At 68.8% G+C, this 109,103-nt stretch carries 111 protein-coding genes and 1 pseudogene (2 of these 112 running past the window's edge); 63 read left to right on the plus strand and 49 right to left on the minus strand.

The window, feature by feature from the left end; translation table 11 throughout:
- The 4 genes from ctaD to AC3A6X_RS03885 all read right to left on the minus strand — a co-directional run.
- On the minus strand, positions 1-492 hold the start of the coding sequence (ctaD, locus tag AC3A6X_RS03870) for a cytochrome c oxidase subunit I (protein ID WP_487840881.1). It extends 1,149 nt beyond the left edge of the window; only the first 492 of its 1,641 coding nucleotides appear in the window; its start codon is at positions 490-492; its stop codon lies off the left edge, out of view.
- A 51-nt stretch (positions 493-543) separates the two neighbouring features.
- Complete coding sequence (gene coxB / locus AC3A6X_RS03875; RefSeq protein ID WP_487840882.1) at positions 544-1,722, minus strand: cytochrome c oxidase subunit II; 1,179 nt, start codon at positions 1,720-1,722, stop codon at positions 544-546.
- A 65-nt stretch (positions 1,723-1,787) separates the two neighbouring features.
- Entirely contained in the window at positions 1,788-2,264 is a 477-nt protein-coding gene (locus AC3A6X_RS03880; protein WP_487840883.1) for a DUF2244 domain-containing protein, read from the minus strand.
- A gap of 144 nt (positions 2,265-2,408) precedes the next feature.
- On the minus strand, positions 2,409-3,326 hold the full coding sequence (locus AC3A6X_RS03885) for a biotin synthase (RefSeq protein ID WP_487840884.1): 918 nt from the start codon (positions 3,324-3,326) through the stop codon (positions 2,409-2,411).
- Between the two features lie 22 nt (positions 3,327-3,348).
- Here AC3A6X_RS03885 and AC3A6X_RS03890 point away from each other — a divergent pair, with 22 nt between their 5' ends.
- Entirely contained in the window at positions 3,349-4,071 is a 723-nt protein-coding gene (locus tag AC3A6X_RS03890; RefSeq protein WP_487840885.1) for a ComF family protein, read from the plus strand.
- A gap of 14 nt (positions 4,072-4,085) precedes the next feature.
- Complete coding sequence (locus AC3A6X_RS03895; RefSeq protein ID WP_487840886.1) at positions 4,086-4,547, plus strand: tRNA (cytidine(34)-2'-O)-methyltransferase; 462 nt, start codon at positions 4,086-4,088, stop codon at positions 4,545-4,547.
- A gap of 16 nt (positions 4,548-4,563) precedes the next feature.
- Here AC3A6X_RS03895 and AC3A6X_RS03900 read toward each other — a convergent pair whose 3' ends face one another.
- The 3 genes from AC3A6X_RS03900 to AC3A6X_RS03910 all read right to left on the minus strand — a co-directional run bounded on the left by AC3A6X_RS03900 (position 4,564) and on the right by AC3A6X_RS03910 (position 6,645).
- Positions 4,564-5,457: a LysR family transcriptional regulator gene (locus tag AC3A6X_RS03900; protein WP_487840887.1), complete on the minus strand. Its 894-nt coding sequence runs from the start codon at positions 5,455-5,457 to the stop codon at positions 4,564-4,566.
- A 35-nt stretch (positions 5,458-5,492) separates the two neighbouring features.
- Complete coding sequence (locus AC3A6X_RS03905) at positions 5,493-5,951, minus strand: MaoC family dehydratase (RefSeq protein WP_487840888.1); 459 nt, start codon at positions 5,949-5,951, stop codon at positions 5,493-5,495.
- 73 nt (positions 5,952-6,024) lie between these two features.
- Positions 6,025-6,645, minus strand: a complete 621-nt coding sequence (locus AC3A6X_RS03910) for a ParA family protein (protein ID WP_487840889.1) — start codon at positions 6,643-6,645, stop codon at positions 6,025-6,027.
- Between the two features lie 83 nt (positions 6,646-6,728).
- Here AC3A6X_RS03910 and kefF point away from each other — a divergent pair, with 83 nt between their 5' ends.
- Together kefF and kefC are read left to right on the plus strand one after the other, a co-directional pair.
- Positions 6,729-7,370, plus strand: coding sequence for a glutathione-regulated potassium-efflux system oxidoreductase KefF (gene kefF, locus AC3A6X_RS03915; protein WP_487840890.1), 642 nt, complete (start codon positions 6,729-6,731; stop codon positions 7,368-7,370).
- Positions 7,370-9,220, plus strand: a complete 1,851-nt coding sequence (kefC, locus tag AC3A6X_RS03920; RefSeq protein WP_487840891.1) for a glutathione-regulated potassium-efflux system protein KefC — start codon at positions 7,370-7,372, stop codon at positions 9,218-9,220. Before kefF ends, kefC begins: the two co-directional genes overlap by 1 nt.
- Positions 9,221-9,245: 25 nt before the next feature.
- Here the strand turns inward: kefC and AC3A6X_RS03925 are convergent, their stop codons facing one another.
- Complete coding sequence (locus tag AC3A6X_RS03925) at positions 9,246-10,112, minus strand: amidohydrolase family protein (protein WP_309968149.1); 867 nt, start codon at positions 10,110-10,112, stop codon at positions 9,246-9,248.
- A gap of 116 nt (positions 10,113-10,228) precedes the next feature.
- Between AC3A6X_RS03925 and AC3A6X_RS03930 the strand changes: the two genes are divergently transcribed.
- Genes AC3A6X_RS03930 through AC3A6X_RS03960 form a run of 7 tightly spaced genes read left to right on the plus strand, consistent with a single transcriptional unit; the run spans position 10,229 to position 18,656 of the window.
- Positions 10,229-11,008: a crotonase/enoyl-CoA hydratase family protein gene (locus AC3A6X_RS03930; protein ID WP_487840892.1), complete on the plus strand. Its 780-nt coding sequence runs from the start codon at positions 10,229-10,231 to the stop codon at positions 11,006-11,008.
- Positions 11,005-12,873, plus strand: coding sequence for a feruloyl-CoA synthase (locus tag AC3A6X_RS03935; RefSeq protein WP_487840893.1), 1,869 nt, complete (start codon positions 11,005-11,007; stop codon positions 12,871-12,873). Before AC3A6X_RS03930 ends, AC3A6X_RS03935 begins: the two co-directional genes overlap by 4 nt.
- Positions 12,870-13,655: an SDR family NAD(P)-dependent oxidoreductase gene (locus tag AC3A6X_RS03940; protein WP_487840894.1), complete on the plus strand. Its 786-nt coding sequence runs from the start codon at positions 12,870-12,872 to the stop codon at positions 13,653-13,655. The genes AC3A6X_RS03935 and AC3A6X_RS03940 overlap by 4 nt, the downstream gene beginning before the upstream one ends.
- Before the next feature lie 35 nt (positions 13,656-13,690).
- Entirely contained in the window at positions 13,691-14,680 is a 990-nt protein-coding gene (locus tag AC3A6X_RS03945; protein ID WP_487840895.1) for a tripartite tricarboxylate transporter substrate-binding protein, read from the plus strand.
- Entirely contained in the window at positions 14,677-16,398 is a 1,722-nt protein-coding gene (locus tag AC3A6X_RS03950; protein WP_487840896.1) for a tannase/feruloyl esterase family alpha/beta hydrolase, read from the plus strand. The genes AC3A6X_RS03945 and AC3A6X_RS03950 overlap by 4 nt, the downstream gene beginning before the upstream one ends.
- Positions 16,395-18,122, plus strand: a complete 1,728-nt coding sequence (locus AC3A6X_RS03955) for an acyl-CoA dehydrogenase family protein (RefSeq protein WP_487840897.1) — start codon at positions 16,395-16,397, stop codon at positions 18,120-18,122. The genes AC3A6X_RS03950 and AC3A6X_RS03955 overlap by 4 nt, the downstream gene beginning before the upstream one ends.
- 48 nt (positions 18,123-18,170) lie before the next feature.
- Positions 18,171-18,656: a MarR family winged helix-turn-helix transcriptional regulator gene (locus AC3A6X_RS03960; protein ID WP_487840898.1), complete on the plus strand. Its 486-nt coding sequence runs from the start codon at positions 18,171-18,173 to the stop codon at positions 18,654-18,656.
- Between the two features lie 140 nt (positions 18,657-18,796).
- Here AC3A6X_RS03960 and AC3A6X_RS03965 read toward each other — a convergent pair whose 3' ends face one another.
- From AC3A6X_RS03965 to AC3A6X_RS03985, 5 genes are all read right to left on the minus strand, one after another.
- On the minus strand, positions 18,797-19,015 hold the full coding sequence (locus AC3A6X_RS03965) for a hypothetical protein (RefSeq protein ID WP_309968168.1): 219 nt from the start codon (positions 19,013-19,015) through the stop codon (positions 18,797-18,799).
- Positions 19,016-19,102: 87 nt separating this feature from the next.
- Positions 19,103-19,861, minus strand: coding sequence for a sulfite exporter TauE/SafE family protein (locus AC3A6X_RS03970; RefSeq protein WP_487840899.1), 759 nt, complete (start codon positions 19,859-19,861; stop codon positions 19,103-19,105).
- Between the two features lie 131 nt (positions 19,862-19,992).
- Complete coding sequence (rtcA, locus tag AC3A6X_RS03975) at positions 19,993-21,030, minus strand: RNA 3'-terminal phosphate cyclase (RefSeq protein ID WP_487841097.1); 1,038 nt, start codon at positions 21,028-21,030, stop codon at positions 19,993-19,995.
- 50 nt (positions 21,031-21,080) lie between these two features.
- Positions 21,081-21,476, minus strand: a complete 396-nt coding sequence (locus AC3A6X_RS03980; RefSeq protein ID WP_487840900.1) for a zinc-ribbon domain containing protein — start codon at positions 21,474-21,476, stop codon at positions 21,081-21,083.
- 35 nt (positions 21,477-21,511) lie between these two features.
- Positions 21,512-22,738: an RtcB family protein gene (locus AC3A6X_RS03985; protein ID WP_487840901.1), complete on the minus strand. Its 1,227-nt coding sequence runs from the start codon at positions 22,736-22,738 to the stop codon at positions 21,512-21,514.
- A 218-nt stretch (positions 22,739-22,956) separates the two neighbouring features.
- Here AC3A6X_RS03985 and rtcR point away from each other — a divergent pair, with 218 nt between their 5' ends.
- Complete coding sequence (rtcR, locus tag AC3A6X_RS03990) at positions 22,957-24,558, plus strand: RNA repair transcriptional activator RtcR (RefSeq protein ID WP_487840902.1); 1,602 nt, start codon at positions 22,957-22,959, stop codon at positions 24,556-24,558.
- An 8-nt stretch (positions 24,559-24,566) separates the two neighbouring features.
- Entirely contained in the window at positions 24,567-25,529 is a 963-nt protein-coding gene (lhpI, locus tag AC3A6X_RS03995; RefSeq protein ID WP_487840903.1) for a bifunctional Delta(1)-pyrroline-2-carboxylate/Delta(1)-piperideine-2-carboxylate reductase, read from the plus strand.
- Here lhpI and AC3A6X_RS04000 read toward each other — a convergent pair.
- The 4 genes from AC3A6X_RS04000 to AC3A6X_RS04015 form a co-directional block, all read right to left on the minus strand.
- The gene (locus AC3A6X_RS04000) at positions 25,501-26,499 is read right to left on the minus strand and encodes a Bug family tripartite tricarboxylate transporter substrate binding protein (RefSeq protein ID WP_487840904.1); all 999 of its coding nucleotides are present in this window, start codon (positions 26,497-26,499) and stop codon (positions 25,501-25,503) included. The genes lhpI and AC3A6X_RS04000 overlap by 29 nt on opposite strands.
- Positions 26,500-26,593: 94 nt before the next feature.
- On the minus strand, positions 26,594-27,799 hold the full coding sequence (gene pcaF, locus AC3A6X_RS04005) for a 3-oxoadipyl-CoA thiolase (protein ID WP_487840905.1): 1,206 nt from the start codon (positions 27,797-27,799) through the stop codon (positions 26,594-26,596).
- Between the two features lie 29 nt (positions 27,800-27,828).
- On the minus strand, positions 27,829-28,473 hold the full coding sequence (locus tag AC3A6X_RS04010; RefSeq protein ID WP_487840906.1) for a 3-oxoacid CoA-transferase subunit B: 645 nt from the start codon (positions 28,471-28,473) through the stop codon (positions 27,829-27,831).
- Positions 28,474-28,475: 2 nt separating this feature from the next.
- Entirely contained in the window at positions 28,476-29,177 is a 702-nt protein-coding gene (locus tag AC3A6X_RS04015; protein WP_106557517.1) for a 3-oxoacid CoA-transferase subunit A, read from the minus strand.
- Between the two features lie 125 nt (positions 29,178-29,302).
- On the opposite strand from AC3A6X_RS04015, the gene AC3A6X_RS04020 reads away from it, so the two are divergent.
- Positions 29,303-30,085, plus strand: a complete 783-nt coding sequence (locus AC3A6X_RS04020; RefSeq protein ID WP_487840907.1) for an IclR family transcriptional regulator — start codon at positions 29,303-29,305, stop codon at positions 30,083-30,085.
- A 9-nt stretch (positions 30,086-30,094) separates the two neighbouring features.
- Here AC3A6X_RS04020 and AC3A6X_RS04025 read toward each other — a convergent pair whose 3' ends face one another.
- The 8 genes from AC3A6X_RS04025 to AC3A6X_RS04060 form a co-directional block, all read right to left on the minus strand.
- Positions 30,095-30,484 (minus strand): nuclear transport factor 2 family protein, encoded by a 390-nt coding sequence (locus tag AC3A6X_RS04025; protein WP_487840908.1) that lies wholly within the window; start codon positions 30,482-30,484, stop codon positions 30,095-30,097.
- Positions 30,485-30,620: 136 nt separating this feature from the next.
- Positions 30,621-30,986 carry an HU family DNA-binding protein gene (locus AC3A6X_RS04030; RefSeq protein WP_487840909.1) on the minus strand — a complete coding sequence of 122 codons (366 nt, stop codon included), beginning with the start codon at positions 30,984-30,986 and terminating at the stop codon, positions 30,621-30,623.
- A gap of 136 nt (positions 30,987-31,122) precedes the next feature.
- Complete coding sequence (locus AC3A6X_RS04035; RefSeq protein WP_487840910.1) at positions 31,123-32,022, minus strand: DMT family transporter; 900 nt, start codon at positions 32,020-32,022, stop codon at positions 31,123-31,125.
- A gap of 132 nt (positions 32,023-32,154) precedes the next feature.
- Complete coding sequence (locus AC3A6X_RS04040) at positions 32,155-33,753, minus strand: MFS transporter (RefSeq protein ID WP_487840911.1); 1,599 nt, start codon at positions 33,751-33,753, stop codon at positions 32,155-32,157.
- On the minus strand, positions 33,746-34,141 hold the full coding sequence (locus AC3A6X_RS04045; RefSeq protein WP_487840912.1) for a DoxX family protein: 396 nt from the start codon (positions 34,139-34,141) through the stop codon (positions 33,746-33,748). Before AC3A6X_RS04045 ends, AC3A6X_RS04040 begins: the two co-directional genes overlap by 8 nt.
- A 2-nt stretch (positions 34,142-34,143) precedes the next feature.
- Positions 34,144-36,033, minus strand: coding sequence for an amidohydrolase (locus tag AC3A6X_RS04050; RefSeq protein ID WP_487841098.1), 1,890 nt, complete (start codon positions 36,031-36,033; stop codon positions 34,144-34,146).
- Positions 36,034-36,134: 101 nt separating this feature from the next.
- Positions 36,135-36,428 carry a XapX domain-containing protein gene (locus AC3A6X_RS04055; protein WP_487840913.1) on the minus strand — a complete coding sequence of 98 codons (294 nt, stop codon included), beginning with the start codon at positions 36,426-36,428 and terminating at the stop codon, positions 36,135-36,137.
- A 20-nt stretch (positions 36,429-36,448) separates the two neighbouring features.
- Positions 36,449-37,102, minus strand: a complete 654-nt coding sequence (locus tag AC3A6X_RS04060) for a hydrolase (protein WP_487840914.1) — start codon at positions 37,100-37,102, stop codon at positions 36,449-36,451.
- 243 nt (positions 37,103-37,345) lie between these two features.
- On the opposite strand from AC3A6X_RS04060, the gene AC3A6X_RS04065 reads away from it, so the two are divergent.
- Complete coding sequence (locus AC3A6X_RS04065) at positions 37,346-38,260, plus strand: LysR family transcriptional regulator (protein WP_487840915.1); 915 nt, start codon at positions 37,346-37,348, stop codon at positions 38,258-38,260.
- On the opposite strand, the gene AC3A6X_RS04070 is transcribed toward AC3A6X_RS04065, so the two are convergent.
- Positions 38,246-38,818 carry an RBBP9/YdeN family alpha/beta hydrolase gene (locus AC3A6X_RS04070; RefSeq protein WP_487840916.1) on the minus strand — a complete coding sequence of 191 codons (573 nt, stop codon included), beginning with the start codon at positions 38,816-38,818 and terminating at the stop codon, positions 38,246-38,248. The two genes, AC3A6X_RS04065 and AC3A6X_RS04070, sit on opposite strands and share 15 nt — an antisense overlap.
- A 201-nt stretch (positions 38,819-39,019) precedes the next feature.
- The gene (locus AC3A6X_RS04075) at positions 39,020-39,871 is read right to left on the minus strand and encodes a TauD/TfdA dioxygenase family protein (RefSeq protein ID WP_309968708.1); all 852 of its coding nucleotides are present in this window, start codon (positions 39,869-39,871) and stop codon (positions 39,020-39,022) included.
- 184 nt (positions 39,872-40,055) lie between these two features.
- Between AC3A6X_RS04075 and AC3A6X_RS04080 the strand changes: the two genes are divergently transcribed.
- The 3 genes from AC3A6X_RS04080 to AC3A6X_RS04090 all read left to right on the plus strand — a co-directional run bounded on the left by AC3A6X_RS04080 (position 40,056) and on the right by AC3A6X_RS04090 (position 43,325).
- On the plus strand, positions 40,056-41,087 hold the full coding sequence (locus tag AC3A6X_RS04080) for an AraC family transcriptional regulator (protein WP_487840917.1): 1,032 nt from the start codon (positions 40,056-40,058) through the stop codon (positions 41,085-41,087).
- Positions 41,088-41,256: 169 nt separating this feature from the next.
- Positions 41,257-42,315 (plus strand): beta-keto acid cleavage family enzyme, encoded by a 1,059-nt coding sequence (locus tag AC3A6X_RS04085; RefSeq protein WP_487840918.1) that lies wholly within the window; start codon positions 41,257-41,259, stop codon positions 42,313-42,315.
- Positions 42,316-42,467: 152 nt separating this feature from the next.
- A complete protein-coding gene (locus tag AC3A6X_RS04090; protein ID WP_487840919.1) occupies positions 42,468-43,325 on the plus strand; it encodes a Bug family tripartite tricarboxylate transporter substrate binding protein in 858 nt (285 codons plus the stop codon).
- A gap of 4 nt (positions 43,326-43,329) precedes the next feature.
- Here AC3A6X_RS04090 and AC3A6X_RS04095 read toward each other — a convergent pair whose 3' ends face one another.
- From AC3A6X_RS04095 to AC3A6X_RS04105, 3 genes are read right to left on the minus strand one after another with little or no spacing between them, the layout of a single operon-like run.
- Complete coding sequence (locus tag AC3A6X_RS04095) at positions 43,330-44,562, minus strand: CaiB/BaiF CoA transferase family protein (protein WP_487840920.1); 1,233 nt, start codon at positions 44,560-44,562, stop codon at positions 43,330-43,332.
- A gap of 4 nt (positions 44,563-44,566) precedes the next feature.
- Complete coding sequence (locus tag AC3A6X_RS04100) at positions 44,567-45,559, minus strand: tripartite tricarboxylate transporter substrate binding protein (protein WP_487840921.1); 993 nt, start codon at positions 45,557-45,559, stop codon at positions 44,567-44,569.
- A 33-nt stretch (positions 45,560-45,592) separates the two neighbouring features.
- On the minus strand, positions 45,593-46,435 hold the full coding sequence (locus AC3A6X_RS04105) for a TauD/TfdA dioxygenase family protein (protein ID WP_487840922.1): 843 nt from the start codon (positions 46,433-46,435) through the stop codon (positions 45,593-45,595).
- A gap of 217 nt (positions 46,436-46,652) precedes the next feature.
- On the opposite strand from AC3A6X_RS04105, the gene AC3A6X_RS04110 reads away from it, so the two are divergent.
- A complete protein-coding gene (locus AC3A6X_RS04110; RefSeq protein ID WP_487840923.1) occupies positions 46,653-47,663 on the plus strand; it encodes an AraC family transcriptional regulator in 1,011 nt (336 codons plus the stop codon).
- A 28-nt stretch (positions 47,664-47,691) separates the two neighbouring features.
- Here the strand turns inward: AC3A6X_RS04110 and AC3A6X_RS04115 are convergent, their stop codons facing one another.
- Positions 47,692-48,750 carry a beta-keto acid cleavage family enzyme gene (locus tag AC3A6X_RS04115; protein ID WP_487840924.1) on the minus strand — a complete coding sequence of 353 codons (1,059 nt, stop codon included), beginning with the start codon at positions 48,748-48,750 and terminating at the stop codon, positions 47,692-47,694.
- A 176-nt stretch (positions 48,751-48,926) separates the two neighbouring features.
- Positions 48,927-49,580: a glutathione S-transferase family protein gene (locus AC3A6X_RS04120; RefSeq protein WP_487840925.1), complete on the minus strand. Its 654-nt coding sequence runs from the start codon at positions 49,578-49,580 to the stop codon at positions 48,927-48,929.
- 226 nt (positions 49,581-49,806) lie between these two features.
- Between AC3A6X_RS04120 and AC3A6X_RS04125 the strand changes: the two genes are divergently transcribed.
- The 8 genes from AC3A6X_RS04125 to AC3A6X_RS04160 all read left to right on the plus strand — a co-directional run bounded on the left by AC3A6X_RS04125 (position 49,807) and on the right by AC3A6X_RS04160 (position 59,089).
- Positions 49,807-50,757 (plus strand): MurR/RpiR family transcriptional regulator, encoded by a 951-nt coding sequence (locus AC3A6X_RS04125; RefSeq protein WP_487840926.1) that lies wholly within the window; start codon positions 49,807-49,809, stop codon positions 50,755-50,757.
- Positions 50,754-51,710, plus strand: coding sequence for an isoaspartyl peptidase/L-asparaginase family protein (locus AC3A6X_RS04130; RefSeq protein ID WP_487840927.1), 957 nt, complete (start codon positions 50,754-50,756; stop codon positions 51,708-51,710). Before AC3A6X_RS04125 ends, AC3A6X_RS04130 begins: the two co-directional genes overlap by 4 nt.
- A gap of 88 nt (positions 51,711-51,798) precedes the next feature.
- The gene (locus AC3A6X_RS04135; RefSeq protein WP_487840928.1) at positions 51,799-53,697 is read left to right on the plus strand and encodes a dipeptide ABC transporter ATP-binding protein; all 1,899 of its coding nucleotides are present in this window, start codon (positions 51,799-51,801) and stop codon (positions 53,695-53,697) included.
- A gap of 47 nt (positions 53,698-53,744) precedes the next feature.
- On the plus strand, positions 53,745-55,280 hold the full coding sequence (gene gsiB, locus AC3A6X_RS04140; RefSeq protein ID WP_487840929.1) for a glutathione ABC transporter substrate-binding protein GsiB: 1,536 nt from the start codon (positions 53,745-53,747) through the stop codon (positions 55,278-55,280).
- 19 nt (positions 55,281-55,299) lie between these two features.
- Positions 55,300-56,220 carry a glutathione ABC transporter permease GsiC gene (gene gsiC / locus AC3A6X_RS04145; RefSeq protein ID WP_487840930.1) on the plus strand — a complete coding sequence of 307 codons (921 nt, stop codon included), beginning with the start codon at positions 55,300-55,302 and terminating at the stop codon, positions 56,218-56,220.
- A gap of 7 nt (positions 56,221-56,227) precedes the next feature.
- A complete protein-coding gene (gene gsiD / locus AC3A6X_RS04150) occupies positions 56,228-57,151 on the plus strand; it encodes a glutathione ABC transporter permease GsiD (RefSeq protein WP_487840931.1) in 924 nt (307 codons plus the stop codon).
- Between the two features lie 28 nt (positions 57,152-57,179).
- Complete coding sequence (locus tag AC3A6X_RS04155) at positions 57,180-58,274, plus strand: DmpA family aminopeptidase (RefSeq protein ID WP_487840932.1); 1,095 nt, start codon at positions 57,180-57,182, stop codon at positions 58,272-58,274.
- Positions 58,271-59,089: a M55 family metallopeptidase gene (locus tag AC3A6X_RS04160; RefSeq protein WP_487840933.1), complete on the plus strand. Its 819-nt coding sequence runs from the start codon at positions 58,271-58,273 to the stop codon at positions 59,087-59,089. The genes AC3A6X_RS04155 and AC3A6X_RS04160 overlap by 4 nt, the downstream gene beginning before the upstream one ends.
- A gap of 36 nt (positions 59,090-59,125) precedes the next feature.
- Here the strand turns inward: AC3A6X_RS04160 and AC3A6X_RS04165 are convergent, their stop codons facing one another.
- The 3 genes from AC3A6X_RS04165 to AC3A6X_RS04175 all read right to left on the minus strand — a co-directional run bounded on the left by AC3A6X_RS04165 (position 59,126) and on the right by AC3A6X_RS04175 (position 60,909).
- The gene (locus AC3A6X_RS04165) at positions 59,126-59,293 is read right to left on the minus strand and encodes a hypothetical protein (protein ID WP_487840934.1); all 168 of its coding nucleotides are present in this window, start codon (positions 59,291-59,293) and stop codon (positions 59,126-59,128) included.
- A gap of 82 nt (positions 59,294-59,375) precedes the next feature.
- Positions 59,376-59,603, minus strand: coding sequence for a hypothetical protein (locus AC3A6X_RS04170; RefSeq protein WP_487840935.1), 228 nt, complete (start codon positions 59,601-59,603; stop codon positions 59,376-59,378).
- A 172-nt stretch (positions 59,604-59,775) separates the two neighbouring features.
- Positions 59,776-60,909, minus strand: coding sequence for a DJ-1/PfpI family protein (locus AC3A6X_RS04175; RefSeq protein ID WP_487840936.1), 1,134 nt, complete (start codon positions 60,907-60,909; stop codon positions 59,776-59,778).
- A 38-nt stretch (positions 60,910-60,947) separates the two neighbouring features.
- Between AC3A6X_RS04175 and AC3A6X_RS04180 the strand changes: the two genes are divergently transcribed.
- The 7 genes from AC3A6X_RS04180 to AC3A6X_RS04210 all read left to right on the plus strand — a co-directional run bounded on the left by AC3A6X_RS04180 (position 60,948) and on the right by AC3A6X_RS04210 (position 67,365).
- On the plus strand, positions 60,948-61,967 hold the full coding sequence (locus AC3A6X_RS04180; RefSeq protein ID WP_487840937.1) for a GlxA family transcriptional regulator: 1,020 nt from the start codon (positions 60,948-60,950) through the stop codon (positions 61,965-61,967).
- A 269-nt stretch (positions 61,968-62,236) separates the two neighbouring features.
- Positions 62,237-62,587 (plus strand): STAS domain-containing protein, encoded by a 351-nt coding sequence (locus AC3A6X_RS04185; RefSeq protein ID WP_487840938.1) that lies wholly within the window; start codon positions 62,237-62,239, stop codon positions 62,585-62,587.
- A gap of 7 nt (positions 62,588-62,594) precedes the next feature.
- Positions 62,595-63,038, plus strand: a complete 444-nt coding sequence (locus AC3A6X_RS04190; RefSeq protein WP_487840939.1) for an ATP-binding protein — start codon at positions 62,595-62,597, stop codon at positions 63,036-63,038.
- 84 nt (positions 63,039-63,122) lie between these two features.
- Entirely contained in the window at positions 63,123-63,752 is a 630-nt protein-coding gene (locus tag AC3A6X_RS04195; protein WP_487840940.1) for a hypothetical protein, read from the plus strand.
- Between the two features lie 28 nt (positions 63,753-63,780).
- On the plus strand, positions 63,781-65,640 hold the full coding sequence (locus AC3A6X_RS04200) for an OmpA family protein (RefSeq protein ID WP_487840941.1): 1,860 nt from the start codon (positions 63,781-63,783) through the stop codon (positions 65,638-65,640).
- A 13-nt stretch (positions 65,641-65,653) separates the two neighbouring features.
- A complete protein-coding gene (locus AC3A6X_RS04205; protein WP_487840942.1) occupies positions 65,654-66,148 on the plus strand; it encodes a Rab family GTPase in 495 nt (164 codons plus the stop codon).
- A 2-nt stretch (positions 66,149-66,150) separates the two neighbouring features.
- Positions 66,151-67,365, plus strand: coding sequence for a PP2C family protein-serine/threonine phosphatase (locus AC3A6X_RS04210; protein ID WP_487840943.1), 1,215 nt, complete (start codon positions 66,151-66,153; stop codon positions 67,363-67,365).
- Between the two features lie 53 nt (positions 67,366-67,418).
- Here the strand turns inward: AC3A6X_RS04210 and AC3A6X_RS04215 are convergent, their stop codons facing one another.
- Entirely contained in the window at positions 67,419-68,375 is a 957-nt protein-coding gene (locus AC3A6X_RS04215; protein WP_487840944.1) for a hypothetical protein, read from the minus strand.
- Positions 68,376-68,514: 139 nt separating this feature from the next.
- Between AC3A6X_RS04215 and AC3A6X_RS04220 the strand changes: the two genes are divergently transcribed.
- From AC3A6X_RS04220 to AC3A6X_RS04315, 20 genes and pseudogenes are all read left to right on the plus strand, one after another.
- A complete protein-coding gene (locus AC3A6X_RS04220; RefSeq protein WP_487840945.1) occupies positions 68,515-69,696 on the plus strand; it encodes a CaiB/BaiF CoA transferase family protein in 1,182 nt (393 codons plus the stop codon).
- 103 nt (positions 69,697-69,799) lie between these two features.
- Positions 69,800-70,813, plus strand: a complete 1,014-nt coding sequence (locus tag AC3A6X_RS04225; RefSeq protein ID WP_487840946.1) for an AraC family transcriptional regulator — start codon at positions 69,800-69,802, stop codon at positions 70,811-70,813.
- A 493-nt stretch (positions 70,814-71,306) separates the two neighbouring features.
- Positions 71,307-72,809 carry a class I adenylate-forming enzyme family protein gene (locus AC3A6X_RS04230; protein WP_487840947.1) on the plus strand — a complete coding sequence of 501 codons (1,503 nt, stop codon included), beginning with the start codon at positions 71,307-71,309 and terminating at the stop codon, positions 72,807-72,809.
- A gap of 113 nt (positions 72,810-72,922) precedes the next feature.
- Positions 72,923-73,312, plus strand: a complete 390-nt coding sequence (locus tag AC3A6X_RS04235; protein WP_487840948.1) for a PaaI family thioesterase — start codon at positions 72,923-72,925, stop codon at positions 73,310-73,312.
- Positions 73,309-74,274 carry a tripartite tricarboxylate transporter substrate binding protein gene (locus AC3A6X_RS04240; RefSeq protein ID WP_487840949.1) on the plus strand — a complete coding sequence of 322 codons (966 nt, stop codon included), beginning with the start codon at positions 73,309-73,311 and terminating at the stop codon, positions 74,272-74,274. The genes AC3A6X_RS04235 and AC3A6X_RS04240 overlap by 4 nt, the downstream gene beginning before the upstream one ends.
- A gap of 5 nt (positions 74,275-74,279) precedes the next feature.
- Positions 74,280-75,095 carry an SDR family oxidoreductase gene (locus AC3A6X_RS04245; protein ID WP_487840950.1) on the plus strand — a complete coding sequence of 272 codons (816 nt, stop codon included), beginning with the start codon at positions 74,280-74,282 and terminating at the stop codon, positions 75,093-75,095.
- Positions 75,092-75,526 (plus strand): PaaI family thioesterase, encoded by a 435-nt coding sequence (locus tag AC3A6X_RS04250; RefSeq protein WP_487840951.1) that lies wholly within the window; start codon positions 75,092-75,094, stop codon positions 75,524-75,526. Before AC3A6X_RS04245 ends, AC3A6X_RS04250 begins: the two co-directional genes overlap by 4 nt.
- Positions 75,527-75,625: 99 nt before the next feature.
- Complete coding sequence (locus AC3A6X_RS04255; RefSeq protein ID WP_487840952.1) at positions 75,626-76,822, plus strand: lipid-transfer protein; 1,197 nt, start codon at positions 75,626-75,628, stop codon at positions 76,820-76,822.
- Positions 76,819-77,262 (plus strand): MaoC family dehydratase N-terminal domain-containing protein, encoded by a 444-nt coding sequence (locus AC3A6X_RS04260; protein WP_487840953.1) that lies wholly within the window; start codon positions 76,819-76,821, stop codon positions 77,260-77,262. Before AC3A6X_RS04255 ends, AC3A6X_RS04260 begins: the two co-directional genes overlap by 4 nt.
- A gap of 121 nt (positions 77,263-77,383) precedes the next feature.
- Entirely contained in the window at positions 77,384-77,812 is a 429-nt protein-coding gene (locus tag AC3A6X_RS04265) for a MaoC family dehydratase (RefSeq protein WP_487840954.1), read from the plus strand.
- A gap of 23 nt (positions 77,813-77,835) precedes the next feature.
- Positions 77,836-78,663 carry an SDR family NAD(P)-dependent oxidoreductase gene (locus AC3A6X_RS04270; protein WP_487840955.1) on the plus strand — a complete coding sequence of 276 codons (828 nt, stop codon included), beginning with the start codon at positions 77,836-77,838 and terminating at the stop codon, positions 78,661-78,663.
- 17 nt (positions 78,664-78,680) lie between these two features.
- Positions 78,681-79,814, plus strand: a complete 1,134-nt coding sequence (locus AC3A6X_RS04275) for an acyl-CoA dehydrogenase family protein (RefSeq protein WP_487841099.1) — start codon at positions 78,681-78,683, stop codon at positions 79,812-79,814.
- Entirely contained in the window at positions 79,811-81,565 is a 1,755-nt protein-coding gene (locus tag AC3A6X_RS04280; protein WP_487840956.1) for a long-chain-fatty-acid--CoA ligase, read from the plus strand. Before AC3A6X_RS04275 ends, AC3A6X_RS04280 begins: the two co-directional genes overlap by 4 nt.
- Positions 81,565-82,365: an enoyl-CoA hydratase/isomerase family protein gene (locus AC3A6X_RS04285; protein WP_487840957.1), complete on the plus strand. Its 801-nt coding sequence runs from the start codon at positions 81,565-81,567 to the stop codon at positions 82,363-82,365. The genes AC3A6X_RS04280 and AC3A6X_RS04285 overlap by 1 nt, the downstream gene beginning before the upstream one ends.
- A gap of 13 nt (positions 82,366-82,378) precedes the next feature.
- Positions 82,379-83,284 carry an SDR family NAD(P)-dependent oxidoreductase gene (locus AC3A6X_RS04290; protein ID WP_487841100.1) on the plus strand — a complete coding sequence of 302 codons (906 nt, stop codon included), beginning with the start codon at positions 82,379-82,381 and terminating at the stop codon, positions 83,282-83,284.
- An 8-nt stretch (positions 83,285-83,292) separates the two neighbouring features.
- The gene (locus tag AC3A6X_RS04295) at positions 83,293-83,697 is read left to right on the plus strand and encodes a Zn-ribbon domain-containing OB-fold protein (protein ID WP_487840958.1); all 405 of its coding nucleotides are present in this window, start codon (positions 83,293-83,295) and stop codon (positions 83,695-83,697) included.
- Positions 83,694-84,872: a thiolase gene (locus AC3A6X_RS04300; RefSeq protein WP_487840959.1), complete on the plus strand. Its 1,179-nt coding sequence runs from the start codon at positions 83,694-83,696 to the stop codon at positions 84,870-84,872. The genes AC3A6X_RS04295 and AC3A6X_RS04300 overlap by 4 nt, the downstream gene beginning before the upstream one ends.
- Positions 84,873-84,882: 10 nt before the next feature.
- Positions 84,883-86,037: an acyl-CoA dehydrogenase family protein gene (locus tag AC3A6X_RS04305; protein WP_487840960.1), complete on the plus strand. Its 1,155-nt coding sequence runs from the start codon at positions 84,883-84,885 to the stop codon at positions 86,035-86,037.
- Between the two features lie 31 nt (positions 86,038-86,068).
- Positions 86,069-87,046: a Bug family tripartite tricarboxylate transporter substrate binding protein gene (locus AC3A6X_RS04310; protein WP_487840961.1), complete on the plus strand. Its 978-nt coding sequence runs from the start codon at positions 86,069-86,071 to the stop codon at positions 87,044-87,046.
- A pseudogene (locus AC3A6X_RS04315) lies at positions 87,046-87,444 on the plus strand (molybdopterin cofactor-binding domain-containing protein); the annotation flags it as partial. The gene AC3A6X_RS04310 and the pseudogene AC3A6X_RS04315, both read left to right, overlap by 1 nt.
- A gap of 835 nt (positions 87,445-88,279) precedes the next feature.
- On the opposite strand, the gene AC3A6X_RS04320 reads toward AC3A6X_RS04315, so the two are convergent.
- Both AC3A6X_RS04320 and AC3A6X_RS04325 read right to left on the minus strand, forming a co-directional pair.
- On the minus strand, positions 88,280-89,251 hold the full coding sequence (locus tag AC3A6X_RS04320) for a Bug family tripartite tricarboxylate transporter substrate binding protein (RefSeq protein WP_487840962.1): 972 nt from the start codon (positions 89,249-89,251) through the stop codon (positions 88,280-88,282).
- 14 nt (positions 89,252-89,265) lie between these two features.
- Complete coding sequence (locus AC3A6X_RS04325) at positions 89,266-90,696, minus strand: M20 family metallopeptidase (RefSeq protein WP_487840963.1); 1,431 nt, start codon at positions 90,694-90,696, stop codon at positions 89,266-89,268.
- 117 nt (positions 90,697-90,813) lie between these two features.
- Here AC3A6X_RS04325 and AC3A6X_RS04330 point away from each other — a divergent pair, with 117 nt between their 5' ends.
- Entirely contained in the window at positions 90,814-91,764 is a 951-nt protein-coding gene (locus tag AC3A6X_RS04330) for a LysR family transcriptional regulator (protein WP_487840964.1), read from the plus strand.
- Positions 91,765-91,888: 124 nt separating this feature from the next.
- On the opposite strand, the gene AC3A6X_RS04335 is transcribed toward AC3A6X_RS04330, so the two are convergent.
- The gene (locus tag AC3A6X_RS04335) at positions 91,889-93,037 is read right to left on the minus strand and encodes a GNAT family N-acetyltransferase (RefSeq protein WP_487840965.1); all 1,149 of its coding nucleotides are present in this window, start codon (positions 93,035-93,037) and stop codon (positions 91,889-91,891) included.
- A 14-nt stretch (positions 93,038-93,051) separates the two neighbouring features.
- The gene (locus AC3A6X_RS04340; RefSeq protein WP_487840966.1) at positions 93,052-93,990 is read right to left on the minus strand and encodes a DMT family transporter; all 939 of its coding nucleotides are present in this window, start codon (positions 93,988-93,990) and stop codon (positions 93,052-93,054) included.
- 223 nt (positions 93,991-94,213) lie between these two features.
- Between AC3A6X_RS04340 and AC3A6X_RS04345 the strand changes: the two genes are divergently transcribed.
- Positions 94,214-94,552, plus strand: a complete 339-nt coding sequence (locus tag AC3A6X_RS04345) for a P-II family nitrogen regulator (RefSeq protein WP_309961367.1) — start codon at positions 94,214-94,216, stop codon at positions 94,550-94,552.
- A 4-nt stretch (positions 94,553-94,556) separates the two neighbouring features.
- Here the strand turns inward: AC3A6X_RS04345 and AC3A6X_RS04350 are convergent, their stop codons facing one another.
- The 6 genes from AC3A6X_RS04350 to AC3A6X_RS04375 all read right to left on the minus strand — a co-directional run bounded on the left by AC3A6X_RS04350 (position 94,557) and on the right by AC3A6X_RS04375 (position 98,074).
- On the minus strand, positions 94,557-95,147 hold the full coding sequence (locus AC3A6X_RS04350; protein WP_487840967.1) for an LOG family protein: 591 nt from the start codon (positions 95,145-95,147) through the stop codon (positions 94,557-94,559).
- Positions 95,148-95,211: 64 nt separating this feature from the next.
- Positions 95,212-95,607 (minus strand): diacylglycerol kinase, encoded by a 396-nt coding sequence (locus AC3A6X_RS04355; RefSeq protein WP_487840968.1) that lies wholly within the window; start codon positions 95,605-95,607, stop codon positions 95,212-95,214.
- Positions 95,604-96,233: an RDD family protein gene (locus AC3A6X_RS04360; protein WP_487840969.1), complete on the minus strand. Its 630-nt coding sequence runs from the start codon at positions 96,231-96,233 to the stop codon at positions 95,604-95,606. Before AC3A6X_RS04360 ends, AC3A6X_RS04355 begins: the two co-directional genes overlap by 4 nt.
- Positions 96,234-96,245: 12 nt before the next feature.
- On the minus strand, positions 96,246-97,061 hold the full coding sequence (locus AC3A6X_RS04365; protein ID WP_487840970.1) for a DUF3106 domain-containing protein: 816 nt from the start codon (positions 97,059-97,061) through the stop codon (positions 96,246-96,248).
- 24 nt (positions 97,062-97,085) lie between these two features.
- Positions 97,086-97,511: a DUF3619 family protein gene (locus AC3A6X_RS04370; protein WP_487840971.1), complete on the minus strand. Its 426-nt coding sequence runs from the start codon at positions 97,509-97,511 to the stop codon at positions 97,086-97,088.
- Positions 97,508-98,074, minus strand: a complete 567-nt coding sequence (locus AC3A6X_RS04375; protein ID WP_487840972.1) for an RNA polymerase sigma factor — start codon at positions 98,072-98,074, stop codon at positions 97,508-97,510. The genes AC3A6X_RS04370 and AC3A6X_RS04375 overlap by 4 nt, the downstream gene beginning before the upstream one ends.
- A gap of 285 nt (positions 98,075-98,359) precedes the next feature.
- Here AC3A6X_RS04375 and AC3A6X_RS04380 point away from each other — a divergent pair, with 285 nt between their 5' ends.
- The 7 genes from AC3A6X_RS04380 (at position 98,360) to AC3A6X_RS04410 (ending at position 107,458) form a co-directional block, all read left to right on the plus strand.
- Positions 98,360-100,135 carry an acetolactate synthase 3 catalytic subunit gene (locus AC3A6X_RS04380; RefSeq protein ID WP_487840973.1) on the plus strand — a complete coding sequence of 592 codons (1,776 nt, stop codon included), beginning with the start codon at positions 98,360-98,362 and terminating at the stop codon, positions 100,133-100,135.
- 129 nt (positions 100,136-100,264) lie between these two features.
- Entirely contained in the window at positions 100,265-100,756 is a 492-nt protein-coding gene (ilvN, locus tag AC3A6X_RS04385; RefSeq protein ID WP_068683703.1) for an acetolactate synthase small subunit, read from the plus strand.
- A gap of 46 nt (positions 100,757-100,802) precedes the next feature.
- Complete coding sequence (gene ilvC / locus AC3A6X_RS04390) at positions 100,803-101,819, plus strand: ketol-acid reductoisomerase (RefSeq protein ID WP_487840974.1); 1,017 nt, start codon at positions 100,803-100,805, stop codon at positions 101,817-101,819.
- A gap of 88 nt (positions 101,820-101,907) precedes the next feature.
- The gene (gene pssA / locus AC3A6X_RS04395) at positions 101,908-102,732 is read left to right on the plus strand and encodes a CDP-diacylglycerol--serine O-phosphatidyltransferase (RefSeq protein WP_106553986.1); all 825 of its coding nucleotides are present in this window, start codon (positions 101,908-101,910) and stop codon (positions 102,730-102,732) included.
- Positions 102,733-102,913: 181 nt separating this feature from the next.
- On the plus strand, positions 102,914-104,617 hold the full coding sequence (leuA, locus tag AC3A6X_RS04400) for a 2-isopropylmalate synthase (protein WP_487840975.1): 1,704 nt from the start codon (positions 102,914-102,916) through the stop codon (positions 104,615-104,617).
- Positions 104,618-104,640: 23 nt separating this feature from the next.
- Positions 104,641-106,179: a 2-isopropylmalate synthase gene (locus AC3A6X_RS04405; protein ID WP_487840976.1), complete on the plus strand. Its 1,539-nt coding sequence runs from the start codon at positions 104,641-104,643 to the stop codon at positions 106,177-106,179.
- 115 nt (positions 106,180-106,294) lie between these two features.
- A complete protein-coding gene (locus tag AC3A6X_RS04410; protein ID WP_487840977.1) occupies positions 106,295-107,458 on the plus strand; it encodes a serine hydrolase in 1,164 nt (387 codons plus the stop codon).
- A gap of 45 nt (positions 107,459-107,503) precedes the next feature.
- On the opposite strand, the gene AC3A6X_RS04415 is transcribed toward AC3A6X_RS04410, so the two are convergent.
- The 3 genes in view from AC3A6X_RS04415 to aat are tightly spaced (at most 34 nt apart) and all read right to left on the minus strand, a layout consistent with a single transcriptional unit that may run on beyond the window.
- On the minus strand, positions 107,504-108,301 hold the full coding sequence (locus AC3A6X_RS04415; RefSeq protein ID WP_309961394.1) for an IclR family transcriptional regulator: 798 nt from the start codon (positions 108,299-108,301) through the stop codon (positions 107,504-107,506).
- Positions 108,302-108,335: 34 nt separating this feature from the next.
- The gene (locus tag AC3A6X_RS04420) at positions 108,336-109,085 is read right to left on the minus strand and encodes an arginyltransferase (protein ID WP_309961396.1); all 750 of its coding nucleotides are present in this window, start codon (positions 109,083-109,085) and stop codon (positions 108,336-108,338) included.
- A protein-coding gene (gene aat / locus AC3A6X_RS04425; RefSeq protein ID WP_487840978.1) for a leucyl/phenylalanyl-tRNA--protein transferase crosses the window boundary here: on the minus strand, positions 109,082-109,103 show its 3' portion. It continues 731 nt past the right edge of the window; 22 of the gene's 753 nt are visible here — the last part of the coding sequence; the start codon falls outside the window, past its right edge; the stop codon is at positions 109,082-109,084. The genes AC3A6X_RS04420 and aat overlap by 4 nt, the downstream gene beginning before the upstream one ends.

Raw genomic sequence — 109,103 nt, forward strand, 5'->3', positions numbered from 1 at the left:
GCCCATCTGCAGCGTCAGCGGCGCGTAGAGCGTCCAGCCGGCGGCGGGGGCGCCACCCGGCATGAAGAAGGAGCCCACCAGCATCAGGGCCGCGGGGATCAGCAGCCAGAAGCTGAAGTTGTTCATCCGCGCAAAGGCCATGTCGGAGGCGCCGATCTGCATCGGAATCATCCAGTTCGCGAAGCCCACGAAGGCCGGCATGATCGCGCCGAACACCATGATCAGGCCGTGCATGGTGGTGAACTGGTTGAACAGTTCGGGGTTCACGACCTGCAGGCCGGGCTGGAACAGCTCGGCGCGGATCAGCAGCGCGAGCACGCCGCCCACCATCAGCATGGTGAAGGAGAACAGCAGGTAAAGCGTGCCGATGTCCTTGTGGTTGGTGGCGAACACCCAGCGGCGCCAACCGGTCGGCGCGCCGTGGTGGTGATCGTCGTGGGCATGGTCGCCGTGGCCGGGGGCGTGGCCGTGGGGATCGATGACTGCGCTCATTGTGTTATTCCTTGCAAACTCTTCGTCGTGGCGTCGTGGGGCAGCGTCGGCTTACTTGCCGCGCTGCGCCAGCACCTCGGCCGGCTGCACCAGCTGGCCCGTCTTGTTCGACCAGCTGTTCTTGGTGAAGCTCACCACGGCGGCGATGTCGGTGTCGCTCAGCTGCTTCCAGGCGGGCATGGCGCCGTTGTTCGCGCCGTTGAGCACGATGTGGATCTGCTTGTTGTGGTCGGCGTCCACCACGATCGCCGAGCCGTCCAGCGGCTTGATCGGGCCCGCGCCCTTGCCGTTGGCTTGGTGGCAGGCGGCGCAGTTGGCCGCATAGACCTTCTCGCCGCGTGCCAGGATCTCGGGCAGGGTCCAGACCTTGGTCGGGTCGTCCTGCTTGGCCGCCGCCTCCTTGCGCTTGGCATCGACCCAGGCGGTGTAGTCACCCTTCGAAACGACCTTCACGTGGATCGGCATGTAGGCGTGCTCCTTGCCGCAGAGCTCCTGGCACTGGCCGTAGTAGTCGCCCACCTTCTCGGCACGGAACCACGTGTCGCGCACGAAGCCGGGAATGGCGTCCTGCTTGACGCCCAGCTGCGGCACGGCGAAGGCGTGGATCACGTCGTTGGCGGTGGTGATGATGCGGACCTTGGTGTCGACGGGCACCACCATCGGGTTGTCGACCTTCAGCAGGTAGTCGTCCGGCACGTCGCCCTTGGCGCCGGCGTCCGACAAGGCGCGGTGCGAGCTGTCCAATGTGGAGATGAAGGCCAGGCCCTCGCCCTCGCCCTTGATGTAGTCGTAGCCCCACTTCCACTGGTAGCCGGTGGTCTTGATCGTGAGGTCGGCGTTGGTGGTGTCCTTCTGGGCCACCAGCACCTTGGTGGCCGGCAGTGCCATCAGGATCACGATGATGAAGGGCACGATGGTCCAGAGGACTTCGACCACCACCGATTCATGGAAGTTGGCCGCCTTGTGGCCCACCGACTTGCGGTGCTTCCAGATCGAATAGAACATGACCGCGAAGACGGCGATGAAGATCACCGTGCACAGGACCAGCATCACGGTGTGCAGGAAGTGCTGCTCTTCCGCAATCTTGGTGACGCCCACGGGCAGGTTCAGCTGGCGCACCGACGGGCCGCCGGCCAGATCGTTGACTGCATGCGCCGCGCCGCCCCACATCGCGCCGGCCGCCAGCAGCAGATTCGCCGGCCACTTCTTGTTGCACCAATTGCTCTTCATCGTGTTCACTTCTTCAATTTTCAAGTAACCCACCGGTCCCCACGGTGCCGCAGCGCGCCGCGCCTTCAGGCGCCGCGCAATGCCATGCGAATCTCGCGCGCCAGCGCCGCGCGCAGCTCCGGACGCACATAGCGCCCCACCCTGACCGAACGACCCTGTCCCGAGACCTCGATCAGCGACCGATCGCTGAGCTGCGGCTCGACCCGCACCTGGTGCGGCAAGAATTCAGTGCGCTCGTAGTGCCCGCCGTTCTCGAGCTCGACCACCAGCCGGCCACCCTGCAGGGCGATGCGCTCGCCATCGGCGGCGTGGCGCGCATACAGCAGGAAGGCGAAGCCGATGGCGCCCAGCTCGAGCCAGGCGAAGGGCAGCACCAGCAGCGCGCCATGCAGCCAGAAGACGGTTCCGATGCCCAGCGAGATCACGCACAAGGATGCGTAGAGCCAGCCGAGCTGGCTCGGCGTGACCGAGCAGTTGCGCTTCAGGAACCAGTGGATGTTCTGGCCTGAAACGGTGGCAAAACGAAACACGGAATTCGACACGGGCGAGCGAGTTCAGCAAATCGGTGCGTCGATCGCCGTCAAACCCATGTCCGACAGGCCTCGATCACGGGACAATACCCGGAGTTCACGCAACGGCGGATTGTAGCGGGTGATCCGGACGGCTCTGCGGCCCTCGCCTCGGGCTCAGCCACCCGGTCGCCCGCCGCGCTGGAGCATCGAACGCATTTCGCGCAGCGAGACCGCGCTTTCCGCCGCCAGGGCCACGCGCGGCGCCGGTTTGAAGGCATGGCCGTAGATGATCTCGAAGGTCAGGGCGATCCGCCCCGCCCCTTCCGCGGACAGCGCCACGTCGGGCAGCGCGCGGCGCAGGTTGCGGTGCCAGGTCCGCCCGCGCAGCGCGGGAAAGCGCGCCCGATGGAGGTTGCGCCCCAGCGTGCGCAGCTCGGCCAGCGCGGCCTCGGCGCTGGGCCAGGTGAGCACGATGCGCTCCATGTCCATCACCGGCTCCGCGAAGCCGGCATGGACCAGCATGTCGCCCCAGTCGTGCATGTCGGTGAACTCGTGGCTGGCCGGCGGCCAGCCCTGGCGCTCGTACAGCACGCGCAGCTCGCGCACCGTGTCGGGGCCGAAGCAGGAGAACATCAGGAAGCCGTCGGTCGCCACCAGCCGGTGCCAGCGCGCGATCAGGGCCTGCGGATCCGCCGCCATGTGCAGCGCCATGTTGGCCCACAGCAGGTCCACGCCCTCCTCGGGCGGCGCATCGAAGCTCGGGCGCGGGCCCTGCCAGCGCCGAGCGCTCCACCAGGGCGCGGCGAGCGCCTCGCGGGTGGGTGCGAGCAGCGCCGGTTCCGGCTCGAGCACGAAGGAGGCGGCGTCGCGGTAGCGGCGCGCGAGCAGCGCATGTGCCTCAATGCCGCCGCGCAGGGGGGACCAGTCGGCCCAATGGCGCGGCTGGGTCTTGATCCACTGCAGCCGGTCTTCCATGCGCCGGCCGATCTCCTCATGCAGCCAGGGCGAGGTGCCATCGGGCACGAGCCGGCGCCACCGCGCGGCGGCCGCCGCATCGATGGTCGGCGGTCGCTGGGGGGGATCGGTGGCCATGGGGCGCTCAGTATATTGAGGCATGTCCAACCCCTGGCGCGGGCGCCCTTCTCTGCTCTCTTCCCTGCTGGAACGCGTGCCGAGCCAGTGCGCCGTGTGTCGGGCCTGGCCCTCGCGGCCGGTGTGCGACGCCTGCGTGACGCGCTTCGCCCCGCCCGCCGCACGCTGCCTTGGCTGTGCCCTGCCGGTGCCGCAGGGGGTGCCCCGCTGCGGCGAGTGCCTCGCCCACCCGCCGCCGCTGGACGCCTGCCTGGCGGCCTGCGCCTATGCCTGGCCCTGGCCGGACTGCATCGCGCAGTTCAAGTTCCAGGGGCGCGCGGGCTGGGCCGCGCCGCTCGCGACCCTGCTGCGCAGCGCCCCCTGGGTCGAGCCGGCCCTGGAGCAGGCCGACCTGGTGCTGCCGATGCCGCTGGCGCCGGGCCGGCTGCGCGAGCGCGGCTTCAACCAGGCGCTCGAGCTGGCGCGCCGGCTCGCCCCGCAGAAGACCGATGCCCGGCTGCTGCTGCGCACCCGGGAGACCCCGGCGCAAAGCGGCCTCGCGCGCGCCGAGCGGCTGCGCAATCTGCAGGGCGCCTTCGCGCTGGAGCCGCTGCGCGCCGAGACGGTGCGCGGGCGGCGCATCGTGCTGGTGGACGACGTGATGACCAGCGGCGCCTCGCTGTTCTCGGCGGCGCAGGTGCTGCGCACCGGCGGGGCGGCGCACATCACCGCGCTCGTGCTGGCACGGACCGATCCGCCCGCTTGAAGACAATCGGGCCCATGTTCCACATCGTCCTGGTCGAACCCGAGATCCCGCCCAACACCGGCAACGTGATCCGCCTGGCGGCCAACACCGGCTGCACCCTGCACTTGGTTGAGCCGCTGGGCTTCTCGATGGACGACCGGCTGCTGCGGCGCGCCGGCCTCGACTACCACGAGTACGCCGAGGTCCGGCGCCACGGAGGCTGGGAAGCACTGCTGGCCGCCGAGCAACCGTCGCCCGAACGCCTGTTCGCGCTCACCACCCGAGGCACGCGCACCGTCCACGAGGTCGATTTCCGCCCCGGCGACTGGCTGGTCTTCGGCTCCGAGACGCGCGGCCTGGCGCCTGAACTGCGCGAGCGCTTCCCGCCGCCGCAGCGCCTGCGCCTGCCGATGCGCGAAGGCCAGCGCAGCCTGAACCTGTCGAACGCAGTGGCGGTGACGGTGTTCGAGGCGTGGCGGCAGAACGGCTTCGCCTGAAGCGCTCAGCCGCCGCTCAGGAGGCGGCGCCCGGCAAAGGACTGTCCAGAAAATCCAGGAAGGCCCGCGTGCGCGCAGGCATCAGCTTGCGACTGGGGAGCGCCGCACAGATCGTGAATCGGCCGGCGACCCACTCGGGCAGCAGCCGCACCAGCTCGCCGCGGACCAACTGGGGTGCCACCAGCGCGCTGGCCAGCGCAGCAATCCCGGCGCCCTCCAGCGCGGCCTGGCAGAGCAGCTCGAAGCTGGCCGACTGCAGCGCCACCGGCATCTCGACCTCGACCGCCGATGCCGCCCCCTGGCACGGCTGGAGACGCAGGCGGCGCGCGCCGGGAAAGCGCAGGCAGGCATGGTCTGCCAGCTGCTCGGGCCGGCCCGGCACGCCGGTACGGCGCAGGTAGGCGGGCGAAGCACACAGGATGGTCTCGGTACGGGCCAGCGGCCGCACCGCCAGGTTCAGGTCGCAGCCATCTTCCAGCAGCAGCAGGCCCAGGTCGAAGGCGGCCACATGCTGCTGCGGCAGCGGATCGGTCGCGATGTCCAGCGCCAGCCGGGGATGCAGCGCCCGCCACGGCGCGATGCGCGGTGCGAGCACATGGGCCGCGAGCGCCGGCGCCGACACGATGCGCAGCGTGCCCTGCAGCTCGCGCGTGCCGGCGGCCGCCACGGCCTCGGCCTCGTCGATGCCCTGCAGGATGGCGCGCAGGCTCTCCAGGTAGGCCCGGCCCGCCTCGGTGAGGCGGATGCTGCGCGTGCTGCGCTGCATCAGCCGCGCGCCCAGGTGCGCCTCCAGGTCGCCCACCAGCCGGGTGACGGCGGCCGGCGACAGCGCCAGCGCCCGCGCGGCCGCCGCGAAGCCGCCCTCGTCGATCACGCGCTGGAAGACGCGCATGGAAAGCAATCGGTCCATGCCGTCCCTACGCGCCGGCCGGCCCGGCGGATTCGTCAGCGGTAGCGGCGCACCACCGATTCGGCCACACAGGCCGGCTTGGGCGCGCCCTCGAGCTCGATGGTGGTTTCCCAGACCATCTGGACGCCCTCGCCCTCGATCGGCTCGCAGCTCACCAGCTTCATGCGCCCGCGCAGCCGGCCGCCCACCGGCACCGGCGTCATGAAGCGCACGCGGTTGAGCCCGTAGTTCACGCCCATGCGCGACTCGACCACCTCGAAGGCCGTCTCGTAGAAGCGCGGCAGCAGCGACAGGGTCAGGAAGCCATGCGCGATCGGCCCGCCGAAGGGCCCGGCCTTGGCACGCTCCACGTCCACGTGGATCCACTGGTGATCGCCGGTGGCCTCGGCAAACTGGTTGACCTGCTCCTGCGTGACGGTGGTCCAGTCGCTCACCGCGACTTCCTGGCCGACGCAGGCGGCGAGATCCTGAAGGGTCTGGAATGTCTTCTTCATACTTTTCACTGTATCGGGCCGCAAGCGCCGCGGCTGTAGCTGCCGCGACAAGGCGTCTGCGGGTAAACCTCAATCAGGCTTCGAGCCATTGGCGGATGGGCTCCCATTGCTCCAGGTCGCGCTGCACCCGCCCGGGCGCGATGTCGAAGAGCGTCAGCCCCCGCGCGGCCAGCTGCACGTAGTTCTGCGTGTCGCGCAGCTCGCCCAGCACCGGCACGCCCAGCCCGGCGACGAACTCGCGCAGGCGCTCGGCCGCCAGCGTGCGGCCGTCGACGCGCATGCCGACGACGCCGATCTGCGTCTTGCCGAGATGGCGGTTGGCCAGCAGCTTGTCGAGGAAGTCGCGCGTGGCGTAGATGTCGAAGATGCTGGGCTGCAGCGGCACCAGCACCTTGTCGGCCAGCGGCACCACCTCCTTGAGGCGCGAGCCGTGCAGGCCGGCCGGCGTGTCGATCACCGCATGGGTGGTGCCGCGCGGGGGCCGCACCACGTTGCCGTCTTCCGAGGCCTCCCAGGTCCTGATCTCGCGCGCGGCCGGCGTGCGCAGCCCGAGCCACAGGCGCGAAGACTGCTGCCGGTCGATGTCGCCCAGCATCACCGCATGGCCACGGCTCGCGAAGTAGCCCGCAATGTTGGTTGCGAGCGTTGATTTGCCGACCCCACCCTTGGGATTGGCGACCAGGACCACCGGCATGACAGGCTCCTTCCAGGCTGAAGAGACAGGCGCCATGGTAGCCGCGCCCGCCGCCCGTCCGAGTTGCGCTATGTTCGCGGACCATGACCACGACAACCACCGGCCCCGGCAGTTCCGCAGGCGGGATCTACCTGCTCGCCGCCCATCCCCATTGGCGCGATTCGCGCGTCAACTGGCAGCTGCTGCAGGCCGCGCGCAGCCTGCCCGGCGTCGAGGTCAACGACCTCTATGCCAGCTACCCCGACTTCGCGATCGACGTGCAGGCCGAGCAGGCCCGCCTGGCGCGCGCCGAGCTGCTGGTGCTGCTGCACCCGATCCAGTGGTATTCGATGCCCGCGTTGCAAAAGCTCTGGCTCGACGAGGTGCTGAGCTACGGCTGGGCCTACGGCGGCGGCACGGCGCTACAGGGCAAGGACTGCTGGCTGGTCGCCACCACCGGCGGGCCCGAGCGCAGCTACCACCCGCAGAGCTACAACCGCTATTTCTTCGACGCCTTCCTGCCGCCCTACGAGCAGACCGCCGCCCTGTGCGGCATGCGCTTCCTGCCCCCGCTGCTCTTGCACGGCGCGCGCAGCGCCAGCCCCGAGATGCTGGCGGCGCACGTCGAGGTCTTCAGCCAGCGCCTCTCGAGCTACCCCGACTGGCCGGAGATGGAGGACATCGCCGAGTGCGTCGCCTGCGAGGTGCCGGCCACCGACCGGCCGCACGAACCCGAGGAGGCCTGATGGAACACGCACCGGCCTGGCTCGTCAATTCCCTCATCTACCTGGGCGCCGCCGTGCTGGTGGTGCCGCTGTCGAAGGCGCTCGGCCTGGGCTCGATCATCGGCTACCTCGGGGCCGGCATCGTCATCGGCCCCTGGGGCCTGGGGCTCGTGACCAACGTCGTGGACATCCTGCACTTCGCCGAGTTCGGCGTGGTGCTGATGCTGTTCCTGGTCGGCCTCGAGCTGGAGCCCAAGCGCTTGTGGAGCCTGCGCCAGCCGATCTTCGGCTGGGGCTCGGCGCAGGTCCTCGGCTGCGCGGTCGTGCTCTTCCTGGCCGGCTGGGCCGGCGGCGCGAGCTGGCGCGTGGCCCTGGTCGCGGCGCTGGGCCTGGCGCTGTCCTCCACCGCCATCGCGCTGCAGGTGCTGGGCGAGCGCAACCTGCTGCCCACGCCCAGCGGCCAGGCCGGCTTCTCGATCCTGCTGTTCCAGGACGTCGCGGCGATCCCGATCCTCGCGCTGCTGCCCCTGCTGGCCGTCGGTTCCGATACGGGGCCCGCCCTCACGGGAGCCGACCGGGCGCTCGAGGGCCTGAAGATCGTCGCGGTGGTCGGCGGCATCGTGCTGGGCGGCCGGCTGGTGCTGCGCCCCCTGCTGCGCTGGATCGCACGCAGCGACACGCCCGAGATCTTCACCGCCGCCTCGCTGCTGCTGGTGGTGGCGATCGCCGCGCTGATGCAGTTCGTCGGCCTGTCGATGGCGCTCGGCGCCTTCCTCGCCGGCGTGCTGCTGGCCGAGAGCGAGTACCGGCGCGAGCTGGAGACCGACATCGAACCCTTCAAGGGCCTGCTGCTGGGCCTGTTCTTCATCGCGGTCGGCATGAGCATCGACTTCGGCGTCCTGCTCGATCGGCCGGGGCTGATGGCGCTGGTCGTGCTCGGCTTCATGCTGCTCAAGGGTGTCGTGATCTTCACGCTGGCGAAGCTGATGGACCTGCCCTACCAGCAGCGGCCGGTGTTCACACTGCTGCTGGCGCAGGGCGGCGAGTTCGCCTTCGTCGTCTTCCAGGCGGCCGGGCCGCAGGTGCTGCCGGCCGGCGTGGCCTCTTTCCTGATCGGGGCGGTGGCGCTGTCGATGCTCTTGTCGCCGCTGCTGCTGGTGGCGATCGACAAGTGGGTGCTGCCGCGCTACAGCAGCTGCACGCCGGTCGCGATGGAAGAGATCTCCGAGCAGCAAGACGCCAAAGTGCTGATCTGCGGCTTCGGCCGCTACGGCCAGATCCTCGGGCGCATGCTGAGCGCCCAGGGCCTGAAGCTGACCGTGCTCGACCACGACCCCGACACCATCGAGAACCTGCGCGAGTTCGGGTTCCGCGTCTTCTACGGCGACGCGACGCGGCTGGACCTGCTGCGCACCGCGGGCGCCGGCACCGCCAAGGTGTTGGTGGTGGCGGTCGACGACGTGGAGCAGTCGCTCGCCATCGTCGACATGGCGCGCGAGCATTTCCCCAACGCGCGCATCATCGCCCGCGCACGCAACGTGGGGCATCTCTACCAGCTGCTCGACCGCAAGGTGGAATTCATCGAGCGCGAGGTCTTCGAGTCCTCGCTGCGCAGCGCCCGCTCGGTGCTGGAGGGCCTGGGCTGGCCGGCGTACGAGGCGCGCGAGGCCGCGATGCGCTTCCGCCGGCGCAACATCGAGCTCATGCACGAGCTCTATCCCCACTACAAGGATCGCGCCAAGCTGATCGCGGTCTCGAAGGAAGGCCGTCAGCAGTTCCAGGACCAGATTGCGCGCGAGCGCGACGAGCGCAAGCGGCGCTCGGGGGAGGACTGGAATCTGGCGGCGGAAGAGGAGGAGCCCGTTCCGTGAAGGGCCGTCCGCCGCCGCTATCGGCTCAAGCGTCCAGCTTCAGCAGCCGGACCGCGTTGCCCTTCAGAATGCCCGGCATCACCTCGGGCTTGAAACCGGCCTCCTCGAAGTCCTTCATCCAGCGATCCGGCGTGATCAGCGGGTAGTCGCTGCCGAACAGGATGCGGTCCTTCAGCAGCGTGTTGGCGTACTGCACCAGCTGCTTCGGGAAGTACTTCGGGCTCCAGCCCGACAGGTCGATCCAGACATTGGGCTTGTGCGTGGCCACGCTCAGCGCCTCGTCCTGCCAAGGGAAGCTGGGGTGCGCCATGATGATCTGCATGTCGGGGAAGTCGATCGCCACGTCGTCCAGGTGCATCGGGTTGCTGTATTCCAGCCTCAAGCCGCCGCCGCAGCGCATGCCCGAGCCGATGCCGCTGTGGCCGGTGTGGAACACGGCCGGCAGGCCATGCTCGGCGATCACCTCGTAGATCGGCCAGGCCATCTTGTCGTAAGGGTGGTAGCCCTGCACCGTCGGATGGAACTTGAAGCCCTTGACGCCGTACTCCTCGATCAGCCGCCTGGCCTCGCGCGCCCCCATCTTCCCCTTGTGCGGATCGATGCTGGCGAAGGCGATCATGATGTCGCTGTTCTTCTGCGCCGCCTCGGCAATCTCCTCGTTCGGGATGCGGCGCCGGCCCAGGTTCGACTCCGCGTCGACCATGAACATCACCAGGCCGATCTTCCGTTCGCGGTAGTAGTCGATGCTCTCCTGGATCGTCGGACGCCGGCTGGACCTGAAATACTTGTCGGCCGCGCGGTCGTACTCCTCGCCGTAGTTGTCGAAGGGATTCCAGCAGCTCACTTCGGCGTGCGTGTGGGTGTCGATCGCGATCAGGTTGCGGTGGTCCATGGGGCTTGTCTCCAGGCTGCTAGCGACTAAGGGTAAGTCCGGGTGCCGAGCCCGTAGTCTCGGCTTGAATTAGTTATTTTCCATAACCATAATCGATCCTAACCGGGAGCGCAACCATGACCACCATCACCACAGACCTTCAACTCGAAATCCGCGAGGAGATCGCCATCATCCGCCTGACGCGCGCCTCCAAGCGCAATGCGCTGTCGGATTCCCTCATCCTCGCACTGCGCGACACCTTCCAGAACCTGCCTTCCACGGTGCGGGCGGCGGTGATCGACGGCGAGGGCCCGCACTTCTGCGCCGGCCTCGATCTTTCCGAGCTGAAGGAGCGCGATGCCGGCCAGGGCCTGCAGCACTCGCGCCTGTGGCACGCGGCGCTCGACGTCATCCAAAGCGGCCCGGTGCCGGTGATCGCGGCACTGCACGGCGCGGTGGTGGGCGGCGGGCTGGAGCTGGCGAGCGCCTGCCACATCCGCGTGGCCGACAGCACCACCTTCTACGCATTGCCCGAGGGCTCGCGCGGCATCTTCGTCGGCGGCGGCGGCTCGGTGCGCATCCCCAAGCTGATCGGCACCGCGCGCATGATGGACATGATGATGACCGGCCGCGTCTACGACGCCGAGGCCGGCGAACGTGCCGGCTTCGCGCAGTACCTGGTGGCCGAGGGCCGCTCCTTCGGGAAGGCGCTCGAGCTCGCGCAGAAGGTGGCCGGCAATGCGCCCCTGACCAACTACGCGCTGATGCATGCGCTGCCGCGCATCAGCGAGCAGCCGGCCGATCATGGCTTCTTCACCGAAGCGCTGATCTCCGGCATCGTCCAGGCCGCCCCCGAGGCCAAGGAACGCGTGCGCGCCTTTCTCGAAGGCCGCGCCAACAAGGTGACAAAGGAATGAACACCCCGGTCCGCTATCGCCCCCTCGCCTTCGGCGTGACGCGGGCCGTCCTGCGCGAAGGCGCGCCCGGCACGCGCTATCTGCAGGCCGAAGCCCAGCTCGCGCCCTATGCCGAGCGCATGACCGACCGCCTGTGCCACTGGGCCAAGGCCGCGCCCGATCGCACCTTCATCGCCCGCCGCGAGCGCCTGCCCGGCGGCGGCACCGGCGACTGGATTCGCGTGAGCTATGCCGAGGCGCATCGGCAGGCGCGCAGCATCGGCCAGGCCCTGCTCGAGCGCGGCCTGGGCCCCGAGCGCCCGGTCGCGATCCTCAGCGAGAACGGCATCGAGCATGCGCTCATGGCCCTGGGCTGCCTCTATGCCGGCGTGCCCTACTGCCCGGTCTCGCCGCCTTATTCGCTGGTGAGCCAGGACTTCGACAAGCTGCGCCATGTGCTGGACACGCTGACGCCCGGCCTGGTGTTCGCCGCCGACGCCCAGCGCTTCGAGCGCGCCATCAGGGCCACCGTGCCCGCCGACATCGAGCTGGTGCTCGGCGAGGGCGAGATCGAGGGCCGCCCCGCCACCAGCCTCGCACAGCTGGCCGCCACCCCGGCCACCCCCGCCATCGACGCCGCGATGCAGGCCACCGGCCCCGACACCATCACCAAGTTCCTTTTCACCTCGGGCTCGACCAAGCTGCCCAAGGCGGTGATCAACACGCACCGCATGTGGTGCGCCAACCAGCAGCAGCTGCGCCAGTCGATCCCGGCGCTGGGCGAGGAGCCGCCGGTGCTGGTCGACTGGCTGCCCTGGAACCACACCTTCGGCGGCAACCACAACGTGGGCATCGTGCTGGACAACGGCGGCACGCTCTACATCGACGACGGCAAGCCCACCTCCGCCGGCATGGCCGAGACCCTGCGCAACCTGCGCGAGATCGCGCCCACCATCTACTTCAACGTGCCGACCGGCTTCGAGGCCATCGCCAACGCCATGGAACGCGATGCGGTGCTGCGCCGCAACCTGCTGTCGCGCGTGAAGATGTTCTTCTACTCGGGCGCCGCCCTGGCACAGCCGGTGTGGGACAGCCTGCACCGCACGCAGGAGGCCGAGGTCGGCGAGCGCATCGTGATGGGCACCGGCCTGGGCATGACCGAATCGGGCCCCTTCGCGCTCTACGTCACCGGCCCCGAGGTCAAGTCGGGCGACCTGGGGCTGCCGGCGGCCGGCATCGAGATCAAGCTGATCGACACCGAGGGCAAGACGGAGGTGCGCTACCGCGGTCCCAACATCACGCCGGGCTACTGGCGCGCACCCGAGGCCACGGCCGAGGCCTTCGACGAGGAAGGCTTCTTCTGCACCGGCGACGCGGTGAAGTGGATCGACGAGAACAACATCCACCGCGGCCTGCGCTTCGACGGCCGCATCGCGGAAGACTTCAAGCTCGCCACCGGCACCTTCGTGAGCGTGGGTCCGCTGCGCGCCAAGATCATCGCGGCCGGCGCACCCTATGTGCAGGACGCGGTGCTGACCGGGATCAACCTCAAGGAGGTCGGCGCGCTGATCTTCCCGACGCAGAAGGTCCGGGAACTGGCCGGCCTCGCCGCCGATGCCGGCATGCGCGAGGTCGTCGAGAGCGCACCCGTGCAGGCGTACTTCCAGAACGTGCTGGACGAGCTCGCCAAGACCGCCACCGGCAGCGCCAACCGCATCGCGCGCCTGCACCTGGAGCACGAGCCACCCTCGATCGACCGGGGCGAAGTCACCGACAAGGGCTCCATCAACCAGCGCTCCGTGCTCAAGCACCGCGCCGATACCGTGGAGGCCTTCCACGGCGACAGCCTCCCATTCACGCTCAAACCCCAAGGAGACAAGCCATGAAGATCGAAGGACAAGCCGCGCTGGTCACCGGCGGCGCATCGGGACTGGGCGAGGCGACCGCGCGCGAGCTCGCGCGCCTGGGTGCCAAGGTGGCGGTGCTCGATGTCAACGCCGCGCTGGCCGAGAAGGTCGCGCGCGAGATCGGCGAAGAATTCGGCGACGGCTGCGCCGTGGCGTGCCCCTGCGACATCACCAACACCGACAGCGTGAACGCCGCGCTGGACAAGGCCGCCGCCGCGCACGGCCCGGCGCGCATCCTGATGAACGTGGCCGGCATCGGCAGCGCCAAGCGCATCGTCGGCAAGGACGGCAACCCGGCGCCGCTGGAAGACTTCGTGCGCGTGGTCAACGTCAACCTGATCGGTGCCTACAACATCAGCCGCCTCTACGCGGCACAGTGCGCGAAGCTCGACCCGCTGGAAGGCGGCGAGCGCGGCGTGCTGATGTTCACCGCCTCGGTCGCGGCCTTCGACGGCCAGGTCGGCCAGCAGGCCTACAGCGCCTCCAAGGGCGGGCTGGTGGGCATGACACTGCCGATGGCGCGCGACCTCGCGCAGCACGGCATCCGCGTCTGCACCATCGCGCCGGGCCTGTTCGCCACGCCGCTGCTGAAGGAGCTGCCCGAGCCCGTGCAGCAGTCGCTGGCCGCCTCGATCCCCTTCCCGCCGCGCCTGGGCAAGCCCTCGGAGTTCGCCGAGCTGGCCTGCCATTTCGTGACCAACGGCCACCTCAACGGCGAGGTGATCCGCCTCGACGGGGCGCTGCGCATGGCGCCGCGCTGAAACCGAGCATTCGAATTCAACAAGGAGACATCGCCATGCAACACCGTCGCCACTTCCTGCACACCCTGGGCAGCGCCGCCGTCCTCGGCAGCCTGTCGCCCCTCTCGGCCCTGGCGCAGGGGCTGGACCAGGTCAAGATCATGTACGGCTTTCCGGCAGGCAGCGCCGGCGACAGCGTGGCCCGCCGCGTGGCCGAGAAGCTGGGCGGCACGCCCTACAGCAAGAACCCCGGCTTCGTCGAGAACAAGCCGGGCGCGGGCGGCCGCATCGCAGTGGAAACGCTGAAGAACTCGCCGGCCGATGGCTCGGTGCTCACGCTGGCCCCGGTGTCGGCGCTCGCGGTATATCCCTACATCTATCCCAAGCTCGCCTACAAGCCCGAGGACGTCGCCCCGGTGTCCATCGGCGCGATCATGTTCCACGGCCTGGCGGTGGGGCCGTCGGTGCCGGCCGAGGTCAAGACCCTCAAGGACTTCCTGGCCTGGGCCAAGGCGAACCCGGCGCAGGCCAGCTACGGCTCGCCCGGCGCAGGCTCGATGCCGCACCTGCTGGGCGCGCTGCTCGGCCTGCGCGCGGGCGTGGAGCTCAAGCACGTGCCCTACCGCGGCACCGTGCCCAGCATCACCGACCTGGTGGGCGGCCAGATCGCCGCGGCCATGAACCCCAGCGGCGACTACCTGCAGTACATGAAGACCGGCCGCGTGCGGGTGCTGGCCACCTCCGGGCGCAAGCGCTCGCCCTATCTGCCGGATGTGCCCACCTTCACCGAACTGGGCTACCCGGACGTGACCTCGGAAGAGTGGTTCGGCTTCTACGCCCCCGCCAAGACGCCGGCCGCCACCATTGCGTCCGCCAACGCCGCGATCACCGCCGCGCTCAAGGACAAGTCGGTGATCGACGCCCTGGCCCTGGTCGGCCTGGTGGCGAACGGCAGCACGCCGCAGGAAATGGCGGCCGACCAGAAGGCGGAGTACGAGCGCTGGGGACCGCTGGTCAAGCAAATCGGCTTCACGGCAGAGTCATGATCACCGGCGGCGCTCTCGAAGGCACGCTGCGCCGGGGCATGCTGGGCTTGGCCGCGGCGCTGGTGGCCTGCACCTCCTCCGGGCCCGGCGTGCGTACACCGCAGTTGTCGGCAGCACAGCCGGGCCCCTTGCTGTCCTGCACCGAGCTCGCCGCCAGGGCCGCCCGGCCGGACACGGTCTACACCAGCGCGGTGGAAGTCGCCGCCGGCCCCGTCACCGTCGGCAACGCCAGTGTGTCCGCGCCGGCGCATTGCCTGGTGCAGGGCCGCATGAACGAGCGCGTGAGCGCGGTGGACGGCCAGCGCTATGCCATCGGCTTCGAGATGCGCCTGCCGCGCGCATGGAACGGACGGTTCTTCTACCAGGCCAATGGCGGGCTGGACGGCGCCGTGGTGCCGGCCATGGGCGGCATCGGCGGCGGCGGGCCGGCGAGCACCGCCTTGCAGATGGGCTTTGCCGTCATCAGCTCCGACGCCGGCCACGCGGGCTCGATGGGCCCGCGCTTCGGCATCGACCCGCAGGCGCGGCAGGACTACGGCTACGGCGCCGTCGCCCAGCTCACGCCCATGGCCAAGAACCTGATCGCGCAGGCCTACGGCCGCGGCCCGGACCGCTCCTACATCGGCGGCTGCTCCAACGGCGGCCGGCATGCGATGGTGGCGGCCGCCCGCTCGGCGGCGCAGTACGACGGCGTCCTCGCCGGCAATCCTGGCTTCCAGCTGCCGAAGGCGGCGGTGGCGCAGCTCTACGGCGCGCAGCAGTACGCCAAGGTGGCGACCGCCTCGACGAGCGCCGGCCAGCCCGACCTGCAAAGCGCCTTCACGCCCGCGGAGCTGCAGCTGGTGGCGCGCCGCGTGCTCGCGCGCTGCGATGCGCTCGACGGGCTGGCCGACGGCATCGTCTCCGACGTGAAGGCCTGCCAGGCCCGCTTTCGCCTCGACACCGACGTGCCCACCTGCACCGGCGCGCGCGACGGCAGCTGCCTCGCCCCGGCACAGAAGAGCGCGCTCGCCAACGTCTTCGCCGGTGCTCGGAACAGCAGCGGCAAGCCGATCTACAGCAGCTTCCCCTTCGACACCGGCATCTCGGGCGCCAACTGGCGCGAATGGAAATTCGCGAGCCCGCCGACGCGCGACGCGGGTGCGGTGGCCTTCATCTTCAGCACGCCGCCGCTGGCCGAGCGGCCGGGCGGCCTGCCCTTCGCGCTGGGCTTCGACATGGACCGCGATGCGCCCCTGATCGAGGCCGCGAGCGGCGTCTACCGCGAGTCGGCGATGGCCTTCATGGCGCCGCCGGAGGCGACGAAGCTGGACCCGCTGCGCCAGCGCGGCGCAAAGATGATCGTCTACCACGGCACCAGCGACCCGGTGTTCTCCTCCGATGACACGGCGGCCTGGTACGAACGCCTGCAGGTGGCCGAAGGCGGCGATGCCCCTTCCTTCGCGCGCTACTTCCCGGTGCCCGGCATGAACCACTGCGCGGGCGGCCCCGCCACCGACCAGTTCGACATGCTGAGCGCCCTGGTGGACTGGGTCGAGCAGGGCCGGGCGCCGCAGTCCGTCACCGCCAGCGCGCGCGGCCCGGGTGCCGCCGTCGTCAACGCCGAGGTGCCGGCCGACTGGTCGCCGCGCCGCACTCGGCCGCTGTGCCCTTACCCGCGCGTCGCGGCCTACACCGGCGGCGATCCCGAGGCCGCTTCCAGCTTCGCCTGCCGATGAACTACCAGCCTCGTCCCGACGATCAGCGCTTCCTGCTCGAAGCCGTGCTCGGCGCTACGCCGCGCCTGCGCGCGCTCGGCCCCTTCGCCGAATTCGACGACGCCTTGCAGGCCCAGGTGCTGGACGAGGCCGGCAAGTTCGTGGCCGAGGCGATCGCCCCGCTGAACCGCACGGGCGACGAGACGGGCTGCCGCTTCGCCGACGGCGAGGTGCGCACGCCGCCCGGCTTCCGCGAGGCCTACGCGGGCCTGGTCGAAGGCGGATGGCTCGCGCTCTCCGCGGCGCCGGAAGATGGCGGGCAGGGCCTGCCGGCCGTCCTCGAGGCCATCCTCTTCGAGTGGCTCAGCGCCGCCAACCACGGCCTCACGATGGCGCCCGGCCTGCTGCATGGCGCCTACGAATGCATCAAGCACCACGGCAGCGAGGCCCTCAAGGCTCGCTACCTGCCGAAGATTGCGAGCGGCGAGTGGCTGGCCACCATGTGCCTGACCGAAGCCCATGCCGGCAGCGACCTGGGCCAGGTCCGCACGCGTGCCCTGCCGCAGCCGGATGGCAGCTTCCGGGTCAGCGGCGGCAAGATCTTCATCTCCGGCGGCGAGCACGACCTGACGCCCAACATCGTGCATCTGGTGCTGTGCCGGCTGCCTGACGCACCGGCCGGGCCCAAGGGCCTGTCGCTGGTCCTCGTGCCCAAGCAGCTGCCGGACGGCGCGCGCAACGCGGTGCATTGCGAGCGAATCGAGGAAAAGATGGGCCTGCACGGCAGCCCCACCTGCGTGATGCGCTTCGACGACGCCACCGGCTGGCTGGTCGGCGAGGCGAACCGCGGCCTGGCCGCGATGTTCGTGATGATGAACGCGGCGCGCCTGCATGTGGCGCTGCAGGGCATCGGCCTGCTGGACGCGGCCTGGCAGAAGGCCGACGCCTACGCCCGCGAGCGGCGCCAGATGCGCGCCCCCGGCCCGGCGCCGGCCAGCCGCGGCGCCCAGGCCGCCGACCTGATCGCCGAGCACCCGGCGGTGCGGCGCATCCTCGAGACGCAGCGCGCCTGGATCGACGGCGCGCGCCTGCTGGCCTACCGCACCGCGCTGCAGCTGGACATCGCGCGCCACGACGCCGACCCCGCGCGCCGCGACCGCGCCGAGCGCGCGTGCGCGCTCGTCACCCCGGTGCTGAAGGCCGCCTGCACGCAGCAGGCTTTCGACGGCGCCAGCGCCTGCCTTCAGGTCTTCGGCGGCCACGGCTACGTGCGCGAATGGGGCATCGAGCAGGTGCTGCGCGATGCCCGCGTGACCATGATCTACGAGGGTACCAACGAGATCCAGGCCATCGACCTGGTCGTGCGCAAGCTGCTGCCCGACGGCGGCGCCGGCATTGCGAGCCTGCTGATCGAGCTGCGCGACGAGCTCGATGCCGCCCGCGAGTTCGACGCCGAGGTGCAGCGCCGCTTCGCGCAGCTGCGCTACCTCGGCACCACCATCGCCCTGGCGGCGCAGCGTGATCCCGCGCTGGCGCACGAGGTGGCCGACGACTACCTCCGGGTGGTGGCGATCGCCCTGATGGCCTGGGCCTGGGCGCGCATCGGCAACGCCGCGCCGGAGACCCCGCGCTGGACGGCGCCCGCGGCGGCATTTCGCCGCTTCGTGCTGCCGGAGTTCGAGATGCGGCTGGGCATGGTCAAGCGCGCCTGCGAGGCCGTCATGTCGCCCGGCGCCGCGGCGTAGGGGGCACGCCCCTACGCCGGCCGCGCAAACGCAGTTACCCTCGGAGCCATGCCAGCCCCGCGCAAGAAAGCCGCCGTCCCCTCCGTCTCTGTCCCGCCGTCGCGCCCCGACCGGCTCGACACCCGCGTCCTCGAAGCCCTGGTGGGCTACAACGCCCGGCGCGCCTGGCTGGCGGTGAGCACGGTGTTCGCGGAGCGCATGGCGGTCTACGGGCTCAAGCAGGTGGACTTTTCCGTGCTCTCGCTGCTCGCGCACAACCCCGGCGCCACCTCGCGCCAGCTCTGCGCCACCCTGGACATCCTGCCGCCCAACCTGGTCAGCCTGATCTCCGCGATGGACAGCCGCGGCCTGATCGAACGGCGCCCCCACCCCTATGACGGCCGCGCCATCGGCCTGTACCTGACGCCGGCCGGCGAATCGCTGGTGCATGAGGCCGAGCGAACCGTGGTCGAGCTGGAAGCAGAGGCCAGCGCCAAGCTCACGACGCGCGACCGCGAGACGCTGATCCGGCTGCTGCAGAAGATCTACCACTGACCGGGATGCGCTCCCGGCCGCAAGCCCGGGAGGAGAGCGTCAGAAGCGGCTCGGGCAGCACCAGCACCTGGTGCGCCGCGCCGGCCACCACGGCCGGGCTGGAGCCGTAGAGCTCGCCGCCGAGACTTCGTGCGACGGCCTCACCAGAATTTCCACCAGGGCGCCGAGGCGGAGGAACGTGCCGGAGGCAGCGGCTGCAGGCCGGTGTCGCGAATGCGGCGGCGCTGCTCGGCCTCGAGGGCCTGCGCCATGCGATGCGCCAGCTGGTCGCCCTGCATGGCGCGGATGCGCCACTCGGCAGCCAGGGTTTGCAGCTCGGAATCCTCGAGCGTGGCGGGCGTCGTCATCGATTCGGACATGCGTGAAATTTTGCACACCCGACGAGGACGCGGCAATCGTAGAGCTTTGCATTACATGGCCGATTAGGCCTATGTCAAAAGATGTGGTCAGGGCATGAATCCGTCCCAGCTCAGCTTGAGTCCGGTCAGGAGCATGCCGAGGTAGACGAAGCGGTAGAACCAGACCGCATCGATGCGGCGCGCGATGCGGATACCGACCCAGACGCCCAGCGGCGCGATCGGCAGCAGCACCAGCGACGTCACCATGTTGCGCCAGTCGAGCAGGCCGAGCCAGGCGTAGGGAAGCCACTTGCTCAGGTTCACCACGAAGAAAAAATAGGCGAGCGTCGCGGTGTAGGCCACCGGCGTCAGCCGCAGGGGAATCACGTAGGCGTTGACGGGCGGCCCCCCGGCATGCGCGATGAAGCTGGTGAAGCCGCCGATGGCCGTCAAAACGGCACCGGTGGTTTTAGAGGGCGGGGGCGCGTCCGCGCGCGGTGGGAAAAGCAGCCGCTGCGCCAGGAACAGCAGCGTGAAGACGCCGACGATGCCCGCCACCGTGTGCGCGGGCAGCGCCCGGAACAGCACCGTGCCGACCACCGTGCCCACCAGGCCGAAGGGGATCAGGAAGTACAGCAGCGACCGATCGAAGTCGCGGCGGAAGGCGGCAAGGCCCAGCAGGTCCATCAGGAGCAGCACCGGCATCAGGATCGCCGCCGCCTGCGGCACGGTGACCGCCAGGGCCAGCAGGGGCACCGCCAGCGAGCCGAAGCCGGCGCCGAAGCCGCTCTTGCTGACGCCGAGCATGAGCACGGCAGGGACCGCGACCGCATAGAAATGCCAGTCGCTGATGATGGGAAGAGCCATGGGGATGCGGAAAGGACGAGCCCGTCGGCAGGAGCAGGCCACCGAGCGTAGCAGGAAGCGGCGTCGTGATGCCCGCTTCGGAGCCCCCTCGGCGGCGGGTCTGCGCGAACGCGGAGCCGCCGACGCAGCGTTCAGACCGGCGCCACCCGCACCGTCGCCGCGCGGGCGCCGGCGTCGATCGCGAAGCGCACCGGCAGGAAGCGCTCGATCACCGCGCAGTTGGTGCGCGTGTGTTCCGTCAGCTCGCTGCAGCTGAAGGCGGCGGCCTGCCCGCTGTGCCACGTCGCCAGGGCCAGCAGCAGCGCCAGCTGGTCCGCCAGGTGCGGCCCGACCGCCGCTTCGCTCTTCTGGAAGGCGCGCACTTCCTTCACGAGCCGGTGCGCCACCTGCTCGGCCGACAGCGCCTTCTCGCCGAAGCTCGTGAAGACCTCCGTGACATGCTCGTAGGCCAGCGTGGCCATGAGCGCATTGCCCGGCCCCTCGTTCTGCCGCGTGCCGCCGCTGCGCAGTTGCTCGCCGGACCAGCCCATCGCGCTGCCGAGCGCGTCGAGTTCGCGCGCTGCGACATGCCGCGGCAGCCCGGGCGCGAGGCACTCGGCATGCGCGTCCTGCAGCGCGCCGCGTGCGTTCAGGTCGAAGGGCTTCAGCCCGCCGGCTGCGGGCACGAGCATCGCGTCCACCGCGCCGCCGCCGGCCGGGTAGAAGCCGCAGCGATGCAGCGTCAGCTGCAGGTCCGCCCCCAGGCGGCGTACCAGCGGCGCATAGGCGCGCTCCAGGAAGTGGAAGGGCGGCGCCATCGGGTTGTGCGTGCCGCCGGCGAGCGCGATGCGGCTCGGCGCATCGGCCAGCAGCAGCGCGGGCAGCACGGTCTGCAGCACCAGCATGCAGCTGCCCGCGCTGGCCACGGCGAAGCGGTAGTCGCCTGCGCGCACGGCCCCGGGCACGAAGCGCAGGGACTGCGATCCCAGCTCCGCGCCTTCGACCCGTGCGCCGCTGACCTCCGCCGCCGCGTTCACGCAGGCCAGGTGCTGGCGCATCAGGCCCGGCTTGGGCCGGCGCGCACGGATGTTGTCGATGGCCAGGGCTCGGCCGGTCGCCATGGCCAGCGCGAGACCGGTGCGCAGGATCTGGCCGCCTCCCTCGCCTTGCGAGCCGTCGAGTTCGATCATCTTTTCCTCTGTCTTCATTCTTCTGTCTTCACCTTCTTGTCGTTCGCAGATCAGGTCGACTGCTTGCCCAGGGCCTTGGCGGCCGCATAGGCCGCGGCACGTTCCCGCTGTTCGCGAAGCGCACGACGGCAGGCACGGCAGCGCACCGCCGTGCTGTCGATATGGCCGTGGGCCACCTCGTACCACCACTTCTGCTGCTTGGCCGTCCAGACCTCCTCGATGCCGCAGTCGCGGCAGGTGAAGGCCCGGTCGACATAGAAGGCGGGCAAGGGCCCATAGGTGTTGTTGTAGCGCGCGAGCACCTCCTGGTCGGCCAGCTCCATGCCGGCAGGCGCACCGGCGGCGAGATGCCGCACATCCTGCCCGCGCAGCTGCGCAGCCAGCTTCCCGGCACGGTCGAGGCGCCGCTCCTTGATCTCGGCGCGGCGCTGCTTGTTGCTTTTCATGATCGTCCTGCCGGGCGCAGGCTCCTGCCCTCGCCCTATCCTTTCACACACACCACCTGCTTGAGCGTGTACACCACCTCCACCAGGTCCTTCTGCGCCTCCATCACCGCGTCGATGTCCTTGTAGGCCATCGGGATCTCGTCGATCACGTCGGCGTCCTTGCGGCATTCCACGCCCTGGGTCGCGGCGATCTGGTCGGCCACGGTGTAGAGCTTCTTCGCCTTGGTGCGGCTCATCTTGCGACCGGCGCCGTGGCTGCAGCTCATGAAGCTCTCCGGGTTGCCCTTGCCGCGCACGATGTAGCTCTTGGCGCCCATGCTGCCGGGAATGATCCCCAGCTCGCCGGCCTTCGCGCTCACCGCGCCCTTGCGGGTCACAAGCACCTCCTGGCCGAAGTGCGTTTCGCGCTGCACGTAGTTGTGGTGGCAGTTCACCGCCTCCACATGCGCTTCGAAGGCCTTGCCGATCACCTTGCGTGCGGCCGCGACCACACGCCGCATCATCACCTCGCGGTTGGCGCGCGCGAACTTCTGGGCCCAGCCCACGGCGCGCACGTAGTCGCCGAAGTACCTGGCCCCTTCCTCGAAGTAGGCCAGGTCTTGGTCGGGCAGGTTGCGCTGGTGTTGCTCGGCGTCCTTCTTCGCGAGCTCGATGAAGTGGGTGCCGATGGCATTGCCCACGCCGCGCGAACCCGAGTGCAGCATGAACCACACCGCGCCCGCTTCGTCGAGGCAGACCTCGATGAAATGGTTGCCCGTGCCCAGCGTCCCCAGGTGCTTGTGGTTGTTGGTGTTCTTCAGACGCGGGTAGTCCTCGCAGATCGCCTCGAACTCGTCGACCAGATGGGCCCAGGCGGCATCGGTCTCGTCGGGTGGGGTTTCCCACGAACCCTTGTCGCGGCCCATGCGCTTGGGGTTGCTGCCGTGCGGCACGGCCTTCTCCATTGCGGAGCGCAGCGGGCCCAGGTTGTCGGGCAGGTCGTTGGCGTGCAGCGTGGTCTTGCACGCCATCATTCCGCAGCCGATGTCCACGCCCACCGCGGCCGGAATGATGGCCTTGAAGGTCGGGATCACCGAACCCACGGTCGCGCCGATGCCGTAGTGCACGTCGGGCATGGCCGCGATGTGCTTGAACACGATGGGCAGGCGCGCGGCGTTCTCGAGCTGTCGCCGTGCCTCGTCCTCGACCGGCACGCCGCGGGTCCACATCTTCACCGGCACGCCGTTCTCGACGGGGTGCACTTCGTAGTTCTTTTCTTGCATGACTTTTCCTGCGTTCGGGAGGGTGCCGATTGCACCCTCCCCGACTCACGCCACAACGGCGCTTGCCGTCCTGTTTGCGAAGAGTGTGCCAAGTCGGCACGACGAACCTCAGACCGGATCAAGTCCTTGATGGCAAAGGTCTTTTTGCCTGGACGGCACTGAAGCCCCCGCTGCGCATGGCCTTCATTCATTAGAATATTAGCTAGCTGTTTATCCAGATGAAATCCATCGTCGTCATCGGCTTCCTCGGCACCCAGCTCGACGCCGGCCAGGGCGCGGGCCGCTGGGAGAAGTGGCGCCCCACCGTCTCGCTCGCGCAGCACGAGGACATGGCGGTCGCGCGCCTGGAGCTCCTCTACACGCCGCGGCACCAGGCGCTGGCGGAGCGGGTCCAGGCCGACATCGACACCGTCTCGCCCGAGACCACCGTCCGGCTCGTGCCGCTCGAGCTCGAGGACCCCTGGGATTTCGGCGAGGTCTACACCGGCCTGTACGACTGGGCCCGCGCCTATCCCTTCGACACCGAGCGCGAGCAGTACTGGGCGCACATCACCACCGGCACCCACGTCGCTCAGATCTGCATGTTCCTGCTGGCGGAATCGCGCGTGATCCCCGGCGTGCTGGTCCAGACCTCGCCGCCCAGGCGACAGCGCGAGGGCGATCCCGGCAAGTACGTGCTGATCGACCTCGACCTCTCGCGCTACGACGCGATGGCGCGCCGCTTCGACGCCGAGCAGCGCGACGCCGTCGCCTTCCTGAAGAGCGGCATCGCCACGCGCAATGCGCGCTTCAACGCGCTCATCGACGAGATCGAGCGCGTGGCCGTGCGCTCGCGCGCGCCGATCCTGCTCGCCGGCCCCACGGGCGCGGGCAAGTCCTTCCTGGCGCGGCGCATGTTCGAGCTCAAGCAGTCGCGCCACCAGGCCACGGGCCCCTTCGTCGAAGTGAACTGCGCCACGCTGCGCGGCGACGGCGCGGCCTCCACGCTCTTCGGCCACAAGAAGGGCGCCTTCACCGGCGCCGCCGGCGACCGCGCGGGCCTGCTGCGCACCGCTCACCAGGGCGTGCTGTTCCTCGACGAAATCGGCGAACTCGGCCTCGACGAGCAGGCCATGCTGCTCAAGGCCATCGAGGAGAAGCGCTTCTTCCCGGTCGGCGCCGACAAGGAGGTGGCGAGCGACTTCCAGCTCATCGCCGGCACCAACCGCGACCTGCGCAGCGACGTGGCCGAGGGGCGCTTTCGCGAAGACCTCTTCGCGCGCATCAACCTCTGGACCTACGACCTGCCCGGCCTCGCGCAACGCCCCGAGGACATCGAGCCCAACATCGACCACCTGCTGGCCCTGCACGCGGCCGAGAACCACCGCGTCGCGCGCTTCAACGCCGAGGCGCGCGCCGCCTACCTGCGCTTCGCGCGCAGCCCCGAGGCGCACTGGAGCGGCAACTTCCGCGACCTCTCGGCCAGCGTGACGCGGCTGGCGACGCTGGCCGACGGCGGGCGCATCACGACCGCGCTGGTCGATGCCGAGATCGCGCGGCTGCGCTGGCTGTGGAAGCGCGGCACGCCCGCCGGCGGGCCGGGGACGGTCGACCTCGGCAGTCTGCTCGGTCCCGAACGCGAGGCCGAGCTGGACCTCTTCGACCGCCTGCAGCTCGAGGCCGTGCTGCGCGTGTGCCGCGGCGCGCGCACGCTCTCGGACGCCGGCCGCCAGCTGTTCCAGGCCTCGCGCGCGCAGCGCTCGGTGGTCAACGACGCCGACCGGCTGCGCAAGTACCTGGCCAAGTACGGGCTCCAATGGAGCCAGTTGTCACCCCCTTGAGGCCCGCCATGCAGCATTTCGACGCCGACGCCACCCGATCCGCCCTGGATTTCGCCCGCCTGATCCCCGCCCTGCGCGCGGCCTTCGCGGGCGAGGCCACGGTCCCGCCGCGCCACGTGCACGCCGTCGAGGCGGGCAACGACCACGGCACGCTGCTGATCATGCCGGCCTGGAGCGAGGCGGGCTTCCTCGGCATCAAGACCATCAACATCTTTCCCGGCAACGGCACACGCGGGCTGCCGGGGCTGCACGCGACCTATGTGCTCTACGACGCGCACACCGGCGTGCCGCTGGCGATGATGGACGGCAACGAGATCACGGCGCACCGGACGGCCGCGGCCTCGGCGCTGGGCGCGTCCTTCCTCGCGCGAAGGGATGCACGGCGGCTGCTCGTGCTCGGCACCGGCCGGGTCGCCAGGCTACTGCCGGCCGCGCACGCCGGCGCACGTGCGATCGACGAGGTGTGGATCTGGAACCACCGCCCCGAAGGTGCGGAGGCCCTGGCGGCGCAATGGCGCGGCGAAGGCTGGAATGCGCGTGCCGCGACCGACCTGGAGACCGCCGTGCGCAGCGCCGACATCGTGAGCTGCGCGACGCTCGCCACCTCGCCGCTGGTCAAGGGCGCGTGGCTCGCACCGGGGTCGCACCTGGACCTGATCGGCAGCTTCACGCCGCAGATGCGCGAGGCCGACCCGGCGTGCTTTGCCGGGGCGCGGACCTTCGTCGATACCGAGGAGGCGCTGCTGAAGGCCGGCGACCTGCTCGATGCGTTCGCGGCCGGCACATTGGCGCGCGATGCGGTTCAGGCCACGCTCGCCGACCTGTGCAAAGGCGTGCGCGGCGGCCGAGCGAGCGACACGGAGCGCACCGTCTTCAAGGCCGTCGGCAGCGCGCTCGAGGATCTCGCGGCCGCCACGCTGGTGTGGCAGGCCGCGGATCAGTTCAATCCAGCGAGACGTTCGCCTTCCTGATCACATCGCCGAAGCGCTGCGTCTCGCTCTTCACGAACTGGTTGAACTGGTCGCGCGTGGTCGGGAAGGGCTCGTAGCCGAAGCTCTTGAACTTCTCCTGCACGTCGGCCTCGGCCAGCCCCTTCTCGATGTCGCGCTTGATCTTGTCGGTCACCGCCGGGGGCAGGCCCTGCGGCACCGCGATCGCGTTCCAGCCTGTCACCTCGAAGCCCTTGGGCCCACCGGATTCGGCCACCGTCGGCACGTCCGGGAAAGCAGACACGCGCTGAGGCGCCGCCGCCGCCAGGAACTTCAGCTTGCCGGCGCGGTACAGCGGGCCGGCGGTGGCGCTGGTGCCCAGCGCGAAGGCGAGCTCGCCGGTGGACACCGAGGTGTAGAGCTGCGTCGTCTCCTTGTAGATCACATGCTCCATCTGCGTGCCGGTGGCCGACTCGAAGAGCTCCGAGCCCAGGTGCACCGGGTTGCCTACCGACCAGGAGCCGTAGTTGAGCTTGCCCGGATTGGCCTTGGCGTCGGCGATCAGGTCGCCCACCGTCTTGTACTTGCTGTTGGTGGGCACGGTGAAGAAGAAGTAGGCCTTGAACAACGGCAGCAGCGCGTCGAAGTCCTTGGCCGGGTCGTAGGGCAGCTTCTTGAACAGCGCCGGATAGGCCGCGAGGTGCACGTTGTCGAGCACCAGCAGGTCGTGCCCGTCCTTGGCGCCACGCTTCCAGGCATCGATGGCGATGAAGCCGTTGCCGCCCGGGCGGTTCTCGACCACCACCGGCTGGCCCCAGGCGCGCGAGAGCTTGTCCGCCAACAGGCGCGCGACGCCGTCGGGTCCGCCGCCCACCGGGAAGGGCGTGATGATGCGCACCGGCTTGCTCGGGAACTGCTGGGCGCTCGCGGTGGCGGGCAGCAGGCCGCCCGCGGCCAGGGCGACAGCCAGTGCCGTGAGGCCACGGCGCGAGATCAGGGAGCTGAAAAACATGGAAAGTCTCCGATATTGAAATTCTTGAGCTGCGCGCAGGCAGCCCCTGCCGCTGCCGGCCGATCCGGCGGCAGCCCACGCCGGACGAGGCCGGTCAGACGCGTTCGAGGATCACCGCGATGCCTTGCCCCACGCCGATGCACATGGTGCACAGCGCATAGCGGCCACCGCCCTTGTGCAGCTGGTTGACCGCGGTGGTCGCCAGCCGCGCACCGCTGGCGCCCAGCGGGTGGCCCAGCGCGATCGCGCCGCCGTTGATGTTGACGCGCGCATCGTCGTCCTTCAGGCCCAGCAGGCGCAGCACCGCGAGGCCCTGCGCAGCGAAGGCCTCGTTGAGCTCGATCACGTCGATCTGGTCCAGCTTCAGGCCGGTGAGCTTCAGCACCTTCTCGGTCGCCGGCGCCGGGCCGATGCCCATCACGCGCGGCGGCACGCCGGCGGTGGCCATGCCGACCACGCGGGCGCGCGGCGTCAAGCCGTGCTTCGCCGCGCCCGCCTCGTCGGCCAGCAGCAGCGCGCAGGCGCCGTCGTTCACGCCGCTGGCGTTGCCCGCCGTCACCGTGCCGTCGGGGCGCACCACGCCCTTGAGCTTGGCCAGGGCCTCCAGGCTGGTGTCGCGCGGATGCTCGTCCTTGTTCACGACGATCGCATCGCCCTTCTTCTGCGGCACGCTGACCGGCACGATCTCGGCATCGAAGAAACCCGACTTCTGCGCCGCCACGGCGCGCTGCTGCGAGGCCAGCGCCATGCGGTCCTGTGCCTCGCGCTCGATCTTGTGGTCGGTGGCGACGTTCTCGGCCGTCTCGGGCATGGAGTCGACGCCGTACTGCGCCTTCATCAATTTGTTGACGAAGCGCCAGCCGATGGTGGTGTCGTACACCGCGTTGTTGCGGCTGAAAGCACTCTCGGCCTTGGGCATGACGAAGGGGGCGCGGCTCATGCTCTCCACGCCGCCCGCGATCATCAGCCCCGCCTCGCCGGCCTTGATGGCGCGCGCCGCGCTGCCGAGCGCATCGAGGCCCGAGCCGCACAGGCGATTGATGGTGCCGCCGCCGACTTCGAGCGGCAGCCCCGCCAGCAGCGCCGACATGCGCGCCACGTTGCGGTTGTCCTCGCCGGCCTGGTTGGCGCAGCCGTAGAGCACGTCGGCCACGGCCTGCCAGTCGACGTTCTTGTTGCGCTCCATCAGCGCCTTGATCGGCACGGCGCCCAGGTCGTCGGCGCGCACGCTGGAGAGGGAGCCGCCGTAGCGGCCGAAGGGGGTGCGAACAGCGTCGCAGATGAAGGCTTGGTTCGTCATGGTCTTTGTCTCGTTGGGATGTGTCTGTCTCAAGCAGCGATCGGCAATCCGACCAGCTTCTCGAGCTCCGCATGCTCCAGCCCCTCGACCTTGTCGATCAGCTTCAAGCCTGCGGGCGTGCATTCGAGCGTGGCGAGGTCGGCGTACACGCGCTTCACGCAGCCGATGCCGGTCAGCGGGTAGGTGCACTGCGCGACGATCTTGCTCTCGCCCTTCTTGGTCAGCAAGTCCATCATGACCCAGGTCTGCTTCGCGCCGATGGCCAGGTCCATCGCGCCGCCGACGGCGGGGATGGCCCCCTCCTCGCCCGTGCTCCAGTTCGCCAGATCGCCGGTGGCCGAGACCTGGAAGGCGCCGAGCACGCAGATGTCGAGGTGGCCGCCGCGCATCATGGCGAAGCTGTCGGCATGGTGGAAGTAGGCGCCGCCCGGCAGCAGCGTGACGGGCTGCTTGCCGGCGTTGATGAGGTCGTAGTCTTCCTGCCCCGCGGCAGGTGCCGCGCCCATGCCGAGGATGCCGTTCTCGCTGTGCAGGATGACCTCGCGGCCGGCCGGCAGGTGGTTGGCCACCAGCGTGGGCTGGCCGATGCCCAGGTTGACGACGGCGCCGTCGAAGATGTCCTGTGCGACCCGCGCGGCGAGCTGGTCCTTGGTGCGGCGTTGATAGTTGCTCATGGTCATGCTGCCTTCTTGAACCCGCCGGCTTGCGTGGCCACGCGGTCGATCTTGACGATATTGCTGACGAAGATGCCCGGGGTGACGACGGTCTCGGGGTCCATCTGGCCCAGCTCCACGATCTCGTGCACGGTGGCGATGGTGCGGTCGGACGCCATGGCCATCACCGGGCCGAAGTTGCGCGCCGCCTTGCGGTAGGTGAGGTTGCCCCAGCGGTCGCCCTGCTCGGCCTTGATCAGCGCGACGTCGCCGCGGATCGGGTACTCCAGCACGTATTGCTTGCCGTCGATGATGCGCGTCTCGCGCTCGCCGGCCAGCTGCGTGCCGTAGCCCGTGGGGCAGAAGAAGGCGCCGACGCCCGCGCCTGCCGCGCGGATGCGCTCGGCCAGGTTGCCCTGCGGCACCAGCTCGAGCTCCAGCTTGCCGGAACGGTAGAGCTCGTCGAACACGTAGCTGTCGGCCTGGCGCGGGAAGCTGCAGATGATCTTGCGCACCCGCCCGGCCTTCAGCAGCGCAGCCAGGCCGGTGTCGCCGTTGCCCGCGTTGTTGTTGACGACGGTGAGCTCCTTGGCGCCCTGCTCGATCAGGCCGTCGATGAGCTCGTTGGGAATGCCGGCCGTGCCGAAGCCGCCGATGAGGACCGTGGCGCCGTCGGGGATGCCGGCCATGGCATCGGCGATCGAGCGGGCGATCTTGTTGATCATGGAATCTGTCTCCGGGGTAAGGGAAAAGCCGAAGGCCTCGGCTTCAGGCGTGGAGCACAATGTTCTAGTTTGTTCGTATCTCGAACATGTGTTCGTATAATGAATTCTAAAGAAGATCGCTCCTCATGGCAACCCTGAACAACCCCACCGCCCCCACGCCCGGCGACAGCTACGTCCAGTCCTTCGCGCGCGGGCTGCAGGTCATCCGCTCCTTCAGCGAGCGCGCGCCGCGCCAGACGCTCAGCGAGGTCGCGGCCGCAACCGGGCTGACGCGCGCGGGCGCGCGGCGCATCCTGCTCACGCTGCAGACGCTGGGCTATGTGGACTTCGACGGCAAGCTGTTCGCGCTGACCCCGCGCATCCTCGACCTGGGCTTTGCCTACCTGTCGTCGATGCCGATCTGGAACCGCGCCGAGCCGGTCATGGAGGCGCTGGTGCAGCAGGTGCAGGAGTCCTGCTCGGCCGCGGTGCTCGACGACACCGACATCGTCTACGTGATGCGCGTTTCCACCCACAAGATCATGCGCATCAGCCTGGGCGTGGGCTCGCGCCTGCCGGCCTGGTGCACGTCGATGGGCCGGCTGCTGCTGGCCGACCTGGACGACGAGGCGCTGCGCGCGCGCCTCGAGGCTTCGAACGTCGAGCCCCTCACGCGGCACACGCTGACCGACATCGACACGCTCGTCGCCAAGGTGCTGCAGGCGCGGCGGCAGCGCTGGTGCCTGGTGAACCAGGAGCTGGAAGAGGGCCTGATCTCGATCGCCGCGCCGATCGTCGACCGGGGCGGGCGCATGGTGGCCGCGCTCAACATCAGCGGGCAAGCCAACCGGACCAGCGCGAAGGTGATGCAGGAGACGATGCTGCCGGCGCTGGTGGAGGCGGCGCGGGAGATCTCGCGCCTCCTCTGATCGGGCAGGCTACTGGTTCGCCTGCAGCATCGCCGCCATCTTCTGGTGGATCAGGTTGATGGCCTTCAGCGGACGGATCATGACCTTGAAATCGACGATCCGCCCCTGGTCGTCCCACCGGATCATGTCGACGCCGTTGACGGCGATTCCCTCGATCTCGACCAGGAACTCCAGCACCGCGTCGCGCTCGCCGACGAGTTCGCGCACATAGCGGAACGACGGGTTGAAGAAGACGTTGAAGGCGGCGGACAGGTACTGCAGCGTCACGGCCTTCCCGGATTGCGGCGTGTGGACGACCGGGGAATGGAAGACGACCTCGTTCGCGAGGAGCGCGTCCAGGCCCTTCGCGTTGCGGGTGCGCACGAGTTCATGCCAGGTGGCGAGCGGAGTCTCTGTCATCGGCAACCTCCGGGAATTGTGTCGTCTCGCGCGAGCATAGCCGACCCGCCCTGCGCGGGGCGTCAAGAAAAAAGCCGCCTGGTGGGCGGCTTCGGTTCAGCATCGCCGGCCCTGCAGGACCGGCCATCGCCATGGCTTACTTCTTCTTGGCAGCGGCCTTCTTCGGCGCAGCAGCCTTCTTCGCGGCAGGCTTGGCCGCAGCCTTCTCGGCCTTGCGCTTGGCGGCCTTCGGGTCGATGGCGGCCTTGAAGGCGGCGCCCGGCACGAACTTCGGCACCTTGGTCGCGGCGATCTTGATCTTCGTGCCTGCCTGGGGATTGAAGCCGGAGCGCGCGGCGCGGGCGACCTGCTTGAAGGTGCCGAAGCCGACGATCTGGACCGGGTCGTCCTTCTTCACGGCGTTGACGATGGCGCTGGTGACTGTTTCGAGGACGCGCGCGGCTTCGGCCTTGCTCAGAGTGTGGGCGGTGGCGATCTTCTCGACCAGTTCGATTCGGTTCATTCAGGGTTCCTTGGATTGAGACACGCCGCGTTGCCAGCAGCGGCCCCGGCCGATGCCGGGGCGGGCGGAGTGTACTGGCTCCGAAGGAAGGGCTCTGGCGAGCAGTCCCCGCGGGGTCCTGCGAGGGCCGGGGCGCTCAGGCCTGCGGGAAGGCCTTGGTCCGATTCAAGGACCAGCCGAGCGTCATTCCGGCAGCGGCAATCACGATGGCCGCCGAGCCGACGAGTTGCAGCGGCTTGAGCCGGTGGTCGAAGGCGACGAAGTCCACCACCATGGCGACGATCGGGTAGAGGAAGGACAGCGCGCCCACCGAGTGCGTCGGCAGCTTCTGGATCGCGCCGTACAGGAGCGCGAACACCAGGCCGGTGTACACCGCGCCCATCACCACGTAATCGCCCCAGACGCGGTAGTCGGAGGGAAGATGCCTCAGGTCCGCGAAGGGCGCGATCATGAGAGTGCCGACCAGGACATGGATCAACGCGATGAGGTGCGGCGGCGTATCGCCGAGCTTCTTGGTCACGATCGCCGAGATGGCGTAGAAGAACGCCGCACCGAGGGCCATCAATACCCCGGAGATGTAGGCCGAGTCCGGACCGGCATAGGCTGCAGCCGACGGCCTGGCCTGCACGATGAGCAGCACACCCGCGAACGCGATGCCCAGCCACGCGAGCTTGGCGGCGGTGATGCGCTCGGCAAAAAAGATGGCGCCGAGGCCGATCAGAATGAAGGGCTGCGTGTTGTAGACGGCAATGGCGACGGAGATCGAGGCCCGCGAGAAGGAGGCGAAGATTAAAAGCCAGTTGAGGACGATGGCCACGCCGCCGAGGGCGGCCCAGCCGACCTGCCTGAGCGTGAGCCTGCCGCGCAACGACCCGGTGAACGCACAGACCACTAGCAATGTCGCCGCCCCGAAGACACAGCGCCAGAACAACAGCTGAATGACCGGCTGCCCGGAGTAGACGACGAACCAGCCGATGGTTCCGGAGATCAGCATGGCCGCCATCATCTGGAGCGTGCCGGTGACTTTGTTGTTCATGCGGGAGGGGGTGGGGCTTTGGTCGGGTGGCGAGCGCCCGTATTGTCGCCTCGGGCCCGACCCCTGCCGCCAACCTTTACTTCGCCGCGGCGCAGCCCGTCTGCCCTTGCGGGCCCTGGCGACCCACCCGGTTCACAGCGCCAGGAAATGATGCACCTCGGGCTTGCCGGGCCCGATGTGAAAGCGCAGCACCTCGCCCTGCAGATCGGCATCGGCGTGCGACACCCGGTGGTGCTGGCGCAGGTGCTCGGCCCACGACTCGACGAGGAACCACTCCATCACCCGCTCGGGATCGGAGGTGTGCTCGTGGATGCCCCAGGCATAGGCACCGTCGCGGCGGCGCTCCAGCGACAGGCGCTTCACGGCCTCGAGGAATGCCGGCCGGTCGTCCTTGCGGATGCGGTACTCGACCTGGATCATCACCGGCCCGCGGTCGTGGGGCACGGGTTCGGCCAAGAGCGGCTCGGGCCAATGGTTGGAGGGCTGCAAGTCGGCTTCGCCCTTGGGCAGCTTCACGCGGTGGAACAGCAGGCCCGCCACCACCAGTCCCAGCGCGCCTGCCAGGAGCGTGCCCGGCACGCCGATGGCCTGCGCCACCAGGCCCCAGCCCAGGCTGCCCGCCGCCATCGCACCATTGAACACGGTGAGATACACCGCCAGCCCGCGGCCGCGCACCCAGTTCGGCAGGATGGACTGCGCCACGCCGTTGAGCGTCGTCAACGCCACGATCCACCCCAGCCCCAGCAACAGCAGCAGCGCCACGGCCAGCCACTTCGGCGGCGCAAAGACCAGGCTGCCCATCACCGCGGCGGTGAGCAGCGCGGCCAGCAGCAGCATGGCATCTGCGTCGAGCCGGGCGCGCAGCCGCGGCATCACCAGTGCGCCGCCGATGGCACCCGCGCCCACCGCGCCCAGCAGCACGCCGTAGAAATCGGCGCCGCCGGCGAGCATCTGGCGCGCCACCAGCGGCAGCAGCGCCCACACCGAGCTCGCGAACACGAAGAACACCGCCGCGCGCAGCAGCACCACATGCAGCTCGCGGCTGGCGCGGGTGTAGCGCAGTCCCGCGCGGAAGGCGCCGAGGAAGTTCTCCGACAGCGCGCTGTCGGCGGCCGCCGGGCGCTTCCACCACAGCAGCGCCGCGATCACGAACACGTAGCTCAATACGTCCAATCCGTAGGTGACCGCTGCGCCGAAGCTCGCGAGGATGAGCCCGCCCGCCGCCGGCCCGATCGAGCGCGCGATGTTGATACCCAGCGAGTTCAAGGCCACCGCGCCCTTGAGGTCGGCGCGCGGCACCAGCTCGGGCACGATCGCCTGCCAGGTCGGCCCCATCAGCGCCGCGCCGATGCCGCCGACGAAAGTCAGCGCGATCAGGTATTCCACCGTCAGCGCGCCGCTACTTGAGAGCACCAGCAGCGCGCCACTGACGGCCGCGAGCACCAGCTGCACGCAGATCAGGAGGCGGCGCCGGTCGAGGATGTCCGACAGCACCCCGGCCGGGATGGCAAGCAGGAAGATGGGCAAGGTGGCCGCCGTCTGGATCAGCGCCACCGCGGTCGGGCTGGCCGACAGGTCCGTCACCAGCCAGGAACTCGCCACGTCGCGCATGAAGCTGCCGATATTGCCAAGTACCGTGGCGGCCCAGAGCACCGCGAAGACCGGCTGGCGCAGCGGGGCGAAGGCACCCGGCTGAACGCCCGCCCTGGCGCCGGGCTGGAGGTCAGACATGGGCACGCTCCCGCAGGTCCTGCCAGGCGACGAGCAGGAAGCCGCCGACCAGGCCCAGGTGTTCGAAGAAGGCGTTGGCGGCCATGAAGCGCGCCGGCTGCGGCATCTCCCAGAAGCGCAGCGCCACGAAGGTCGCCATCAGCGTGAAGAGCGCAAGCGCCAGCGCGCCCAGCCAGCGCAGGCGCCCCGCGAGGATCAGCGCCGCGGCGCCCAGCTCCAGCACGATGACCGCGATCGCCAGCGGGGCGGCGGGCGAGAGGCCGAAGTGGTTCATCTCGGCGACGGCCGACGGGAAGTCCAGCGCCTTCTGCAACCCGCCCTGCAAGTAGGCGGCGCACAGCAGCAGCAAGGCGATCCAGCGCAGAACGGGAGAAGCGGTCCAGTGCATGGTCACACCGCCCAGCAGGCGCAGCCGAGCGCGCCCCAGAAGCTCTTGAGATCGGACACCGGCACTTTGCTGGCCCAGGCCGACGCGTGGCTGTGGCCATGGATGCCGCAGCCGTTCGTGCAAGCGCAGGCCGCGGCCGCGTGGCGCAATGCCTTCTGCAGGGGGGCGCCTTCCTTCTCGCCCCAGCCGGCGTAGCCGCCGTAGCGGCGCACCGGCGACCAGTCGGGCATGGCCGGCGGCGGGGCTCCCTCGTCATGCGGCTGAAAGTCGCCGGCCGCGTAGACCACCTTGCCGCCCACCATCGTGAGCAGCGCCGTCGTGTCGGCGATCTCCGATTCGGCACACGCGAAGAAGTCGCGGTCCGGTACGACCAGGTCGGCGAACTGGCCCACCGCGACCTGCCCCTTCTTGCCCTCCTCGTTGGAGAACCAGGTCACCTTCTCGGTCCACATCCGCAGCGCGGACTCGCGGTCGAGCAAGTTGCGCTGCGGGGTGATCTGCAGGCCGCCGACGGTCTTGCCGGTGATCAGCCAGGACAACGACACCCACGGGTTGTAGGAGGCGACGCGGGTCGCATCGGTGCCGGCGGAGACCTTCACGCCCTTCTCCAGCATGCGCTTGACCGGCGGGGTGGCCTCGGCCGCCCGGGCACCGTAGCGCTCGACGAAGTACTCGCCCTGGTAGGCCATGCGGTGCTGCACCGCCACGCCGCCGCCCAAAGCGGCGATGCGGTCGATGGATTTCTCCGAGATGGTCTCGGCATGGTCGAAGAACCAGTTCAGGCCCGCGAGCGGAATGTCCTGGTTCACCTTCTCGAAGACATCCAGCGCGCGGGTGATGGTTTCGTCGTAGGTGGCATGCATGCGCCAGGGCCAGCGGTTCTGCGCCAGGATGCGCACCACCTCTTCCAGTTCGCCTTCCATCTCCGGCCCCATGTCGGGCCGCGGCTGGCGGAAGTCCTCGAAGTCGGCGGCCGAGAAGACCAGCATCTCGCCCGCGCCGTTGTGGCGGAAGTAGTCGTCGCCCTGCTTGTACTTCGAGCTCGCGGTCCAGTTCAGGAAGTCCTGCTTCTCCTGCTTGGCCTTCTGCGTGAACAGGTTGTAGGCCAGGCGGATGGTGAGCTGGCCGGCATCGGCGAGCTGCTGGATGACCTGGTAGTCCTCGGGGTAGTTCTGGAAGCCGCCGCCGGCGTCGATGGCGCCGGTCACGCCCAGGCGGTTGAGCTCGCGCATGAAATGGCGGGTGGAGTTGAGCTGGTATTCGACCGGCAGCTTCGGCCCCTTGGCGAGGGTGGCGTAGAGGATGGCCGCGTTGGGCTTGGCCAGCAGCAGGCCAGTGGGGTTGCCGTTGGCATCCCGCGTGATCTCGCCGCCGGGCGGCTGCGGCGTGTCCTTGGTGTAGCCCACGGCGCGCAGCGCGGCGGCGTTGAGCAGCGCGCGATCGTAGAGGTGGAGGATGAACACCGGCGTGTCGGGTGCCACCGCGTTGAGCTCCTCGATGGTGGGCAGGCGTTTCTCGGTGAACTGATGCTCGGTGAAGCCGCCGACGACGCGCACCCACTGGGGGGCCGGCGTGATCGCCACCTGGCGCTTGAGCATCGCCATTGCATCGGCGAGGCTGCGCACGCCGTCCCAGCGCAGCTCGAGGTTGAAGTTGAGCCCGCCGCGGATGATGTGGATATGGTTGTCGATGAGGCCGGGCAGCACGGGCCGGCCCATGAGGTCGATGACGCGGGTGTGGTGCCCGGCCAGCGGCAGCACGTCTTCCGAGCGGCCCACGCCGATGAAGCGGCCATCCCGGATGGCCACAGCGGTGGCGCTGGGGTTGGCGCGGTCCAGCGTCGTGATGCGGCCGTTGTGCAGGATCAGGTCGGGGGTCTGGGTGTCGGGCATGGCAGGCTTGATCGAGTCGGTGGTTTGCGCAAGGCCCGGGGCGGCCAGCGTGGCGCCGAGCGCGCCGAGGAAGCGGCGTCGCCCCGGATCGGAAGATGATGTCATGAGCTTCGCTCTTCGGACGGTTGGGCCTTGGACATGTTCGCTACCAGCGGCTGCGCGCATTTCGGCAGCTCGCCGAACATGTGCGGCTTCACCTGGTGGTGCAGCCACGAGGTGCTCGCCGTGTCGCGGTCGAAGACCCGCTTCACCAGCGGCGGGATCTGCTCGCCGAGCAGGATCCCCAGGAGCCCGACCAGGGCGATCACCGGCGGTGCCGGCGAGCGCACCTGGAAGAGCGCGTAGATCACGCCGACCAGGAGGCCCAGCGCAAGGGAAACGACGTAGGGCTTCATGGCCGGCACTCTTCCCGCGATCAGCCTTCGTGCGCGCCGAACATGGTCTTGGCGTAGGTCACGCCCAGGCCATAGGCGCCGCCGACCTTCTTCGCGATGCCGGTAGTGAGTTCGTAGGTCTCGCCACGGGCCCAGTCGCGCTGCAGCTCGAGCAGGTACTGCAGCGAGGTCATCGGCTGCGCGCCGGCCTGCACCATGCGCTCCATGGCGCGGTTGTGCGCCTCAGTCGAGACGTCACCGCAGGCGTCCGCGATGACGAACACCTCGAAGCCCTGGTCGAGCGCCGACAGCGCCGGACCCACGATGCACACGCTGGTCCACAAGCCCGCCAGCACGATGCGCGGCTTGCCGATCTCGTTCACGCGCTCGATCACGGCGGCGTCTTCCCAGGTGTTCATCGAGGTGCGGTCGAGCATCGCCTGGCCCGGAAAGGCGTCGGTGATCTCGCTGAACATCGGGCCCGAGAAGCTCTTTTCGGCCACCGTCGTGAGGATGGTCGACACCTTGAAGCCCGCGGCTGCCTGCGCCACCAGCGCCGCGTTGTTGCGCAGGTTCACCGCGTCGATCGAATGGGTGGCGAAGGCCATCTGCGACTGGAAGTCGATCATCACCAGCGTGTGGTCGGTGGGCTTGAGCAGCTTGGCGCCGGGCGTAGGGGTTGCTTTGACGGTCATGGAAGGCTCCTTCAGTGAGTTGCGTGGTTTCAGGGGCGGAGGAAGCAGGCCGTTCAACCCTCTTCTTCCGTTTGAATTCGATTGAATTCACAATCTGCCTCCAGAGAATTATCTCCTTGGCATGGACGCAATCATGGCGACCTCTGATCGGTTGTTGACGAAACTTTTAAGCCCCAACAATCGAATTTTTCGAACATTGATTTCCGACCCGACTTCCGCCCCTCGAACCCCAGGGACCCGCACGTGCTCAAGCTCACCCTCGAAGCCATCGAACTCGTCGACGCCATCGCGCGCCACGGCTCCTTCGCCGCAGCCGCCTCGCGACTCAACAAGGTCCCCTCCACCATCTCGTACGCGGTGGCCAAGCTCGAGGAGCAGCTCGGCATGCTGCTGTTCGAGCGCAATGGCCCGCGCGTCACCCTCACATCCGCGGGCGATGAGATGCTGAAGGAAGGCCGCTGGCTGCTCGGGGCCGCGAGCGACCTCGAGTCGCGCATGCGGCAGATCGCCACCGGTTACGAGTCGGAGTTGCGGCTGGTGCACGACTCGCTCATCCCCACCCAGGCGCTGATCGGCGACATCCGCGCCTTCGAGGACCTGCGCTGCGGCACGCGGCTGCGCATCGGCTGCGAAGCCCTGACCGGCGCCTGGGAGGCCCTGCGCGAGGGCCGCGCCGACATCGTCATCGCCGCGGGCGAGGGCCCGGCGGGCGGCGGCTACCAGGCGGTGACGGTGGGCAGCCTCGACTTCGCGTTCTGCGTGGCGCCCACCCATCCCCTCACCCGCCTGGGCCGGCCGCTGCAGCGCGGCGACCTGCTGCACTGCAACGCCATCGTGGTGGGTGACAGCGCCCGCTCCCTGTCGGACCGCACCGTGGGTCTGCTCGCAGGACAGCCGCGCATCACCGTGCCCAGCATGGCAGCGAAGATCGCCTGCCAGGTCGAGGGCCTGGGCCATGGCCACCTGCCGCGCGCCTGCATCGCCGGCGAGCTGGCGCGCGGAACGCTGGTGGAACTGCCCACCGAGGAGTCGCGCCCATCCGAGTCGTTCTGGCTCGCTTGGAAGACAGGCGCCGAGGGGCGAGCGCTGCGCTGGTGGCGAGAGCGCCTGAACCGATCGCTGGTGCCCGCGCTGCTGCCGCGATCAGGACTCCAGTGACTGGATGAGCTGTTCGGCCAACAACCACTCGCCAAAGCCTGACGCCGGGTTGATGTGGCCCAGCGCCCCCACGTTGACCAGCTCGCTGCCCCAGTCGCTCGCCATCTGCGTGACGCGATCGAGCGTGGCCAGCGGATCGTTGGTGCTGGCTGCCACGATGCTCCGGAAGGGCAGCGCTTGCCTGGGCACGGGCAGCCAACCGTTCGCCTGCAGGACATCAGGCGTCGGATAGCCCGCGGGGAGCGGCGACTCGAAATCCGGCGGCGCCGCCAACAACACACCCTCGAGCTTGCGGGTGTGCTTCTGCGCCCAGTGCACCGTCATGATGACGCCGGCACTGTGAGCGACGACGATGAGGGGGCCTTCGATGGCCTCGATGGCCTGCTGGACCGCCGCAACGCGCGCCGCGCAGCTCAGCTTGTCGGTCTCCAGCGGAGGCACGGAGACGACCTTGCGCACGGAAGAGAGCTTGCGTTCCAGATGCGTTTGCCAGTGGTCCTCGACATGGTCGCGCAGGCCGGGAACGATCAGGATCGCGGCTTGTCGTGTGCTGCTCATCGGGTGCTTTCTTTCCTCGAGTTTCGTGTCGCTCATGTCCAGTCCGATGAATCATTGAAATGGGCGGTGAGGGACGCCCGAGACGGGATGCGATGCAAGGCGCAAAGCGCAGCGATACCCGTAGGTATCGCGAGCATTTGCAACGCCGCAGCGCGCCCGTCTCGGGTGGACAGCACCGACCGATTTCAGTGATTCAGCGGACTAGTACGGCGCGTCGCCGACGATGGCCGTGCGCTCCATCTTGCGGTGGCACGGCGGGTAGTCCATCACTGCGTAGTGCTGCGTGGAGCGGTTGTCCCAGAACGCGACGCTGTTCTTCTTCCAACGAAAGCGCACCTGGTATTCGGGGATGCAGGCCTGGCTGACAAGGAAGTTGAGCAGGTGACTGGCGCCCGGCGACTTGTCCAGGCCGAAGCGCACGTTGTCCGGCGTATTGAAATTGGTGAAATGCGTCGTGAAGCTGCCATTGACGAACAGCACCTTCTCGCCGGTTTCGGGATGGATGCGGACCACGGGGTGCTCGGCGTCCGGGAACTGCGCCTTCAGCGCCAGGCGCTTTTCGATCGGCATGGCCGCGCCAAAGCTCGCCTCGATGCTGTGCCGCGCGCGCAGTGGCGCAATCTTCGCCTTGACATCCTCGGGCAGCTGCCGATAGGCCTCCACCATGTTGACCCACATCGTGTCGCCGCCCACAGGCGGGCATTCGACACAGCGCAGCACGCAGCCAAGCGGCGGCTTCTCGCGCCAGGTGGCATCGGTGTGCCAGGAATTCTCGTGACGTTCGGGCGGACTCTCGGGGGTCTTGTAGATCTGGACCAGCCCCGGATGGTCGGGATGACTGCCCACCACCGGATGGTCCTCCAGCTCGCCGAAGCGACGCGCAAAGGCCACGTGCTGGGCGCGCGTGATGTCCTGGTCGCGAAAGAACACGACACGATGCTTGAGCAGCAGCGCCCGGATCTCGGCCATCAGCAGGTCATCCTCTGCCGCCGCGCCCAGGTCGACGTTGCCGAGCTCGGCGCCGATCGAACAGGTGAGTGGCTCGACGTGGATCGAGTTGCCCAGGGAGGTCGCGCGGACCACGGCGGGCGCCGGTTTGAGTTCTTGCGTCATGAAGCTTGTCCCCTGTTGTCGAACGGGCCGTTGATGCTTCAGAGTGTGGTTGCGCGGGCAGGCCCGCGCTTGACATTGCATGACTGGCACTTATCCTTCGGTGCCACTTCTCCCCCGTTCTCCGATGTCGTCACTGGTCCGCGCTGCGAGCCTCACCAACTACAGCGAGGTCGCCCGTGCCGGTGGCCTGGATCCCGTTCGGATGCTTCTCGATGCGGGGCTCAGCCCAAACATACTGCGCGAGCCAGACCTCATGATCCCGGTCGAACGCGTCGGGCAACTGCTCCAGGCGTCTGCAACCCTGTCGGGCAACGAGAGTTTCGGTCTGTGCATGGCAGAGTCGCGAATGCTGTCCAACCTGGGCGCGGTGGGCATGCTGATCCGCGACCAGATCACGTTGCGCGACTCGCTGGACGTGCTGGTGCGCTACCAGGTGCTGCTCAATGGTTCGCTGTCGCTGATGATCGAAGAGAGCGCCGGCGTGGTCGTTCTCCGTGAGCAGCTGAAGGCCGGCAACCCGCAACAGCCCACGCGCCAGAGAATCGAGCTGGCGCTCGGCGTGATGCTGCGGTTGATGCGTCAGTTTCTGGGGGCCGACTGGCAGCCACGGCGCGTGTGCTTCGAGCACCCGGCGCCGCGCGATGTCAGCGTGCATCACCGGATATTCGGCCCTTGCGTCGAGTTCGACTCCGACTTCAACTGCATCGTCTGCGCGAAGACCGATCTCGATGCCCGCAACCCGTCCGCCGATCCGGCGATGGCGCGCTACGCGCAGCAGTTGCTCGACGCGTCGGCCGAGCCGCAGAGGCCGACCGTGCTCGAGGACGTGCGGCGCACGATCCTTCTGCTGCTGCCCAGTGGGCGCTGCACCATCGAACAGGTGGCCGAGCACCTGGGCGTGGCGTGCCGCACGGTCCAGCGTGGCCTGGCGGAACAGGGGCAGACCTTCTCGTCGATGGTCAACGAGATCCGCAAGGAACTCGCCGTGCGTCATGTCATCGAGAGCGATCGTCCTTTGACCGAGGTGGCGATGCTCCTCGGCTTTTCCGCGCCTAGCGCCCTCTCGCGCTGGTACCAGGCGCAGTTCGGTTGCAGCGCCAAGGAGAGCCGGGCCGCACGCTCCGCCCGGCAGCCCGAGCAGCGCGGAACGCGATGACCTTGCGCGTCGCGCAGGCATAGCCGGCACCGCCCGGAAGGGGCGGACCGATGTCATGAAAAGCCAAGTACGAGGCATGCAATGTCAAGCATGGGCAGCGATGCTGGGGAGATGATTTGCGGCGTCGGTTCACCCCGGTGTTCACATTTCAACTCGGAGACCCATCATCATGAACTTCCTCGACGGCCACCTGTATCCAGAGAACCAGCAGCCCCTGATCATTACAGCCGCTCCGTATGCGCCGGGCTGGATTCCCTCGGACTTCCCGGAAGATATCCCGGTCACGATGGAGGAGCAGATCCAGAAGGCGGTGGATTGCTACGAAGCCGGCGCCACCGTGCTGCATCTGCATGTGCGTGAAGCGGACGGCAAGGGCAGCAAGCGCCTGTCCATGTTCAATGAGCTGATCGCCGGGGTGCGCGCCCGCGTGCCGGAAATGGTCATCCAGGTGGGTGGTTCCATCAGTTTCGCGCCGGAAGACGATGGCTCGGCCGCCAAGTGGCTGAGCGACGACACGCGGCACATGCTGGCCGAACTCGATCCGAAGCCCGACCAGGTGACCGTCACCGTCAACACGACGCAGATGAATGTGACGGAGCATGCGGGCATCGATGACTTCAAGGGCGTTTCGCGGGGATTCCCGCACCTCTATGCAACCTACAAGGACATGATCGTTCCCTCGAACCCCAGCTGGGCCGAAGAGCACATCCGTCGCCTGTCGGCCGCCGGAATCCAAAGTGCGTTCCAGTGCTACAACATCAACAGCTTCGAGACGATCGAGCGGATGATTCGCCGTGGCGTCTACAAGGGCCCGCTGGTGATGAACTGGGTGGCCATCAGCGGCGGCATGGACCAGGCGAACATCTACAACCTGGCCAACTTCCTGCGCGCCGCGCCCGATGGCTCGGTGATCACGGTGGAGAGCTCGGTGCTCAACGTGCTGCCCGTGAACATGATCGGCATGGCCCTGGGCCTGCATGTGCGCTGCGGCATCGAGGACGTGCTCTGGAACCAGACCCGCACGGGCAAGATGAGCTCCGTCGAGCAGATCAAGCAACTGGTGCGCATCGCCGGTGAATTCGGCCGCCCCATCGCAACGGCGCAACAGGCACGGGACATCTTGAAGCTCGACGTCTTCTACGAGACCGCGGACGAGACGCTTCGGGAGAACGGCTTCGCGCCCAACCGCAACGGTGGCACCCAGGGCTTCCTGCGCAAGCCGATCTGAGCCTCTGGGGAATTGACATGGTTCCAAGGTTCCTGACACGACGAATTCTCACGATCGCTGCGCTGTCCTGGGTGGCAGCACCTTCGCCTGCGCTGGCACAGCAATGGCCCGACAAGCCCATCCGACTCGTCGTGCCGGCGCCGCCGGGCGGCGTGTCCGACCTGGTGGCTCGATTGCTCGCCGAACAACTGCGGCCGAACCTCGGCCAGACCATTCTGGTGGACAACAAGCCAGGCGCTTCGGGCGTGGTGGCGGAGCGAGCCGTGATGGCGGCGCCCGCCGATGGCTACACCTGGATGGTGGGGCCGTCGAGCGTCATGTCCGACGTACCCCTGGTCGTGAAGACGCCGTATGACGTGCTCAAGACCTTCACCTATATCGCAGAAGCCAGCAGCATGATCCACGTGCTGGTCGCCAATTCGAGCTTCCCGCCCAACAACGTCAAGGAAATGCTCGACCACGCCAGGCGCAACCCCAAATCGGTCAGCGTAGCGAATCACGGTGCCGGCACGCGTTCCAATCTCATGGGCGAGATGCTGAAGGAAAAGAGCGGCAACGACATGCTGGTCGTTCCGTACAAGGGTTCGGCGCCGATCCTCGTCGACCTGATGGGAAACCAGGTTCAGATGACTTTCGAAGTCGTGAGCAATGTCGTGCCGCACATCAGGAGCGGCAAGCTCAAGGCCTATGCGGTCTCCTCGTCGACGCGCTCCCAGCATCTGCCCGATGTTCCGAGTTTCGGCGAAGTGGGGTTGCCCGATTTCGTCCTGCCGCATGCGAGCGTCGGTGTCTTCGTCTTGAGCAGCACGCCCAAGCCGATCATCGATCGAATCCAGAGCGAGATGGCGAAGGTGGTACGCACGCCCAGGTTCCGCGAAGCACTGACTGCGCAGGGCCTGGATTTTCCGCAGGATGCCTCGCTGGATCAGCTTCGGCAAACGCTGGCGGCAACCACGGCCCACAACCAGGCCATCATCAAGAAGCTCCAGCTCAAGATCAGCCCTGAGTGAGCCTTTACAGAACGCCGCCCTGCCGGAGCGCTGCAATGGCCTCTGTGTCCATTCCCAGCAGGTCGCCGAGCACGCGTTCGGTGTCCTGCGCGAGCAGCGGCGGCGCGGCACGCACGGGCATGCGCTGGCCGTCGAAGCGGTACGGAGGCGCCAGCACCTGCACGCGGCCCGTCTCGGGGTTGGGAAGCTCGGCCAGCAAGCCGGCCTCTGCAGTGCGCTGCGACTGCAGGGCCTCCAGCAGGCCCAGGACCTCGCCGCAGGGAATGCCGGCCGCCGTCAGGCGCGCCAGCAGAAGCTCACGCGGACGGCGGGCCAGTTCGGCACGCAATTCGGGCAGCAGTGCATGTCGGTTCTGCGAGCGGGCCAGGTTCGTGACGAAGCGCTCGTCGGTCGCCAGGTCGGCCCGTTCCAGCACCTCGGTGCAGAAGCGCTGGAACTGCGCGTTGTTGCCCACCGTGATGACCAGCGGGCCATCGGCCGCATCGAACACGCCATAGGGCACGATGGAAGGGTGTGCGTTGCCGTACTTGGGCGGATCGTTGCCCATGAGCAGCGCCTCCATGCCGTAGTAGGCGGTGATCGTCAGGCCGCAGTCGTACAGGGCCATCTCGACATGCCGTCCTTGTCCCGTGCGCTGGCGATCGAACAGGGCTGCCAGGATCGCCTGCGCCGAATACATGCCGGTGAACATGTCCACCGCCGCCACGCCGAACTTCAGCGGGCCCTGCCCTTCCTCGCCGTTCAGTGCCATCAGGCCGGCCTCGCCCTGCACCACCAGGTCGTAGCCCGGGCGCGCGGCCTCGGGGCCATCGGTGCGGTAGCCGGTGATGGAGCAGTAGACGAGGCCCGGGTTGATGGCTTTCAGCGACTCGTAGTCCAGCCCCATCTTCGCGATTCCGCCGAACTTGAAGTTCTGGATCACGACGTCGCTCTTCGCGGCCAACTCGCGCACAAGGCGCTGACCCTCGGGCTTTTGCAGATCCACGCCCATCGACTGCTTGTTGCGGTTGGCGCTGTTGAAGTAGGCGGTGTTGCGCGAGCCCACGCGCAGGCCCCAGTCGCGCGTGTCGTCGCCGCGGGCGGGATGCTCGATCTTGATGACCTCGGCGCCCAGGTCGCCCAGCGCCTGGGCGCACATGGGGCCGGCCAGAACGCGCGACAGATCCAGCACACGCACGCCGGCGAGTGGAAGGCGGGATTCGCCGGTCGCGCTCATCGCATGCTCCTCGATGGACATCGCTTCACTCCGGTTTGTAGTCGATGGATTTCAGCAGTGCGGACTGCTGCTGGTAGGCCTGCTTCAAGTCCGTCATCATCTCCTCCGAAGTCTCGGAGCCGCCCTGTTCCATGCCCATTTCCTTGATGCGGTGCTGCACCGCGTCCCGCTTGAAATAAGCCAGCGTCAGCTCGCGCATTTTCTGCTGGACCGCCGCGGGAGCATCCGGGCGGGACCACACGGCGAACCAGCCTGCCTGCGCGAGCTGCGGGTAGCCGAGCTCCTTGAAGGTGGGCACCTCCGGCAACGCGGCGATGCGGGTCGGGTAGTTCACCGCAATCGCCTTGATCTTGCCGCTCTTGATCAGCGGCAGCGAGGTGGTCACCCCATCGAACATCAGGGGCACATGGCCGCCCATGAGATCGGTCAGCGCCGGGGGAGAGCCCTTGTAGCCCACATGATTCATCTGCATCTGCGTGAGCTTCCCAAGCAGCACGCCCGAGGTATGGCCCTTCATTCCCGCCGCGTAGGACGCGAAGCTGACGCCGTCCTTCTGCGATTTTCCATACGCCACGACCTGCTGCAGGTTGGAGACAGGCAGATCCTTGTTGGCGACCAGGACCAGCCCGGTGCGGCTCAGCTGGGCCAGCGGCTTCAGGTCCGCAAAGGGCTGGTAGTGGACCTTGTACGCCAGCGGCGTTTCGCTCACCGCGCCACCCTGGATGACCAGGAAGGTGTGGCCATCCTTGCCGGTGGACATCAGATCGCCGATCGCCAGCGCGCCGGCGGCACCGGCCTTGGATTCCACGATGACCGGCTTGCCCAGTTCCTGCTGCATGCCCTCCGCCAGCAGCCGCGCCAACGCGTCGGCGCTGCCGCCGGCAGGTCCGGCCACCACCAGGCGAATCGGCTTGGTGGGCCAGGCCGGCTGGGCCTGGACCTCGGTGGTCCAACCCAGGACGCCGATTCCGACTGCCAAGGCGAATCCGCGCCACCAGAAGTATTCCTGCTGCTTCATGTCTGTCTCCTTTGATTGCTGCGTACCGCGCGCTTAGAAGGGCTTGTCGCCGATGATGGCCGTGCGCTCCATTTTTCGGGGCGCCGGCCAGTAGTCCTGGACCGCGTAGTGCTGCGTGCAGCGGTTGTCCCACATGGCCACGCTGTTGGGCTTCCAGCGGAACCGGACCTGGTATTCGGGAATGGCCGCCTGGCTGGTCAGGTAGTTGAGCAGGAGGCTGGCGCCCGGTGTCTTGTCCTGGCCGTAGCGCACGTTGTCCGGCGTGTGGTAGTTCGCAAAATGGGTTGCGAACCCACAGACATACAGGATCTTCTCCCCGGTTTCCGGATGGGTGCGCACCACGGGATGCTCCACCATCGGATGCTCCATGCCGAGTGCCCGGCGCTTTTCTTCCGGCATGGCGGCGCCGAATGAATGCTCGATGCTGCACTTCACCTTCAGGCCGTCGATCTTCTTCTTGATGTCGTCCGGCAGGTTGCCGTAAGCCTGCACCATGTCGACCCAGAGGGTGTCCCCTCCGACCGGCGGGCATTCGATGCAGCGCAGCACGCATCCCATGGGCGGTGCTTCGCGCCACTGTCCATCGGTGTGAAAGCTGTTCTCGTAGTTTTCGCGCTTGTCGCTGCGGTAGATCTGAACCAGCCCCGGATGGTCCGGGTCGCTGCCGGCCACGGGATGGTCCTCCAGTTCACCGAAGTGGCGGGCAAAGGCCACATGCTCTGCCCGCGTGATGTCCTGGTCGCGAAAGAACAGCACCTTGTGCTGCAGCAGCAAGGCCTTGATTTCATGGGCCAGACCGGCGTCGCGCGACGCATCGCCGAGATGCACACCCGATACTTCCGCACCGATGGTGCACGTCAGTTGTTCGACTTTCATTGCCTGCTCCTTGTCTCCTGGAAGTCCACCGCGGCAGGTCTTGCGATGCATTCATCCTGTGCCTGCCGATGGAGCAATTCTCGAACCGCAAGGCGCCAACCGGCTTGACCGATCACGACACACGCTTACCCAGTCGCGCCGTGGCTGCGCCGCAGCTGCCAGGGCCTCTGGTACTAACACCATTGACCAACTTGCACAGCATTGATAGACGTCAATCATGACGCCCCGCATCCGAAGCATCAGCCTCAACAAGTACTCGAAAGTCGCGCATGAGCTCGGCATCGATCCGTTGAGCATGCTCCGCCAGGTCGGCCTGGACCACAGCTGCCTGAACTCGCCCGACCTGCTGGTGCCCGAGACCGCCTTCGCCCAGCTGCTGGACGCTTCTTCCGCGCGAACCGGCAACGCATCGCTCGGGCTGCTCATGGGTTCGTACTGGCGGCTGTCGGACTTCGGGCAAATCAGCCTGCTTCTGCAGCATCAGCCCAGCCTGGCCACGCTTGTGCAGACACTCAAGGACTACCACCACCTGATCAGCACCACCATCACCACGGAAACCGTGACGCAGGGGCGGCTTTCGATCATCCAGTTGCACCTGGACACGGAGAGGGAGACGCCGGGACGCCACCCCATGGAGCTGGGCATCACGGCCTTGCTGAGCCTGTGCCGCCACCAGCTGGGCAAAGGCTGGAAGCCCGTCGGCGTGCATTTCTCGCACGCTGCGCCCAGCAGCATGGCCCTTCACCGCCGGGTGCTCGGCAGCGAAGTCGTGTTCGCCTCGGACTTCGACGGCATCGTGCTGTCCACCGAAGACCTGCAGCTTCTCGATCCGGAGCACGACAGCGGCATGGAGGCGCATGCCCGCCATCTGATGGACCTCCACGCGCCCGGCAGATCTCCCAAGCCCATCGAGCAGCAGGTACGAAGCGCCATCCAGTCGCTGTTGCCGCACGGGCGCCACGGCATCGCCCAAGTGGCCAGCGCGCTGGGCTGCACATCCCGCTCCCTTCAGCGCCAGCTGGAGAACAGCCGCACCAGCTTTCAGGACACGCTGGACGCCGTGCGCAGCCAGGCCGCCGTCCGCGCACTGCAGAACCCGCAGCTCTCCATCGGCGAGGCCGCCGCGCTTGCCGGCTTTGCGGAAAACAGCTCTTTCACACGGTGGTTCAGCAAGCAGTTCCAGCAAAGCCCGAGCAGCTGGCGCCAGCAGTACCTTCCGGGGCCGTAGCGCAGACCTCGCTCGACAGGCCTAGCGTTCAGGCGGCCTTGCGCAGGAAGCCCTGGTTGCCGCCGTTGCGGTTCGGGGCGAAGCCGTTGGCCTGCAGGGACTCGTCCGCCGTGTCGTAGAACACGCCGATCCCGGAGATCTCCCGGGCCTGCCGGGCCGTCGCGATCTCGCGGCCGAACTCGCGAGAGATGCGCACCAACTGTTCGATCTGCGACACCGTACTCGCCTTGGCCGTGCGCGACTGGTTCCACAGGACGTCCTCGGTGCCGCAGCGCACATGCAGGCCCATGGCAATGCCCATCATGTTGATCGGCAGCACGTTGCGCACCGAGCTTTCGACCGTCAGCACCGCACCGTCAGGCACGGCGCGCAGCATGTTGGCCAGGTTGTAGATGTTGGGCGCATCCATGCCGCCGCTGATGGCGACCCAGTTCATGACCAGCGGGCCCTTGTAGACGCCGCGGCGCATCAGCCGCTCCACCGATTCGAAGCTGTTGATGTTGTAGCACTGGAAGGCGCTCTGGATGCCGGCGGCGCTCAGGCGGCGGATGTGCTCCTCCACCCAGCCGGGCTGGGAGGGCACCGTCATTTCCTTGTAGGCATTGAAGATGGCGGGAATCTCCCGGGAGGTGCCTTTGAAATCAGCCAGCTCCGCATGTTCGGTCACGTTCATCTGCGAGGTGTTCACCGTCACCGTGACCTGATCGGGCTTGGGGTCGAGCTCGGCCAGCATGTGGCGGGTGTCGTCGCTCAGCCACTTGGCGGCAGCGCCTTCCGACTCCGGCGCAAAACTGATCGAGCCGCCCACCTGGATCACCATCTCGGGCACGGCCTTGCGCACGCCGGCGATCAGCTCGTTGAACTTGGACAGGCGCTTGCTGCCCTTGCCATCGAGCTCGCGCACGTGCAGGTGCAGCACGGTGGCGCCGGCGTTGTAGCAGTCCACCGCCTTCTGGATCTGCGCTTCCATCGTGACGGGGATGTCCTCGGGAAAGTCGGAGGGCAGCCAGCCCGGCGCATAGGGAGCGGCGGTGATGATGAGCGGCTGCTGGTTCTCGGGGAACAGGTGTCCGTCGAGGAAATTCATTGCGTGTCTCCAGTGAGTAATGGACTCCCGCAGACATCCGGCGTCGGATTCCGAGGGCGCATTCACTGTAGGACGGCCAGGCAGAAGGCCGTTTGCCGGATCGCGCCGCCCGTTTGGCATTTCGCGCCAATCCGCCGGCTGTGCATCGCTTCGTCCGCGCAGGCAGCGGCGCCCCGTCAGCCCGCCGGCAAGGGGGCGGCGTTGATCGCCAGTTGCGCGGCGAACGCCCGCTGGTAGGCCGGCCGCGCTTCGCCGCGAGCGACATAGGCGGCCAGGCTGGGAAACTCGTTCAGCAGGCCGGACGGTCTCAGCCGGAGCAGCACCGACACCATCAGCAGGTCGCCCGCGCTGAAGCCGCCGTCCAGCCAGTCGCCGTCGCCCAGGCGGGCGGCCAGCTGGTTCAGTCGGGCGCGCAACCGGTCCTCGACGAGGGGCAGGCGCTCGGCCTTCCAGGGCCTGTCGCCGTCCACCAGCTTGACGGTGACGAGTTCGAGGATGGGGGGCTCGACCGTATTGAGCGCCGCGAACATCCACGTGATGGCGCGCGCCCTTGCATTGGCATCGGCGGGGAACAGGCTCGCGTGGCGCTCGGCGATGTGCAGCACGATCGAGCCGGTCTCGAACAGCGCGAGGTCGCCTTCCTCGTAGGTGGGGATCTGGCCGAAGGGATGCAGCGCCAGATGCGCGGCCTCCTTCATCGCGCGGAAGGACACCAGGCGCACCTCGTAGGGCAGGCCGGCTTCCTCCAGCGCCCAGCGCACGCGCGTGTCGCGCGCCAGACCCTTGCCGCCGTCGGGCGACCGTTCAAAGGCGGTGATGGTGATGCTCATCGTGAGTGTCCTTTTCGCGCTCGAACCCCAGAGAACTTCGAATGATCGCGCAATCGACCGCCCGCTCGTGCCCGTTTGACGTCGTCCGTTGCTCATTGGGCGATAGCGATCCATGGGTGGCCCGCAGCTTGCTAAACGGAAAGCAATGATTGAAAATTTACTTTCCTCTCACCACTATGTAATTTTATTTACATCGCCTGCACCGTGAACGGGCGAGTCCCCCTGCATGCCGGCTTCCTCCGCAGCTACCACCGTCGCCCAGCGCATCGCCCAGGCCCTGCCGCAGTTGACCCCCTCGCACCGCCAGGTGGCCGACTACGTGCTCGAGCGCCCGCTGCAGGTCGCCACCCTGCCGATCGACGAGCTGGCCGCCACCGTCGGCGTTTCGGTCGCCACCGCCAACCGCTTCGCCCGCGCCCTGGGCTTCGACGGCTATGCGAGCTTCCGCGCGGAGCTGGTGCGCGGCTTCGAGCCGTTGGTGGCGCCGGTGGAGCGGCTGCGCGGCAACCTCGCGCGCCCCTCGACGGTGGCCGATGTGTTCGCGATGGCGCTGGAGGAAAGCCAGGGCAACATCGGCGCGACGCGCCAGGCCCTGGACCGCGCCTCCTGCGAAGCGGCGGTGGCGCGCGTGCTCGGCGCCCGCACCGTCTTCATCGCCGGCTTCGGCGCCAGCGCCTGGCTGGCCGGGCTGCTGCACCACGGCCTGGATGCCTACTGCGGCGACGTGCGCCTGCTGTCATCGGTCAGCGGCGTCACGCACGGCGCGCGTGCCCTGTCGCGCGGCGGGCCGCAAGACCTGCTGGTGGCGCTGACCTTCCCGCGCTACCTGACCGACACCGTCGCCCTCACCGGCCTCGCGCGCAGCCAGGGCATCGGCGTGCTGGCGCTGACCGACCGGCCTAGCTCGCCGATCGCGCCGCTGGCCGACGTGGCCCTCTACGCGCAGACCGAAACCCGCTATCGTCCCAACTGCGAGACCAGCGTTCTGGCGCTGATCGAGGCCCTGACCAGCGCGGTGGCCCTGCGCGCTCCGCAGGCCTACCAGGCCGCGAGCAAGGTGGTTCATGCCGTGATGCCCTGGCTGCACGGCGCGCAGGACCTGCGGGCCGCGAGCACGCCGAAGATCAAGCAAAGGCCGGTGCCGCGCGCGCCGGCCGGAAAGAAGAAGACCCGATGAGAACGACGCCCGTCATTGCCATCCACGGCGGCGCCGGCACCATCAGCGCCGCGGCGCTGGACGCCGGCGCCGCCCAGGCCTACCACGAGGCGCTGCGCGCCATCGTGCAGGCCGGCCAGGCGCTGCTGCTGCGCGGCGGCTCCGCGCTCGACGCGGCCTGCCTCGCCGTCGAGATGCTGGAGGACTGCCCGCTCTTCAACGCCGGCCACGGCGCCGTCTTCACCCACGCCGGCACGCACGAGCTCGACGCGGCCGTGATGAACGGCGCCGACCTGCGCGCGGGCGCGGTGGCCTGCGTCAGCCGCATCCGCCGCCCGGTGCGCGCGGCCCGCGCGGTGATGGAGGACGGCGCCCACGTGCTGCTGGCCGGCGCCGGTGCCGAGGACTTCGCGCGCGAGCGCGGGCTGGAGATGGTCGACCCGTCCTATTTCTCCACCGAGGCGCGCCGCGCGCAGCTGGTGCGCGCGCAAGCTGCTGGCCGCGTCGCGCTCGACCACGACGGCACGGCGAATGCCGCCGCGCCGCTGGACGAAGGCCGCAAGTTCGGCACCGTCGGCGCCGTGGCGCTCGACCTGCAGGGCCACCTGGCGGCCGCCACCTCCACTGGCGGCATGACCAACAAGCGCGCCGGCCGCGTCGGCGATTCGCCGCTGATCGGCGCCGGCACCTATGCCGACGACAAGCGTGCCGCCGTGTCCTGCACCGGCAGCGGCGAGATGTTCATCCGTGCCGCCGCGGCCTACGACGTCTGCGCGCGCATGCGCTATGCGGGCCAGTCGCTGGCGCAGGCGGCGCAGGCGGTGGTGATGCAGTCGCTGCCGGCGATCGGCGGCAGCGGCGGGCTGATCGCGATCGATCGCAACGGCAACGTCTGCATGCCCTTCAATACCGAGGGCATGTACCGCGGCCATGCCCGCGGCAGCGAGGCGCCGCAGACGGCGATTCATCGATGAGGCGTCCGGTGCCCTCACCCCAGTCCTCTCACAGAGGGAAAGGGAGCAAGTCCGCATCGCTGCAGCGCGCATGCACGGAGCTGGTCCTATGAGCGCTGCCACTCTGTCCTCTTCCGCCGCCGGCGCTGCCCTGCAGCTGCCGGAGCAGCGCGTGCTCGAGGTCGACGGCCTCACCGTGCGCTTCGCCACTTCCGAGCGCACCGTGGACGCGGTGCGCAAGCTGAGCTTCCACGTCGAGCGCCGCGAGACGCTGGCCATCGTGGGCGAATCGGGCTCGGGCAAGTCCGTCACCTCGCTGGCGCTGATGCGGCTGGTCGAATACGGCGGCGGCCGCATCCTCGAGGGCCGCATGACCTTCAAGCGCCGCGACGGCCGCGTGCTCGACCTGGCGAAGGCCACGGACGCCACCATGCGCGGCATCCGCGGCGCCGACATCGCGATGATCTTCCAGGAGCCGATGACCTCGCTCAACCCGGTGTTCACCGCCGGCGACCAGATCGCGGAGGCCATCGCCATCCACCAGGGCAAGGACCGCGCGGCCGCGCGCGCCGAGGCGCTGCGCATGCTGGAGCTGGTGCGCATCCCCGAGGCGCGCAGCGTGCTGCAGCGCTACCCGCACCAGCTGTCCGGCGGCATGCGCCAGCGCGTGATGATCGCGATGGCGCTGTCCTGCCGGCCCTCGCTCCTGATCGCCGACGAGCCCACCACCGCGCTCGACGTCACCATCCAGGCCCAGATCCTGCAGCTGATCCGCGAGCTGCAGTCCGAGATGCACATGGGCGTGGTCTTCATCACCCACGACATGGGCGTGGTGGCCGAGGTGGCCGACCGCGTGCTCGTGATGTACCGCGGCGACAAGGCCGAGGCCGGCCCGTCGGAGCAGGTGTTCGCGGCCCCCAAGCACCCCTACACCCGCGCCCTGCTCTCCGCCGTGCCGCAGCTGGGCGCGATGCGCGGCACCGAGCTGCCGGCGCGCTTCGAGCTGCTGCAGGTCGACGCAGCCGGCGTCAGCGTGAGCGACCGCAGCCCGCAGGACACGGTGCGCCGCGACGTCCCGCCGATCCTGCGCGTGAAGGACCTGGTGACGCGCTTCGACCTCAAGAGCGGCCTGTTCGGCCGCGTCACGCGCCGGGTGCATGCCGTGGAAGGCATCAGCTTCGACCTGCATGCCGGCGAGACGCTGGGGCTGGTGGGCGAGTCGGGCTGCGGCAAGTCGACCACCGGCCGCTCGCTGCTGCGCCTGGTCGACAGCCAGGGCGGCGAGATCGAGTTCAAGGGCCGCAACGTGCTCGCGCTGCCGCAGGGCGAGTTGCAAGCACTGCGGCGCGACATCCAGTTCATCTTCCAGGACCCCTTCGCCTCGCTGGACCCGCGCCTCACCGTGGGCTTCTCGATCATGGAGCCGCTGCTGGTACATCGCGTTGCCAGCGGCGCCGAGGCCCAGGCGCGGGTGCGCTGGCTGCTCCAGAAGGTGGGCCTGCCGGCCGACTACGCGCAGCGCTACCCGCACGAGTTCTCCGGCGGCCAGCGCCAGCGCATCGCCATCGCCCGCGCGCTGGCGCTCGACCCCAAGGTGGTGGTGGCCGACGAGTCGGTCTCGGCGCTGGATGTATCGATCCAGGCCCAGATCGTCAACCTCATGCTCGACCTGCAGCGCGAGCTGGGCGTGGCCTTCCTCTTCATCTCGCACGACATGGCGGTGGTGGAGCGCATCAGCCACCGCGTGGCCGTGATGTACCTGGGCCAGATCGTCGAGATCGGCCCGCGGCGCGCCATCTTCGAGAACCCGCAGCATGCCTACACGAAGCGGCTGATGGCCGCGGTGCCGGTGGCCGACCCGGCGCGGCGCCAGCAGAAGCGCCCGCTGCTGCAGGGCGAGGTGCCCAGCCCGGTGCATCCCGTGGGCTACCAGCCCTCGGTGGCGCCGCTGGTCGAGGTCGGCCCGGGCCATTTCGTGGCGCGGCATCCGATCGCCGGCGCCTTCTGATTTTTTTGGTTTCTCTTCCCACCCAGCGACGTCAAAGGAGTCTTCGCATGAACAAGCGTCTTACCCGAATCGCAGCCGCCCTCGCGCTGGCCGGCCTCGCCATGTCGGCGCAGGCGGCCAAGGACGTGGTCGTGGCCGTGCAGTCCAACTTCACCACCACCGACCCCTACGACGCCAACGACACGCTCTCGCAGGCGGTGGCCAAGTCCTTCTACCAAGGCCTCTACGGCTTCGACAAGGACATGAAGATGGTGCCGGTGCTGGCCACCGGCCACACCGTCAGCAAGGACGGGCTGGTCTACACCGTCAAGCTGCGCACCGGCGTCCAGTTTCACGACGGCACGCCCTTCAATGCCGAAGCGGTGAAGGCGACCTTCGACCGCGTGACCAACCCGGACAACAAGCTCAAGCGCTACAACCTCTACAAGAACATCGCCAAGACCGAGGCGGTCGATGCGACCACGGTGCGCTTCACGCTCAGCGAGCCCTTCTCGCCCTTCATCAACACGCTCGCGCACCCCTCGGGCGTGATCATCTCGCCGGCCGCGTTGGCCAAGTACGGCAGCAAGGGCATCGCGCAGAACCCCGTGGGCACCGGCCCCTTCAAGTTCGTCGAGTGGAAGGCCACCGACTACCTGAAGGTCGCCAAGTTCGACGGCTACTGGAAGAAGGGCTATCCGAAGGTCGACACGATCACTTTCCGCCCGGTGGTCGACAACAACACGCGCGCCGCGATGATGCAGACCAACGAGGCGCACTTCGCCTTCCCGATGCCGCCCGAAGCGGCCGCGACGCTGCAGGGCAAGCCCAGCCTCGAGGTGAACACCTCGCCCTCGATCATTCATCGCTACATCTCGATGAACACGCAGCAGAAGCCCTTCGACAACCCGAAGGTGCGCGAGGCGATCAACTATGCGATCAACAAGGAGGCGCTGGTCAAGGTGGCGTTCTCGGGCTACGCCATTCCGGCCGAGGGCGTACTGCCCAAGGGCATCGAGGGCGCGTCCAAGCTCGGCCCCTGGCCCTACAACCCGGCCAAGGCGCGCGAGCTGCTGAAGGAGGCCGGCTACCCGAACGGCTTCGAGAGCACGCTCTGGTCGGCCTACAACTACACGACCGCGCAGAAAGTGATCCAGTTCGTGCAGCAGCAGCTGGCGCAGGTCGGTGTCAAGGTGCAGGTGCAGGCGCTCGAGGCCGGCCAGCGCGTCGAGCGCGTGGAGAGCGCGCAGGACCCGGCCACCGCCCCGGTGCGCATGTACTACGTGGGCTGGTCCTCGTCGACCGGCGAGGCCGACTGGGCGATGCGCCCGCTGCTGGCCTCCGAGTCCTTCCCGCCCAAGCTCTTCAACACCGCTTACTACAAGAACGACGAAGTCGACGCCGACATCAAGAAGGCGCTGGTGACCACCGATCCCGCCGCCAAGGCCAAAATCTACGCCGACGCGCAGCAGCGCATCTGGAAGGACGCGCCCTGGGCTTTCCTGGTCACCGAGCAGCTCTTGTCGGTGCGTGCGCGCAACCTGAGCGGCTTCTACGTGATCCCGGACGGCAGCTTCAACTTCGACGAAGTGGAACTGAAGTGATCCTGCACGCTGCGCACCGATGACTCAGTACGTCCTCAAGCGCCTGCTGGGTTTGCTGCCGACACTGCTCATCGTGGCGGTGCTGGTGTTCCTGTTCGTCCACATGCTGCCCGGCGACCCGGCGCGGCTGGCGGCCGGGCCGGACGCCAGCCCCGAGACGGTGGCGCTGGTGCGCGCGGACCTCGGCCTCGACAAGCCGTTGCCGCAGCAGTTCCTGAACTTCTTCACCAACATGCTGCAGGGCGACTTCGGCCGCTCGCTGCGCTCCAAGCGGCCGGTCTCCACCGAGATCGCCGAGCGCTTCATGCCCACGCTGCTGCTCACCCTCACCAGCATGGCCTGGGCGGTGGTCTTCGGCATGGCGATCGGGATCACGTCCGCGGTGTATCGCAACCAGTGGCCCGACCGCCTCGGCATGACGCTGGCGGTCTCGGGCATCTCCTTCCCGGCCTTCGCGCTGGGCATGCTGCTGATGCAGATCTTCTCGGTGCAGCTCGGCTGGCTGCCCACGGTGGGCGCCGACTCGTGGCGCCACTACATCCTGCCCTCGATCACGCTGGGCGCCGCAGTGGCGGCGGTGATGGCGCGCTTCACCCGCGCCTCCTTCGTCGAGGTGATCCAGGAGGACTTCGTGCGCACCGCGCGCGCCAAGGGCGTGTCGGAGAAATGGGTGGTGCTCAAGCACTGCCTGCGCAACGCGCTGATCCCGGTGGTCACGATGATGGGCCTGCAGTTCGGCTTCCTGCTGGGCGGCTCGATCGTGGTCGAGGCGGTGTTCAACTGGCCCGGCCTCGGGCGCCTGCTGGTGGACGCGGTCGACATGCGCGACTACCCGATCATCCAGACGCTGGTGCTGCTCTTCTCGCTGGAGTTCATCCTGATCAACCTGGTGGTGGACATGCTCTACGGCTTCATCAACCCCACCATCCGCTACAAGTGAGCAGGCGATGAGCACCCCTCCCGCTGAACCCATCCCCGCCGTGGCCGAGCAGCCGGTCGCCGCGATCGCCGCCTCGTCGCGTGTGCGCACGCCGTGGACCGAGTTCTGGCGCAAGTTCCGCATGCAGCATGTCGCGATGGGCGCCGGCGTCTTCGTGCTGCTGCTGGTGGCCATCGCCATCGTCGCGCCCTGGATCGTGCCCTACGACGCCGAGAACTTCTTCGACTACGACAAGCTCAACACAGGGCCCTCCGCCGCCCACTGGTTCGGCGTCGATCCGCTGGGGCGCGACATCTTCAGCCGCATCCTGATGGGCGCGCGCATCTCGCTGGCGACCGGCTTCCTGTCGGTGGTGGTGGGCGCCATCATCGGCACCGTGCTGGGCCTGCTCGCCGGCTACTACGGCGGCTGGTGGGACCGCATCGTGATGCGCATCTCCGACGTGCTCTTCGCCTTCCCCGGCATCCTGCTGGCGCTGGGCGTGGTGGCCATCCTCGGCAGCAGCATGACCAACGTGGTGGTGGCGGTCTCGGTCTTCAGCGTGCCGGCCTTCGCGCGGCTGGTGCGCGGCAACACGCTGGCACTGAAGAACCTCACCTACATCGAGGCCACGCGCAGCATCGGCGCGAGCGACCGCACCATCCTGCTGCGGCACATCCTGCCGGGCACCATCTCCTCCATCGTCGTGTACTTCACGATGCGCCTGGGCACTTCCATCATCACGGCGGCCAGCCTCAGCTTCCTCGGCATGGGCGCGCAGCCGCCGATGCCCGAATGGGGCGCGATGCTGAACGAGGCGCGCGCGGACATGGTCAACGCGCCGCACGTGGCACTGTTCCCGTCGCTGGCCATCTTCTTCACGGTGCTGGCCTTCAACCTGCTGGGGGACGGGCTGCGGGATGCGCTCGATCCGAAGATCGACCGCGTATGACGCTCATCGCCCTGCGCCGGATGCGCTGATGCCCGTCCCAGCCGTCCCGCACATCGGCGCCCTGCCCTGCGGCAAGCGCGACGCCATCACCGACGTGGCCGGCGTCACGGTCGGGCATTGCACGCTCGACGAGGGCGAGGTGCAGACCGGGGTGACAGTGGTGTGCCCGCATGCGGGCGACCCCTTCCAGCAGCGGGTGCCGGCGGGCGTCGCGGTGCTCAACGGCTTCGGCAAGAGCGTGGGGCTGCTGCAGGTCGAAGAGCTCGGCGTGCTCGAAACGCCGATCGCGCTGACCAACACCTTCTCGGTGCCGGCCATGGCCGAAGCGCAGATCCGCGACTGCATCGCGATGAACCCCGAATGCGGGCGCAGCCTGCCCAGCGTCAACCCGCTGGTCTTCGAGTGCAACGACGGCTTCCTCAACGACATGCAGCGCATGGCCGTGCGCGGGCACCACTACCTCGAGGCCTGGGCCGCGGCCGGCGAAGCGGTGGCGCAGGGCTCGGTCGGCGCGGGGCGCGGCATGTCCAGCTTCGCGCTCAAGGGCGGCATCGGCACGGCCTCGCGCCGCGTGTCGGCGCCGGGGGCCGGGCTGCACACGGTGGGCGCGCTGGTGCTCGCCAACTACGGCCTGCTGCCTAACCTGGTGATCGCCGGCCGCGCGGTCGGCGCGCGGCTGGCGACCCAGCTGGCCGCCCAGCCGACGGGTGCGGTGCCGGCGGCCGAGCCCGAGAAGGGCTCGATCATCATGCTGATCGCCACCGACGCGCCGCTGGACGCACGCCAACTGCGCCGCCTTGCGCTGCGCGCCGGCGCCGGCCTGGCGCGCACCGGCTCGGTCTTCGGCCACGGCAGCGGCGACATCGCGCTGGCCTTCTCCACCGCCTACACGCTGCCGCAGCGGCGCGAGCAGCCGATGCCGGCGGTCGCCCTGCTGCACGACGCGCTGCTCGACGGCCTGTTCCAGGCCGCGGCCGACAGCGTGGAGCAGGCCATCCTGCATGCGCTGTGGCGGGCCGAGTCCATCACCGGGCGCGACGGCCACGTGCGCCCGGCCCTCACCGAACTGCTGCGCGACTGGCCTGCCGATGCCTTCGCCCCACCGAACGACCTGCGCCCATGAAGATCCTGATTTCCGTCGACATCGAAGGCGTCGCCGGCGTCTTCCATTCCCAGCAAGTGCGCGCCGGCAATCCCGAGTACGAGCGTGCGCGCCGGCTGATGACCGAGGAGGCCAACGCCGCCATCGCCGGTGCCTTCGACGGCGGTGCCACCGAGGTCTGGGTCAACGACTCGCACGGCGACTTCCGCAACATGCCGCCGGACCTGCTCGATGCGCGCGCCCAGGCGATCCAGGGCAAGCCGCGCACCCTGAGCATGGTGGCGGGCGTGGAGCTCGGCGTGGACGGCGTGTGCATGGTCGGCTACCACTCGCGCGCCGGCGGCGCGGGCATCCTGGCCCACACCATCAACAGCTTCGCCTTCGCCGGCATCGAGATCGGCGGCCAGGCCCTGGGCGAGGCCGGCCTCTACGGCGCGCTGGCCGGCGAATACGGCGTGCCGGTGCTGATGGCCAGCGGCGACGACGTCTTCATCGCAGAGAACCAGGCGCTGTTCCCGCACGCGACCTTCGTGCAGACCAAGCGCGCCACCGGGCACACCAGCGGGGTCTCGCTGTCGCCGGCCCGGTCCTGCGCGGCAATCCGCGAAGGCGTGGCCGCGGGCCTGGCGGCGCAGGGGAAGGCCCGCGCGCTGGTGCTGGAGAAGCCTTTGGCCGTCACCCTGCACACCCAGACGCCCGCCCTGGCCGACCTGTTCTGCCAGTGGCCGGCCTTCGAGCGCAGCGCGCCGACCGAGCTTCGCTTCGCCGCGCCTTCGGTGGAGGCGGCGGTGCGAATGCTCAACTGCTGCTCGGCGATGTCGGCGATGCTGCGCTGACGCCGCTTGGCGACTTCGGCGATCGGGCGCCCGCCATCACGCTTCGAGCCGCGACAGCAGCGCCTTCAGGTCGGCCGGGTGGGTGTGGACGATCGCGAAGCGGCCGGGAATCCGGTGACTGGCCCAGGTGCACAGGAGTTCGTCGAGGGGCTCGCTGCTCACGAAGTAGCCCGCACCGGCCCAGCTGTTCTCGGTGATGGACATGGGAACTCCCCGAGTGCTTTTGATAAAAAGGAAATGAGCAGCCCGGCCCTTCCGGGCCCGGAGCCGCAACAGCGCGCCGACGCTACGGCGAAGTAGTCACCACCGAGGTGCGATTGCGCCCGGGGTCGTAGCTGTAGGTGATCGTGGTGGTGGCGCTGCCGTTGCTGTAGACGGCACTGGCCAGGCGGCCCAGGGCGTCATAGCTGTAGCTCACGGAACCGGCGTGGGCTGCGAGCGTGGCGATGCACAGGCAAGCGGCAATGACTGTGCGGCTCAGCATCCGCGCCGGCAGACGGCGATCGGATGGCATCGATGCGTGCGATCTCGATGCGTGCGCTGACGATGCAGCGGTCTTCTTCTTTTTCATGGGGGTCCCTGTTTTTTGGCCGCGGACTGTAGCCGAGCCGGGAGCTATCAAAAACTCGTTTTTTGTCGCGCAATCTTTACGCGCAGCGACCCGCAAAGCCGCCCAACACCGAAGCTCAGCCCGCGCATCCAGTACCCGTCCCCGGGTACTCCATCTCCAGCATCACCCGGTCCCGCCGCGCGTCGCCATAGCGCTCGGCGATCTCGCACAGCGTGCGATTCAGCTGCTGCACCGGCTTCAGCCTCGGCGAAAGCGGCAGCCGCGGCGACCCGTCGGCCGAGGGCTGCGCGACCAGCACCAGCCCGCTCTTCAGCCTCACCGGGCCCGATGCCGACGCCGCCTCCACGCGCACGCGCCCGACGCGCGACCAGGCGTCCGCGGCCAACGCCAGGGCGATGTCGTCCATGCCGTCCTGCACCTCGGCGCGCCGGCGCTCGACGCGCCAGAACATGGCCTTGTCGAGCACGTAAGTCCAGGCCCGGCGGGCATCGAGGCGGAAGGAGGCGCTGTCGTGCTCCGGGCCCCACGAAGACACGCCGAGCTCGGCCGCGACCCCCTGGGCCCTCGTCCGGCCAACCATCGCCTCCACCAGCGCGAGCATGGTCGGCACCGAGGCGGTAACGCCCGTGGTGGTGGCGACGCCCCGGTCGACGATGTAGCGCTGGTTCGGCACGTAGGTGGCGTGCGGGTGGCGCCGAAGCAGCGTGCCGCGGTCGTACCAGTGGCCCGTGAAACGCCGGCCGTCGAGCAGGCCGGCCTGGCCGACCACCCGCACCCCCGAGCACACGCCGACCACGCGCGCGCCCAGCCGCGCCTGGCGCTGCAGCCAGCCCGTCACGGCGGGGTCGTCGTCGGTGCTCATCGCGGGAACGATCACGTAGTCGGCGCCCGCAGGATGCATCCGGTCGAAGCTGTCCAGGTCCTGCGCGCCCTCGACTTCCAGCGCGGGGTACAGGCTCACCCGGCCGGCCCGCGGCGCGACGACCCGCACCTCGGCGACGCCGGCACGCTGGAGCACCGCGTGCGGCAGCAGCAGGTCGGTCATCTCGGTGCCCTCGTTCAGGGCGAGCACCGCGACCACCGGCCGGCCCGCCCCGCGCGGCTTCAAGGCCTCGACGAAGGCCTGCTCCTCGCGCGCGACCCTGGCCGCATCGTCCTGCGCCGGCGGCAGCGGTGCGCCTGCCCCGCAGCCTGCCAGCCCCAACGCTGCAATACTTGCCCCGATCAGCGCCCGCACCCACTTCGACATGGCCGCCCTTCCGTAACCACGATGTCCTGAGCCTACGAATGCCCACCCTGCCCCGCAAGGACGAAGAAGCCGCGCTTTCTGCCAGCGACATCGTGATGGTCGCCTTCGACGGCGTCGAGGCCATCGACGTCGCCGGCCCGGCCAGCGTCTTCAGCAAGGCCGAGCAGATGCGTCCCGGCAGCTACCGCCTGCACATCGCGTCGCCGGCCGGCGGCACCGTGTCGACCAACGGCGGGCTGAGCTTTGCCGGCACCTGCACGCTGCAACAGCTGCCCGCCGCGATCGACACGCTGATCGTCGCCGGCGGCGACGAGCCGGGGGTGCGGGCGGCGATCGTCGAGCAGCGCATCGGGGCCTGGCTCGCGCAGGTCGCGCCGCAAGTCCGCCGCATCGCGAGCGTGTGTACGGGGGCTTTCGCACTCGCCGCGGCCGGCCTGCTCGACGGCCGCGAGGCCACCACGCACTGGCGCGCCTGCGACCAGCTGCAGGCGCTGCGGCCGCAGGTGCGCGTGCGGCACGAGCGCATCTACGTACACGATGGCCCGGTGTGGACCTCGGCCGGCGTTACCACCGGCATCGAGCTGGCGCTCGCGCTGGTCGAGGACGACCTGGGACACGCGGTGGCGATGGAGATCGCCCGCACGCTGGCGCTGCCGATGCTGCGCGGCGCGGGCGAGCCGCAGCTGAGCCCGACGCTGCAGGCCCAGGCCTCGGCCAGCCATCGCCTGCGCGAGCTGGTGGCGTGGATCGGCACGCATCCGCAGGAGGAGCTGTCGGTCGAGGTGCTGGCGGCTCGCGTGCAGATGAGCCCGCGCAACTTCGCCCGCGCCTTCGCCGCCCAGGCCGGCTGCACCCCGGCGCGCTTCGTCGAGCAGACCCGGGTGGCCGCTGCCGCGCAGCTGCTGCGGCGCACGCGCTGGACGCAGGACCGGATCGCGAGCCGCAGCGGCTTCGGCTCGGTGGATGCGCTGCAGCGTGCGTTCGTGCGGCAGCACGGGCTCACGCCGCAGGCGTGGCGCGATGGGGAGGGAGAGGCAGGCGCAGTGCGGCGCCCTTAGGGGTGGACAGGCCCGGTGCCCTCACCCCCGCCCTCCCAGAGGGAGAGGGAGCAAGACCGGCTGCGCGAAGGAGGGATCGTGTACCGCCCAGTCACCCTTATCGACGCCGCCGTTCTTTCCGCGTATCCTACAAAAGTTCCTGCTTGTCGATTGCGGGACGCTCACCATCCCGCGCTCCAGCCCAGAGAACCGCGCGGGTGCAGCGATCCTGGCGCCGGGGGGGCGACTGCCGGTTCAACGCTCATCGATACATCCAATACGGAGGTGGCATGGAGCTAAGGACGGAGCAACTGGCTGAGGGCATCGAGAAAATCAGCCTGATCGGGCGCCTGGACAGCGCCGGCACCCAAGAGATCGACATGCGCTTCTCCGCGCTCGTCGCGACCCGGAAGCTTCTCGCCGTGGTCGACATGTCCGAGGTGTCGTTTCTGGCGTCCATCGGCATTCGTGCCCTGATCACCAACGCGAGAGCCCAGAGGCAGCGCGGCGGCGAGATGGCCTTGGCGGGCCCCCAGCCGCTGGTGGCGGATGTGCTCAAGGTTGCGGGAATCGACACCATCATCCCGCTGTACCCCGACGTCGATACCGCCTTCAGCGCGCTGAAGGCGGGAGCCGAGTGAGGCCCTGATGTCCTCCAGCGACAGGGAGCCCCAGGCCTCCCTGATCGTCGGTTCCGAGCTGCGCGAGCTTTCGCGCGTGAGCGCGTGGGTGCAGGACTGGGCGCAGCGCCAGCGGCTGCCGGCCCGCACCACACAGCAGCTCGACCTGTGCTCGACCGAGGCGCTGACCAACATCATGACCCACGGCAGCGGCGACGCGGCTGCGCATGCCAGCATCCTACTGCGCCTGGGGTGGCAGGGCGAAGCCGTGGCCCTGGAGGTCGAGGACGAGGGAAGCCCCTTCGACCCGCTGCAGGCCCCGCAACCGATGCATGCGAGCAGCCTCGACGATGCGCACGTGGGCGGCTGGGGCATCCCCATCGTTCGCCGCTTCTCCGACGGCATGCACTACCGCCGCGAAGACGGCCGCAATCGCCTGACGCTTCTTTTCCGGCCGACGGCGCCGCCCTGAGCGAGGGCCCGCCGCACCAGCCATCCCGCGGGCGCCGTCCCCACGGCGCCACTTCCACAAAGCATCACTACGAGGAAACACACCATGGGAACCGCAGCCAAACCCCTCCCCACCATCGACACGCAGAGCGCAATGGCCGCGCGCGCGGCCCTGGCCACCCAGCCCAACGGCCCCAATGGCCAGGGCGAGGCCTCGGGAGTCGACAAGATGCGCGAGTTGCTGTTCGGCAACCAGATGCAGGACTACGACAAGCGCTTCTCGGTCCTCGAAGACCGTTTCGCGCAAAGGATGCGCGACATGGAATCGGAGTCCTCCCGCAGCCTGACCAACCTCGAGGCGACGATCAAGAAGCAGCTCGAATCGGTCGCCGGCCAGTTCCGCGAGGAAAAGGACCTGCGCGCCGACGCCGACAAGGACATGGAGCGCAGCCTGCGGGAGCAGACCCAGGCACTGGAAAAGCGCCTCGCCCAGCTTTCCGACCAGCTCGCGCGCCAGGGGCGCGATTTCACCGACAGCCTGGGCCATGAGGTCCAGGGCCTGCGCGACGAGATGCGGCGGCGCCAGGACGACACCCGCGCCACCATCGAGCGGATGTTCGCCGAGCTCAGCAACGTCAAGACCGACCGCAACCTGCTCGCCGGACTGTTCGTCGAGATCGCCAAATGCTTGAACCAGGACACGTCGCCCAAGGGCGGCAACGGCGCCAGCGCGTGAGCCGCGCCGCCGGGGCGGAGGAGGCCGCGTGACAGCGCGCCTGCCGCTGGTTGCGACCAGCGGTGCCCCCGAAGAAGATCCGAACCGCCGGCTCGCCGGCCTGCTGCTGGAGCTGGCCCGCTGCGTCAACCCCGACGTGGTCCTGCCGCTGCCGGTGCCGACCCGCCCGGCGGCCGACCCCCGGATGGAGGCGCTGCGCGACGTGCTGCTCGAACGCGAGCAGGTGGCGCTGGCGCGGCTGCAGCGCAAGTTCGACGACCCGCGCGAGTTCGCCGACGCGGTCGGCGCGGTGCTGCCCGCCGCCTTCGAGCTGGCGGCGCAGGACGAGCGCCTCGGCCAGGTGATCGCCCCCACCGTCGAGCGAGCCACGCAGGCCTCGATCCGGAAGAACCCGGACACCATGGTCGACATCCTGTACCCCGTCATGGGGCCGGCGATCCGCAAGGCCATCGCCGAGACGCTCGAAGGCAAGCTGCAGTCGCTCAACCAGGCGCTCAAGCACAGCCTGTCGTGGCGCGGCATGAAGTGGCGCCTGGAGGCCTGGCGCAGCGGCAGCGCCTTCGCCGACGTGGTGCTCAAGCACACCGCCGTGTTCCGCGTCGAGCACCTGTTCCTGGTGCATCGCAAGACCGGCCTGCTGCTGGCGCACGAGGCCGCGGACGACGCGACCTCGCGCGATCCGCAGCTGGTGTCGGCCATGCTCTCCGCGATCCAGGATTTCGTGCGCGACTCCTTCGACGAATCCGCCGAGGGCGGCGCCAAGGGCCGCAGCATCGACAGCCTGCGCCTGGGCGACCTGCTGCTGTGGTGCGAGGAAGGGCCGTCGGCCTTCCTCGCCGCGGTGATCCACGGCAACCCGCCCCCGGCACTGCGGTTGTCCCTGGTGGAGACGCTGGCCGCCATCCATGACGAATGGCGCACGGCGCTCGATGAATTCGAAGGCGACACCGCCCCCTTCGAGCAGACAGGCCAGCAGCGGCTGCGGCCAACGCTGTGGTCCCAGTCGGCCGAGTCCAGGAGAAGGCTGTCGCCGCTGCTCTGGGCCGTCCCCCTCCTCCTGCTGCTGTTGCTGGGCTACTGGCTCGGGCAACGGCTGGTCGAGGAACGGCGCGTCGACAACTACGTGGCGGCGCTGCGAGACGAGCCCGGCATCGTCGTGATGGGCGCCGACCGCCAGGACGGCAAGTGGCGGGTGTCCGGGCTGCGCGACCCGCTGGCAACCCAGCCGGAAACCTTGCTGGCGCCGGCGAAGCTGGACCCATCGCGCGTCGTCGGCCGCTGGGAACCCTACCAGGCGCTGCATCCGGCCATCATGCTGAAACGCCTGCAGGCGACCCTGAATCCGCCTCCCACCGTCAGCCTCTCGCAGGACGCAAACGGCATTCGCGCCGACGGCAGCGCCCCCCAGCACTGGGTGGACAAGGCGCGGGCCTTCGTACACAGCCTGCCCGCCGGCGCCCCGCAGGTGGATCTCAGCGCCCTCAAGGACATCCAGGACCCGGACTACAACCGCCTGCGCGACGCGATCCAGGCGCACGTCATCCCCTTCGAGAACAACGCACCGCGGCCCACCGCCGAGCAGGGCGCCGAGCTCGACACCATCGCGGCCGAACTGCGCGAGCTGGTGCGGGTGGCCCGCGGCCTGGGCTTCTCGGTCAAGGTCACGATCGTCGGCCACGCCGATGCAACCGGCAAGGACACCGCCAACCTGGCCTTGAGCCTGGGTCGCGCCGAGGTCGTGCGCTCCATGCTGCGGGCCCGCGGCATCGACCCGACCTTGCTCTCGGTGCGCGGCGCCGGCCCGCTGGAGCCGCTGCGGCCCGGCGCCAGCGCGGACGAGCTGTCGATGAACCGGCGCGTGTCCTTCGTCGTCGGCACCAGCGATTGAGGCCTGCCAACCCATGCTGCAAAAGAAGATCTGCCTGCTCGGTGCCTTCGGCGTCGGAAAGACCAGCCTGGTGCGCCGCTTCGTCGACACCATCTTCTCGGACGCCTACCTCACCACGGTCGGCGTGAAGATCGACAAGAAGATGCTGACCGTCGGCACCGAGCCGCTCGCGCTCATCCTCTGGGACATCGCCGGCGAGGACGAGATGTCGGCGGTGCGGCTGAGCTACCTGCGCGGCGCGGCCGGCTACCTGCTGGTGGCGGACGGCACGCGCCCCGAAACCCTCGAGACCGCCGCGTCGATCCAGACGCGCGTCAACGCCGAGGTCGGCAGCATCCCCTTCCTCGCCCTGCTCAACAAGGCGGACCTGGTGGAGGATTGGGCCCTCCCGGCGCCGCGGCTGGAGGCGCTGGAGGGTGCGGGCTGGACCTTCCGCCGCACCAGCGCCAAGACCGGCGAGGGCGTCGAGGCCAGCTTCGAGGAGCTGGCGGCGCTGCTCGCGCGATAGCCATGCTGGACCTGCCGGCGCAGATTTCCGACTCGCTCATGCTGCTGGTCCATGGGCAGCGCGCGCTTGCGCACCTGGCCGTCGACGACGCGCAGAAGCTGGTGCATGCCGGCGGCGACCTGGCGCACTACGGCCTGGCCGGCGTCCAGCCCGGCGATTCCGCCTGCGACCGGATTTCCTTCCTGGAAGGCCTGTTGCCGCTGGCAGAGAACCCTTTCCTCCTGCGTTCCATGGAGATGCCCAGCGGGCGGGTGGCGGACGTGCATTTGTTCGCCGATGGCACCACCGTCTGGATCGTTCTGCTCGACGTGACGATGGAGCACGACGAGGCCCAGCGGGTGCAGCAGAAGGCCTACGACATGACCTTGCTCAGCCAGCGCGAGGCCCGGCTGATCGAGCAGCTCGAGGCGGCCAACCAGGAACTGAGGCGCGCCCACAGCGAGCTCGCCGCGTCGCGCGAAGCCCTGCAGCGCACCCACGATCGCCTGCAGCAGGAGCTGCGCGACGCCGAGCGCTACGTTCGCTCCATCCTGCCGGCACCGCTGTCGGAGCCTCTCGCCATCGACTGGCGCTTCGTGCCCTCGACCGAGCTGGGCGGTGACTCCTTCGGCTACCACTGGATCGACGACGAGCACTTCGCGCTGTACCTGATCGACGTCTGCGGCCACGGCGTGGGCGCCGCCCTGCTCTCGGTCGCGGTCGCCGACACGCTGCGCTCGGAGGCCCTGCCGCGCACCGACTTCCGCCGGCCCGCGGAGGTGCTCGCCGCGCTCAACCAGGCTTACCAGATGGAGCGCCACGGCGAGCTGTTCTGCACCGTCTGGTACGGCGTCTATCACCGGGCCACCGCAAGCCTGCGCTATGCCTCGGCCGGCCACCCGCCGGCCATGCTGGTGAGCGGCCCGCGCGAAACCGCCGGGGACTGTGTGCCCTTGAAGGCCAGCGGCCCCAGCATCGGCATCTCGCCCGCCGCCCGCTACGGCGACGAGCAGTGCAGCCTGCAATCGCCGGCCCGCCTGTTCGTGTTCAGCGACGGAACCTACGAGATCACCCGGCCGGACGGGTCGATGCTCGCGTTCGCCGACTTCGCCGAAGTGCTCGCGCGGCCGGTGCGCGAGGGGCAGTCCGAGCTCGACCGGCTGCTGGACTTCGCGCGGGAGATGCACGGGCCCGGCGTGCTCGAGGACGACTTCACCATCATCGAGATGGCGCTCTGAGTTAGGGCCTGTTAACGCTATGCAAGGGGCCCCTTGCATGGCGTTAACAGGCCCTAGAGATACAGGGCCACCACCTCGACCACTTCATCCCCCCACACCACCGGTATCGCCAACAGCGCCCACGACCCGATCGCCGTCGCCGCGGCTGCGGGCGCGCCCGGCTCCGACGCCGGAAAGTCGTTGATCGCCGGCATCGCGCTGCGCCAGGCCTTGACGATCGATCCCGTGGTCGCCGACAGCGGCAGCGTCGCCTCGACCAGCGAGGCCCCGCCATGCAGCTCGCTGAAGGCGTAGACGCGCCGCAGCAGCGCGCCCGCCGCATCGGGGCCCCAGCGCTCGATGCGACGGGCCAGCGGCAGCTTCGCATCGGCCAGAAAGCTCACGACATGGCTGTCCTCCAGCTTCGAGCCTGCGGGGATGGCCAGGCCCCGCAGAAGGCCCGCCTCGGCCGCTTCCTGCGCGCGCAGGAAGCGCCCTGGAGCGGCCGGCAGGTTCTCCAGGAACACCGCTTCGCCGCGTTGCCAGGCCGCGCCCGGCAGGCCGACCCCGAGCGGCAGGTAGGTATCGCGCGAGGCCGACTCGAAGGCGTGCGCGTTCGCCCCGAAAAAAGCGCCATCGACCAGCCGCATGTCGCTGGTGATGCGCGCGTCGTGGTGCCAGAGCTCGAGACCGCTGGCTGCATCAGCGGCGGCATTGGGGCCGCAGAAGATCACGAGCACCGAACTGAGGCTGTCATGCACGAAAAGCGGCAGCGCGACGGCGCAGGCCAGGCCGGCGTCGTGCGCGGCCGCGACGCGGCGGAAGTTCGAGCCCTCGAAGCGGGGCAGGAGAACCGGCCGGCCCTCGTCCCAGGCGCGGCCCGGCAGGCCTTCGCCCCGGCCGAAGCACATCTCGCGGCTGATGGCGGCGAATCGCCTCGCGGGCCCGAACGCACCGCTTCCGAACTCGAGCAGCGTGCCGTCTTCGCTCGGCAACCAGACTTCGGCGGCCTTGATGAATGTGGAACTCATGGTGCTTGCCTGCGTGGGAAAGCCGTTCAAAGCAAGTTGCAAGCCATGACCGCTTTGGCAGGCCTGACGCTTTTCGCCAATCGCCGCGACCGGTGCCGCCATTGCCACGGTCCTGTGCGCCGCCTAGATTGCAGGCCTCATGACCTCTTCCCCTCAATCCGCAGAAAGCGCCCCCGCCGGCGCCCCGCTCGCCGGCGTGCGCGTGCTCGACCTCACCCGCCTGCTGCCGGGCCCGCTCGGCACCATGCACCTCGCCGACCTCGGCGCCGACGTGCTCAAGATCGAGGACACCGGTGCCGGCGACTACGCCAGCCCCGCGGTGCGCGCGCTCGTCAACCGCAACAAGCGGGCGATCCGCATCGACCTCAAGCACTCCGAGGGCGTGGCCACGCTGCTGCGCCTGTGCCGGCAGGCCGACGTGCTGGTCGAAGGCTTCCGGCCCGGCGTGATGCAGCGGCTGGGTGTGGGCTACGAGGCCGTGGCGGCCGTCAACCCGCGCATCGTCTATTGCAGCATCAGCGGCTTCGGCCAGGCCGGGCCGCTGCGCGACTCGCCGGGACACGACCTCAACTACGCGGCGCTGGCCGGCGTGGCCGAGCAGATCGGAAACGCCGCCGGGCCCGCCCTGTCGAACCTGCCCGTGGCCGACCTGCTGGGCGGCACCATGACGGCGGTGGCGGGCATCCTTGCCGCGCTCTTCGACGCCGCGCGCACCGGCCGCGGACGGCACGTCGACATCGCGATGGCCGACGGCGTGCTCGCCCACGCGGTGCTGCCGCTGGCCGGGCTGCACCAGCACGGAAAGGTGCCGCAGATCGGGCACAGCGCCCTGACGGGTGCGCTCGCCTGCTACGGCTTCTACCGCACGGCCGACGGCCGGCAGGTCGCCGTCGGTGCGCTGGAGCCGAAATTCTGGGAGGCGCTGTGTCGCAGGCTCGAGCGCCCCGATCTCGTCCCCCTGCACCGCAGCGGCGACCCGGCGACCGAAGAAGGCGTGCGCGCGGAGCTCGCCGCCCTCTTCGGCGCGCAGCCGCTCGCGCATTGGCGCGAGCTCTTCCGCGACGGTGCCGGCTGCGTCACCCCGGTGCTGCGCATCGACGAGACGCTGGCGCATCCGCACTTTCGCGCGCGCGGCATGCGCATCGCGGCCGACGATGCGGCCGCACCGCAGCTCGGTTGCCCCATCAAGATGACCGGCTTCGAGCCTTCAGCGCCGCGACCCGCGCCGCGCGCCGGGGAACACACCGACGAGATCCTGCGCCAGGCCGGACTCGACGCGCCCGCCGTGGCTGCGCTGCGGGCCGCGGGCGCCATCGAGTGAAGCGCCCTCCGCTGCGGACCGCCTTGCAGCGGCGGCGCGGTGGACCGAGCCCTGGCGGGCGCTGCCTACAATTCGGGCGGCCGGGCCGCGGCGGCCGCCATCGATGACGCTCACCCACCACACCGTTGCCATCCAGCAGGTGCACAGCATCCTGATGGGCGCGCGCCATCGCGGGCTCGACGAGGCCCCGCTGCTGGCGCGGGCGGGCATCGCCCCATCGCTGCTGGAGTCGCCGCTGGCGCGCATCTCGCAGCGCCAGTACGCGCTGCTGATCCGCGCCCTGCGGCGCGAACTGCGCGACGAGCTCTGGGGCCTGCTGAGCCATCCGCTGCCGCCCGGCAGCTTCGGCCAGTGCATGCGCCAGCTGGTGCGCTGCGCCACGCTCGGCGAGGCCCTGCGCGACGGCTTCGCCTGCTACCACCTGCTGCTGCACGACTTCGTGCCGCGCCTCACCGTGAGCGAGGGCCGCGCGCACCTGCAGTTCGTACTGCGGCGCGCTTCCGATGCGCAGCTGGACTATGCGGTGAAGGCCTTCATGCTGCTGGCTTTCAACGCCTTCTCCTGGCTGGTGGCGCGCCGCATCCCGCTATTGGAGGTCGACTACACGGCCGAGCAAATGAGCTCGGACACCTCGCGCGTCTACCAGGTGCCGATCCGCTACGGCCAGCCCCACGTCGGCCTGTGGTTCGACGCGCGCTGGCTGGCGCTGCCGGTCGTGCAGTCACCGCAGAGCCTGCGCGAGTTCCTCGCCGGCTCGCCCGCCAACCTGATCGTGCGGTACCGCGACACCAGCAGCCTCACCGAGCGCATCCGCCGGCTGCTGCGCAAGCAGCTGGGCGCCGAGCTCCCCTCGCTGGAGGAAGTCGGCGAGGCGCTCGCTGTGACGCCGCAGACGCTGCGCCGGCGCCTGCGCGACGAGGGCCGCGGCTTCCAGCAGATCAAGGACGAGCTGCGGCGCGATGCCGCGATCGAGTACCTGCTGCACACGCCGCTGCCGCTGCTGGAGATCGCCAACCGCGTGGGCTTCTCGGAAGCCAGCACCTTCCATCGCGCCTTCAAGCAGTGGACGGGCGTGGCGCCCGGCGAGTACCGGCTGGCGCACGGGCCGGAGCGCTGAGCCTTGGGGCTGTTCGCATGGCCAACGGAGTGCGAATGGCGGATGGGAGTGAATGCCGAGTTTCGATGCGCAGGGGCGCGGAGCCGTGCGGTATGCCCTGGGCCGGACGACCTCACCGGCCCTCCGAGGTGCACGCAACCCTCGCACACCCCCAAGCCCGGCATGCGGTGCGGGCCGGGCGATCCCCTCTGCGGCGCCGAGGAGCGCAGCCTTTCGCGGATCAGGGCTCGCGACTGTTTGAGCGAAGCGAGTTCGAGCGAGACCCCGCGAAAGGCGAGCACCGCAGGGAAGCCCCGAAGGGGCCGCCGCAGTGGGGTCGACCGGCCCGCACCGCATGCCGGGCGCGCATCCAACGACGAGCGCTTCCCTACGGACTGAATCACGAACAAACACTTGGACGCTTTCGCCAAGCCCTTTGGCGCTTCCTGCCATGGGTCCGCGCCGCGACGCGACCTAAGCTTTGCCGCATCTTCCACAAGCCCGCGGCCCCATCGTGTATCTCACCCAAGGATTGCATCGCGCGCTGCAGCGCAAGCCCGACCAGACGGCGCTCACCCACGTCGCCGACACCGGCACGCGCCGCCATACGCACGCGCAACTGGCGGACGGCGTCGCCCGCCAGGCGGCCGCGCTGGCGAAGCGCGGTATCGCGCGTGGCGACCGCGTGGCGCTGCTCGCGCCCAACAGCGACCGCTTGGTCGGCGCCATCCTCGCCTGCTGGTGGCTGGGTGCCGTCGCCTGCCCGCTGAACATGCGCTGGAGCACGCCCGAGCTCGCCTACGCGCTGCAGGACAGCGAAGCCTCGCTGCTGCTCGCCGACGATGCGCTGGCCGCGCTCGCACCGGCCGGCGAAACCACGCTGCTTCGCCTGCCCGTGCTGGAAGAAGAAGGCGCTGCGCTGCCCACCTTGCCCGACACGCGCACCGGCGGCGACGCGCTCGCCGCCATCCTCTACACCGGCGGGACCACCGGCCGCTCCAAGGGCGTGATGCTGAGCCACGCCAACTTCTGGACCGCCTCGATGACCCGCGGCGCCGAGCTGAACAACGCGCCGGATTCGGTCTCGCTGCTGGTGGCGCCGCTGTTCCACGTCGCCGGCCTCGGCCGCCTGGTGGGCCAGCTCATCGTCGGCGGCAGCTGCGTGACGATGGCGCAGTTCCGCCCCGCCTCGGTGATCGACGCGGTCGAGGAGCACCGCATCGGCGACATCATCGTGGTGCCGAGCATGCTGCAGTCGCTGCTCGACGACCCCGCCTTCACGCCCGGCCGCGTGCAGAGCCTGACACGCATTGCCTTCGGTGCGGCCCCGATGCCACCGGACCTGCTGGACCGCGCGCTGGCCGCCTGGCCGCAGGCCGAGTTCTTCCAGGCCTACGGCCTCACCGAAACCGCGGGCGCCGTGTGCATCAACCTGCCGGCCAACCACCGGCCCGAGGCGCGCGCCCTGGGCCGGCTGAACTCCGTCGGCCGCGCCGGCCTGGGCGCCGAGATCATCGTCGCCAACGAGCACGGCCGCGAGCTGCCACGCGGCGAGGTGGGCGAGGTGCTGGCGCGCGGGCCGATGGTCATGCAGGGCTACTGGCGCAATCCCGAAGCGACGGCCGCCGCGCTGCGCGAGGGCTGGCTGCACACCGGCGATGCCGGCCGCATGCTGCCCGACGGGCATCTTTTCATCGTCGACCGCCTCAAGGACATGATCATCAGCGGCGGCGAGAACGTGTACTGCGCCGAGGTCGAGGCCGCGCTGCGCAGCCATCCCCAGGTCAGGCTGGCGGCGGTCGTCGGCGTGCCGGATGCGCGCTGGGGCGAGGCGGTGCATGCGGCGGTGGTGATGGCCGACGATGCCGCCGCCGATGCCAACGCGCTGCGCGCCTGGTGCCGCGAGCGCCTGGCCGGCTACAAGTGCCCGCGCGGCATCAGCTTTGTGCGCGAGCTGCCGATGTCGGCCGCCGGCAAGGTGCTGAAGAACGTGCTGCGCGAGCAGGTGCGCGCATGAGACGCACGGCCGCTCCGAAGGCGAATAGCACCGTAGCCGCAGGCGAAGGTACTCCACTTATTCTGCCGGTCGCCGGCGGAGACCGCCGCAACGTCTTCGGTCGCGTGCCCTTCATGCGGCTCCTGGACGCGCGTCGCGAGTTCGCCGAAGCGGGCCGCGCGCGCGTGGTGATCGACGAGCGGCCGGCGCTCGGCAACGTGATCGGCGCGGTGCATGGCGGCGTGCTGGTCACGCTGCTCGACGTGGTGATGGCCAGCGCGGCCGTGTCGGTGTTCGACTTCGCGCGCACCGCCGTCACGCTCGACCTCAACACCAGCTTCCTCGAACCGGGCCGCGGCCGGCTCAGCGCCGACGGCGAGGTGCTGCACCACGACGACAGCGTCGCCTGGTGCCGCGCCGCCGTCACCGATGTCGCCGGCCGCCTGATCGCGCAGGCCCAGGGATCCTTCCGTTACCTGCCGCTGCCGCAGGCTGCTTCCAACACACAGGAGACGACACCATGATGAAGATGCATCGCCGCGCGGCCCTGGCCGCACTGGCCGCCTGCGCGCTGGCCGCGCCGCTGGCGCAGGCCGCCGACCCTTACCCGAGCAAGCCGATCCAGCTCGTGCTGCCATTTCCGCCGGGCGGCTCCTTCGACCCGATCTTCCGCACGCTGGCCGAGGCCGCTTCCAAGGACCTGGGTCAGCCCATCGTGCTGATGCACAAGCCGGGCGCGGGCGGCGTCACCGGCACCGCATCGCTGGCGACCCTGCACGAGGCCGACGGCTACACGATCGCGGTGATGCACAACTCGGTGATCCGCGCACCGCTGGTGCAGAAGGTGACCTGGGACCCGCTCAAGGACTTCACCTACCTGATCGGGCTGGCCGGCCTCACCACCGGCATCGTGGTGGCCACCGACGCGCCCTGGAAGTCGCTGCCCGAGCTGCTGGCGGACGCCAGGAAACGGCCCGGCGCGATCAGCTGGGGCAACGTCGGCGCGATCAGCATCAACCGCATCTACGCCGAGCGGCTCGCCAAGCAGGCGGGCACCTCCTTCAACCTGGTGCCCTACAAGGGCGGCAGCGAGGCTTTCCAGGCGGTGATCGGCCGCCATCTCGATGTCTACGGCGACCCCGGCTTCGGGCCCCAGGTCCAGGGCGGCAAGGTGCGCCTGCTCGCCACCTTCACCACGGAGCGCCTGAAGCGCTACGACGCGCCGACCGTGAAGGAGCTGGGTCATGACATGGTGATCGAGTCGCCGGTGGGGCTGGTCGCGCCGAAGAACCTCGATCCGAAGATCGCCGCCAGGCTGCACGCGGCCTTCAGCAAGGCCGCGGCAGACCCGGCCTACCTCCAGCAGCTGGAGCTGTTCGACATGCAACCCAAGCTGATGACCGGCGAGAGCTATGCCGACTACGCCCGTGCGCAGTTCGAGCGCGAGCGGAAGATGCTGGCCGAGATCGGCTTCAAGCCGGAGTGAAGCTCATGGACTTCTCTGCCTTCGACTTCCAGAGCCGCCATGTGTTCGCCGCCGGCGGCTCCAGCGGCATCAACTTCGGCATCGCGCAGGCCTTCGCCCGTGCCGGCGCGCGCGTCACGGTGCTCAGCCGCTCGGCCGACAAGGTGGCCAGTGCGGCGCAGCAGCTCGAAACGCTGGGCACCGAAGCGCTCGGCATCCCGGCCGACGTGCGCCAGCCCGAGGCGCTGGAACGCGCCTTCGCGCAAGCCGCGCAGCGCTTCGGTCCCATCGACGTGCTGGTCTCGGGCGCCGCGGGCAACTTCCTCGCGAGCGCGCTCGACATGTCGCCCAACGCCTTCAAGACGGTGGTCGACATCGACCTGCTGGGCAGCTTCAACGTCGCGCGGCTGGCCCATGCGCACCTGCGCCAGCCCGGCGCCTGCGTGATCCAGATCTCGGCCGGGCAGGCCTTCATCCCCACGCCCTTCCAGGCGCACGTGTGCGCGGCCAAGGCAGGCGTGGACATGCTGACGCAGGTGCTGGCGCTGGAGTGGGGGCCGCAGGGCATCCGCATCAACTCCATCGTGCCCGGCCCCATCGCCGACACCGAGGGGCTGAAGCGCCTCGCGCCCACCGACGAGACGATGAAGGCGATGGCGCAACGCGTGCCGCTCAAGCGCCTGGGCCGGATCGAGGACATCAGCCGCATGGCGATGCTGCTGGCCAGCGACTGGGGCTCGTACATCACGGGTGCGGTGATTCCCGTGGATGGCGGGCTGGCCTTGACCGGGCCGCGAGACTTCACGGCCGCGGCGGCCGCGTCGAAGCGGGAGACGGCATGAGCCTTCACCTGGCCAGCACGCAGCGCGAGGAAGGCGACAAGCCGCGCAGCGGCCCGCAGCGCTACGTGCCCTTCTCGGAGCATCTGGGCCTGCGGGTCGAACGCACCGAAGGCGGTGAATCGCTGGTGTCGGTGGAACTGCGCCCCGAACTGCTGAACAACCACGACAGCGGCCACGGCGGCGTGTTGATGACCCTGCTCGACAGCGCGATGGCGCATGCCGCGCTTTCGCGCGTGGACTACGCGCGAGAAGTCGTCACCGTCGACATGCACATCGCCTTCATGCGGCCCACCAGCGGGCGGCTGCAGGCGCAAGGGCGCGCCACCGGCGGCGGGCGTTCGGTGTGCTTCTGCGAGGCCACCGTGATCGACGCCGGCGGCGAGGTGGCGGCGCGCGCCATGGGCACCTTCCGCTACCGCGAACCCACGTGAGCGTTTCGGCCAATCGTTTTGGACCGATCCGCGATTGTTGAATCCCGCGCGGCAGCCGAGACTTCTCTTCATCGTCACACATCTCATCCAGGAGCTTCCATGACACGTCAGCAGCGCCCCGTCCATGTGGTCGGCGTGGGCATGATCCCCTTCACCAAGCCCGGCGCGAGCGACCCGTACACCGTGATGGGCGCGCGCGCGGCGAAGCTCGCGCTCGACGATGCCGGCGTGGACTACGCGCTCGTGCAGCAGGCTTACGTGGGCTATGTCTACGGCGACTCCACGGCCGGGCAGGCGGCGATCTACGGCGTCGGCCTCACCGGCATCCCGGTCTTCAACCTCAACAACAACTGCTCCACCGGCTCGAGCGCGCTGTTCCTCGCGCGCCAGGCGGTCGAGAGCGGCGTGGTCGAATGCGCCATCGCGCTGGGCTTCGAGCAGATGCAGCCCGGCGCGCTCAAGGGCGCGTACGACGACCGGCCTTCGCCGATGGGGCGCTTCGCCGAGGTGATGACGCACAAGCAGGGCTTCGTCCCCGATGCGCCGCGCGCCGCGCAGTTCTTCGGCGGCGCCGGCCGCGACTACATGGCACAGCACGGCATCCGCCGCGACACCTTCGGGCGGATCTCGGTGAAGGCGCGCCAGCACGCCGCCCGCAATCCGCTGGCAGTATTCCGGCAGACGCTGACGCTGGACGAGGTGATGGCTGCGCCGCTGGTGTTCGATCCGCTCACGCGCTTCCAGTGCTGCCCGCCCACCTGCGGCGCGGCCGCGGCGATCGTGTGCTCGGCCGAGTTCGCGAAGAAGCATGGCCTGGACATGCGCGTCGTGATCGCGGCGCAGGCGATGACGACCGACACGCCCTCCACTTTCGAGAGCGGGGACATGCGCAAGCTGGTGGGCTACGACATGACCGCCGCCGCGGCGAAGCAGGTGTACGAAGCCGCCGGCATCGGCCCCGAGGAGCTGGACGTGGTGGAGCTGCACGACTGCTTCACCGCCAACGAGCTGATCACCTACGAGGCGCTGGGACTCACGCCCGAGGGCACGGCGGAGCGCTTCATCGTCGAGGGCGAGAACACCTATGGCGGCCGGGTGGTGACCAACCCCTCCGGCGGCTTGCTCTCCAAGGGCCATCCGCTCGGCGCCACAGGCCTGGCCCAATGCGCGGAGCTGGTGTGGCAGTTGCGCGGGCAGGCGGAGCAGCGCCAGGTAGAGGGAGCACGGCTCGCCTTGCAGCACAACCTGGGCCTCGGCGGCGCCTGCGTGGTCACGCTCTACCAGAGCCAGCGATGATCGATCGCCGCCACATCGGCCACACGCTGCCGCCTTTCCAGGTGCCGGTGGAAGCGGGCCGCCTGCGCTTCTTCGCCAAGGCCACCGGGCAGACCGATCCGGTCTACATCGACGAAGCCGCGGCGAGCGACGCGGGGCATCCGGGCCTGCCGGTGCCGCCCACCTTTCTCTTCTGCCTGGAGATGGAAGCGCCCAACCCGGCGGCGATTCGCGAGCTGCTGGGCATGGATTACCGCAGCCTGCTGCATGGCGAGCAGGGCTTCACGTACCACGCGATGGCCTATGCGGGCGACACGCTGCGCTACCGGCAGCGCATCGCGGACATCTACGACAAGAAGGGCGGCGCGCTCGAGTTCGTGGTGCGTGAGACCCGTGTGAGCAACCAGCGTGATGAGCTGGTGGCGGAGCTGCGCTGCGTGACGGTGGTGCGCAATGCATAGAAATGCTCACCGCCGCCTGGGGCGGGATCAGGCCGGCGGGGCGCGCTGCTCCGTTCGTGTCCCCCGTCGGCCACCCGCCGCCCTCGGCCCGCCCCCGCCCTCAACTCAAAGGCCTTCAGCAATGACGACAACCACCCTCCCCGCCTGGGACGTTCTGAAGCCAGGCGACACCCTCCCCCCGCTGGAACTGCCGCCCATCACCCGCCTCGCACTGGCGCTGTACTGCGGCGCCTCGGGCGACCACAACCCCATCCACGTAGACACGGACTTCGCCCAATCCGCCGGCATGCCCGACGTGTTCGCGCACGGCATGTTGTCGGCTGCCTGGCTGGGCCGGCTGCTGACGAACTGGGTCCCGCAGTCGGCGATCCGTTCGCTGGACATCCGGTTCGCCGCCATCACCCACGTGGGCGAGCGCATCACCTGCACCGGCAAGGTCCACGAGAAGTTCGAGCACGAGGGCCGGCGCTGTGTGCGGCTGCACATTGCCACGGCCAACCAGGACGGCATCACCAAGCTGAGCGGCGAGGCACTCGTCGCCTGGCACTGACACAGGACCAAGGAGAGACACCCATGAACCGCAAACTCGAGAACAAGGTCGCCATCGTCTCCGGCTCCGGCCGCGGCATCGGACGCGAGATCGCGCTCAAGCTGGCGAGCGAAGGGGCCCGCGTCGTCATCAACGACCTCGACGCCGAGCCGGCCGCGCAAACCGTTGCCGAGATCGTGGCCGCGGGCGGCAGCGCCATCGCCTGCGCCGGCAGCGTGACGGACGGCGGCTTTGCCGACCGCTTCGTGCAAGCGGCTGTCGACGCTTACGGCGGCCTGGACATCATCGTCAACAACGCCGGCTACACCTGGGACAGCGTGGTGCAGAAGATGAGCGACGAGCAGTGGGAGGCCATGCTCGCCGTGCACCTCACCGCGCCCTTCCGCATCCTGCGCGCGGCGTCCAACTTCATCCGCGATGCCGCCAAGCGCGAGGCCGACGAAGGCCGCGAGGTGTTCCGCAAGGTGGTCAACATCTCGTCCACCTCCGGGGTCTACGGCAACGCGGGCCAGGCCAACTACGCGGCGGCCAAGGCCGGCATCAACGGCCTGACGAAGGCGATGGCCAAGGAATGGGGCCGCTACAAGGTCAACGTCAACAGCGTCGCCTTCGGGCTGATCAAGACCCGGCTGACCGAAGCGGACGCCAGCGCCGGCGCCAGCATCGACATCGAAGGCCGGCAGATCAAGGTGGGCGTCAACCCGCAGATCCTGAAGAACGCCGAGGCGCTGATTCCGCTGGGCCGCGGCGGCACGCCGGAAGAAGCGGCCGGGGCCGTGTACATGTTCTGCATCCCGGAGTCGAACTACGTCAGCGGACAGGTGCTGGTCTGCGGAGGCGGCCGGCCGTGAACGCCAGCCGGCCGTGGATGACCGAGGAGCTGCAGATGCTGCGCGACAGCGCGCGCCGCTTCTTCGAGCGCGAATGCGCGCCCCACGAGATGCGCTGGCGCGCGCAGCAGCACGCCGACCGCGACATCTGGACGAAGGCCGGCCGGGCCGGCCTGCTGTGCGCAAGCATCCCCGAGGCATACGGCGGCGGCGGCGGCAGCTTCCTGCACGAGGCGGTGATCTGCGAGGAGCAGATGCGCGCCATGGCGCAGGGCTTCAGCAACAACGTACACAGCGGCATCGTCGCCCACTACCTGCTGGCCTACGGCACCGAAGAACAGAAGCGCCGCTGGCTGCCGCGCATGGCCACCGGCGAGCTGGTGGCGGCCATCGCGATGACCGAGCCCGGCGCCGGCACCGACCTGCAGCGCATCAAGACGCAGGCGCGGCGCGATGGCGGCCAGTGGCGCATCAGCGGCAGCAAGACCTTCATCACCAACGGGATGCACGCCGGCCTGGTCTGCGTCGCCGCGAAGACGGATGTGCAAGGCGGCGCCAAGGGCATTTCGCTGCTGATGGTGGAGACCGAAGGCACGGCGGGCTTTCGCCGGGGGCCGCTGCTGGACAAGATGGGCCAGAAGACGCTGGACACCACCGAGCTCTTCTTCGACGACGTGCGCGTACCCGCCGAGAACCTGCTGGGCGGCGAGGAAGGCGGCGGCTTCGCGCAGCTCATGAACCAGCTGCCGCGCGAGCGCATGCTCATCGCCGTCGGCACGGTGGCGAGCATGCAGCGCGCGATCGACGACACGCTCGAGTACGTGCGCGACCGCCAGGTGTTCGGCCAGCCCCTGCTGAAGATGCAGAACACCCGCTTCAAGCTGGCCGAGTGCGAGACGCAGGCGCAGGTGGCGCGCGCCTTCGTGGACGACTGCATCGCGCGCCTGATGCGCGGCGAGCTCGACGTGCCGACCGCCGCGATGGCCAAGTGGTGGACCACCGACGCCTGCTGCCGCATCGTCGACGAATGCCTGCAGCTGCACGGCGGCTACGGCTTCATGAACGAGTACCCGATCGCGCGGCTCTACGCCGACATGCGCGTGGGCCGCATCTACGGCGGCGCCAACGAGGTGATGAAGGAACTCATCGCCCGGGCCATGGAGAAGCAATGATGGTGAGCGCCGCACGGCCGCCCGAAGGCGCGAAGGCCCCCCTGGGGGGCAGCGACCCACACGCAGTGGGGGAGCGTGGGGGCACTGTTCCCGAACGTCCGCATTTCCGCTTCTGGCCCAAGGGCGTCGCGCGCGAGCTGGTCGTGCCGCAGACGACGCTGCCGGAGGTCCTCGAGCTCGCGGCGCGGCGCTATCCGGACAAGGCGGCGATCGTCTACTGCGGCAGCGTCGTCCGCTATGCCGAGCTCCAGCGCCACGTGGCCGCGATGTCGGCCTGGCTGCGCGACGCGCTCGCGCTGCGGCGCGGCGACCGCGTGCTGGTGGCGAGCCAGAACTGCCCGCAGTTCGTGATCGCCTGCTACGCCATCCTGCGCGCGGGCGGCGTGGTGGTGCCGGTCAATCCCATGAGCAAGGCCCAGGAGGTGCGCTACTACGCCGAGAACAGCGGCGCGCGCATCGCCTTCGTGGCGCAGGAGCTGCTGGAGCACTTCGAGGCGGGCCTGTTCGACCGGATCGTCGTCCACGCGTACAGCGAGGCCGTGGGCGACAGCGCCGGCGACGAGATCCCGGACTGGGTGCTTGCACCGCTGCGTCCGATCTCGCGCGCGGACTGCACCGGCTGGGACAACGTGCCGGCAGCCGGCGATGGCATCGATGCGGAGGTTCGCCCGGCGGACCTCGCCATCCTTCCCTACACCTCCGGCACCACCGGCCACCCCAAGGGCTGCATGCACACGCACCAGACGGTGATCGCCTCGCTGGCGGCCTCGCACATCTGGAAGGGCCTGCATTGCGAGACGGTGGTGCTCGCGGTCGCACCGCTGTTCCACATGCTCGGCTTGCAGAACGGCATGAACATGCCGATCTTCCTGGGCGGCACCTCGGTGATGCTGCCGCGCTGGAATCCGGCCGTGGCAGCGCGCCTCATCGAGCGCCACCGCGTGACCGCGTGGACGGCCCCGCCGGCGATGATCCTGGACTTCTTCGCGGAGCCCGAGGTGGCGCAGCGCGACATCTCCAGCCTGACCCTGCTCTCCGGCGGCGCCGCGGCGATGCCGGAAGCGGTGGCAACGATGATGCAGCAGCGCTGGGGCATCACCTACAACGAAGGCTACGGCCTGACGGAGACCGCCTCATTCCTGCAGGCCAATCCGCTTGCGCGCGGCAAGCGCCAGTGCCTGGGCATCCCGGCGCAAGGGGTGGACACCCGCATCGTGGACCCGGAGACGCTGCAGGAGCTTGCGCAGGGCGAGGTGGGCGAGCTGGTCACCCATGCGCCGCAAAACACCGTCGGCTACTGGCGCAACCCGCAGGCCGACCGCGAGGCCTTCTTCGAGCTGGAGGGCAAGCGCTTCTTCCGCACCGGCGACCTCGCCTACATGGACGAGGAAGGCTACTTCTTCATGCGCGACCGCCTCAAGCGAATGCTCAACACCTCGGGCTACAAGGTCTGGCCGGCCGAGGTGGAGAACATGCTGTACGAGCACCCGGCCATCCACGAGGCCTGCATCATCGGCGTGCCCGACGCACGACAGGGCGAGGCGGTGAAGGCGATCGTCTCGCTCAAGCCGGGCTTGCGCGGCGAGGTGCAGGCCCAGGACATCGTCGATTGGGCGCGCGGCCGCATGGCGGTCTACAAGGCGCCCCGCTTCGTGGAATTCATGGACGCCCTGCCCAAGTCGGGCACCGGCAAGATCCTCTGGCGCGAGCTGCAGGAGCAGCATCGCGCTGCTGCACGGAAGGAATCCTAATGATTGAGACCCCGGTTCGCTACGAACGCCGCGGCACCACGGCCGTCGTCACCCTCGACGACCCCGCCACCCGCAACTCGCTCACCCCCGCCCTGAAGGAGGGCCTGGCGGCCGCCATCGCACGGGTCAAGTCGGACAGCGGCGTGCGCGCGGTGGTGATCGCCGGCGCCAACGGCGCCTTCTGCGCGGGCGGCGACCTGCGCGGCATCGCCGCCGCCGGCGCACTCGAAAGCGACGGCTTGCGCGCCCGCATGCACGGCGCGAACGCGATCTTCCGCGAGCTGCTGTCCCTGGATCGCCCCGTGATCGCCGCGGTGGACGGTGCGGCCTACGGTGCCGGCTTCAGCCTGGCGCTGGCGGCGGACTTCGTGCTGGTGACGCCGCGTGCCCGCTTCTGCATGGTCTTCATGCGCGTCGGGGTCATCCCGGACTGCGGCGCCACCTACACGCTGCCACGCATCGTCGGCGCGCAGCGCGCCCGCGAGCTGTTCCTCTCGGCCAGGGAAGTGGACGCACGGGAGGCGCTGGCGCTCGGCATCGCCATGGAGCAGCACGAGCAGGCCGCGCTGCTGCCGCGCGCGCTGGCCCTGGCGGACAGCTTTGCCGGCGCCTCGCCGCTGGCCGTGGGCCTGGTCAAGCGCATCGCGCTCGACGCGGGCGCCATGGAAGCCGCCTTCGCGGCCGAGGCCGACGGCCAGGCGCTGTGCTTCCAGACCACGCTGCACCGCAAGGCGCTGCAGCGGTTCTTCGACAAGGAGCCGCCGGCCTTCCAGTGGCCGGCGCACACGGACAAGGAGTGAAAGCATGAACAGGATGGTGGAGAACAAGGTGGTTGTCGTCACCGGTGCCGGCGGCGGCATCGGCCGCGACATGGCGCTGGCCATGGCGCGCGAAGGCGCGAAGGTGGTGGTCAACGACATCGGCGCCTCGGTCGGCGGCGAAGGCAAGGACGAAGGCCCGGCGCAGGCCGTGGTGCGCGAGATCGAGGCCTTCGGCGGGCAGGCCGTGGCCAGCACCGACAGCGTGTCGGAGCAGGCTTCCGCGGCGCGCATCGTCGGCACAGCGCTGGAGGCCTTCGGCCGCCTCGACGTCGTCGTCAACAACGCCGGCATCCTGCGCGACCGCTTCTTCCACAAGATGAGCGCCGACGAGTGGGACGCCGTCATCAAGGTGCACCTGTACGGCACGTTCTACGTGAGCCGAGCCGCCGCCCCGCATTTCAAGGAGCAGGAAGGCGGCTGCTTCGTACACATGACCTCCACCTCCGGCCTGATCGGCAACTTCGGCCAGGCCAACTACAGCGCGGCGAAGCTCGGCATTGCCGCGCTGTCCAAGTCCATCGCGCTCGACATGCAGAAGTTCAACGTGCGCTCCAACTGCATCTCGCCCTTTGCCTGGAGCCGGATGATCGGCTCCATCCCGACCGAGACGCCCGAGGAGCAGGCGCGCGTCGACCGCCTGAAGCAGATGACGCCCGCCAAGATCGCGCCGCTGGCCGTGTGCCTGGCCAGCGATGCCGCGAAGGACGTCAACGGCCAGATCTTCGCGGTGCGCAACAACGAGATCTTCCTCATGAGCCAGCCGCGGCCGGTGCGCTCGGTACACCGCAGCGAGGGCTGGAGCCCGCAGACCGTGGCCAGCCATGCGCTGCCCGCCTTGAAGGCGAGCTTTCACGAGCTCGAACGTTCCGGCGACGTGTTCAGCTGGGACCCGATCTGAGGACGCCCATGACGACGCATACCATCGAGGAAGGCGCCACCGGCGTGCAGGCCTTCCACCAGCGCGAGCTGGACGCCGGCCGCCTCCTGCTGCAGTGCTGCGGCGCCTGCAGCCGCCACGTGTACTACCCGCGCGAGGGCTGCCCGCACTGCGGCAGTACCGCGCTGGAGTGGAAAAGCTTCAACGGCCTCGGCACCGTGCATGCCGTGACGACCGTGCGGCGCAAGCCCGCCGACGGAGGCGATCTCAACGTCAGCCTGATCGATCTCGACGAAGGCGTGCGGCTCATGAGCCGCGTGGACAACCTGGCGCCCCAGGCGGTGCGCATCGGGCAGCGCGTGCAGGCGCGGGTGCAGGTGAAGGACGGCCGCGGGCTGGTGCTGTTCGATGCGATCGAAGGAGGCGCCGCATGAGGACCAGTCTGGGCGCCCTGCGCGGCAGCGCCGCGATCGCCGGCGTCGCCACCTTCGGCTGCGGCGAGACGCCCGGCTTCACCGACATGGAACTGCTGGCGCGCTCGGCGCACGCCGCCGTGGCCGACGCAGGGCTGACGATGCAGGACATCGACGGCCTGTGCACCGCCAGCGCCGCCGCCGCGATGTGGGCCCTGCCGGTGGTCGAGTACCTGGGCCTCAACCCGCGCTACATCGACGGCACCATGCTCGGCGGCAGCAGCTTCATCGCGCACCTGCTGCCCGCGATGCATGCCATCCGCTCCGGCCAGTGCAGCGCGGTGCTGGTCTGCTACGGCAGCGCGCAGCGCAGCGCCGCCTTCGGCCGGCGCGAGATCGTGGCGGCGCGCCGCTTTCTCGATCCGCAGCCCTACGAGCATCCCTACGAGCCGATGCTGCCGGTGTCGGCCTACGCACTGGCTGCCTCGCGCCACATGCACGAGTTCGGCACCACGCGCGAGCAGCTCGCCGACGTGGCGGTGGCGGCGCGCGCATGGGCGCGGCTCAATCCGGAAGCCTTCATGCGCGAGGCGCTCACGCGCGAGCAGGTACTGGCCTCGCGCATGGTGTCGGACCCGCTGACCGTGCGCGACTGCTGCCTGGTCACCGACGGCGGCGGCGCATACGTGCTGGTGAGCGCCGAGCGCGCGCGGGACCTGCCGAGGAAGCCGGTCTACGTGCTGGGCAACGCGACGGCGGTGTGGAACCGGCAGATCTCGGCGATGAAGGATCTCAGCGTCACGGCGGCCAGCCAGTCGGGACGCGAGGCCTTCGCGATGGCGGGGCTGACGCCCAAGGACATCGACGTGGTGCAGCTCTACGACGCCTTCACCATCAACACGCTGCTGTTCCTGGAAGACCTGGGCTTCTGCCCCAAGGGCGAGGGCGGCCGCTTCGTGGCCGACGGCGCCATCGCGCCCGGCGGGCGCCTGCCGGTCAACACCAACGGCGGTGGACTGTCGTGCGTACATCCCGGCATGTACGGCATCTTCGCGCTCATCGAGGCCGTGCGGCAGCTGCGCGGCGACTGCGGCGAGCGGCAGGTGAAGAACGCGCGCACCGCCATCGCGCACGGCAACGGCGGCATGTTGTCCAGCCAGGCCAGCGCCATTCTCGGCACTGCCGACGCCCTTTGAGGAACCGACCATGATCCGCGACCCCGAAACCCTCGACGCCCTGCTCGACGCCGTCAACCGCTTCGTGCGCGAGCGCCTGGTGCCGGCCGAAGCGCAGGTGGCCGAGACCGACGAGATTCCCGACGACATCGTGCGCGGGCTGAAGGAGCTGGGCCTCTTCGGCCTGACCGTGCCCGAGGCCTACGGCGGCCTGGGCGTGACGATGGAAGAGGAGGTGATGGTGATGCTGGCCATGGGCCAGACCTCGCCCTGCTTCCGTTCGCTCTTCGGCACCACGGTGGGCATCGGCTCGCAGGGCATCCTCTTCGACGGCACCGAGGCGCAGAAGAAGAAGTACCTGCCGCGGCTGGCGACGGGCGAGCTGATCGCCTCCTTCGCGCTGACCGAGCCCGAGGCCGGCTCCGATGCGGCCTCGCTGCGCACCACCGCCATCCGCGAGGGCGACCACTACATCGTCAACGGCACCAAGCGCTTCATCACCAACGCGCCGCATGCCGGCATCTTCACGCTGATGGCGCGGACCGACCCCGAGGACAAGGGCGCCGGCGGCGTCTCGGCCTTCATCGTGGAGGCGGACACGCAGGGCATCGCCATCGGGAAGAAGGACCGCAAGATGGGCCAGCGCGGCGCCCACACGGCGGATGTGATCTTCGAGAACTGCAAGGTGCCCGCTGCACAGCTGATCGGCGGCCGCGAGGGCCAGGGCTTCAAGACGGCGATGAAGGTGCTGGAGAAGGGCCGCATCCACATCGCCGCCATCTGCGTCGGCGTGGCCGAGCGCATGCTGCGCGATGCGTTGAACTACGCGGTGGAGCGCAGGCAGTTCGGCCAGCCCGTCGCCGAGTTCCAGCTGGTGCAGGCGATGCTGGCCGACAGCCAGGCGGAGATCTACGCCGCCCGCTGCATGGTGATCGATGCGGCGCGCCGGCGCGACGAGGGCCGCGAGGTGTCGACGGAAGCATCGTGCTGCAAGCTGTTCGCCTCCGAGATGTGCGGCCGCGTGGCGGACCGCGCGGTGCAGATCTTCGGCGGCGCGGGCTACATCGCCGACTACGGCATCGAGCGCTTCTACCGTGACGTGCGCCTGTTCCGGCTGTACGAGGGCACGACGCAGATCCAGCAGATCGTGATCGCCCGCAACCTCGTGCGCGAAGCGATGCGTTGAGTTTTTCCCACCATCAAGAGGAGACAAGCCCATGAAGAAGACATCGATGATGCGCAGGCTCTGCGTGGCCGCCGGCCTGGCGGCGCTGCTGGCCGCACCGGCCGCGGCGCAAGCCCCCTACCCGAGCCAGCCACTGAAGCTGATCGTGCCCTACCCCGCCGGCGGCGCCACCGACACCCTGGCGCGCACGATCGGGCAGAAGCTGCAGGAAGCCTGGGGCCAGACCGCGCTGGTGGAGAACCGGCCCGGTGCCGGCGGCACCATCGGCAACGGCTTCGTCGCCAAGGCGCCGGCCGACGGCCACACCGTGCTGATCGGCATCACGGCGTTGATCCAGCAGCAGTCGCTGATGGAGAAGCTGCCCTACGATCCGCTGAAGGACCTGGTGCCCGTCACCATGATCGCGCGCAGCCCGAGCATGCTGGCCGTGCCGCTCGACTCCCCCGCGAAGGACCTGAAGAGTTTCATCGCGATGGTGAAGGCCAGTCCCGGCAAATACAACTTCGGCAGCTACGGCGCCGGGACCTCCTCGCACATCCAGGGCGCGCTCTTGAACATGCAGGCCGGCATCGACCTGGTCCACGTGCCCTTCCAGGGCGCCGCGCCACTGGTCACCAACCTGGTCGGCGGGCAGCTGGCGTCGGCCTTCATCGACAGTGCCAGCGCCCGGCCGCACCTCAAGTCCATGCGACCGCTGGCGGTGACCGGCACGCAGCGCATGCCCGGGCTGCCCGACGTGCCCACCTTCGCCGAGCTGGGCTACCAGTCCTTCGATCCCTACGGCTGGTTCGGCGTGTTCCTGCCGGCAGCGACGCCGGCGCCGGTGGTGCAGAAGCTGTCGGACGAGATCGACCGCATCCTGCGCCTGCCGGAGGTCACGGCCAAGATCGAGGCACTGGGCCTGCAGGTGGGGGGCGGGAAGCCGGAAGAGTTCCAGAAAGTGGTGCGTACGGATGCGGCGATCTACGCCCGGATCATCAAGGACGCGAACATTCGGCTCGCGCCTTGATCATTGCCCAGACCGCGGCCGAGATGATGGGGGTGCCGCTGGAGCGGGTCGTGGTGCGGCTGGGCGACTCGAGCTTCCCGGTCTCGGCGGGATCGGGCGGCCAGTGGGGCGCCAACAGCTCGACGGCCGGCGTCTATGCGGCCTGCGTCAAGCTGCGCGAGGCCGTCGCGCAGAAGCTCGGTCTTGCGCCGGGCGATGCCAGCTTCTCGGACGGCATGGTGCGTGCCGGGAATCGCGCGGTCTCGCTCGCGGAAGCGGCGCGCAGCGGCGAGCTCGTGGCCGAAGACGCCATCGAGTTTGGTGACCTCGGCAAGAAGTACCAGCAGTCGACCTTCGGCGCGCACTTCGTCGAAGTCGGCGTGGATGCCCTGACCGGCGAAATCCGCGTGCGGCGCATGCGAATGCGATCTACAACGCCACCGGGGTGCGGGTGCGCGACTATCCGATCACGCTGGACAAGCTGCTGGAGCGCTTGCCTGCTTCGGCGTGATCGAACGTTGCCGTTGCCGCAGGGCGTTGATGCACGGGGGCCGACGAAGCGGTGCGGGTGCGCTAGCGGCGGTGATGCAAGGTCTGCGCGCCGCGGAAGGCGGTCCGCGGTCCGGGCTCATACTGGGGCGGTCGCCGCTTCGCGCCGACTCCGCTGCGGTGCTCGTCTGGGGGCGGCGCCGCGGAACTCGCTACGCGCTCCTTCGGCGCGCTTCGCTCAAACAGCCGCGGCGAGTCAGATCACGAAGCGCGCCTGTCCTTCGGCAGGCGCGCCCGCCCCCAGACTGCGCTCCTCGCCGCCCCAGAAATCGCCCGGCCCGCAGACCACCTTCCGCGGAGGAGACGGTGGGGTTGATCTGAATACCGGGGCCCCGGTCCTCCGCGCCCAGCGCTTGGGTGTTTGGATGTTTGGATGTTTGGGGATACCGGCACAACGTATCCCGCAAAGGTGCTCGCGGGTCCGCTGCGGCGCGCCTCTGTGGCGCCGAGGAGCGGAGTGTCGCCGGCCGCACGCCTGCCGAAGGACAGGCGTGCTTCGTGATCTGACTTGCCGCAGCTGTTTGAGCGTAGTGAACGAAGTGAACGGAGAGAGTTCTGCGGCAGGCCGGCGACGCGAGCACCGCAGGGGAGTCGGCGCGAAGCGACGACCGCCACAGTGGCGCGCCGCAGCGGACCCGCGGGCGCCTTTGCAGCGCGCAGGCCCATGAGCGCTCCTAGATCTTTTTGACCAAGAGTTGGTACCAGTCACTCAGCAGCGATGCCCGCACGGTGGGCCAGCGCCCGGTAGCGCGAGATCTCCGACTCCATCAGGCTGCGAAACGGCGCCGCGCCGATCATCACGGGCTCCATGCCTTGCGCACGGAACTGGTCCTGCAGTGCCTTGTCTGCCATTGCAGCACCGACCGCAGCCGTGAGCTTCTGCAGCACCGGCGCCGGCGTGCCCGCAGGCGCGGCCAGCCCGTACCAGGCATCGAAGGTGGCGTCCGGCAGCTTGAGCTCGGTCATCGTCGGCACCTCCGGCAGCATGCTGGAACGCGTCGTGCCCACGATGGCCAGGGCGCGCAGCTTGCCGGCGCGCACGTGCGGCGCGACCGTGGCCACGGTGTCGATGCCCATCTCGATCTCGCCGCCGATCAGGGCGACCGCGCTCTGGCTACTCCCCTTGTAGGGCACGTCCTGGAGCTTCACGCCGGCTGCCATCGCGAACAGCTCGCCGGCCAGGTGCGGGCCGGAGCCGCTGCCGAAGGTGGCGTAGCGGATGCCTTGGGGTTTGGCTTTGGCGGCAGCGGCCAGCTCCACCACGCTGCGCCAGGGCGAGTTGGCGTTGACCACCAGCACCAGCGGCGCCTTGGCGATGATTGCCACAGGCGCCAAGTCTTTCAACGGGTCGTAGGGCAGGCGGGCGCGCAGCGCCGCATTCACGCTGTAGGTGGACGAGCCCGAGACCAGCAGTGTGTAGCCGTCCGGCGCCGCCTTGGCCACTGCGTCGGCACCGATGAGGGTGGCCGCGCCGGGCTTGTTGTCGATCACCACCGGCTGGGCCAGCCGCTCGGCCAGCTTCTGGCCCAGGCCGCGCGCCACGATGTCGGTGCCGCCGCCGGGCGGGAAAGGGACGACCAGCTTGACGGCCTTGGCTGGCCATGCGTCGTTGGCCTGTGCGAGGCAGGCCGCCGAGAGGAGGGCGACGGCGGCAAGGGCGTGGGCAAAGGGCTTCATGCGGAGGGTGGCTTTCAGGTGCGGGGAGCGGTGGGAGCGGTGGAGGAAGCGGCATGCCACGGCGTGTTCGCCGCTGCGTCGCCGAGGTCCCAGTAGAGACCGGCCATGATCTGCAGCCCTTCGCGGGCCAGCGGCGCCAGCAGGTGTTCGTTGGGCGCATGCTGTGCGCAGGCCGGGTACGAGTGCGGCACCCACAGCGTGGGCAGGCCCAGCAGGTCGGCGAAGACGTCGTTGGGCAGCGAGCCGGCCAGGTTCGGCAGCAGGTCGGGGCGCTGGCCGGTGCTGGCCTCGATGGAACTTTGGGCCCAGCCGACCCAGGGGTTGGCCAGGTCCAGACGTGTCGCCGCGCCTTCGAGCGTGACCTGGACCTCGACCTGCTCGAATCCGTGCGAATCGAGGTGCGCGCGCACGATCGCCGCGAGATCGCGCCACGGCGTGCCCACCACGAAGCGCAACTGGCAATGCGCCACCGCCTCGCCCGGTATCGCATTGACCGGGCGTTGCGGCGAGCCCGCGCCGAGGGCGAGCACCTCGATCGTGTTCCAGGCCATCAGGCGCTCGGCAGGGCTCAGCCCGGGCTCGCCCCAGCCGGCATCCAGCGCGGGGTCGTCGGCGCCGCCGCCGATCGCGATGTCGGCCAGGGCCTCGCGCACCGAAGGCGGGATGCCCTGTGGCCGAAGCGCTCTCACCAGGATGCGGCCCTTCGCATCCACCAGCGTCGCGACCGCATGGCTCAGCACCGTGGCCGGGTTCGCGAGCACGCCACCCCAGTTGCCCGAGTGATAGCCGCGCGGCCGCGCGCGCAGCCGCAGACTGAAGTTGACCGCGCCGCGCGAGCCGAGAAAGAGGGTGGGCCGCTGCGCACTCACGCGCGGCCCGTCGCAGGCGATCAGCAGGTCGGCGCGCAGTTTGCCGGCCTGTTGCACGCAGACCTCGTGCAGGCCGGGCGATGCCGCTTCCTCGCCCATCTCGAGCAGCAGCGTCACGTTGTAGCCGAGCCGGCCGCCGCGGGCGCGGATCACCTCTGCCATCGCGCCGAGGTTGATGCTGTGTTGCCCCTTGTTGTCGGCGGTGCCGCGGCCGTACCAGCGCTCGCCCTCGACCGTGAGCGTCCAGGGCGCGAGCCCCTCGCGCCACTGCGCATCCTGGCCGCTCACCACGTCGCCGTGGCCATAGCTCAGCACCGTGGGAAGCCCGGCGCCTTCGACGCGGCGCGCGATCAGGAAAGGGCCGCCGCCGGGCACCGGGTTGTCGATCACCTCGCACTCGAAGCCGAGCTGCGTGAGCGCCGGGCTCATTTCCTCGCGCAGGTAGGCGCCGAGCGCCGGCGGTGCGGTGCCGGTGTCGCTCTCGGTCCGGAAGGCGACGCGCCGCTGCAGGTCGGCGAGGAAGCGGCCGTCGTCGAAATAGGAGGCAGCCGCGGAGAGGCAGTCGTGGCGTTGCATGGGGGTCTTGTGTTCGGGTGATGACAGGGTTGCAAGTAAAAGGCCAGATCGTCGTTGCGGGAACCACCGATTTCGCAAGCTACCATTGCCTTCAAGGCAACGCTGGCACCGCACCCCATGGCCACCTCCATCCTCAGCATCCCGATGCGCTATTTCATGGAAGTGGCGACCCGCGGTTCGGTCAGCCAGGCGGCGGCGCGGCTCTATGTCGCTCCCTCGGCGGTCAGCCGGCAGATCGCCAAGCTGGAGGACTCGCTCCAGACCCCGCTGTTCGAGCGCAAGGCGCGCGGCATGACGTTGACCCAGGCCGGCGAACGCCTGGCCGCGCATCTGCGCACGACGCAGGTGGACACCGAGCAGGTGATCGAGCAGGTGCGCGGCATCGGCGGCCGCGAGGCGGGCCGCGTGCGCGTGGCCTGCACCGAGGGCTTTGCGGTGGGCTTCATGCCGGAGGTGATGCGCAACTTCCGCGCGGCGCATGCGCAAAGCCGCATGCAACTGCACGTCGGCGCGCCGGACGAAGTCAGCGCGCTGCTGGCCCGTGGCGATGCCGACATCGCGCTCAAGTACGCGGTCGCGCCCGAGCCGGGCTGCCGCATCGAGCATTCGGCGCCGGCGCCGGTGTTCGCGCTGATGGCGCCCGACCATCCGCTGGCGCGGCGGCGCGCGGTCAGCGTGGCCGAGGTGGTGCGCTATCCGCTGGCCGTGGGCAGCCGCGGCGTCACTGCGCGCCAGCTCTTCGACCTGAGTTGCAGCGTGCAGGGGCTCGGCTATGAACCCGCCTTCGTCAGCAATTTTTCTTCGGTGCTGCTGCCGCTGGTGCGCACGCCCGAGATCGTGCTGGCGGGGCTGCTGACGGCCGTGCACCTGATCGAGAACGGCACGCTGGTCGCGCGGCCCTTCGTGGAAGCGCAGATGCAGCAGCGCCGCCTGCAGGTGCTGTCGCTCGAGGGGCGCACGCTGTCGCCGCTGGCGCGTGCGCTGGTGCAGCAGCTGGTCGCCGCCATCGGCAGCGGGGGCAAGCGCAGGCTGGGACGTGCCCGCGCGTCCCACGCCTCGCGCGGCTGAGCCATCTGTGAGCGATCACCCCCAGCAGCGGGAGCGGGGATCAGGAACTTCAGCCGCGCGGTAGGCGACCTGAACTGCTCGAAGGTAGGGGCAGCAAATATCGGTGCGGCTTTTGTCGGCGTGCTCACTCGGCATGCCGGAAGGGGCTGCGCTCCCCCAGGTGGTCGAGGTAGTTCGCGATGCCTTCGTCCTCGCGCTCGAGAAAGCGCTCCACCGCGTCGGCGAAGGCAGGATGGGCCAGCCAGTGCGCGCTGGTGGTCTTCGCCGGCATCAGCGCGCGCGCCATCTTGTGCTCGCCCTGTGCGCCGCCCTCGAAGCGCTGCACGCCGTGCTCGATGCACCAGGCGAGCGGCTGGTAGTAGCAGGCCTCGAAGTGCAGGCAGTCCACGCGCTCGAGCGCGCCCCAGTAACGGCCGTAGGCGACCGAGGCATCGGCGGACAGCGCGATCAGGCTGCTGGCGATGGGCTTGCCGCCGCGCTCCGCGATGAACAGCAGCCAGGCCTCGGGCAGGTCCTCGGCCATGCGGCCGAAGAACTCGGGCTTCAGGTAGGGCGGGTTGCCGTGCTCGCGGTAGGTGCGGGCATAGCAGCGGTAGAAGAAGTCCCAGTCGGCTTCGCGGATGTCGGCACCGCGCAACCAGCGGAAGCGCACGCCGGCGTCGTGCACCTTGCGGCGTTCCTGGCGGATCTTCTTGCGTTTGTCGTGGGAGAGGCTGGCCAGGAAAGCCTCGAAGTCCTTCCATTCCCCGTTCTTCCAGTGGAATTGCACCGTGTGTCGAAGCATGAGGCCAGCATCGGCGCAGGCCTCGATGTCCTCGTCGGCGCCGAAGAGCAGGTGCAGCGACGACAGCTCTTCTTCCTTGCACCAGGCGACCAGCGCCTGCACCAGCAAGGCGCGGCTGGCGGCGTCCCGCGCCAGCAGGCGCGTCCCCGGCACCGGGGTGAAGGGCACCGCCACCACGGCCTTCGGGTAGTAGGCCAGCCCATGCTGCTGGTAGGCGTTGGCCCAGGCCCAGTCGAACACGTACTCGCCGTAGGAGTGGCCCTTGAGGTACATCGGGCAGGCCGCCATCAGCTCGCGGCCGCGCCAAAGCGTGAGGAAGCGCGGCGCCCAGCCGCTCTGGGGCGAGGCGCTGTCGCTCTGCTCCATGGCGTCCAGGTAGGCATGGCGCATGAAGGGGGAGGGCGCGGCCTGCGCGGCCAGCAGGCTGTCCCAGGCGGCGGCGTCGATCTCGGAGGCGGCGCCGTGGATGCGGACGACGGGGTCGGTCAAGGGCGTGCGTTCCGTCAGCGGCTGCGGGGGCCGGTGGTCTCGGCAATGTAGATGCCGCCCAGCACCAGGGCCAGCGCCACCGCGTGGTAGGCCGACAGCGGCTCGCCGAGCACGAGCACCGCCAGCAGCGGCCCGAAGATCGGCACCAGGTTGAGGAAGACGCCCGCCCGGGCCGGGCCGATCAGGCCCACCGCATGGATGAAGGTGACCTGCGAGATGAAGGAGGGCAGCAGCCCGACGAACAGGATCAGCGCCCAGCCCTTGGGCGTGGGGACGAAGAAGTCGCCCATGGCGATTTCCGCCGCGAGCAGCGGCACCGACACTAGGCAGGCGACCGCCGCGGTCGCCGCGAAGAAGACGATGGCCGGCACGTCCGGCCGGCGTCGCAGGCCCAGCGCATAGGCGGCATAGAGCAGGCTGGCCGCGATCATCCAGACGTCGCCGATGTTGAAGCCCAGTGCCGCCAGCTGCGCCGGATGCCCGCTCGAGGCCACCACCACGATGCCCGCGAGCGTGATCGCCACGCCCAGCAGCTGCAGCCCGCCGATGCGCGTGCGGAAGAAGAGCAGGCTGCCGAGCAGCACCAGCACCGGAATGGTGCCCTGGATGATCGCGATGTTGATGGCCGTCGTGTGATGCGCCGCGGCGTAGAAAAGCGCATTGAAGCCGGTGAAGCCCAGCGTGCCCATCAGCGCGATGAAGCGCCACGAAGGCAGCAGGGGGCGCCAGTGCCGGGCGATCTGCTGTCGTGCGCACAGGCCGAGGGCCAGGCAGCAGACGATCCAGCGCGAGAAGGTCAGCATCATCGGGGAGACCTCGCCCACCGCGAGCCGGGCGGCAACCGCGTTGGCGCCCCAGATCAGCGTGGTGAACACCAGCAGCACGTAGGCTTGGTTGTGGAGCCAGGGGAAGAAGGAGGAAAAGAAGCCGGGGGATGAAGAACCTGGGCGCATGGCCCGCCGAGCGTAGCAGCCCCTGCGATCGGGCGTGCGGCTCAGCGTCCCAAGCCATCGGCACGCGGGGGCGAATGACATAATCTTTTCGAACCCCTGGCACGCTACATGCTGCGCGACGAGGGGCATCGCGGGCATCCGGGTAGGCCATCGCGGCGTCGGCGCCGATTGGCGCTACCCTATCGCGAGCAAGTTCAACGAAATCGCCGGAAGAAAGAGACCTATGAAGCAAATCACCGCCATCGTCAAACCGTTCAAGCTCGACGACGTGCGCGAGGCGCTGGCCGAAGTCGGCGTCACCGGGCTCACCGTCACCGAGGTCAAGGGCTTCGGCCGGCAGAAGGGGCATACCGAGCTCTATCGCGGCGCCGAGTATGTGGTCGACTTCCTGCCGAAGATGAAGGTCGAGGTGGTGGTCAACGAGGCCGATCTGGACCGCTGCGTCGACGCCATCGTCACCGCCGCGCGCACCGGCAAGATCGGCGACGGCAAGATTTTCGTGACCAGCGTCGAGCGCGTGGTGCGCATCCGCACCGGCGAGGAAGACGAGCAGGCCGTCTAGGCTTTCAGAGCACTTCGGCGAGCTTGTCGCCGCGGGGGTGGCGGCCGGCTTCCTCGATCAGCGCCTCGAGCAGGGCCGGCGCTTCGTCCCCCGACCGGATCAGCCCCATCTGCCATTCGCCCATGAAGCCCTCGCGCACGCTATGCGCCAGGAAGTCGAGCAGGCCGGCGTAGTAGCCCGCCACATCGAGGATGCCGATCGGCTTGTCGTGATAGCCGAGCTGGCGCCAGGTCCAGATCTCGAACAGCTCCTCGAACGTGCCGATGCCGCCGGGCAGGGCAACGAAGGCGTCGGCGCGCTCGCCCATCATGGCCTTGCGCTCGTGCATGGTGTCGACCACGTGCAGCTCGTCGCACATCGGGTTGGCGAGCTCCTTGTCGACCAGGGCCTTCGGGATGATGCCGACCACGCGGCCGCCGGCGGTGCGCGTCGCCTCCGCCACCGTGCCCATCAGGCCGGTGCGGCCGCCGCCGTAGACCAGCTGGCCGCCGTGTTCGCCGATCCAGCGGCCGACCGACTGGGCCACCGCCGAGAACTCCTGCCGCTCGCCGGGCCGCGAGCCGCAATAGACGCAAATCGAAAAAGTAGGGGTCATGCCCGGATCATGCCGCCATCGAATGACGCTCGGCTTGCACGCCGGCGTGTCTTGGGCGCAGGGCCTATCCCGCGAAGCGGTGCCACAGCGCGGCGAACCACACGCCGCAGCACAGGATGATGGACAGCAGCACCGCGGCGCTGCCCACGTCCTTGGCGCTCTTGGAGAAGGAATGCCATTCCGGGCCCACGCGGTCGATGGCCGCCTCGATGCCGGTGTTGAGCAGCTCGACGATCATCACCAGGACGACCACCGCCGCGAGCAGCGCGGTCTCGACCCAGGTCCGGCCGATCCAGAAGGCGGCCGGCAGCATGACGATGGCGCACAGGACCTCCTGGCGGAAGGCAGCCTCGCCCCAGCCGGCGCGGAAGCCATCCAGCGAGATCAGGGTGGCGTGCCAGATGCGGTTCAGGCCGCGCCGCGACTTCTGCGGATTGACGGGGTTGTTGACGGTGCTCATCGACGGCTCATTGGAAAACCTTCGCCTTCGGCTACGGTGCGAGCGCCTTCGGGCGGCCGGGCGGCGCTCATGGGTTTGGAGGGGATCAGGCGGGTGCCGGCCCAGGCGTCGTGCCAGAACTGGCGTTCGGGATGAAAGCGCGAGAGTAGCGCCCAGACGACCACCCAGCCGAAGATCAGCACGGCGGACTCGCCGCCGCCCAGCTTGAAGGGCGCGATGGCGGCCAGCGGCGGCAGGAACCAGATCCAGGAGAGCAGGTAGCGCAGCAGCGCGCGGCCTTGGGTGACCGGGCGGCCGAGCCGGTCGACCATGCGGATGCCCCAGGTCTTCATGGCCAGGGTCTGGCCCTTGGACCAGAACCAGACGAAATAGACGCCGAACACGACGAACAGGAAGGCCTGCAGCAGGTGCCGGCGCGAGTCCATGGCGTCGCGCATCTGGCCCAGCGTGCTGAAGAGCCAGCCGGCGACGAACACCACGGCGAACAGCAGCATGCCCTCGTAGAGCCAGCAGGCCATGCGCCGCCACAGGCCGGGCGCGCTCAGGCCGGCAGGAGCGGCGGGGGCGGAGAGATCAGGAAGGGGCGTGGCGCGGGCACCGGCGCTGTCGGGGGGACTGGAAGCCATCGGCAGCTTGTATCACGGCGCGGCGGAGGACTGATCGCTGGTGCGTGTCTGAGGCGTGGCGGAGACCGAGGTGTCGGCCGGGGCCATCGAGGCGGAAGGCGGCGGCACCTGCGCCTCGGCAGTAACAGGCGCCCCTGCGGCCGGGCCGATCGCCGGACCCCTGGCAGGCAGGCGCGCGAGAGACGGCTGCGGCATGGACGCCGGCGGCGCCAGCTGGATCCGCGGTGTGTGTGGTGCGTCCGGCGTCGCGGCGGGCAACTGGACCAGCTTCTGGGCCGGCACCGGCCGGATCGACACCGCGGCGCCAGGGCGGGGCTTGGCGCGGGCGGCCAACTCGCGTTTTTCCTCCTCGCTGAGGGCCTGGTAGGCCTCCCACTTGGCCTTGCGTTCGTCGACCGGGACCTGCTTGACCTCGGCGAAGTTGAGGCGAGCCTGCGAGCGTTGTTGGTTGCTCAGCGTGGCCCACTCGGTCATCCGGCTGTGCAGGACCTCCTGCTCGGCCGGCGACAGTTTGGCGTAGTTGCGCGAAAGGGCCAGCCACTTGCGCTTGTGGGGTTCGGTCAGGCTGTCCCATTGCAGCGCGAGCGGCTCCAGGGCGCGCTGCTGTCGGGCGCTCAGGTCGCGCCACAAGGGCTTGGAAATGGCTGCCGGCTTCGCCGTGGTCACGGAGGCGGCCGGTGTTGTACGGTGGGCCTGGACCTGGGCGCCTGCGGGCACCATGGCCGCGCCGGCGAGCGCGAACACCAGCAGCATGCACGCGCCGCCGGCCGCGCCCGGCAACAGCCGGCGCAGCGGAATGGGCGCGTTGGAGCGAGGGCGTTGCGGCATGCGAGCAGGCGAAAGGACGTGGGCTTAACGCTGGGCGGTGGCTTCGGTCTTCAGGAACTGGGCGAAGCCGGGGTCTGTATAGGCGGCAGGCGGCAGGTCGTCGGTCAGCAGGGCGGCATCGACTTCGGCCAGTTCGTCGGTCCGGTTGTCCTCCTGCAGGGTGGTGATGACGATGAGGCCGGCCACGAGCGCGATCAGCGGGATGACGGAGCCGATGCGCGTCCACCAGCCACCGCCAAATGCCGCGGTGCCGCCGTTCGGCACCACGGTGGGGGCCGTTTGCAGCACCCGCACCACCTTGCGGCGTGCCAGGGCCTGCATGCGCGCGGCGCGCAGGCGCTCGGTGATCTCGTGCGGCAGATCCTGGGTGCCGGCCGAGAGCCGTGCGGCCACCTGGCGGCCGAACTGCGCCTCGGTCGCGGCAGAGGTGGTCGAAAGCGTTGTATTCATAGCGAAATTCCCTTGGCCTTGAGCGCCTTGCTCAGGGCGTGAACGGCGCGCGAACAGTGGGTCTTGACGCTGCCTTCGGAGCAGCCCATTGCAGCGGCCGTCTCGGCGACGTCCATTTCTTCCCAGTAACGCATTAAAAAGGCCTCGCGTTGACGACCCGGCAAGGCGGCGATTTGTTCCTCGATCTGGTGAAAAATCTGCGCGCGCCGGGTACTGTCCTCGGCGCTCTCGCTTTCCCGGGTGTCCGAGGCGGCCGTGAAATGCTCGAGGAGGTCGAATTCGCCGTCCTCGTTCGAGGCCTCGAAGTCGCTCATGTTGGAGAAAAGCGCCCGCCGGGTCTTCTGGCGCCGGAACCAGTCCAGCGTGCAGTTCGAGAGGATGCGCTGGAACAGCAGAGGGATCTCGTTGGGCGGCTTGTCGCCGTAGTGCTCGGCCAGTTTCATCATGCTGTCCTGCACGATGTCGAGCGCGGCTTCCTCGTCCCGCACATGGTAGATCGTGCGCTTGAAAGCGCGTCGTTCGACGCCTTTCAGGAAATCGGAGAGTTCTTGTTCAGTGGCCAAGCGAGTCCGGCACAGGGGGCGCCGCGTGGGGAAGTGTCTCGGGAACGAGATGCTGGTTTTTGTCGCCGCGGATTATGCCTGTGCGTCTGTTACAGCCGTGCCTCGGGCCTTGGCCGGTTTTCCGGTGTCATAATCCGCGCTGCAAGTCAAAAGGCAAACGGGTCACGGTCCGGCGGTACGACAAGTCCGCTCATGGCTTTGGCCTCAAGTTTCGACGCGGCTTCACAAGAGCTTGCGAAGAGGCACCCAAGGTTTTTCGTTCCCGAAAAAACACAAAGGTTGATCATGGAAATGTCAAAAGCGGAATTCGCTTCCGCAGCAGCCGTCACCGGCAGTCAAACGCAAGAACTCATGGGCGCCGAAGTGCTGGTCAAGGCACTGCAGGCCGAAGGCGTCCAGTACGTCTGGGGTTACCCCGGCGGCGCGGTTCTCTATATCTACGACGCGTTCTACAAGCAGGACACCATCCAGCACGTGCTGGTGCGCCACGAACAGGCGGCAGTGCATGCGGCGGACGGCTATGCGCGCGCCACCGGCGAGGTCGGCGTGGCACTCGTCACCTCGGGCCCGGGCCTGACCAATGCAGTCACCGGTATTGCGACTGCTTACATGGACAGCATCCCGATGGTGATCATCTCGGGCCAGGTGCCGACGGCGGCCATCGGCCTGGATGCGTTCCAGGAATGCGACACAGTCGGCATCACCCGCCCGATCGTCAAGCACAACTTCCTCGTCAAGGACCCCAAGGATCTGGCCATGACGATGAAGAAGGCCTTCCATATCGCACGCAGCGGGCGTCCGGGCCCGGTCGTGGTGGACGTGCCGAAGGACGTTTCCTTCAAGAAGGTCAGCTACAGCGGCTATCCCGACAAGGTCGAGATGCGCTCCTACAACCCGGTGCGCAAGGGCCATGGCGGGCAAATCCGCAAGGCGCTGCAGCTGCTGCTCTCGGCCAAGCGCCCCTATATCTATACCGGCGGCGGCGTGCTGCTCGGCAATGCGACCAACGAGCTGCGCGCCCTGGTCGACATGCTGGGCTATCCGGTCACCAACACGCTGATGGGCCTGGGCGCCTATCCGGCTTCCGACCGCAAGTTCCTCGGCATGCTGGGCATGCACGGCACCATCGAGGCCAACAACGCGATGCAGAACTGCGACGTGCTGCTGGCCGTGGGTGCGCGCTTCGACGACCGCGTGATCGGCAACCCGAAGCATTTCGCGCAGAACGAGCGCAAGATCATCCACGTCGACATCGACCCCTCGAGCATCTCGAAGCGGGTGAAGGTCGACATCCCGATCGTCGGCGACGTGAAGGAAGTGCTGACCGAGCTGATCTCGATGATCAAGGAGAGCAGCACCAGGCCCGACGCGGCCGCACTGGCCGGCTGGTGGGACACCATCGAGGGCTGGCGCAGCAAGGACTGCCTCAAGTACGACCGCGGCAACAAGGACGTGATCAAGCCGCAGCACGTGGTTGAAACCCTGTGGAACATGACCAAGGGCACCGACACCTACATCACCTCGGACGTCGGCCAGCACCAGATGTGGGCGGCGCAGTACTACCGCTTCGACGAGCCGCGCCGGTGGATCAACTCCGGCGGCCTGGGCACCATGGGCGTGGGTATCCCCTATGCGATGGGCATCAAGCTGGCGAAGCCGCAGTCGGAAGTGTTCTGCATCACGGGCGAGGGCTCGGTGCAGATGTGCATCCAGGAACTGTCGACCTGTCTGCAGTACAACACGCCCATCAAGATCTGCTCGCTCAACAACCGCTACCTGGGCATGGTGCGCCAGTGGCAGGAGATCGAATACTCCGGTCGCTACAGCCACAGCTATATGGACGCGCTGCCCAACTTCGTGAAGCTGGCGGAGGCCTATGGCCATGTGGGGATGCTGATCGAGCGTCCACAAGACGTCGAGCCCGCGCTGCGCGAGGCGCGCAAGCTCAAGGACCGGACCGTGTTCATGGATTTCCGCACCGACCCCACCGAGAACGTGTTCCCGATGGTGAAGGCGGGCATGGGCATCACCGAGATGCTCCTGGGCTCCGAGGATCTTTAACGGACGACAAGCCGGCCCGCGATGCGAGCCGGCTCCTTGATTAACCTTTTTGGACGAATCTATTGTCCGCCGAGCCCGCGCATTACCGTGCACGGGGGAGGGCGGCGAAAAGAGGAATCCCCTGCTGACATGAAACACATCATTGCCGTGCTGCTCGAGAACGAGCCCGGTGCACTCTCCCGCGTCGTGGGTCTTTTTTCCGCCCGCGGCTACAACATCGAATCGCTCACCGTCGCGCCCACCGAGGACGCGAGCCTGTCGCGCATGACCATCGTGACGGCCGGCTCCGACGACGTGATCGAGCAGATCACCAAGCATCTCAACCGCCTGATCGAGGTCGTCAAGGTCGTCGACCTGACCGAGGGTGCCTACACCGAGCGCGAGCTCATGATGGTGAAGGTGCGCGCGGTCGGCAAGGAGCGCGAGGAGATGATGCGCATGGCGGAGATCTTCCGCGGCCGCATTATCGACGTGACCGACAAGAGCTACACCATCGAGCTCACCGGCGACCACGGCAAGAACGATGCCTTCCTCGAGGCCATCGACCGCGGCGCCATCCTCGAGACCGTCCGTACCGGCGCCAGCGGCATCGGCCGCGGCGAGCGCATCCTGCGCGTTTGAGAAGCCCCACCCACACATCCACCGAATCTACGAAGGAGCAAGCACCATGAAGGTCTATTACGACAAGGACGCCGATCTGAGCCTGATCAAGGGCAAGACCGTGGCGATCATCGGCTACGGCAGCCAAGGCCATGCGCACGCGCAAAACCTCAACGACAGCGGCGTGAAGGTCGTCGTCGGCCTGCGCAAGGGCGGCGCTTCCTGGCCCAAGGTCGAGAAGGCCGGCCTGAAGGTTGCCGAAGTGGCAGACGCCGTGAAGTCGGCCGACGTGGTCATGATCCTGCTGCCCGACGAGCAGATCGCCAACGTCTACAAGAACGACGTCGCCCCCAACATCAAGGAAGGCGCCTCGCTGGTGTTCGCGCACGGCTTCAACGTGCACTACGGCTTTGTGCAGCCGCGCGCCGACCTCGACGTGTGGATGGTGGCGCCCAAGGCCCCCGGCCACACCGTGCGCAGCACCTACACCCAGGGCGGCGGCGTGCCGCACCTGATCGCGGTGCATGCCGACAAGAGCGGCAAGGCGCGCGACCTGGCTCTTTCGTATGCGACGGCCAACGGCGGCGGCAAGGCCGGCATCATCGAGACCAACTTCCGCGAGGAGACCGAGACCGACCTGTTCGGCGAGCAGGCCGTGCTGTGCGGCGGCACCGTGGAGCTGATCAAGGCCGGCTTCGAGACGCTGGTGGAAGCCGGCTACGCGCCCGAGATGGCCTACTTCGAGTGCCTGCACGAGCTCAAGCTGATCGTCGACCTGATCTATGAAGGCGGCATCGCCAACATGAACTACTCGATCTCGAACAATGCCGAGTACGGCGAGTACGTGACGGGTCCGCGCATCGTGACCGAGGAAACCAAGAAGGTCATGAAGCAGGTCCTGCGCGACATCCAGACGGGCGAGTACGCGAAGAGCTTCGTGCTGGAGAACGCAGGAGGGGCGCCCACGCTGATGAGCCGCCGCCGCCTGAACGCCGAGCACCAGATCGAAGTGGTGGGCGAGAAGCTGCGCGCCATGATGCCCTGGATCAAGAAGAACAAGCTGGTCGATCAGACTCGTAACTGATCGGGCTTTCCAACGCGACAAGGGCCACCCTCGGGGTGGCCCTTTTCTTTGAGCCGCACGAGCTGGCTGAACTACACTGCGCCGATCCATGCATGACGACACGCTCCCCGAAGATCTAGCGCCGCGCAAGCGCCGCAAGGGCATCTACATCCTGCCCAACCTGTTCACGCTGGCGGCGCTGTTCGGGGGCTTCTACTCGGTCGTGATGGCCATGAACGGGCGTTTCGACCTGGCAGCACTCGGCGTGTTCGCCGCCATGATCCTCGACAGCCTGGACGGCCGCGTGGCGCGCATGACCAACACGCAAAGCGCCTTCGGCGAGCAGATGGATTCGCTGTCCGACATGGTGTCCTTCGGCGCCGCACCGGCGTTGATCGCCTACGAATGGTCGCTCAAGGGCCTGGGGCGCTGGGGCTGGATCGCGGCCTTCGTCTACTGCGCCTGCGCCGCGTTGCGGCTGGCGCGCTTCAACGTCAACACCGGGGTGGTCGACAAGCGCTGGTTCCAGGGCCTGCCTTCGCCGGCGGCCGCGGCGCTGGTGGCCGGCTTCATCTGGCTGATGACCGAGTGGGGCAAGCGCGGCGGTGAGGTGCTGTACCTGTCCTGGCAGCAGATCACCTGGATCACCTTCGGCTTCACGCTTTATGCCGGCCTCACGATGGTGACCAACGTGCCCTTCTACAGCTTCAAGGACGTCCAGGTGAAGAAGAGCGTGCCCTTCGCCGTGATCGTGCTGATCGCGCTGGCCATCGCGGTGATCAACATCCATCCGCCGACGGTGCTGTTCGGCGTATTCGTGGCCTACGGGCTGAGCGGCTACGTGGTCTACGGCTGGCGCAAGGCCAAGGGGCAGCACGTGAGCGTCATCAGCACCTCGACTGAGGAGCCCGACGAGCGGGGCCTGCACAAGTAATTCGGCCTGTGCTACATTCGCCACTCCCATGAACAAGATTTCGCTGGCCCTACTACTGATCCCCCACGGGCGGAGACGGTAGCACGCGCAAGCGATTCCATCACACGGCCCGTTCGCACCAGCAACGGGCCGTTTCATTTGGGGTTGCTGGTTGTCCATCCGACCACAGCGAGAAATACAGATGTTGAAGCAACCCGACCGCAAGTACCGCGCCTTTGCACCCATCGGCCTCAAGGACCGCACCTGGCCCGATGCCGTGCTGACCCAGGCCCCGATCTGGCTGTCGACCGACCTGCGCGACGGCAACCAGGCGCTGGTGGAGCCGATGGACATCGACCGCAAGATGCGCATGTTCGAGACCCTGGTGGCCATCGGGTTCAAGGAGATCGAGGTCGGCTTCCCCTCGGCCTCGCAGATCGAGTTCGACTTCGTGCGCAAGTTGATCGAGGAAGACCGCATTCCCGACGACGTGACGATCCAGGTGCTGACGCAGGCGCGCGATCACCTCATTGAGCGCACCTTCGAATCGCTGCAGGGCGCGCCGCGCGCCATCGTGCACCTGTACAACGCGGTCGCACCCGTGATGCGCCGCGTGGTGCTGGGCATGGACGAGGACCAGATCGTCGAACTGGCGACCTCCCACGCTCGCATGTTCAACGTGCTCGCGGCCAGGCAGCCGGCCACGAAGTGGACCTTCCAGTACTCGCCCGAGATGTTCTCGGGCACCGACCTGGCCTTCTCCAAGCGGGTGGTGGACGCAGTCACCGAGGTCTGGGCCCCGACGCCCGAGCGCAAGTGCATCGTCAACCTGCCCTCGACGGTCGAGCACTCCACGCCCAACATCTTCGCGGACATGATCGAGTGGATGCACCGCAACCTGGCGCGACGCGATTCGATCGTGCTGTGCGTGCATCCGCACAACGACCGCGGCACGGGCACGGCCGCCGGCGAGTTCGCTCTGATGGCAGGCGCCGAGCGCATCGAGGGCTGCCTGTTCGGCAATGGCGAGCGCACCGGCAATCTCGACGTGGTGAACGTCGCGCTCAACCTGTACACGCAGGGTGTCTCGCCCGGCCTGGACTTCTCGAACATCGACGAGATCCGCGCCACGGTCGAGCACTGCAACCAGTTGCCGGTACACCCGCGGCATCCTTATGTGGGCGACCTGGTCTACACCTCCTTCTCGGGCTCGCATCAGGACGCGATCAAGAAGGCCTTCGCGGCCCGCAAGGAAGGCGACATCTGGGAGATGCCCTATCTCCCGATCGACCCCAAGGACGTGGGCCGCAGCTACGAAGCCGTGATCCGCGTCAACAGCCAGTCGGGCAAGGGCGGCATCGCCTACCTGCTCGAAAGCGAGTATGGGCTCGAATTGCCGCGCCGGCTGCAGATGGAGTTCAGCCAGGTGGTGCAGCGCGTGATGGACGTCGCAGGCAAGGAGCTCACGGCGGCCGATCTCTGGCAGCTCTTCGAGGGCGAGTACCGCATCGGCGACAAGGCAGGCCCCCAGCACCGCGTGCTCGAGGAGCGGGGCGAGGGCGCCGACGCTTCGGTGGTATTGCGCGCCGACCTGCCCTGGGCCGGCGAGGTGCGCCGCATCGAGGGCCGGGGCAATGGGCCGATCGACGCCTTCATCCATGCGCTGGCCGACGCCACCGGGCATTCGATCCGCGTGATCGACTACCACCAGCATGCGATCGGCGCCGGTGCCGATGCGCAGGCCGTGGCCTATCTCGAACTGCGGGTCGACGAGACCCGGACGCTGTTCGGCGTCGGCAAGGACGCCGACATCGTCTCTGCCTCGCTCAAGGCCATCGTGTCCGGCCTCGAGCGGGCGCGAGCGCAGGGCGCCCGCAGCGCACAATCGGCGGTTGAAGCCGCCTAATTCAAGGACCAAGGAGACCCGCGATGGCCGACAAACTCATCATCTTCGACACCACCCTGCGCGACGGCGAACAGTCGCCGGGGGCCTCGATGACCAAGGACGAGAAGCTGCGCATCGCGCGCCAGCTCGAGCGCCTGCGGGTCGACGTCATCGAGGCCGGCTTCCCGGCCAGTTCGAACGGTGATTTCGACGCCGTCGCGGCCATCGCCGGGGCGATCAGGGAGTCGACGATCTGCGGCCTCTCGCGGGCCAACGACCGCGACATCTCCCGCGCCGCCGAGGCCTTGAAGGGCGCGGCCAGCAGCCGCATCCACACCTTCATCGCGACCTCGCCGCTGCACATGGAGAAGAAGCTGCGCATGACGCCCGACGAGGTGTTCGAGCAGGCCAAGCTTGCCGTGCGCTTCGCGCGCAACCTGGTCGGCGACGTCGAGTTCAGCCCGGAGGACGGCTACCGCAGCGACGTCGACTTCCTGTGCCGGGTGCTCGAGGCCGTGATCAACGAGGGCGCGACCACCATCAACGTGCCCGACACCGTCGGCTATGCGGTCCCGGAGCTCTACGGCAACTTCATCAGGACGCTGCGCGAGCGCATCCCGAACAGCGACAAGGCGGTCTGGTCCGTGCACTGCCACAACGACCTGGGCATGGCGGTCGCCAACTCGCTGGCCGGCGTGAAGATCGGCGGCGCGCGACAGGTGGAATGCACCATCAACGGCCTGGGCGAGCGCGCCGGCAACTGCTCGCTCGAAGAGATCGTCATGGCGGTGAAGACACGAAAGGATTACTACGGGCTGGAACTGGGCATCGACACCCGGCACATCGTGGCGGCGAGCCGCATGGTCAGCCAGACCACCGGCTTCGTGGTGCAGCCCAACAAGGCGGTGGTGGGCGCCAATGCCTTCGCCCATGCCTCGGGCATCCACCAGGACGGCGTGCTCAAGGCGCGCGACACCTACGAGATCATGCGCGCGGAAGACGTGGGCTGGAGCGCCAACAAGATCGTGCTGGGCAAGCTCAGCGGCCGCAACGCCTTCAAGCAGCGCCTGCAAGAACTGGGTGTGGCGATGGAGAGCGAGGTCGACATCAACGCCGCCTTCGCTCGCTTCAAAGAGCTTGCCGATCGAAAAAGTGAAATATTTGACGAAGACATCCTTGCACTTGTAAGCGACGAGGAGCATTCGCACGTTGCGGAGCAGTTTGGTTTTGTATCCTTGTCACAGCACAGCGAAACCGGCGAGCGCCCCCAGGCGCGCATTGTTTTCACGGTGCATGGCAAGGAAGTCACGAGCGAGTCGGATGGCAATGGCCCGGTCGATGCTTCGCTGAAGGCGATCGAGGCCCGGGTGAAGAGCGGGGCGGAGATGGTGCTTTATTCGGTGAATGCCATCAGCGGGTCGACGGAGAGCCAGGGCGAGGTCACGGTCCGTCTGCAGAACGCGGGCCGGGTCGTCAATGGCGTTGGTGCCGATCCGGACATCGTGGTGGCGTCGGCCAAGGCTTATTTGAGTGCGCTCAACAAGTTACAGAGTCAAGCTGAGAGAGTGGCAGCACAAGGTTAGTTGTTTTGGGGGATCCTTTGTTTCGAATGAAGAAAAGGATGCAAGTAACTGATATTGCGTGTCTTTTTTGATTTCGATACACTGCGGTCCTGCTAATCGCCGCTGGAGTTTTTTGATGCCCGATGCCCCTTCCTGCCGAGTGTCCAGCCAGCGGTTCCTTCCCGCTCTTCGCCTCGTCGCCGTTGCGCTTTGCGCCACGGCGTTTTTGTTGCCCGCAGCCCAGGCCGCCAAGGCGCCGGCCGGCAAGAAGACCGAAGTCGCCAGCGAGAGCAAGAAGCGCGGCACGGCCTCCAAGCGCAGCGTCAAGGGCGAGCAGGCGGACAAGGTGGTGAGCGGCGGGCGCAACGTCGTGGCTTCGATCCGCAAGCGGGGCGGCAAGACGGTCGTGGCGGTGCAGCGGCGCTCTGTCGTGCGCGTGCCCGAGGTCGCGGCGCGTCAGTCCTTCGGCCAGCTCGCCGGCCTGCACGGCACCGAAGATGCACTCGACCTGAAGTCCAGCGTGGCCCTGGTGATCGATCAAGACACGCGCGAGGTGCTCTTCAGCAAGAACGACAGCGTCGTGCTGCCGATCGCCTCGCTCACCAAGCTCATGACCGGGCTGCTCATCAGCGAAGCCCACCTGCCTTCCGACGAGCTGATCACCATCACGCAGGACGACGTCGATACCGAAAAAGGCAGCCGTTCGCGGCTGACCGTCGGCAGCACGCTGCCCCGCGGCGAACTCCTGCACCTGGCGCTGATGTCCAGCGAGAACCGCGCCGCGCATGCCCTCGGCCGAACTTATCCTGGCGGCCTGGCGACCTTCGTGAGCGTCATGAATGCCAAGGCCAAGATGCTCGGCATGAAGGACACGCGCTACGTCGAACCCACCGGCCTCTCGAGCCGCAACCAGTCGAGCGCGCAGGACCTGGCCCTGCTCGTCAACGCCGCCTATGCCGACGCCACCGTGCGCCAGCTCTCGACCTCGCCCGAGTACCAGGTCGAAGTGGGCAACCGCGTGCTGCAGTACAACACCACCAACCGTCTCGTGAAGAGCCCCGACTGGGACATCGGCCTCCAGAAGACCGGCTACATCTCCGAGGCCGGCCAGTGCCTGGTGATGCAGGCCCGGATCGCCGGTCGCAAGCTGATCATGGTGTTCCTCGATTCCGCCGGGAAGCTCGGCCGCATCGCCGATGCCGAGCGCGTGCGGCGCTGGGTCGAAGCCAACCACCACATGATCAACCCGGCAGCGGCGACGCGGCAGCCCTCCCTCGCCGCGGCCCACGTCGCGAGCTGATCCCCCGATGTCTGCAGCCGGCCATGGCGCCGGTCCGGCGGCGCCTCAGGCGGCCGGCGGCGCACCGGCGGCGTTGTAACCGAGCGCGCTGGAGATCTCGTTGGCGGTGGCCTGCAGCTTCGGCAGCCAGCCGTCGTCGAGCCGGTCGGCCGGGGCCGAGATCGACAAGCCCGCGACCAGCTTCCCCTGATCGTCGTAGATGCCGGCGGCCATGCAGCGCACGCCGAGCTCCAGCTCCTCGTTGTCTCGGGCGATGCCGTACTGGCGCGCCTTGGACAGCTCCCGCTCCAGCGCCGGCAGCTGCGTGATGCTGTTGCGGGTGTGGCCGGCAAGACCAGTGCGGGTGGCGTAGCTGCGCACGCGCTGGGGCTCGTCCACCGCCAGGAACAGCTTGCCGGTGGAGGTCAGGTGCAGCGGGGCGCGCCCGCCGATGGCGCGCACCACCTGCATGCCGGAGCGCTCGCTGTAGGCGCGCTCGATGTAGACGATCTCATCCCCCTGGCGCATGCTGAGATTGACCGGCTGCTGCGTGAGCTTGTGCAGCTCGCGCATCGGCGCCATCGCGGCGTCGCGCACGTTCAGCCGGCCCTTCACCAGGTTGCCCAGCTCCAGCAGGCGCATGCCCAGCCGGTAGCTGCCGGCTTCCGGCCGGTCGACGAAGCGGCCGACCGCCAGGTCGTTCAGGATGCGGTGGGCGGTGGAGGGGTGCAGGCCGGTCTTTTCGCTGATCTCCTTCAGCGAGATGGCTTCCTCGCGGGAGGCCAGCACGTCGATCAGCGAGAACATGCGCTCGATCACCTGGATGACAGGCGTAGCCGGAATATCTGATTGGGGTTTTCTCATGGGCAACGCGGTTTGGAGGGAACCGGTTGCGATTTTACTTGGTGAAATCGGCTGGCGCTTGCCAGCGGCCGCCGACCAGTACTTCATGTGGCGTGAAGCGGGCCTTGTAGTTCATCTTGGCGCTGCCCTTGATCCAGTAGCCCAGGTAGACGTGCGCCAGGCCCAGCTTGCGCGCCTGCTCGATCTGCCATAGCACGCTGTAGTTGCCGTAGCCGGCGCCCGGCTCGGGCTCGTAGAAGGTGTAGACCGCCGACAGTCCGTCGTTCAGCACGTCGAGGATGGACACCATCTTCAGCGCGCCGGCGCTGCCGTCCGGCCGGGTCTCGCGGAACTCCACCAGTCTGGAGTTGACCCGGCTCTGCAGCAGGAACTGGGTGTACTGGTCGATGCTGTCGTGGTCCATGCCGCCGCCGGCATGGCGGCCGTTCTGGTAGCGCAGGTAGAGCTGGTAGTGCTCGGGCACGAAGCAGAGCTTGAGCACGCGCGCCTGCAGGTCGGCGTGGCGCGCCAGGGCGCGGCGCTGGCTGCGGTTGGGCTTGAACGCGTCGGCCAGCACGCGCAGCGGCACGCACGCGCTGCAGCCGTCGCAATGGGGCCGGTAGGTGAACATGCCGCTGCGGCGGAAGCCGCTGAGCACCAGGTCCGAGTAGGCGTCGTTGTGGATCAGGTGGCTGGGCGTCGCAACCTGCGAGCGGGCCTGCCGGTCCGGCAGGTAGCTGCACGGATAGGGCGCCGTCGCGTAGAACTGCAGCGTGTGGAGCGGAAGATCCTTGAGGTGCGTCACGTCGAAAGAGAGGTTCGC

The organism is Variovorax sp. Soil_C_12 (genome assembly GCF_057657375.1).

Excerpts from the sequence above, each read along its gene's own strand:
- AC3A6X_RS04040 (WP_487840911.1), bottom strand. The coding sequence starts at position 33,753 with ATGTCTGACCTCCAGCCCGGCGCCAGGGCGGGCGTTCAGCCGGGTGCC.
- AC3A6X_RS04015 (WP_106557517.1), bottom strand. The coding sequence starts at position 29,177 with ATGATCAACAAGATCGCCCGCTCGATCGCCGATGCCATGGCCGGCATC.
- AC3A6X_RS03970 (WP_487840899.1), bottom strand. The coding sequence starts at position 19,861 with ATGGCTCTTCCCATCATCAGCGACTGGCATTTCTATGCGGTCGCGGTC.
- AC3A6X_RS04280 (WP_487840956.1), top strand. The coding sequence starts at position 79,811 with ATGATGGTGAGCGCCGCACGGCCGCCCGAAGGCGCGAAGGCCCCCCTG.
- coxB (WP_487840882.1), bottom strand. The coding sequence starts at position 1,722 with ATGAAGAGCAATTGGTGCAACAAGAAGTGGCCGGCGAATCTGCTGCTG.
- AC3A6X_RS04310 (WP_487840961.1), top strand. The coding sequence starts at position 86,069 with ATGAAGAAGACATCGATGATGCGCAGGCTCTGCGTGGCCGCCGGCCTG.
- AC3A6X_RS04030 (WP_487840909.1), bottom strand. The coding sequence starts at position 30,986 with ATGAACCGAATCGAACTGGTCGAGAAGATCGCCACCGCCCACACTCTG.
- AC3A6X_RS04365 (WP_487840970.1), bottom strand. The coding sequence starts at position 97,061 with ATGCCGCAACGCCCTCGCTCCAACGCGCCCATTCCGCTGCGCCGGCTG.
- AC3A6X_RS04225 (WP_487840946.1), top strand. The coding sequence starts at position 69,800 with ATGACGCTCACCCACCACACCGTTGCCATCCAGCAGGTGCACAGCATC.
- AC3A6X_RS04180 (WP_487840937.1), top strand. The coding sequence starts at position 60,948 with ATGCCCACCCTGCCCCGCAAGGACGAAGAAGCCGCGCTTTCTGCCAGC.
- AC3A6X_RS04370 (WP_487840971.1), bottom strand. The coding sequence starts at position 97,511 with ATGAATACAACGCTTTCGACCACCTCTGCCGCGACCGAGGCGCAGTTC.
- AC3A6X_RS04000 (WP_487840904.1), bottom strand. The coding sequence starts at position 26,499 with ATGTTTTTCAGCTCCCTGATCTCGCGCCGTGGCCTCACGGCACTGGCT.
- AC3A6X_RS04060 (WP_487840914.1), bottom strand. The coding sequence starts at position 37,102 with ATGACCGTCAAAGCAACCCCTACGCCCGGCGCCAAGCTGCTCAAGCCC.
- AC3A6X_RS04360 (WP_487840969.1), bottom strand. The coding sequence starts at position 96,233 with ATGGCTTCCAGTCCCCCCGACAGCGCCGGTGCCCGCGCCACGCCCCTT.
- AC3A6X_RS04055 (WP_487840913.1), bottom strand. The coding sequence starts at position 36,428 with ATGAAGCCCTACGTCGTTTCCCTTGCGCTGGGCCTCCTGGTCGGCGTG.
- AC3A6X_RS03965 (WP_309968168.1), bottom strand. The coding sequence starts at position 19,015 with ATGTCCGAATCGATGACGACGCCCGCCACGCTCGAGGATTCCGAGCTG.
- AC3A6X_RS04410 (WP_487840977.1), top strand. The coding sequence starts at position 106,295 with ATGCCCGATGCCCCTTCCTGCCGAGTGTCCAGCCAGCGGTTCCTTCCC.
- AC3A6X_RS04020 (WP_487840907.1), top strand. The coding sequence starts at position 29,303 with ATGGCAACCCTGAACAACCCCACCGCCCCCACGCCCGGCGACAGCTAC.
- AC3A6X_RS04255 (WP_487840952.1), top strand. The coding sequence starts at position 75,626 with ATGACACGTCAGCAGCGCCCCGTCCATGTGGTCGGCGTGGGCATGATC.
- rtcA (WP_487841097.1), bottom strand. The coding sequence starts at position 21,030 with ATGATCGAACTCGACGGCTCGCAAGGCGAGGGAGGCGGCCAGATCCTG.
- gsiD (WP_487840931.1), top strand. The coding sequence starts at position 56,228 with ATGAGCACCCCTCCCGCTGAACCCATCCCCGCCGTGGCCGAGCAGCCG.
- AC3A6X_RS04100 (WP_487840921.1), bottom strand. The coding sequence starts at position 45,559 with ATGAAGCAGCAGGAATACTTCTGGTGGCGCGGATTCGCCTTGGCAGTC.
- ilvC (WP_487840974.1), top strand. The coding sequence starts at position 100,803 with ATGAAGGTCTATTACGACAAGGACGCCGATCTGAGCCTGATCAAGGGC.
- AC3A6X_RS04290 (WP_487841100.1), top strand. The coding sequence starts at position 82,379 with ATGGTGGAGAACAAGGTGGTTGTCGTCACCGGTGCCGGCGGCGGCATC.
- AC3A6X_RS04250 (WP_487840951.1), top strand. The coding sequence starts at position 75,092 with ATGAGCCTTCACCTGGCCAGCACGCAGCGCGAGGAAGGCGACAAGCCG.
- AC3A6X_RS04130 (WP_487840927.1), top strand. The coding sequence starts at position 50,754 with ATGAGAACGACGCCCGTCATTGCCATCCACGGCGGCGCCGGCACCATC.
- AC3A6X_RS04325 (WP_487840963.1), bottom strand. The coding sequence starts at position 90,696 with ATGCAACGCCACGACTGCCTCTCCGCGGCTGCCTCCTATTTCGACGAC.
- AC3A6X_RS03900 (WP_487840887.1), bottom strand. The coding sequence starts at position 5,457 with ATGGACCGATTGCTTTCCATGCGCGTCTTCCAGCGCGTGATCGACGAG.
- pssA (WP_106553986.1), top strand. The coding sequence starts at position 101,908 with ATGCATGACGACACGCTCCCCGAAGATCTAGCGCCGCGCAAGCGCCGC.
- AC3A6X_RS04010 (WP_487840906.1), bottom strand. The coding sequence starts at position 28,473 with ATGAGCAACTATCAACGCCGCACCAAGGACCAGCTCGCCGCGCGGGTC.
- kefC (WP_487840891.1), top strand. The coding sequence starts at position 7,370 with ATGGAACACGCACCGGCCTGGCTCGTCAATTCCCTCATCTACCTGGGC.
- AC3A6X_RS04160 (WP_487840933.1), top strand. The coding sequence starts at position 58,271 with ATGAAGATCCTGATTTCCGTCGACATCGAAGGCGTCGCCGGCGTCTTC.
- AC3A6X_RS04115 (WP_487840924.1), bottom strand. The coding sequence starts at position 48,750 with ATGAATTTCCTCGACGGACACCTGTTCCCCGAGAACCAGCAGCCGCTC.
- AC3A6X_RS04185 (WP_487840938.1), top strand. The coding sequence starts at position 62,237 with ATGGAGCTAAGGACGGAGCAACTGGCTGAGGGCATCGAGAAAATCAGC.
- AC3A6X_RS04125 (WP_487840926.1), top strand. The coding sequence starts at position 49,807 with ATGCCGGCTTCCTCCGCAGCTACCACCGTCGCCCAGCGCATCGCCCAG.
- leuA (WP_487840975.1), top strand. The coding sequence starts at position 102,914 with ATGTTGAAGCAACCCGACCGCAAGTACCGCGCCTTTGCACCCATCGGC.
- AC3A6X_RS03935 (WP_487840893.1), top strand. The coding sequence starts at position 11,005 with ATGAACACCCCGGTCCGCTATCGCCCCCTCGCCTTCGGCGTGACGCGG.
- AC3A6X_RS03980 (WP_487840900.1), bottom strand. The coding sequence starts at position 21,476 with ATGAAAAGCAACAAGCAGCGCCGCGCCGAGATCAAGGAGCGGCGCCTC.
- AC3A6X_RS03930 (WP_487840892.1), top strand. The coding sequence starts at position 10,229 with ATGACCACCATCACCACAGACCTTCAACTCGAAATCCGCGAGGAGATC.
- AC3A6X_RS04170 (WP_487840935.1), bottom strand. The coding sequence starts at position 59,603 with ATGCCATCCGATCGCCGTCTGCCGGCGCGGATGCTGAGCCGCACAGTC.
- AC3A6X_RS04110 (WP_487840923.1), top strand. The coding sequence starts at position 46,653 with ATGACGCCCCGCATCCGAAGCATCAGCCTCAACAAGTACTCGAAAGTC.
- AC3A6X_RS04035 (WP_487840910.1), bottom strand. The coding sequence starts at position 32,022 with ATGAACAACAAAGTCACCGGCACGCTCCAGATGATGGCGGCCATGCTG.
- lhpI (WP_487840903.1), top strand. The coding sequence starts at position 24,567 with ATGCAGCATTTCGACGCCGACGCCACCCGATCCGCCCTGGATTTCGCC.
- AC3A6X_RS04175 (WP_487840936.1), bottom strand. The coding sequence starts at position 60,909 with ATGTCGAAGTGGGTGCGGGCGCTGATCGGGGCAAGTATTGCAGCGTTG.
- rtcR (WP_487840902.1), top strand. The coding sequence starts at position 22,957 with ATGAAATCCATCGTCGTCATCGGCTTCCTCGGCACCCAGCTCGACGCC.
- AC3A6X_RS04025 (WP_487840908.1), bottom strand. The coding sequence starts at position 30,484 with ATGACAGAGACTCCGCTCGCCACCTGGCATGAACTCGTGCGCACCCGC.
- AC3A6X_RS04320 (WP_487840962.1), bottom strand. The coding sequence starts at position 89,251 with ATGAAGCCCTTTGCCCACGCCCTTGCCGCCGTCGCCCTCCTCTCGGCG.
- AC3A6X_RS04095 (WP_487840920.1), bottom strand. The coding sequence starts at position 44,562 with ATGTCCATCGAGGAGCATGCGATGAGCGCGACCGGCGAATCCCGCCTT.
- AC3A6X_RS03905 (WP_487840888.1), bottom strand. The coding sequence starts at position 5,951 with ATGAAGAAGACATTCCAGACCCTTCAGGATCTCGCCGCCTGCGTCGGC.
- AC3A6X_RS04300 (WP_487840959.1), top strand. The coding sequence starts at position 83,694 with ATGAGGACCAGTCTGGGCGCCCTGCGCGGCAGCGCCGCGATCGCCGGC.
- AC3A6X_RS03925 (WP_309968149.1), bottom strand. The coding sequence starts at position 10,112 with ATGGACCACCGCAACCTGATCGCGATCGACACCCACACGCACGCCGAA.
- AC3A6X_RS04350 (WP_487840967.1), bottom strand. The coding sequence starts at position 95,147 with ATGACCCCTACTTTTTCGATTTGCGTCTATTGCGGCTCGCGGCCCGGC.
- AC3A6X_RS04210 (WP_487840943.1), top strand. The coding sequence starts at position 66,151 with ATGCTGGACCTGCCGGCGCAGATTTCCGACTCGCTCATGCTGCTGGTC.
- ilvN (WP_068683703.1), top strand. The coding sequence starts at position 100,265 with ATGAAACACATCATTGCCGTGCTGCTCGAGAACGAGCCCGGTGCACTC.
- gsiC (WP_487840930.1), top strand. The coding sequence starts at position 55,300 with ATGACTCAGTACGTCCTCAAGCGCCTGCTGGGTTTGCTGCCGACACTG.
- AC3A6X_RS04195 (WP_487840940.1), top strand. The coding sequence starts at position 63,123 with ATGGGAACCGCAGCCAAACCCCTCCCCACCATCGACACGCAGAGCGCA.
- AC3A6X_RS03890 (WP_487840885.1), top strand. The coding sequence starts at position 3,349 with ATGTCCAACCCCTGGCGCGGGCGCCCTTCTCTGCTCTCTTCCCTGCTG.
- AC3A6X_RS04045 (WP_487840912.1), bottom strand. The coding sequence starts at position 34,141 with ATGCACTGGACCGCTTCTCCCGTTCTGCGCTGGATCGCCTTGCTGCTG.
- AC3A6X_RS04345 (WP_309961367.1), top strand. The coding sequence starts at position 94,214 with ATGAAGCAAATCACCGCCATCGTCAAACCGTTCAAGCTCGACGACGTG.
- AC3A6X_RS03940 (WP_487840894.1), top strand. The coding sequence starts at position 12,870 with ATGAAGATCGAAGGACAAGCCGCGCTGGTCACCGGCGGCGCATCGGGA.
- AC3A6X_RS04105 (WP_487840922.1), bottom strand. The coding sequence starts at position 46,435 with ATGAAAGTCGAACAACTGACGTGCACCATCGGTGCGGAAGTATCGGGT.
- AC3A6X_RS03895 (WP_487840886.1), top strand. The coding sequence starts at position 4,086 with ATGTTCCACATCGTCCTGGTCGAACCCGAGATCCCGCCCAACACCGGC.
- AC3A6X_RS04285 (WP_487840957.1), top strand. The coding sequence starts at position 81,565 with ATGATTGAGACCCCGGTTCGCTACGAACGCCGCGGCACCACGGCCGTC.
- kefF (WP_487840890.1), top strand. The coding sequence starts at position 6,729 with ATGACCACGACAACCACCGGCCCCGGCAGTTCCGCAGGCGGGATCTAC.
- AC3A6X_RS04155 (WP_487840932.1), top strand. The coding sequence starts at position 57,180 with ATGCCCGTCCCAGCCGTCCCGCACATCGGCGCCCTGCCCTGCGGCAAG.
- AC3A6X_RS04205 (WP_487840942.1), top strand. The coding sequence starts at position 65,654 with ATGCTGCAAAAGAAGATCTGCCTGCTCGGTGCCTTCGGCGTCGGAAAG.
- AC3A6X_RS04265 (WP_487840954.1), top strand. The coding sequence starts at position 77,384 with ATGACGACAACCACCCTCCCCGCCTGGGACGTTCTGAAGCCAGGCGAC.
- AC3A6X_RS04080 (WP_487840917.1), top strand. The coding sequence starts at position 40,056 with ATGTCGTCACTGGTCCGCGCTGCGAGCCTCACCAACTACAGCGAGGTC.
- AC3A6X_RS04305 (WP_487840960.1), top strand. The coding sequence starts at position 84,883 with ATGATCCGCGACCCCGAAACCCTCGACGCCCTGCTCGACGCCGTCAAC.
- AC3A6X_RS03955 (WP_487840897.1), top strand. The coding sequence starts at position 16,395 with ATGAACTACCAGCCTCGTCCCGACGATCAGCGCTTCCTGCTCGAAGCC.
- AC3A6X_RS04190 (WP_487840939.1), top strand. The coding sequence starts at position 62,595 with ATGTCCTCCAGCGACAGGGAGCCCCAGGCCTCCCTGATCGTCGGTTCC.
- AC3A6X_RS03960 (WP_487840898.1), top strand. The coding sequence starts at position 18,171 with ATGCCAGCCCCGCGCAAGAAAGCCGCCGTCCCCTCCGTCTCTGTCCCG.
- AC3A6X_RS03945 (WP_487840895.1), top strand. The coding sequence starts at position 13,691 with ATGCAACACCGTCGCCACTTCCTGCACACCCTGGGCAGCGCCGCCGTC.
- AC3A6X_RS04340 (WP_487840966.1), bottom strand. The coding sequence starts at position 93,990 with ATGCGCCCAGGTTCTTCATCCCCCGGCTTCTTTTCCTCCTTCTTCCCC.
- AC3A6X_RS04275 (WP_487841099.1), top strand. The coding sequence starts at position 78,681 with ATGACCGAGGAGCTGCAGATGCTGCGCGACAGCGCGCGCCGCTTCTTC.
- AC3A6X_RS04120 (WP_487840925.1), bottom strand. The coding sequence starts at position 49,580 with ATGAGCATCACCATCACCGCCTTTGAACGGTCGCCCGACGGCGGCAAG.
- gsiB (WP_487840929.1), top strand. The coding sequence starts at position 53,745 with ATGAACAAGCGTCTTACCCGAATCGCAGCCGCCCTCGCGCTGGCCGGC.
- AC3A6X_RS04085 (WP_487840918.1), top strand. The coding sequence starts at position 41,257 with ATGAACTTCCTCGACGGCCACCTGTATCCAGAGAACCAGCAGCCCCTG.
- AC3A6X_RS04235 (WP_487840948.1), top strand. The coding sequence starts at position 72,923 with ATGCGGCTCCTGGACGCGCGTCGCGAGTTCGCCGAAGCGGGCCGCGCG.
- AC3A6X_RS03885 (WP_487840884.1), bottom strand. The coding sequence starts at position 3,326 with ATGGCCACCGATCCCCCCCAGCGACCGCCGACCATCGATGCGGCGGCC.
- pcaF (WP_487840905.1), bottom strand. The coding sequence starts at position 27,799 with ATGACGAACCAAGCCTTCATCTGCGACGCTGTTCGCACCCCCTTCGGC.
- AC3A6X_RS04165 (WP_487840934.1), bottom strand. The coding sequence starts at position 59,293 with ATGTCCATCACCGAGAACAGCTGGGCCGGTGCGGGCTACTTCGTGAGC.
- AC3A6X_RS03950 (WP_487840896.1), top strand. The coding sequence starts at position 14,677 with ATGATCACCGGCGGCGCTCTCGAAGGCACGCTGCGCCGGGGCATGCTG.
- AC3A6X_RS04240 (WP_487840949.1), top strand. The coding sequence starts at position 73,309 with ATGATGAAGATGCATCGCCGCGCGGCCCTGGCCGCACTGGCCGCCTGC.
- AC3A6X_RS04215 (WP_487840944.1), bottom strand. The coding sequence starts at position 68,375 with ATGAGTTCCACATTCATCAAGGCCGCCGAAGTCTGGTTGCCGAGCGAA.
- AC3A6X_RS04405 (WP_487840976.1), top strand. The coding sequence starts at position 104,641 with ATGGCCGACAAACTCATCATCTTCGACACCACCCTGCGCGACGGCGAA.
- AC3A6X_RS04270 (WP_487840955.1), top strand. The coding sequence starts at position 77,836 with ATGAACCGCAAACTCGAGAACAAGGTCGCCATCGTCTCCGGCTCCGGC.
- AC3A6X_RS03985 (WP_487840901.1), bottom strand. The coding sequence starts at position 22,738 with ATGCAAGAAAAGAACTACGAAGTGCACCCCGTCGAGAACGGCGTGCCG.
- AC3A6X_RS04050 (WP_487841098.1), bottom strand. The coding sequence starts at position 36,033 with ATGCCCGACACCCAGACCCCCGACCTGATCCTGCACAACGGCCGCATC.
- AC3A6X_RS04380 (WP_487840973.1), top strand. The coding sequence starts at position 98,360 with ATGGAAATGTCAAAAGCGGAATTCGCTTCCGCAGCAGCCGTCACCGGC.
- AC3A6X_RS04355 (WP_487840968.1), bottom strand. The coding sequence starts at position 95,607 with ATGAGCACCGTCAACAACCCCGTCAATCCGCAGAAGTCGCGGCGCGGC.
- AC3A6X_RS04070 (WP_487840916.1), bottom strand. The coding sequence starts at position 38,818 with ATGAGCAGCACACGACAAGCCGCGATCCTGATCGTTCCCGGCCTGCGC.
- AC3A6X_RS04415 (WP_309961394.1), bottom strand. The coding sequence starts at position 108,301 with ATGAGAAAACCCCAATCAGATATTCCGGCTACGCCTGTCATCCAGGTG.
- AC3A6X_RS04295 (WP_487840958.1), top strand. The coding sequence starts at position 83,293 with ATGACGACGCATACCATCGAGGAAGGCGCCACCGGCGTGCAGGCCTTC.
- AC3A6X_RS04135 (WP_487840928.1), top strand. The coding sequence starts at position 51,799 with ATGAGCGCTGCCACTCTGTCCTCTTCCGCCGCCGGCGCTGCCCTGCAG.
- AC3A6X_RS04330 (WP_487840964.1), top strand. The coding sequence starts at position 90,814 with ATGGCCACCTCCATCCTCAGCATCCCGATGCGCTATTTCATGGAAGTG.
- AC3A6X_RS04220 (WP_487840945.1), top strand. The coding sequence starts at position 68,515 with ATGACCTCTTCCCCTCAATCCGCAGAAAGCGCCCCCGCCGGCGCCCCG.
- AC3A6X_RS04260 (WP_487840953.1), top strand. The coding sequence starts at position 76,819 with ATGATCGATCGCCGCCACATCGGCCACACGCTGCCGCCTTTCCAGGTG.
- AC3A6X_RS03910 (WP_487840889.1), bottom strand. The coding sequence starts at position 6,645 with ATGCCGGTGGTCCTGGTCGCCAATCCCAAGGGTGGGGTCGGCAAATCA.
- AC3A6X_RS04245 (WP_487840950.1), top strand. The coding sequence starts at position 74,280 with ATGGACTTCTCTGCCTTCGACTTCCAGAGCCGCCATGTGTTCGCCGCC.